The organism is Ruminococcus sp. YE71 (assembly GCF_900119155.1).
In the GTDB taxonomy this organism is placed as follows: domain Bacteria; phylum Bacillota; class Clostridia; order Oscillospirales; family Ruminococcaceae; genus YE71.
The window spans coordinates 57,672-173,014 of sequence record NZ_FPIR01000002.1 but is presented as its reverse complement, the minus strand read 5'-3'; the positions used below and the strand labels follow the sequence as shown (position 1 = coordinate 173,014).

The 115,343-nt window shown below is 46.8% G+C and carries 101 protein-coding genes, 1 tRNA gene and 1 pseudogene (2 of these 103 cut by a window edge); 64 read left to right on the top strand and 39 right to left on the bottom strand.

Features of this window, described 5'->3' with window-relative positions:
• The 8 genes from BT142_RS02510 to BT142_RS02475 form a co-directional block, all read left to right on the top strand.
• A protein-coding gene (locus tag BT142_RS02510; protein ID WP_072416625.1) for an EAL domain-containing protein crosses the window boundary here: on the top strand, positions 1 to 587 show its 3' portion. 1,351 nt of this gene lie to the left of the window's left edge; 587 of the gene's 1,938 nt are visible here — the last part of the coding sequence; its start codon lies beyond the left edge, outside the window; it ends in the stop codon at positions 585 to 587.
• A gap of 228 nt (positions 588 to 815) precedes the next feature.
• A complete protein-coding gene (locus BT142_RS02505) occupies positions 816 to 1,673 on the top strand; it encodes a hypothetical protein (protein WP_072416624.1) in 858 nt (285 codons plus the stop codon).
• Positions 1,674 to 1,736: 63 nt separating this feature from the next.
• Complete coding sequence (gene uvrC, locus BT142_RS02500) at positions 1,737 to 3,584, top strand: excinuclease ABC subunit UvrC (protein ID WP_084659292.1); 1,848 nt, start codon at positions 1,737 to 1,739, stop codon at positions 3,582 to 3,584.
• 434 nt (positions 3,585 to 4,018) lie between these two features.
• Positions 4,019 to 4,675, top strand: coding sequence for a response regulator transcription factor (locus BT142_RS02495; RefSeq protein WP_072416623.1), 657 nt, complete (start codon positions 4,019 to 4,021; stop codon positions 4,673 to 4,675).
• A complete protein-coding gene (locus tag BT142_RS02490; protein ID WP_072416622.1) occupies positions 4,675 to 5,505 on the top strand; it encodes a sensor histidine kinase in 831 nt (276 codons plus the stop codon). The genes BT142_RS02495 and BT142_RS02490 overlap by 1 nt, the downstream gene beginning before the upstream one ends.
• Before the next feature lie 447 nt (positions 5,506 to 5,952).
• Positions 5,953 to 6,639, top strand: a complete 687-nt coding sequence (locus tag BT142_RS02485) for an ABC transporter ATP-binding protein (protein WP_072416621.1) — start codon at positions 5,953 to 5,955, stop codon at positions 6,637 to 6,639.
• Positions 6,632 to 9,184: an ABC transporter permease gene (locus BT142_RS02480; RefSeq protein WP_072416620.1), complete on the top strand. Its 2,553-nt coding sequence runs from the start codon at positions 6,632 to 6,634 to the stop codon at positions 9,182 to 9,184. Before BT142_RS02485 ends, BT142_RS02480 begins: the two co-directional genes overlap by 8 nt.
• 166 nt (positions 9,185 to 9,350) lie before the next feature.
• Positions 9,351 to 11,363 (top strand): cellulase family glycosylhydrolase, encoded by a 2,013-nt coding sequence (locus BT142_RS02475; protein WP_084659290.1) that lies wholly within the window; start codon positions 9,351 to 9,353, stop codon positions 11,361 to 11,363.
• Between the two features lie 42 nt (positions 11,364 to 11,405).
• Here BT142_RS02475 and BT142_RS02470 read toward each other — a convergent pair whose 3' ends face one another.
• Positions 11,406 to 12,557, bottom strand: a complete 1,152-nt coding sequence (locus tag BT142_RS02470; RefSeq protein ID WP_072416619.1) for a cysteine desulfurase family protein — start codon at positions 12,555 to 12,557, stop codon at positions 11,406 to 11,408.
• A gap of 392 nt (positions 12,558 to 12,949) precedes the next feature.
• Between BT142_RS02470 and BT142_RS02465 the strand changes: the two genes are divergently transcribed.
• From BT142_RS02465 to BT142_RS02445, 5 genes are all read left to right on the top strand, one after another.
• Positions 12,950 to 14,329, top strand: coding sequence for a CapA family protein (locus tag BT142_RS02465; protein ID WP_242871902.1), 1,380 nt, complete (start codon positions 12,950 to 12,952; stop codon positions 14,327 to 14,329).
• A gap of 268 nt (positions 14,330 to 14,597) precedes the next feature.
• Positions 14,598 to 16,091, top strand: coding sequence for a 4-alpha-glucanotransferase (gene malQ, locus BT142_RS02460; RefSeq protein ID WP_072416618.1), 1,494 nt, complete (start codon positions 14,598 to 14,600; stop codon positions 16,089 to 16,091).
• A 10-nt stretch (positions 16,092 to 16,101) separates the two neighbouring features.
• On the top strand, positions 16,102 to 16,566 hold the full coding sequence (locus tag BT142_RS02455; protein WP_072416617.1) for a hypothetical protein: 465 nt from the start codon (positions 16,102 to 16,104) through the stop codon (positions 16,564 to 16,566).
• Between the two features lie 45 nt (positions 16,567 to 16,611).
• A complete protein-coding gene (locus BT142_RS02450; RefSeq protein ID WP_072416616.1) occupies positions 16,612 to 17,454 on the top strand; it encodes a hypothetical protein in 843 nt (280 codons plus the stop codon).
• Between the two features lie 24 nt (positions 17,455 to 17,478).
• Complete coding sequence (locus BT142_RS02445) at positions 17,479 to 19,893, top strand: glycogen/starch/alpha-glucan phosphorylase (RefSeq protein WP_072416615.1); 2,415 nt, start codon at positions 17,479 to 17,481, stop codon at positions 19,891 to 19,893.
• A 444-nt stretch (positions 19,894 to 20,337) separates the two neighbouring features.
• On the opposite strand, the gene BT142_RS02440 is transcribed toward BT142_RS02445, so the two are convergent.
• Positions 20,338 to 21,372, bottom strand: a complete 1,035-nt coding sequence (locus tag BT142_RS02440) for a hypothetical protein (protein ID WP_072416614.1) — start codon at positions 21,370 to 21,372, stop codon at positions 20,338 to 20,340.
• Positions 21,373 to 21,885: 513 nt separating this feature from the next.
• Between BT142_RS02440 and BT142_RS02435 the strand changes: the two genes are divergently transcribed.
• Genes BT142_RS02435 through BT142_RS02425 form a run of 3 tightly spaced genes read left to right on the top strand, consistent with a single transcriptional unit; the run spans position 21,886 to position 24,128 of the window.
• Positions 21,886 to 22,926 (top strand): SPFH domain-containing protein, encoded by a 1,041-nt coding sequence (locus tag BT142_RS02435; protein ID WP_072416613.1) that lies wholly within the window; start codon positions 21,886 to 21,888, stop codon positions 22,924 to 22,926.
• Positions 22,927 to 22,929: 3 nt separating this feature from the next.
• Complete coding sequence (locus BT142_RS02430) at positions 22,930 to 23,187, top strand: hypothetical protein (protein ID WP_072416612.1); 258 nt, start codon at positions 22,930 to 22,932, stop codon at positions 23,185 to 23,187.
• A gap of 5 nt (positions 23,188 to 23,192) precedes the next feature.
• Positions 23,193 to 24,128, top strand: a complete 936-nt coding sequence (locus BT142_RS02425; RefSeq protein WP_072416611.1) for a diacylglycerol kinase catalytic domain-containing protein — start codon at positions 23,193 to 23,195, stop codon at positions 24,126 to 24,128.
• Between the two features lie 407 nt (positions 24,129 to 24,535).
• Here the strand turns inward: BT142_RS02425 and BT142_RS02420 are convergent, their stop codons facing one another.
• Positions 24,536 to 25,231, bottom strand: a complete 696-nt coding sequence (locus tag BT142_RS02420) for a TVP38/TMEM64 family protein (protein ID WP_072416610.1) — start codon at positions 25,229 to 25,231, stop codon at positions 24,536 to 24,538.
• A 306-nt stretch (positions 25,232 to 25,537) separates the two neighbouring features.
• On the opposite strand from BT142_RS02420, the gene BT142_RS02415 reads away from it, so the two are divergent.
• Together BT142_RS02415 and BT142_RS02410 are read left to right on the top strand one after the other, a co-directional pair.
• Positions 25,538 to 25,807, top strand: coding sequence for a hypothetical protein (locus BT142_RS02415; protein WP_072416609.1), 270 nt, complete (start codon positions 25,538 to 25,540; stop codon positions 25,805 to 25,807).
• Positions 25,800 to 26,558: a hypothetical protein gene (locus BT142_RS02410; protein WP_072416608.1), complete on the top strand. Its 759-nt coding sequence runs from the start codon at positions 25,800 to 25,802 to the stop codon at positions 26,556 to 26,558. The genes BT142_RS02415 and BT142_RS02410 overlap by 8 nt, the downstream gene beginning before the upstream one ends.
• Before the next feature lie 330 nt (positions 26,559 to 26,888).
• On the opposite strand, the gene BT142_RS02405 is transcribed toward BT142_RS02410, so the two are convergent.
• Entirely contained in the window at positions 26,889 to 28,637 is a 1,749-nt protein-coding gene (locus BT142_RS02405) for a sensor domain-containing diguanylate cyclase (protein WP_072416607.1), read from the bottom strand.
• 396 nt (positions 28,638 to 29,033) lie between these two features.
• On the opposite strand from BT142_RS02405, the gene BT142_RS02400 reads away from it, so the two are divergent.
• Positions 29,034 to 29,843, top strand: coding sequence for a metallophosphoesterase family protein (locus tag BT142_RS02400; protein ID WP_072416606.1), 810 nt, complete (start codon positions 29,034 to 29,036; stop codon positions 29,841 to 29,843).
• Positions 29,844 to 30,087: 244 nt separating this feature from the next.
• Here the strand turns inward: BT142_RS02400 and BT142_RS02395 are convergent, their stop codons facing one another.
• The 3 genes from BT142_RS02395 to BT142_RS02385 all read right to left on the bottom strand — a co-directional run bounded on the left by BT142_RS02395 (position 30,088) and on the right by BT142_RS02385 (position 36,040).
• Positions 30,088 to 33,861 (bottom strand): UvrD-helicase domain-containing protein, encoded by a 3,774-nt coding sequence (locus BT142_RS02395; protein WP_072416605.1) that lies wholly within the window; start codon positions 33,859 to 33,861, stop codon positions 30,088 to 30,090.
• A gap of 428 nt (positions 33,862 to 34,289) precedes the next feature.
• Positions 34,290 to 34,703, bottom strand: coding sequence for a hypothetical protein (locus tag BT142_RS02390; protein ID WP_072416604.1), 414 nt, complete (start codon positions 34,701 to 34,703; stop codon positions 34,290 to 34,292).
• 11 nt (positions 34,704 to 34,714) lie between these two features.
• Positions 34,715 to 36,040 carry an alpha-amylase family glycosyl hydrolase gene (locus BT142_RS02385; protein WP_072416603.1) on the bottom strand — a complete coding sequence of 442 codons (1,326 nt, stop codon included), beginning with the start codon at positions 36,038 to 36,040 and terminating at the stop codon, positions 34,715 to 34,717.
• Between the two features lie 377 nt (positions 36,041 to 36,417).
• On the opposite strand from BT142_RS02385, the gene BT142_RS02380 reads away from it, so the two are divergent.
• Positions 36,418 to 37,824: an alanine/glycine:cation symporter family protein gene (locus tag BT142_RS02380; RefSeq protein WP_072416602.1), complete on the top strand. Its 1,407-nt coding sequence runs from the start codon at positions 36,418 to 36,420 to the stop codon at positions 37,822 to 37,824.
• A gap of 42 nt (positions 37,825 to 37,866) precedes the next feature.
• Here the strand turns inward: BT142_RS02380 and BT142_RS02375 are convergent, their stop codons facing one another.
• Complete coding sequence (locus tag BT142_RS02375) at positions 37,867 to 38,796, bottom strand: hypothetical protein (protein ID WP_072416601.1); 930 nt, start codon at positions 38,794 to 38,796, stop codon at positions 37,867 to 37,869.
• Between the two features lie 112 nt (positions 38,797 to 38,908).
• Between BT142_RS02375 and BT142_RS19975 the strand changes: the two genes are divergently transcribed.
• The 3 genes from BT142_RS19975 to rplL all read left to right on the top strand — a co-directional run bounded on the left by BT142_RS19975 (position 38,909) and on the right by rplL (position 40,428).
• Complete coding sequence (locus BT142_RS19975; RefSeq protein WP_347497625.1) at positions 38,909 to 39,250, top strand: helix-turn-helix domain-containing protein; 342 nt, start codon at positions 38,909 to 38,911, stop codon at positions 39,248 to 39,250.
• Positions 39,251 to 39,464: 214 nt separating this feature from the next.
• Positions 39,465 to 39,983 carry a 50S ribosomal protein L10 gene (gene rplJ, locus BT142_RS02365; RefSeq protein ID WP_072416599.1) on the top strand — a complete coding sequence of 173 codons (519 nt, stop codon included), beginning with the start codon at positions 39,465 to 39,467 and terminating at the stop codon, positions 39,981 to 39,983.
• Positions 39,984 to 40,056: 73 nt separating this feature from the next.
• Positions 40,057 to 40,428, top strand: a complete 372-nt coding sequence (gene rplL, locus BT142_RS02360; protein ID WP_072416598.1) for a 50S ribosomal protein L7/L12 — start codon at positions 40,057 to 40,059, stop codon at positions 40,426 to 40,428.
• 202 nt (positions 40,429 to 40,630) lie between these two features.
• Here rplL and BT142_RS02355 read toward each other — a convergent pair whose 3' ends face one another.
• From BT142_RS02355 to BT142_RS02305, 11 genes are all read right to left on the bottom strand, one after another.
• Entirely contained in the window at positions 40,631 to 41,563 is a 933-nt protein-coding gene (locus BT142_RS02355; protein WP_072416597.1) for a hypothetical protein, read from the bottom strand.
• Positions 41,564 to 41,619: 56 nt separating this feature from the next.
• Positions 41,620 to 41,973 carry a hypothetical protein gene (locus tag BT142_RS02350; protein ID WP_072416596.1) on the bottom strand — a complete coding sequence of 118 codons (354 nt, stop codon included), beginning with the start codon at positions 41,971 to 41,973 and terminating at the stop codon, positions 41,620 to 41,622.
• Positions 41,970 to 42,392, bottom strand: coding sequence for a hypothetical protein (locus BT142_RS02345; RefSeq protein WP_072416595.1), 423 nt, complete (start codon positions 42,390 to 42,392; stop codon positions 41,970 to 41,972). The genes BT142_RS02350 and BT142_RS02345 overlap by 4 nt, the downstream gene beginning before the upstream one ends.
• Before the next feature lie 523 nt (positions 42,393 to 42,915).
• The gene (locus BT142_RS02340) at positions 42,916 to 43,296 is read right to left on the bottom strand and encodes a hypothetical protein (protein ID WP_072416594.1); all 381 of its coding nucleotides are present in this window, start codon (positions 43,294 to 43,296) and stop codon (positions 42,916 to 42,918) included.
• An 18-nt stretch (positions 43,297 to 43,314) separates the two neighbouring features.
• Entirely contained in the window at positions 43,315 to 44,289 is a 975-nt protein-coding gene (locus BT142_RS02335; protein WP_084659288.1) for a phage major capsid protein, read from the bottom strand.
• Between the two features lie 127 nt (positions 44,290 to 44,416).
• Positions 44,417 to 45,292, bottom strand: coding sequence for a hypothetical protein (locus BT142_RS02330; RefSeq protein ID WP_072416592.1), 876 nt, complete (start codon positions 45,290 to 45,292; stop codon positions 44,417 to 44,419).
• Positions 45,289 to 46,428: a serine/threonine protein phosphatase gene (locus tag BT142_RS02325; RefSeq protein ID WP_242871901.1), complete on the bottom strand. Its 1,140-nt coding sequence runs from the start codon at positions 46,426 to 46,428 to the stop codon at positions 45,289 to 45,291. Before BT142_RS02325 ends, BT142_RS02330 begins: the two co-directional genes overlap by 4 nt.
• Complete coding sequence (locus BT142_RS18955) at positions 46,358 to 46,666, bottom strand: hypothetical protein (protein ID WP_072416590.1); 309 nt, start codon at positions 46,664 to 46,666, stop codon at positions 46,358 to 46,360. The genes BT142_RS02325 and BT142_RS18955 overlap by 71 nt, the downstream gene beginning before the upstream one ends.
• Before the next feature lie 88 nt (positions 46,667 to 46,754).
• The gene (locus tag BT142_RS02315) at positions 46,755 to 47,996 is read right to left on the bottom strand and encodes a PBSX family phage terminase large subunit (RefSeq protein ID WP_347497626.1); all 1,242 of its coding nucleotides are present in this window, start codon (positions 47,994 to 47,996) and stop codon (positions 46,755 to 46,757) included.
• Between the two features lies 1 nt (position 47,997).
• Entirely contained in the window at positions 47,998 to 48,456 is a 459-nt protein-coding gene (locus BT142_RS02310; protein ID WP_175444875.1) for a terminase small subunit, read from the bottom strand.
• Positions 48,446 to 48,730 (bottom strand): hypothetical protein, encoded by a 285-nt coding sequence (locus BT142_RS02305; RefSeq protein ID WP_072416588.1) that lies wholly within the window; start codon positions 48,728 to 48,730, stop codon positions 48,446 to 48,448. The genes BT142_RS02310 and BT142_RS02305 overlap by 11 nt, the downstream gene beginning before the upstream one ends.
• Before the next feature lie 690 nt (positions 48,731 to 49,420).
• Between BT142_RS02305 and BT142_RS02300 the strand changes: the two genes are divergently transcribed.
• The 3 genes from BT142_RS02300 (at position 49,421) to BT142_RS02290 (ending at position 52,624) form a co-directional block, all read left to right on the top strand.
• Complete coding sequence (locus tag BT142_RS02300; protein ID WP_072416587.1) at positions 49,421 to 49,657, top strand: DUF896 domain-containing protein; 237 nt, start codon at positions 49,421 to 49,423, stop codon at positions 49,655 to 49,657.
• Between the two features lie 3 nt (positions 49,658 to 49,660).
• Entirely contained in the window at positions 49,661 to 50,644 is a 984-nt protein-coding gene (locus tag BT142_RS02295; protein ID WP_072416586.1) for a helix-turn-helix transcriptional regulator, read from the top strand.
• A gap of 267 nt (positions 50,645 to 50,911) precedes the next feature.
• Entirely contained in the window at positions 50,912 to 52,624 is a 1,713-nt protein-coding gene (locus tag BT142_RS02290; protein ID WP_072416585.1) for an NPXTG-anchored protein, read from the top strand.
• A 147-nt stretch (positions 52,625 to 52,771) separates the two neighbouring features.
• On the opposite strand, the gene BT142_RS02285 is transcribed toward BT142_RS02290, so the two are convergent.
• The 3 genes from BT142_RS02285 to BT142_RS02275 form a co-directional block, all read right to left on the bottom strand.
• Positions 52,772 to 54,148 (bottom strand): VWA domain-containing protein, encoded by a 1,377-nt coding sequence (locus tag BT142_RS02285; protein WP_072416584.1) that lies wholly within the window; start codon positions 54,146 to 54,148, stop codon positions 52,772 to 52,774.
• A gap of 171 nt (positions 54,149 to 54,319) precedes the next feature.
• Entirely contained in the window at positions 54,320 to 55,693 is a 1,374-nt protein-coding gene (locus tag BT142_RS02280) for a VanW family protein (protein WP_175444874.1), read from the bottom strand.
• Positions 55,687 to 56,373: a hypothetical protein gene (locus BT142_RS02275; RefSeq protein ID WP_072416583.1), complete on the bottom strand. Its 687-nt coding sequence runs from the start codon at positions 56,371 to 56,373 to the stop codon at positions 55,687 to 55,689. The genes BT142_RS02280 and BT142_RS02275 overlap by 7 nt, the downstream gene beginning before the upstream one ends.
• Positions 56,374 to 56,816: 443 nt before the next feature.
• On the opposite strand from BT142_RS02275, the gene BT142_RS02270 reads away from it, so the two are divergent.
• The gene (locus BT142_RS02270; protein ID WP_072416582.1) at positions 56,817 to 58,664 is read left to right on the top strand and encodes a glycosyltransferase family 39 protein; all 1,848 of its coding nucleotides are present in this window, start codon (positions 56,817 to 56,819) and stop codon (positions 58,662 to 58,664) included.
• Here BT142_RS02270 and BT142_RS02265 read toward each other — a convergent pair.
• The gene (locus BT142_RS02265; protein ID WP_072416581.1) at positions 58,657 to 58,926 is read right to left on the bottom strand and encodes an acylphosphatase; all 270 of its coding nucleotides are present in this window, start codon (positions 58,924 to 58,926) and stop codon (positions 58,657 to 58,659) included. The two genes, BT142_RS02270 and BT142_RS02265, sit on opposite strands and share 8 nt — an antisense overlap.
• Positions 58,927 to 58,954: 28 nt before the next feature.
• On the opposite strand from BT142_RS02265, the gene BT142_RS02260 reads away from it, so the two are divergent.
• Positions 58,955 to 59,545 carry an HAD family hydrolase gene (locus BT142_RS02260; RefSeq protein WP_072416580.1) on the top strand — a complete coding sequence of 197 codons (591 nt, stop codon included), beginning with the start codon at positions 58,955 to 58,957 and terminating at the stop codon, positions 59,543 to 59,545.
• A gap of 40 nt (positions 59,546 to 59,585) precedes the next feature.
• Here BT142_RS02260 and BT142_RS02255 read toward each other — a convergent pair whose 3' ends face one another.
• Positions 59,586 to 60,968: a sensor domain-containing diguanylate cyclase gene (locus BT142_RS02255; protein WP_072416579.1), complete on the bottom strand. Its 1,383-nt coding sequence runs from the start codon at positions 60,966 to 60,968 to the stop codon at positions 59,586 to 59,588.
• 276 nt (positions 60,969 to 61,244) lie between these two features.
• On the opposite strand from BT142_RS02255, the gene BT142_RS02250 reads away from it, so the two are divergent.
• A tRNA-Ser gene (locus BT142_RS02250) sits at positions 61,245 to 61,337 on the top strand.
• A 313-nt stretch (positions 61,338 to 61,650) separates the two neighbouring features.
• Here BT142_RS02250 and BT142_RS02245 read toward each other — a convergent pair.
• Positions 61,651 to 62,751: a tyrosine-type recombinase/integrase gene (locus BT142_RS02245; protein WP_072416578.1), complete on the bottom strand. Its 1,101-nt coding sequence runs from the start codon at positions 62,749 to 62,751 to the stop codon at positions 61,651 to 61,653.
• Between the two features lie 453 nt (positions 62,752 to 63,204).
• On the opposite strand from BT142_RS02245, the gene BT142_RS02240 reads away from it, so the two are divergent.
• Both BT142_RS02240 and BT142_RS18950 read left to right on the top strand, forming a co-directional pair.
• Positions 63,205 to 64,521, top strand: a complete 1,317-nt coding sequence (locus BT142_RS02240) for an AAA family ATPase (protein WP_072416577.1) — start codon at positions 63,205 to 63,207, stop codon at positions 64,519 to 64,521.
• A gap of 161 nt (positions 64,522 to 64,682) precedes the next feature.
• Positions 64,683 to 65,177 (top strand): annotated as a pseudogene (locus BT142_RS18950) (RloB domain-containing protein); the annotation flags it as partial.
• 107 nt (positions 65,178 to 65,284) lie between these two features.
• Here the strand turns inward: BT142_RS18950 and BT142_RS02230 are convergent.
• The 6 genes from BT142_RS02230 to BT142_RS02200 form a co-directional block, all read right to left on the bottom strand.
• Complete coding sequence (locus BT142_RS02230) at positions 65,285 to 66,376, bottom strand: site-specific integrase (RefSeq protein ID WP_072416575.1); 1,092 nt, start codon at positions 66,374 to 66,376, stop codon at positions 65,285 to 65,287.
• Positions 66,377 to 66,440: 64 nt separating this feature from the next.
• Positions 66,441 to 66,689, bottom strand: coding sequence for a hypothetical protein (locus BT142_RS02225; protein ID WP_084659285.1), 249 nt, complete (start codon positions 66,687 to 66,689; stop codon positions 66,441 to 66,443).
• A gap of 18 nt (positions 66,690 to 66,707) precedes the next feature.
• The gene (locus BT142_RS02220) at positions 66,708 to 66,917 is read right to left on the bottom strand and encodes a hypothetical protein (protein ID WP_072416574.1); all 210 of its coding nucleotides are present in this window, start codon (positions 66,915 to 66,917) and stop codon (positions 66,708 to 66,710) included.
• A 13-nt stretch (positions 66,918 to 66,930) separates the two neighbouring features.
• Positions 66,931 to 67,146: a hypothetical protein gene (locus BT142_RS02215; protein WP_139182165.1), complete on the bottom strand. Its 216-nt coding sequence runs from the start codon at positions 67,144 to 67,146 to the stop codon at positions 66,931 to 66,933.
• Between the two features lie 505 nt (positions 67,147 to 67,651).
• Positions 67,652 to 68,272: a retron system putative HNH endonuclease gene (locus BT142_RS02205; RefSeq protein ID WP_072416571.1), complete on the bottom strand. Its 621-nt coding sequence runs from the start codon at positions 68,270 to 68,272 to the stop codon at positions 67,652 to 67,654.
• On the bottom strand, positions 68,250 to 69,527 hold the full coding sequence (locus BT142_RS02200) for an AAA family ATPase (RefSeq protein WP_072416570.1): 1,278 nt from the start codon (positions 69,525 to 69,527) through the stop codon (positions 68,250 to 68,252). Before BT142_RS02200 ends, BT142_RS02205 begins: the two co-directional genes overlap by 23 nt.
• A 1,163-nt stretch (positions 69,528 to 70,690) precedes the next feature.
• Between BT142_RS02200 and BT142_RS02195 the strand changes: the two genes are divergently transcribed.
• The 5 genes from BT142_RS02195 (at position 70,691) to BT142_RS02175 (ending at position 79,245) form a co-directional block, all read left to right on the top strand.
• Positions 70,691 to 73,642, top strand: coding sequence for an AAA family ATPase (locus BT142_RS02195; protein WP_072416569.1), 2,952 nt, complete (start codon positions 70,691 to 70,693; stop codon positions 73,640 to 73,642).
• A gap of 115 nt (positions 73,643 to 73,757) precedes the next feature.
• A complete protein-coding gene (locus BT142_RS02190) occupies positions 73,758 to 74,009 on the top strand; it encodes a hypothetical protein (protein WP_072416568.1) in 252 nt (83 codons plus the stop codon).
• A gap of 15 nt (positions 74,010 to 74,024) precedes the next feature.
• Positions 74,025 to 76,181 (top strand): AAA family ATPase, encoded by a 2,157-nt coding sequence (locus BT142_RS02185; RefSeq protein ID WP_072416567.1) that lies wholly within the window; start codon positions 74,025 to 74,027, stop codon positions 76,179 to 76,181.
• 209 nt (positions 76,182 to 76,390) lie between these two features.
• The gene (locus BT142_RS02180) at positions 76,391 to 78,400 is read left to right on the top strand and encodes an AAA family ATPase (RefSeq protein WP_072416566.1); all 2,010 of its coding nucleotides are present in this window, start codon (positions 76,391 to 76,393) and stop codon (positions 78,398 to 78,400) included.
• The gene (locus tag BT142_RS02175) at positions 78,397 to 79,245 is read left to right on the top strand and encodes a hypothetical protein (protein WP_072416565.1); all 849 of its coding nucleotides are present in this window, start codon (positions 78,397 to 78,399) and stop codon (positions 79,243 to 79,245) included. Before BT142_RS02180 ends, BT142_RS02175 begins: the two co-directional genes overlap by 4 nt.
• Before the next feature lie 182 nt (positions 79,246 to 79,427).
• Here BT142_RS02175 and BT142_RS02170 read toward each other — a convergent pair whose 3' ends face one another.
• The 3 genes from BT142_RS02170 to BT142_RS02160 all read right to left on the bottom strand — a co-directional run bounded on the left by BT142_RS02170 (position 79,428) and on the right by BT142_RS02160 (position 82,196).
• Entirely contained in the window at positions 79,428 to 80,093 is a 666-nt protein-coding gene (locus BT142_RS02170) for an RloB family protein (protein WP_072416564.1), read from the bottom strand.
• 3 nt (positions 80,094 to 80,096) lie between these two features.
• Positions 80,097 to 81,299: an AAA family ATPase gene (locus tag BT142_RS02165; RefSeq protein ID WP_072416563.1), complete on the bottom strand. Its 1,203-nt coding sequence runs from the start codon at positions 81,297 to 81,299 to the stop codon at positions 80,097 to 80,099.
• Positions 81,300 to 81,617: 318 nt separating this feature from the next.
• Entirely contained in the window at positions 81,618 to 82,196 is a 579-nt protein-coding gene (locus BT142_RS02160; RefSeq protein WP_072416562.1) for a DUF1902 domain-containing protein, read from the bottom strand.
• A 379-nt stretch (positions 82,197 to 82,575) separates the two neighbouring features.
• Here BT142_RS02160 and BT142_RS02155 point away from each other — a divergent pair, with 379 nt between their 5' ends.
• Together BT142_RS02155 and BT142_RS02150 are read left to right on the top strand one after the other, a co-directional pair.
• Complete coding sequence (locus BT142_RS02155; protein ID WP_072416561.1) at positions 82,576 to 82,953, top strand: type II toxin-antitoxin system PemK/MazF family toxin; 378 nt, start codon at positions 82,576 to 82,578, stop codon at positions 82,951 to 82,953.
• A 70-nt stretch (positions 82,954 to 83,023) separates the two neighbouring features.
• Positions 83,024 to 83,422, top strand: a complete 399-nt coding sequence (locus BT142_RS02150; RefSeq protein ID WP_072416560.1) for a helix-turn-helix domain-containing protein — start codon at positions 83,024 to 83,026, stop codon at positions 83,420 to 83,422.
• Here the strand turns inward: BT142_RS02150 and BT142_RS02145 are convergent.
• On the bottom strand, positions 83,392 to 83,697 hold the full coding sequence (locus tag BT142_RS02145) for an extracellular matrix/biofilm biosynthesis regulator RemA family protein (RefSeq protein ID WP_072416559.1): 306 nt from the start codon (positions 83,695 to 83,697) through the stop codon (positions 83,392 to 83,394). The genes BT142_RS02150 and BT142_RS02145 overlap by 31 nt on opposite strands.
• A 381-nt stretch (positions 83,698 to 84,078) precedes the next feature.
• Between BT142_RS02145 and BT142_RS18615 the strand changes: the two genes are divergently transcribed.
• Positions 84,079 to 84,267 (top strand): hypothetical protein, encoded by a 189-nt coding sequence (locus BT142_RS18615; protein WP_139182164.1) that lies wholly within the window; start codon positions 84,079 to 84,081, stop codon positions 84,265 to 84,267.
• Between the two features lie 10 nt (positions 84,268 to 84,277).
• Here BT142_RS18615 and BT142_RS02140 read toward each other — a convergent pair whose 3' ends face one another.
• The 3 genes from BT142_RS02140 to BT142_RS02130 all read right to left on the bottom strand — a co-directional run bounded on the left by BT142_RS02140 (position 84,278) and on the right by BT142_RS02130 (position 87,231).
• Positions 84,278 to 84,520: a helix-turn-helix domain-containing protein gene (locus BT142_RS02140; RefSeq protein ID WP_072416558.1), complete on the bottom strand. Its 243-nt coding sequence runs from the start codon at positions 84,518 to 84,520 to the stop codon at positions 84,278 to 84,280.
• A 299-nt stretch (positions 84,521 to 84,819) separates the two neighbouring features.
• Complete coding sequence (locus BT142_RS02135) at positions 84,820 to 85,725, bottom strand: tyrosine-type recombinase/integrase (RefSeq protein WP_278277289.1); 906 nt, start codon at positions 85,723 to 85,725, stop codon at positions 84,820 to 84,822.
• A gap of 402 nt (positions 85,726 to 86,127) precedes the next feature.
• Entirely contained in the window at positions 86,128 to 87,231 is a 1,104-nt protein-coding gene (locus tag BT142_RS02130; protein ID WP_072416557.1) for a tyrosine-type recombinase/integrase, read from the bottom strand.
• A 218-nt stretch (positions 87,232 to 87,449) separates the two neighbouring features.
• On the opposite strand from BT142_RS02130, the gene BT142_RS02125 reads away from it, so the two are divergent.
• From BT142_RS02125 to BT142_RS02115, 3 genes are all read left to right on the top strand, one after another.
• Positions 87,450 to 87,902 (top strand): DUF4869 domain-containing protein, encoded by a 453-nt coding sequence (locus tag BT142_RS02125; RefSeq protein WP_072416556.1) that lies wholly within the window; start codon positions 87,450 to 87,452, stop codon positions 87,900 to 87,902.
• Between the two features lie 7 nt (positions 87,903 to 87,909).
• The gene (locus tag BT142_RS02120; protein WP_072416555.1) at positions 87,910 to 88,869 is read left to right on the top strand and encodes a P-loop NTPase family protein; all 960 of its coding nucleotides are present in this window, start codon (positions 87,910 to 87,912) and stop codon (positions 88,867 to 88,869) included.
• A gap of 137 nt (positions 88,870 to 89,006) precedes the next feature.
• Positions 89,007 to 89,474 carry a DUF3592 domain-containing protein gene (locus BT142_RS02115; protein WP_072416554.1) on the top strand — a complete coding sequence of 156 codons (468 nt, stop codon included), beginning with the start codon at positions 89,007 to 89,009 and terminating at the stop codon, positions 89,472 to 89,474.
• A 100-nt stretch (positions 89,475 to 89,574) separates the two neighbouring features.
• Here BT142_RS02115 and BT142_RS02110 read toward each other — a convergent pair whose 3' ends face one another.
• Positions 89,575 to 89,805: a hypothetical protein gene (locus BT142_RS02110; protein ID WP_092983052.1), complete on the bottom strand. Its 231-nt coding sequence runs from the start codon at positions 89,803 to 89,805 to the stop codon at positions 89,575 to 89,577.
• A gap of 527 nt (positions 89,806 to 90,332) precedes the next feature.
• Between BT142_RS02110 and BT142_RS02105 the strand changes: the two genes are divergently transcribed.
• The 22 genes from BT142_RS02105 to BT142_RS02000 all read left to right on the top strand — a co-directional run.
• The gene (locus BT142_RS02105; protein ID WP_072416552.1) at positions 90,333 to 90,908 is read left to right on the top strand and encodes an NUDIX hydrolase; all 576 of its coding nucleotides are present in this window, start codon (positions 90,333 to 90,335) and stop codon (positions 90,906 to 90,908) included.
• Between the two features lie 21 nt (positions 90,909 to 90,929).
• Positions 90,930 to 91,571, top strand: coding sequence for a CatB-related O-acetyltransferase (locus BT142_RS02100; protein ID WP_072416551.1), 642 nt, complete (start codon positions 90,930 to 90,932; stop codon positions 91,569 to 91,571).
• 52 nt (positions 91,572 to 91,623) lie between these two features.
• Complete coding sequence (locus BT142_RS02095; RefSeq protein WP_084659283.1) at positions 91,624 to 92,430, top strand: P-loop NTPase family protein; 807 nt, start codon at positions 91,624 to 91,626, stop codon at positions 92,428 to 92,430.
• 402 nt (positions 92,431 to 92,832) lie between these two features.
• Positions 92,833 to 94,104 carry a DegT/DnrJ/EryC1/StrS family aminotransferase gene (locus BT142_RS02090; protein ID WP_072416549.1) on the top strand — a complete coding sequence of 424 codons (1,272 nt, stop codon included), beginning with the start codon at positions 92,833 to 92,835 and terminating at the stop codon, positions 94,102 to 94,104.
• On the top strand, positions 94,101 to 94,523 hold the full coding sequence (locus tag BT142_RS02085; RefSeq protein ID WP_072416548.1) for a VanZ family protein: 423 nt from the start codon (positions 94,101 to 94,103) through the stop codon (positions 94,521 to 94,523). Before BT142_RS02090 ends, BT142_RS02085 begins: the two co-directional genes overlap by 4 nt.
• Before the next feature lie 41 nt (positions 94,524 to 94,564).
• Positions 94,565 to 95,404 (top strand): sugar transferase, encoded by an 840-nt coding sequence (locus tag BT142_RS02080; RefSeq protein ID WP_242871899.1) that lies wholly within the window; start codon positions 94,565 to 94,567, stop codon positions 95,402 to 95,404.
• Entirely contained in the window at positions 95,401 to 96,411 is a 1,011-nt protein-coding gene (locus BT142_RS02075) for a glycosyltransferase family 2 protein (RefSeq protein ID WP_084659282.1), read from the top strand. The genes BT142_RS02080 and BT142_RS02075 overlap by 4 nt, the downstream gene beginning before the upstream one ends.
• A gap of 15 nt (positions 96,412 to 96,426) precedes the next feature.
• Complete coding sequence (locus BT142_RS02070) at positions 96,427 to 97,737, top strand: nucleotide sugar dehydrogenase (protein ID WP_072416547.1); 1,311 nt, start codon at positions 96,427 to 96,429, stop codon at positions 97,735 to 97,737.
• A gap of 24 nt (positions 97,738 to 97,761) precedes the next feature.
• Positions 97,762 to 98,736 (top strand): SDR family oxidoreductase, encoded by a 975-nt coding sequence (locus tag BT142_RS02065; RefSeq protein ID WP_072416546.1) that lies wholly within the window; start codon positions 97,762 to 97,764, stop codon positions 98,734 to 98,736.
• 14 nt (positions 98,737 to 98,750) lie between these two features.
• A complete protein-coding gene (locus BT142_RS18945; protein WP_072416545.1) occupies positions 98,751 to 101,279 on the top strand; it encodes a glycosyltransferase family protein in 2,529 nt (842 codons plus the stop codon).
• Positions 101,280 to 101,289: 10 nt separating this feature from the next.
• Positions 101,290 to 102,351, top strand: coding sequence for an EpsG family protein (locus BT142_RS02055; protein WP_084659281.1), 1,062 nt, complete (start codon positions 101,290 to 101,292; stop codon positions 102,349 to 102,351).
• A 56-nt stretch (positions 102,352 to 102,407) separates the two neighbouring features.
• A complete protein-coding gene (locus BT142_RS02050; protein ID WP_072416543.1) occupies positions 102,408 to 103,589 on the top strand; it encodes a glycosyltransferase in 1,182 nt (393 codons plus the stop codon).
• A 113-nt stretch (positions 103,590 to 103,702) separates the two neighbouring features.
• Positions 103,703 to 104,806, top strand: coding sequence for a polysaccharide pyruvyl transferase family protein (locus BT142_RS02045; RefSeq protein WP_072416542.1), 1,104 nt, complete (start codon positions 103,703 to 103,705; stop codon positions 104,804 to 104,806).
• A gap of 98 nt (positions 104,807 to 104,904) precedes the next feature.
• Positions 104,905 to 106,659, top strand: a complete 1,755-nt coding sequence (locus BT142_RS02040; RefSeq protein WP_072416541.1) for a 2-succinyl-5-enolpyruvyl-6-hydroxy-3-cyclohexene-1-carboxylate synthase — start codon at positions 104,905 to 104,907, stop codon at positions 106,657 to 106,659.
• A gap of 17 nt (positions 106,660 to 106,676) precedes the next feature.
• Positions 106,677 to 107,492, top strand: coding sequence for an SDR family NAD(P)-dependent oxidoreductase (locus BT142_RS02035; RefSeq protein WP_072416540.1), 816 nt, complete (start codon positions 106,677 to 106,679; stop codon positions 107,490 to 107,492).
• Between the two features lie 686 nt (positions 107,493 to 108,178).
• A complete protein-coding gene (locus BT142_RS02030) occupies positions 108,179 to 109,126 on the top strand; it encodes a glycosyltransferase family protein (protein ID WP_072416539.1) in 948 nt (315 codons plus the stop codon).
• 72 nt (positions 109,127 to 109,198) lie between these two features.
• Entirely contained in the window at positions 109,199 to 110,296 is a 1,098-nt protein-coding gene (locus BT142_RS02025) for a polysaccharide pyruvyl transferase family protein (RefSeq protein WP_072416538.1), read from the top strand.
• Entirely contained in the window at positions 110,286 to 111,428 is a 1,143-nt protein-coding gene (locus BT142_RS02020) for a Coenzyme F420 hydrogenase/dehydrogenase, beta subunit C-terminal domain (protein ID WP_072416537.1), read from the top strand. Before BT142_RS02025 ends, BT142_RS02020 begins: the two co-directional genes overlap by 11 nt.
• Positions 111,429 to 111,487: 59 nt before the next feature.
• On the top strand, positions 111,488 to 113,005 hold the full coding sequence (locus tag BT142_RS02015; protein ID WP_072416536.1) for a lipopolysaccharide biosynthesis protein: 1,518 nt from the start codon (positions 111,488 to 111,490) through the stop codon (positions 113,003 to 113,005).
• A gap of 107 nt (positions 113,006 to 113,112) precedes the next feature.
• Complete coding sequence (locus tag BT142_RS02010; protein ID WP_347497624.1) at positions 113,113 to 114,132, top strand: polysaccharide biosynthesis protein; 1,020 nt, start codon at positions 113,113 to 113,115, stop codon at positions 114,130 to 114,132.
• A 1-nt stretch (position 114,133) separates the two neighbouring features.
• Complete coding sequence (wecB, locus tag BT142_RS02005; RefSeq protein ID WP_072416534.1) at positions 114,134 to 115,297, top strand: non-hydrolyzing UDP-N-acetylglucosamine 2-epimerase; 1,164 nt, start codon at positions 114,134 to 114,136, stop codon at positions 115,295 to 115,297.
• 22 nt (positions 115,298 to 115,319) lie between these two features.
• Positions 115,320 to 115,343 carry the start of a hypothetical protein gene (locus tag BT142_RS02000; RefSeq protein ID WP_072416533.1) on the top strand. The gene runs 309 nt beyond the window's last position, so 24 of the gene's 333 nt are visible here — the first part of the coding sequence; its start codon is at positions 115,320 to 115,322; the stop codon falls past the right edge of the window.

Here is a 115,343-nt window from a genome sequence, read left to right as displayed (position 1 = left end):
TCAGCCTGATAATCCTGAACAAGACCTGCCGCATCATCAAGTATTTCAACAGTCAGGGTCTTGACATCAAGCGCATTTCGGTGAACTTCTCGGCGATAGACCTCAAATACGACACCTTCTGCAACGAGGTGCGCGAGATAATCACCATGAACGGCATCCCCTTCGAGAAGATAGCCGTGGAGATAACCGAGAGCCGAAACGAACAGGATTTCAACCTCATCAAGCGCAAGATACTCGAACTCCAGTCCCTCGGCATCAAGTTCTATCTGGACGATTTCGGTACGGGCTACTCGAACTTCGAGAGGATAATGGAACTCCCCTTCGACATCATCAAGTTCGACCGCTCGCTGCTGGTGGAGATGGGCAAGAACTACTCCTCGGAATACATGGTCAGCACCTTCGCGGGGATGTTCAATAAGCTGGGCTACGCCGTGCTCTTCGAGGGCGTCGAGAACGATAAGGACGAACGCAACTGCGTGCGCATGAAGGCAGGCTACCTGCAAGGCTACAAGTACTCAAAGCCTATCCCTGCCGAGACCGCGGTGACGTTCCTACAGCCCCTCTCAAATTCTCAGACCAAAAAATAACAAGAAGCCGGACTCGCTCCGGCTTTTTTATGTACACCTGTATAAAGATATGAAACCGATACGAACATATGACCCGACAGGCTCATTTTAACCGTGATATGTGGAAAATAATACGAAATTTCGGCTAAACACTTGCATTTTTTTTGCAGATGTGCTATAATGATTTTACAAATGACCGTACAGGTCGGAATATGAACGAAAGCATCTGATAATACGGAGGGAATATTTATGAAGATCAAGAGACTTTTAGCAGGTCTGCTCGCAGTTTCGGCTGCGGCTACTATGCTCGCAGGCTGCGGCGGCAGCGATGACAGCTCGTCCGATAAGGGCGGTTCCGCAAACAGCGCAGCTAAGAGCGGCGCCGAGACTTCCGCAGCAGAGAACGAGTCTTCGGCTGATTCGGCAGCAGGCGATGCATCGACTGATGAGTCCGCGGCTGACAGCACCGAAGAAGACAGCGTTGACCCTAACGACCCCAACGCAGGCGACCCCAACGACTACAAGTTCGAGGAGATCGACGACGGCGTTGAAAAGTACGGCAGAGCAGGTATCGTATGGATGATAATGGATCAGTGGGATCACAGAAAGGATCTCGACCTGTGCGCTACCGACGAGGGCGAGGTGACTATCGTTCCCTCAACGAATACCGACGTCTACATCACGGGCAACGGCACCTACACCGTTGAGTTCAGCGGCTACCACGCTCCCGAGGAGTGGAAGGACGCAGGACTTCTGTGCGGCTATCTGGGCGTTGAGGCTATCCTTGACTTCCCGTCCTACCCCGACATCACCTTCTGGATCGACGAGTGCGTCATCGACGGCGTGACCTACACCTTCGAGCACGACACCGACCCCGAGAGCGAAAAGTATCAGGTCATCGAGGATACCGAGGCTTACGAAGAGAACAAGCAGATGATAAAGATCAAGAACGGCTACGGCGACGGTCTGATGGACGACGCTTCCATCTGGAAGACCGCCGACAAGATCACCGTCACCTTTACCATCGGCGGACTGCCTACCGACAAGATCGAGAACTACGAGAACGAGAAGATCAACGTAGTTTACGGCAGCGGTTCTGTAGACTGAAAATAACAACTTCGGCGGCAGAGAAAGCTCTGCCGCTGTTTGTGTTTCTCACGGAGGGATAGAATGTACGTTACCGAGCAGGAGAACCCGAATCTCGCCTATCTGCGCGACAAGACCTCAAAGCTCACCACAAAGCCGGGCTGCTACCTCATGAAGGACAGCACGGGCAAGATAATCTACGTGGGCAAGGCGAAAAACCTGCACAACCGCGTTTCCAGCTACTTCCGCAAGGGGCAGGATCACCTGCCGAAGGTCTGGAAGATGGTCACCCTCGTCAAGGATTACGACTTCATCGTGACCGACTCCGAGTTTGAAGCGCTCGTGCTGGAATGCTCGCTCATCAAGCAGTACTCGCCGAAGTATAACATCTGCCTGAAAGACGACAAGGGCTACAGCTACATCCGCGTTTCCGACGAGCCGTACCCCCGTCTGACCGCCGTTTTGCAGAAGGAGGACGACGGCGCACAGTACATCGGGCCGTACATCAGCTCCTACTCGGTGCGTCAGGCGGTCGCCGAAGCCAACAAGGTATTCATGCTGCCCACCTGCCGAAAAGTTTTCCCGAGAGACTTCGGCAAAGGCCGCACCTGCCTGAATTTCCACATCAGACAGTGCATGGGCGTCTGTCAGGGCAAGATCGGAGAGGAAGAGTACCGCGAGACCGTGAAACAGGCGGTGGAGTACATCAAGAGCGGTTCTCAGGCAAGCGTCGAACGGCTGACCGAACAGATGTACAAGGCTTCGGAAGAACTCGATTTCGAGCTTGCCGCAAAGCTCCGCGACAGGATAAATGCCATCAAAAAAGCCGCCGAAGACCAGAAGATAGTCAGCGAAGGGCTCAAAGACATGGACATCTTCGCGGTCAGCTGCAACAGCGGACAGGCGTTCGGCAGCGTGCTGATGTACCGCGGCGGAAAGCTCTTCGACAAGCATTCCGCCCCCCTCGGCATGACCGACGAGGGTTCGAGTATGCGTGAGGGCTACATCCTCGAATTCTACCGCACCCGCGACGAGATACCCCACGACATCCTGCTTGACGAACCCATCGAGAACGGCGTGCTCATCTCACAGTACCTCTCGGAAAAGTGCGGCCACAAGGTGAATATCTCCGTGCCGCAGAGGGGCGCGATGGTGCGGCTCACCACCCTCGCGAAATCCAACGCCAGCGAACATCTCTCGCTCCGCGTCGGCAGGACGGGCAAGGAGATAGGCGCTCTCGAAGAGCTCGCGAAAGCCCTCGGTCTCGAAAAACCGCCCCGCTTCATCGAGTGCTATGATATCTCGAACTTCGGCTCCGACGACATGACCTGCGGAATGGTCGTGTTCGAGAACGGCCGCCCCTGCAAACGCTTCTACCGAAAGTTCTCGATAAAGACCGTCACCGACCAGAACGACTACGCCGCTATGAGCGAAGCCGTCGAACGCCGCTTCAAACGCTACTACGAGCAGGAGGACGAGGGCTTCTCCACCCTGCCCGACCTGATACTCCTCGACGGCGGCAAGGGTCACGTCGCCACCATCACGCCGCTGGTGCGCTCCATGGGGATAACCGTGCCCATCTACGGCCTCGTCAAGGACTCGAAACACCGCACCCGCGCCGCGACCGCCTCCGACCACGAGATAAGCCTGCACGCCTACCGCCGCGCATTCAACCTCGTGACCCAGATACAGGATGAGGTCCACCGCTACGCGATCGGCTACACCCGCGCCAAACACACCAAAAGCACCCTCACCGCAGGCATGACTTCGGTGAAAGGCATCGGCGAAAAACGCGTCCGTAAACTTATGACCGAGTTCAAAACCAAGGAGGCCCTCGAAAAAGCCTCCCCCGACCAACTCGCATCCGCCGCAGGCATCCCCCCCGAAGTCGCCGACGCCCTCTACGCTTACATTCACCGCAACGACGGGTAGAGAGTGGGGGATCTCTTTGGGGAAACCCTTTTGAAAAAGGGTTCTCCCCCAAACCCCTTTCCTAAAACTTTTAATATGCTGGCAGGTGGATTTGGTTGGGAAGATAGTCTCTCGCCATTTCATGAGATGCCGTCTGAACGTCTTTTGGACGGGTTGGAGATGTAGGGTTTTCTCCGCTATCTCCGACAAAGCCAATACCCGATCGCAGAATGAAGCGTAAACCACCCTTGACCGTCTTTTTGGCAAGGGGCAGCCTATATAAAAAGAGAATCACAAACTTCCCGACCTGCACAATGTAAAGTAGAACACAACCCCTTGCCAAAAAGTATTAAAAATTTTAGGAAAGGGGGTCTGGGGGAGAACCCTTTTTTAAAAGGGTTTCCCCCAGAAAAACCCGCACTCTCCCCGAAAAGAGAGCCAAATGGAGGCAGACATTGAAGCACGTTACGATAATTGAGGATGACAAGGCGCTGAACACTGGTATTGCGATCGCGCTGAGGAGTGAGGATATGACGTTCAGGCAGCTGTTCAGGCTGGGGGACTTCGACCCCTGCGAGCGCACCGACCTCATCATTCTGGACATAAACCTGCCTGACGGCAACGGTTTCGACTTTCTGCGGAAGCTGCGTCAGACGTCGGACACGCCCGTGCTGATACTGACCGCGAACGATCTTGAGACCGACGAAGTCATGGGTCTTGAGCTGGGCGCGGACGACTACATGACCAAGCCGTTCAGTCTGATGGTGCTGAGGGCGCGTATCGCGAAGCTGCTCAGAAGCACCGCGAAGACCACCGACGCCGTCTACTCGGACGAGAACTTCACCTTCGATTTCGACAGGATGGAGTTCACCGCTTCGGGGCGGTCGGTGGAGCTCAGCAAGACCGAACAGAAACTTCTGCGGATGCTGGTGGCAAACAGGAACATGACCCTACCGCGTGAGCGTCTCATCGACAGGATATGGACGGACGGCGCGGACTACGTTGACGAAAACGCCCTCTCGGTGACGGTCAACCGATTGCGCAGGAAGCTCGGCGCGGCTGACCGCATACAGACCGTCTACGGCATCGGCTACGTGTGGAGGGCGACGTGATGTTCCGCGAGAAAAAAGTTTTATCACGACTGGAGAAAATGCTGGACGACGGCATAAACGGAACATTCGAGGAGTCGGCTTACGACGAGACAAAGCTCTCGAAGCTCGAGACCAAGTGGCTGAGGTACCTTACCACCTCGAAGCTCTCGCACCTGAAGACCGAGAAGGAACGTGCCACGCTGAAAGAGCTGGTCTCGGACATCTCGCATCAGACGCGGACGCCCATCTCGAACATACTGCTGTACATCCAGCTGCTGGAAGAACAGCCGCTTGACGAAGAGAGCCGCGGACTCGTGAGCGAGATACGCGACCAGTCGGAAAAGCTGTCCTCGCTGATAGATTCGCTGGTGAAGATGTCGCGGCTGGAAACGGGCACGATACAGCTCACCCCCACCGAGGGGAGTATCGCCGAGCTGATAGATTCAGCCGCAGGTCAGGCGAGGATGTCGGCGGATGCAAAGAACATCCGCATCGAGACGGAAGAGCCCGATTTTACGGCGAATTTCGACAGCAAGTGGACGCAGGAAGCGTTATTCAACCTCATCGACAATGCGGTGAAGTACTCGCCCGAGGGCAGCGAAGTAAGGGTCAGTGCGCAGAGTTTCGAGATGTTTGTGAGCATATCGGTAAGCGATAACGGCATAGGCATCCCCGAGAGTGAATTACAACTGATATTCACGAGGTTTTACAGGGGTCGGGAAGTAAGGGAGCAGAACGGAGTAGGTATAGGATTATATCTTGCGAGGCAGATAGCCGAAGAGCAAGGCGGATATATAACAGCCGAAAGGAAAGTAAACGGCTCAACATTCAAACTATACCTCCCGAAATAAAAAATAACCACACAAACATCCCGTCCTCGCCGGAGAATCAAAAAGTTTAGGGGTCCGGTGACCCTTTTCAAAGGGTCCCGGCGAGGGGCTCGGGGGCGAGGAGCCCCCGCCGAGGGAATATCGCTCCGCCCCGTAAGCGTACCCAAGCAGCCCCCATAAATAAAATCGGCAAATCCCCCCAAAAAAACGTCCCGAAAGCCGCAGCACTAAAAAACCACAGCCCCCCCTACAAGAACAAACGATTTGCCGATTTTATTTTGGCGAGAGAGCGAAGCGATCCGAGCCAAACCCCCGAATTTGGCGAAGCCAAATAAAAAAACACACACCAAAAACCAACCAACAATCTTTCAAAACTGTTAGATTTCAGAAAGATTGTGGAAAGTATCGCTTGCTAAAATAAATGCAGCAGAGAAAAAGACTGCTGCATTTTTTGTGAGGTGAAAAGAAATGGAGATACTCAGAACAGAAGGACTGACAAAAACATACGGAAACAAGGAAACGAATAAGGTCACGGCACTCGAAAACGCGGAGATAAGCATCGGACAGAGCGAATTCGCGGCGATAGTCGGCACTTCGGGAAGCGGAAAATCAACGCTTCTGCATATGCTCGGCGGACTCGACAGACCTACTTCGGGAAAGGTGTTCGTGGACGGGAAGGATATTTTCTCCCTCGATGACGAATCGCTCACCATCTTCCGCAGACGGAAGATAGGCTTCGTGTTCCAGTCGTTCAACCTGCTGCCGACCCTTAACGTGTACGAAAATATCGTGTTCCCGATACAGCTCGACGGCAGCGAACCAGACGAAACATTCGTCAACGAGGTCATCGACGCTATCGGCCTTACCGATATGAAGGAACGCCTTCCGAATCAGCTCTCGGGCGGTCAGCAGCAGCGCGTCGCCATCGCCCGCGCCCTCGCCGCAAAGCCTGCTATGATACTCGCCGACGAACCTACGGGCAACCTCGACAGCAAGACCTCTCAGGATGTGCTCAGCCTGCTCAAGGTCACGGGTCAGCGCTTCTCCCAGACCATCGTCATGATAACCCATAACGAGGCTATCGCACAGATGGCAGACCGCATCATCCGCATCGAGGACGGTCACATCATCAAGGGCGGTGAGCAGAATGACTAAGGTGAACAACCGCCGCCTTATCAGACGGCTCGCAGTCCGCGAACTGAAAAAGGACCGCAAGATGAGCTTCGTAGTGATACTCTCGATAGTGCTGACCTGCGTGCTGTTCACAGTGCTCGCCACCATCGGCGGCAGCCTTATAAACGGCTCTCAGCAGGAGACTATGCGTCAGGTCGGTGCAAGCTCGATGGCGGGTCTGAAATACGTCCTGCCCGAGGACGCCGAAAAGGTCGCGGCAGACAGCAAGACCCGCAACGTCAGCAGCCGCATCATCGTCGGTCAGGTTTCCGACGAGAGACTGAGGAATTTCAGGGCAGAAGTCAACTGCGCCCTCAGCCTGCAAAACGCCGAGGCTATGTTCTGCGCTCCCACCGAAGGCAGGCTCCCCGAAAGCTTCGACGAGGTGGCGGTCAGCACCCTCTTCCTCGATGAACTCGGTCTCCCCCACGAACTCGGCATCACCGTCCCAATGAAGATGATAATAAACGACAGAGCCATGACCACGGTCGAACAGCCCATGACCCTCTGCGGCTTCTGGCAGGGCGACAGGGTGAGCATGGCACAGCAGTGCTGGGTCTCAAAAGCCTTTCAGGAAAAATACGCCCCTACCCCCGATGTCAGCTTCTACGATACCGACCTCACCTGCCTTGCAGGCTACTATCAGGTGGACTTCGACTTCGCTAACAGCTGGGATATAGAGGGCAAGACCGAAAAACTGATGAAACGCCTCTACCCCGACGGCAAAGTCCCGGGATACGGCGTCAACTGGGCGTATGCCGCCGGCAGCATCGACGGCGGCACCATAACAGCGATAGTCATTTTCGCCCTCATCATATTCAGCGCGGGCTACCTGATAATCTACAACATCTTCAGCATAAACATCTCGGCGAATATCCGCAGCTACGGCCTGCTGAAGACCATCGGCACCACAGAAAAACAGATACGCCGCATGGTGCGCACTCAGGCACGGATATACTGCGCGGCAGGCATACCCTTCGGTCTCGTGACAGGCCTTGTCATCGGCAAGGTCAGCATCGGCATGATACTCAGGATAATCAACCTCATCTCCGCTCAGAGCTATGCCGTCAGCCCGAAAATGATGGCAATCATCTGCATCATCTCCGCGCTCTTCACCTTCGAGACGGTCATGATAAGCAGCCGCAAGCCCTGCAAGGCTGCCGCCAAGGCTTCCCCCATCGAAGCCCTCAGATACAACGAAACTGCTAACATAAAGAACGAAGACAAACAGACAAAGAAACTCAGTCCCCGTTCCATCGCAAAAAGCAGTATGCTCCGCAGCAGGAGAAAGATAGTCGTTGTGGTGCTGTCCCTTACCCTCAGCATCATTCTGACCAACACCCTCTTCACCTTCCTCGGCGGACTCGACATGGATAAATACCTCAGCAATATGATAGTAGGCGACTTCATCATAAAGCGTCAGAACACCCCCGGGAACCGTTTCGACGGCACCTACAACACGGTCACACCCGAACAGATAGAAGAGATCGCGTCCCTCGACGGCGTGAAGAGCGCCGACCCCGTCTACTGCGAACACGGAGAGCTCATGCTCGAAGGCACTGTCCTCGAAAGATACGACGCCCTCGAAGCCGCATACGGCAAGACCGACAGCGACTACACCTTCTACGCACATTCAAAAGGCTGCATCAGCTCCGACCTCTACGGCATCCCGCAGAACATCCTCGCCGACATAACCCCGAAAGAGGGCAGCATCGACGCCGAGAAGTTCGCGAGTGGAGATTACGCGCTGGTCTACACAAAGTACATCAACCTCGACGACTCCGAAAACGACCCCATCGACGACCTCTGCAAGACAGGCGATACGATAACCGTCAGGGGCACAAACGAACAGATAAAGACCTTCAAGGTCATGGCGGTCTCCGATATCCCCTACCCCCTGTCCACTCAGGAATACGATATGCTGAGCGTACATATCACCATCCCCGAGAGCGCCTATATGGAACTGACCGACGACCGCAGCGCCATGCTCGTGAAAGTCGGCGCAGACAAAGAGGACATCGACAGGGCGGGCACTCAGTTAGACGCCTTCACCGAACTGTCGGAAAACTCCCTCATCTGCAAGAGCAAGAGCGACTACATGGATGAGTACAAGGACCTGACAAAGGTCATCAGGATAGTGGGCGGTGCCCTCTGCGGCATACTCGCGCTCATCGGCATCCTGAACTTCGTGAACGCCGTGGTCACGGGCATAATCTCCCGCAAGCGCGAACTCGCCATGATGAACGCGGTCGGCATGACAGGCAGGCAGCTGAAAGCGATGCTCATGTGGGAGGGCGTGCATTACTCGGTGCTGACCGCAGTCAGCTCGATAGTGCTAAGCTCCCTGCTCAGCCTGCTCCTGCTGAGGAATCTCGCAAAGGAGATGATCTTTTTCAGCTACAGCTTCAACATACTGCCGATACTGGTCTGCCTGCCGATACTGATACTTCTGTCGGCGGCGATCCCCGCGACGGCGTACAAGGTCATCAACCGCGAAAGCATAGTTGACCGCCTCAGAGAAAACTGATACCCCCTAAAATAAGCGTGGTGCGCGGCCGAAAATCCAACGGTCATGCACCGCGTAATTTTTTGCATATTTTCGTATTTTTGCATTGAAATTTAAAAATTAATATGTTATAATTGTTAATGTATAAATGACGGAACTGTTTGACGATCATTTAAGGAGGAAAAGTATGAGCGAAAACAACGGTCAGAAACAGAACGACAGCTCGTCTGTCACAGTGTCCAGATCTACCGTCAAAGGCATCATCATCGCGGCAAACGTGCTGGTGATAGGCCTTATCATCGCGGTGGTGGCACTCGCGACAGGCAAGGACAATGACGATAAGCTGAAAACCGACAGCACCCCCAGCAAGGCGGTCACCACCGCTTCTTCGGAGAGCAAGAAGGAAGATGAAAGCTCCGAGAGCACCGATGAGGACAGCGAGGAGACAAGCTCCGCCGATGACACCTCTTCCGAGGCTGAAAGCAAGGCGAAGAGCAAGTCCGACAGCAAGTCCGAATCGAAGTCCGATAAGGACGAGGACGAGGGCGAGGGCTTCATCCTCTACTACAGCGGCGACAACAGCTGGCAGGACGGCGACGCCGTGATGACGGGCATGAGCATCTCGGTCAAGAACAACTCGGGCAAGGCAGTCTCCGACTGGAAGCTCGAACTGGAGATCGAGGGTCTGAAAAAGTGCGACGGCTGGTGCGGCACCTACACCTGCTCGGGCGATACCCTCACCATCACCCCCGCCGAATTCAACAGCGAGATAGCCGCAGGCGCGACCCTCGGCGACCTCGGCTGCAACATCGGCACTTCAGTGGCTCTCAACGTCAAGAGCGCAAAGCTCTCGGGCACCGAATGCACCATCAAAAAAGGCAGCACCCCCAAGTCCACCCAGCAGAGCGGCGGCAATAATAACAACAACGGCGGCGACCAGAACGCCTCCGTAAACGTTGACGAGCTGCTCAAACGCTCCCCGAAGGCAAAGCAGGGCGACGACTGGCTCCACACCGACGGCAACCGCATCCTCGACAAGGACGGCAAGGAAGTCTGGCTGACAGGCTGCAACTGGTTCGGCTACAACACGGGCACAAACGTTTTCGACGGCCTGTGGAACAGCGTCCTGACCGAGAGCGTCGATGCTATCGCCGACCACGGCTTCAACCTCATCCGCGTTCCCTTCTCGGCAGAGCTGATAAACAACTGGGCTGACGGCAACTACCCCCAGGCAAACTACAACAACGCCTACAACACCGAGCTCAACTCCATGAACAGCCTTCAGATATTCGACTACTTCCTGAAGCTGGCTGAGGAGAACGGCCTGAAGGTCATGATAGACATCCACTCCGCAAATACCGACGCGGCAGGCCACAACGCTAACCTCTGGTACACCGACAAGGTCTCCGTAAAGGAGTACTACGCCGCTCTCGAATGGATGGCTGACCGCTACAAGGATAACGACACCATCATCGCGTTCGACCTGAAAAACGAGCCCCACGGCAAGCCCAACGAGGGCGACGCTGCCGCAAAATGGGACGACTCCAAGGACGCGAACAACTGGAAATACGTTGCCGAGACCGCCGCAGGCAAGGTGCTCAAAAAGAACCCCAACGTGCTCATAATGGTCGAAGGCACCGAGACCTACCCGAAGAAAAAGGGCAACTACAAGTCCACCGACAATGAGGACTACTACTTCAACTGGTGGGGCGGAAATCTCCGCGGCGTCAAGGACTACCCCATCGACCTCGGCAAGCATCAGGACAAACTGGTGTACTCCCCCCACGACTACGGCCCCACCGTATATCAGCAGCCCTGGTTCGAGGGCAGCTACGACTACGACTCGCTGATGAAGGACTGCTGGAAGGACAACTGGTTCTACATCTACGAGAAAAAGACCGCTCCCCTTCTCATCGGCGAATGGGGCGGCTTCATGACCGAGCCCAACATCACCTGGATGACGCATATGCGCACCCTCATCAAGAAGTACAACCTGCATCACACCTTCTGGTGCTTCAACGCCAACAGCGGCGACACAGGCGGTCTCGTGCTGGACGACTTCAAGACCTGGGACGACGAGAAGTATAACTTCGTCAAGGAAGTCCTCTGGCAGGAGGACGGCAAGTTCGTCGGCCTCGACCACGCTATCCCCCTCGGCGACAACGGCATCACCCTCAAAAAAGCAAAAGGTCTGAAATAATCGAAAAGAGGTCATTTCCCCTGCGGAAGTGACCTCTCTTTTTTATCTCATGCTCCGCAGACGTGCCACCGCCTCGGGAACAGCCTGCACGAGATACCCGATGTCCTCGTCCGTGCAGTCGTCCCCCAGCGAGAAACGTATGCTCGACTTCGCCGCGTCCTCGGTCAGCCCCATGGCCGTCAGAACGTGCGAGGGCGCATCCTGCCCCGTCGTACACGCCGAACCGCTCGAAGCGCTGATGCCGTACATATCCAGCATCACCAGCAGGCTCTCCCCTTCAAGCCCCCCGAAGGAAACGTTCACCGTCGCAGGGAGCCTGTCGTCGGGATGCCCGTTGAGCCGCGCCCCCTCTATCCCGAGCAGCGCCTGTTCGAGCCGCCCTCTCATCCGCGTGAGCCGCTCCGTCCGCTCGGCAAGGCTGTCCGCCGCGTCGCTCAACGCCTTCGCGAGCCCGACTATCCCTGCCACGTTCTCCGTACCGGCACGCCTGCCGTACTCCTGCGAGCCGCCGTCTATGAAGCTCGGCAGCTTCACGCCCCTGCGGATGAACAGAGCCCCCACCCCTTTCGGAGCGTGCAGCTTGTGTCCCGACAGCGAGAGCATATCCGCCCCAATTTCGCGGACGTTCACGGGTATGTGCCCCGCCGCCTGCACCGCGTCGGTGTGGAACAGCACTCCCCTCTCACGGCATATCCTGCCGATCTCTGCAACAGGCATCAGCGTCCCGACTTCGTTGTTGGCGGTCATCACCGAAACGAGCGCCGTGTCGTCACGCAGCGCCCCCTCGACGCTCTCCGCACTCACCTTCCCGAACCTGTCGGGCATCAGATACGTCACCTCAAAACCCAGCCGTTCAAGGTGCTTGCAGCAGTTGAGCACAGCATGATGCTCCACCGCGGTCGTGACGATGTGCCGCTTCCCCGCCAGCGCCCCAAGCTCGGCAGCACCCCTCACCGCCCAGTTGTCCGACTCCGAACCGCAGGAGGTGAAGAATATCTCATCAGGCTCCGCCCCCAGCTCGGCAGCGATACTCCGCCGCGCATCCAGCACCGCCTTAGCCGCCTGCCGCCCCAGCCTGTATCCGCTCGAAGCGTTCCCGAAACACTCGGTAAGGTACGGCATCATAGCCTCCAGCACCGCCCTTGTCACCGCAGTCGTGGCAGCATTGTCACAGTAAACATTCCTCTTCTTCATCAATATCCCCCTCTCGCCTCGCTCTACATATTATATAACAGAACCCACCCACTGTCAAGCACCACCTTGACATCCCCCGCCCTTTAGTGCTATAATGGTTTAAAGAGTGCAGGTCTTACCGTGGGAAACCCTTTCCTAAAATTTTTATTACTTTTTGGCAAGGGGCAGTTGTTCTTTCTAACTTTGTGATGATAGGAAAGTTTGTGGTTCTTCTCCTATATAGCGTGCCCCTTGCCAAAAAGACGTTCAAGAGCGCTTCGGACATAGATAAGTATTCTCTCTTGAAATGGAGAGAGTCTAACTCCCCGACCACAACCAACGACATATTAAAAGTCTTTGGAATGGGAGCCGCCTTAGCTACGCACTCACGACCCGTAAACGGAGGGATAGTATTGAAGATATTGAAGAAGCTGGCAGCTGTGGCGGCTGCGATGGTGGCTGTAGCGGCGGCGGGCTGCGGCAGCGAGATAAGTGAGAAGACCGATATGCCTGCGCGTGTTTCTACGGCGGAAAGTTCGGGTGAGAGCCGGGCGAACGAGACCATGCCCGACAGTTCGGCACCCGAGGTCTCGGCGGTCACCGAGATGACCTCGTCTGCCGAGGGTGCGGTAACGCCTGCTTCGGACAGTTCATCTGCGGACAGCTCGTCATCCGATACCGACAGCAATTCCGACGAAAAGTCCGACAGCGGCATCACCACCGAGAAAAAAGTCCTTTCCGCCGTCAACGACACCCCGAACAGAGTCACCCTCGTCTGCGTCGGCGACAACCTCATCCACGACAACATCTACAACGAAGCCTGGAAGCGCGGCGGCGACCACTACGACTTCTTCCCCGTCTACGAGCACACCGAAAAGTACTTCAAGGACGCCGACCTGAAGATCCTCAATCAGGAGACCCTCGTCACCGACAAGTACGGCCCCTCGTCCTTCCCCTGCTTCGCGACCCCAACCGCCGACGGCGACTGCGTGGTTGACAAACTCGGCGTGAACGTCATCTCCATGTCCAACAACCACGTCCTCGATATGGGCGCGGACGGTCTGATAAGCTCCCTCGACTACTGGGACTCGAAGCCCGTCGTCCACTACGGCGCGTACCGTAACGACAAGGACAGCCGCACCATCCGCACAACCGAGATAAACGGCATCACCTTCGCCTTCCTCGGCTACATGGAACACACCAACGGCTTTTTCCTCGACCCCGACGCCGACAACGGCAAGGTGGTCTACCTGAACGAACTCGACCGCATCGAGGAAGAGATAAAGGCCGCCGACAAAGCCGCCGATGTGGTGGTCGTCAGCGCACACTTCGGCACGGAAGTCCTGAATGCCATCAACGACCAGCAGGCGACCCTCGCCCCGAAATTCGTGGAGTGGGGCGCAGACCTCATCATCGGCACGCAGGCACACGCTTGCAGTACCTGCGGCTACATCGACAAGCCCGACGGCGGACAGGCGTTCTGCTACTACGGCCTCGGCAACTTCGTCTCCACCATGTACTACCCGAACTCGCCCATCGGCATCCTCGGCAAGATGAATGTGGTGAAAGACCCGACCTCGGGCAAGGTGACCTTCGAGAACGTGAAGGCTATCCCCCTCGTTCAGCACTACGAGGCGGACAGCTTCTACAGCGACTGGTACAACTGCGCCACCTACCCCTACGCCGAATATACCGACGAACTTTTTGCCCGAAACTACTCCGACGGCTTCAATCGTCAGGAAGCCGAAAACTGCCTTTCCTACATCCCGCAGGAGTTTTTGAGCATAGAATAACAGAACCGACCTGTTTATCCATTGATTTTTGGATGTATTTACAAAAAGGTATTGACTTTTTATTGAATTTATGTTAAAATAACAGAAATGGTTCTATTAATAAAGGCAATACCGCACAACCATTGTGCGTCAGAGGCGCTGCACCGGCGAAGCAGGTGGTTGCGCGGTATTGCCTAAGCTGTCGGGAAACATATCGCATCTATGCAGACAGTCTTTCGGCTGTCTGTGTTTTTTTCGGCAGACACATTTTGAAAGGGATGAACTTATCATGCGCGCAAGCGGTATACTTCTTCACATTTCCTCACTTTCGGGGGAATACGGCATCGGCAAGCTCGGAAAGGAAGCCTACGCCTTCGCCGACTTCCTGAAAAAGTCGGGGCAGAGATACTGGCAGATACTCCCCGTCTCCCCCACAAGCTACGGCGATTCGCCCTATCAGAGCTTCTCGATACACGCGGGCAACCCCTACTTCATCGACTTCGAGCTCCTCGAAAAGGACGGCCTGCTTAAACCCGCCGACTACAAAAAAGTTGACTGGGGCAAGGACAGCTTCGTGGATTACGGCCACCTCTATGAGGTCATCTTCGATGTTCTCCGCACTGCCTACGACAACTACAAAAAGTCGGGCGACAAAGCCCTCGCAGACTTCGCGGCGGCAAACGAATGGACTGCCGACTACGGTCTCTTCATGGCGCTGAAATTCGCTCACGGCGGCAAGGCGTGGTGCGAGTGGGAAAAGCCCCTCCGTATGTTTGAGGAAAAAGCCGTCGAAAAGGCGAGAAAACAGTACGCCGACGACATCGGCTTCTGGACATTCCTGCAATTCGAGTACGCGAAACAGTGGGCGGCTCTGAAAGAGTACGTCAACTCCCTCGGCATCGAATTCATCGGCGACATCCCGATATACGTCGCCTACGACAGCGTTGAGGTGTGGACTCACCCCGAGCTTTTCTACCTCGACGAGGACAAAAAGCCCATCGACGTTGCAGGCTGTCCCCCCGACGTGTTCACCGCAAAGGGTCAGCTGTGGGGCAATCCGCTCTACCGCTGGGACGTCCACGAAAAACAGGGCTTCAAGTGGTGGATAGAGCGCATCCGCTCGGCGTGTACCACCTACGACGTGGTTCGCATCGACCACTTCCGCGGCTTTGAGAGCTACTACACCATCCCTTTCGGCAACGAGGACGCGGTCATCGGCGAGTGGCGCAAGGGTCCCGACATGAAGCTGTTCAAGGCGGTGAAAGCCGCCCTCGGGAAACAGCGCATCATCGCCGAGGACTTAGGCTTCATCACCAAGGATGTCGCAAAGCTGCTGAAAGCCTCGGGCTACCCGGGCATGAAGGTGCTGGAATTCGCCTTCGACCCCTCGGGCAAGAGCGACTATCTGCCCCACAACTTCAAGTCCCCCAACTGCGTCTGCTACACAGGCACCCACGACAATGAGACGATAGTCGGCTGGATAGCGAACAACGACCGCAAGACCCTGAAATTCTGCCGCGAGTACCTGAACGTCAAGCGCAATAAAGACATCCCCTTCGCGATGATAAGGGCGGCATGGGCAAGCTCGGCAGAGACCGCCATCACCCAGATGCAGGACTTCCTTGAGCTGGACAACACCGCGAGGATGAACGTCCCCTCGACCCTCGGCGGCAACTGGATATGGCGTATGCAGGGCGGCGAGCTGACTGATGAGCTTGCGGCGAAGATATACGACCTGACCCGCATCTACGACCGGCTCGGAGAAATTAAAAAGAAGAAATAAAAAAGATCCTATGAAAAGAAAAATAGCAGCCGGAGCGGCGGCGGTCGTTTTCCTGGCGGTCTTGTTCACGCAGGTGATACCCGTCAGCAGCAGGTTTTATCTCGGCAGCCGGATAAAGGGTACGGTCACGCTTTACGTTGACGGTGAACAGGTCGCGCTTTCGGCGGACGGAGCTTCAACACGGCACGGCAGCATCACAGCCGACGGTGAAAAGCTCCGCATCACGGCGAAAGGCGGCTTGTACGGCGGCTACACATTCACGATAGATGATGAGCGGCTGGGCGAGCCTGTCACCATCACGGTGTTTCAGTACGACTGGCATCAGATAACACGCTTTAACTGCGAGCTTTACGTCACAAACGGCGGCAGGTCAGTCACTTACTCGACCGGATCACGCACCGTCAACGAGTTCAGACGCTTTCACGACACTCACAGCGGCGCACTCGACAAAAACAGAAAAGTGTATGTGGTGTAATGCATCCGTCACGGAATACGTCAGATATTACAGGGAAGGATACACATGAAAAACACATACCAACGCATTTTCATGCTGATGACGGCGGTCGTCATCGCTGTTCTGGCAGCGCTGCCGGTCAGCGCGGATATGGGTCCGAAGGAAAGCATCTTCCTGACGGTGAAAAACGCACCCGATGAAAACTACTATATCGACCTGCTGTGCTATCATACGGAAAATAACAGCAAGGAACAACAATACTACCGAGATCAGGCATCGGCTGCGGACAGAAAAATGATGGAGACTATCGACGCATACGTTTCCGAGGAAAGCTACGGCGCACGGCACGGCTGCCCGATAGAACCGCCGTACAGACACTCAAACGACAAAAACAGGTACGAATTTTGCTACATGAACGTTCCCGAACAATTCCGCGTCATCATCGTGACCGAAAGCGGACAGGTGTATGTCTCCGAGCCTTGCAAACGCCGCGCCTTTAACGCTTACATGACCTACGACGTGCAGTCGGGCAGGGTCAGCGAAAAGGCAGTAGGGTATCTCGGACCGCTGGCGCTGAAATTTGCGCTGACCTGCGGCTTTACGCTCGCTGTTGAGAAGGCGGTGTTCCTGCTGTTCAAGTACAGCTTCGGCGAGGGGCATAACAAGCGCGTGTTTTACCTGACCAACCTTGCGACACAGCTGCTGCTCTACGCAGCTATCGAGACGATCAGCGGCGCGTTCATCTACGCGGAGCTTGTGATAACCGGGCTTGAAGGGGTGATATACGCGAAGCTGCTGACACCTAAAGACAAGCTGAAAGCGAGCCTTTACGCTGCGACGGCGAATCTTGTCAGCCTGCTGCTCGGCATCCCCGTATGGTTCATAGTATCATATATAATAAGAACATAATTCATTATACCGGAGGTAAGTAAAATGATAAACACAGACAAACTCAAAGCAAACATCGAACGCCGTATGCACGACCAGTTCGAGACGACCATCGAAAAAGCAACTCCGCAGGAGCTCCACCATGCCCTCTCCCGCGAGGTCATGCACGACATCAAGGACAGATGGGACGAGTCCCGCGCTTCTCACCTTGAAGGCAGACGCGCCTGCTACCTCAGCATGGAGTTCCTTGTGGGACGCGCCGTTTACAATAATCTGCTCTGCACAGGTCTCACCGACAACGCGTCCAGGGCTTTTGAAGCCCTCGGCAGAGACCTCAGCGAGCTTGAGGAGATAGAGGACGCGGCTCTCGGCAACGGCGGTCTCGGCAGACTTGCCGCCTGCTTCCTCGACTCGGCTGCCACCCACGACATCCCCCTCGACGGCTACGGCATCCGCTATAAGTACGGCCTCTTCCGTCAGGAGATAGACGGCACCAACGGTCAGCAGGAATACGCCGACGACTGGCAGCGCTACGGAGACCCCTGGAGCGAACGCTGCGACATCGACACCGTGACCGTTACCTACTCCGACTATCAGGTCAGGGCTGTCCCCTACGATATGCCCGTCATCGGCTACGCTACCGAGAACGTCGGCACTCTCCGCCTGTGGCAGGCTGAACCCGTGGTCCAGTTCGATTTCGAGAAGTTCAACCGCGGCGATTTCCACGAAGCATGGGGCTCGCGCTCCGACGCCGAGAACATCTCCGCAGTCCTCTACCCCAACGACAGCTTTGAAGAGGGCCGCATCCTTCGCCTGCGTCAGGAGTACTTCTTCTCCTCCGCATCCGTTCAGGACATCGTGAGAAAGCACGAGCGCAGCCACGGCTCCCTCGACTGCCTGCCCGACTTCGTGCAGATACAGCTCAACGACACCCACCCCGTCATCTCCATCCCCGAGCTTATCCGCATCCTCATCGACGAGCGCGGCTACGAGTTCCCCAAGGCGCTCTCCATCGCTCAGAAGACCTTCAACTACACCAACCACACCATCATGCAGGAAGCCCTCGAAAAGTGGGACATCCGCCTTATCAACAAGCTGCTGCCCCGCATCGGCGAGATCTGCCTGATGATCTCCGAGTACTTCAAGGCTGATATGTACGCAAAGAAGCCCGAGGGCTTCGACAAGAAGAAGATAGCCGAACTCGCCCCCATCGGCGGCGGCAAGCTGCGCATGGCGAACATGGCGTGCTACGTCGGCTCGCACATCAACGGCGTTGCGGCTATCCACACCGAGATACTCAAGGCCGAAACGCTCGCTGACTGGTACAAGCTCTACCCCGACCGCTTCCTCAACGAGACAAACGGCATCACTCAGCGCCGTTGGCTCCGCCTCTGCAACCCCGAACTCTCCGCACTCATCACACGCCTGCTGGGCTCGGAATTCTGGGTGAAAGACCTTGACGAACTGGCTAAGCTCAAAAAGTACGCCGACGACGAATCCGTTCTCCGCGAATTCATCGCCATTAAAAAGCAGAAGAAACAGCAGCTCGCCGACTACATCACTTCCTCGAAGGCGGAACGCGACTTCGGCACGATAGACACAAACTCCATCTTCGACACCCAGATAAAGCGCCTGCATGAGTACAAGCGCCAGCTGCTCAACGCCTTCTCGATACTCTACATCTACTACGGTCTGAAGGACGGCAGCATCGAGGACTTCACCCCAATGACCTTCATCTTCGGCGCAAAGGCGGCTCCGGGCTACCGCCGCGCAAAGGCTGTCATCCGCTTCATCGAGAATATCGCCGAGCTTATCGAAAAGGACGACGACCCGAAGGTAAAGGGTAAGCTCAAAGTCATCTTCGTGCAGAATTATAACGTATCCTACGCCGAAAAACTCGTTGCAGGCTCCGACGTTTCCGAACAGATCTCCACCGCAGGCACCGAAGCAAGCGGCACGGGCAACATGAAGCTCATGCTCAACGGCACCGTGACCCTCGGCACCTACGACGGCGCAAATATCGAGATAGCCGAGGAAGCAGGCGAGGAAAACAACTACATCTTCGGCGCAAGAGTCGAAGAGCTCGAAAAGATCATGCCCGACTACGACCCCCGCGAACTTCTCGCTGACCCGAAGATAAAACGCGTCCTCGATAAACTTATCGACGGCAGCTTCTACGACAGCGAGGTCGCTCTCCACCCCGAACGCGCAGGCGAAGAGGGTACGTTCACCGAACTCTACGCCGCCCTCACCGACGGCGCAAGCTGGCACGTCCCCGATCATTACTACCTCCTCGGCGACCTGAACTCCTACGTCGAGGCAAAACTCAAGGTAAACCGCGAATACCGCGACGAACTCGCCTTCGCAAGAAAATGCTGGCTCAATATGTGCTCGGCAGGCAAATTCTCCTCCGACCGCACCATCAAAGACTACGCTAAAAACATCTGGAAATTAGTCTGACCAAAACAACGGGTCGGGTACCTTACGTACCTGACCCGTTTGTTTCTTATCCTGTACTTCATGAGTGCGGGTTTTCTTGGGGGAGACCCTTTTGAAAAAGGGTCTTCCCCAAAACCCCCTCACTAAAACTTTTAATATGTCGGTTGTTGGTTGAGGTCGGGGAGATAGACTATCACCATTTCAAAAGAGAATGTCTATCTATAGGGCGATGCCCCTACATAAAGAAACCCACAGAAAGTGTTTGCACAAATAAAAGGTGGGAGCAATCTCCCACCCTACATATCAAAATTACCGAAAATAATAGAATACATCTCTTGAATCGGTGATAGCCAAACGTCCCCCACACATCCAACTGACGACAATATTAAAAGTCTTTGGAAAGGGGGTCTGGGGGGAGAACCTTTCTTCAGAAAGGTTTTCCCCCAGTAAGACCTGCACTCCACCTCAGTACCTCACGCGTTTGAGGATGTCTGCGAGGGGGTGGTCTGAGAGAGACGCGTCGTTGAGGACTTTCTGGGAGGTCGTGTAGAGGACGCGGCCGCCGCTGACGAAGTGAACGAAGCACTCGGTGTTAGAGAACATTCTGTCGAAGTGGTCGGAGTCGCTGTAGCCCTCGAAGATAAATATCGGGTACTGCTGAGAGCGGACGGTCTCGGTGCGGTATTCGCCGACCCTTGCGGCGGTCTCGGGTGAAGTTCCGTGTTTTGGGTAGTAGATGCCTGCGATGGCGCCCGTCTCGGTCATGCGCTCGGTCACGGAATCTGAGAGCACGTCGCCGAGGGTGTCGTCGCTGTACTCGTAGTGGACCGTCACGGGGCAGCCCTGTTCGCGGAGCGCGGTAACGGTCTCAAGGCAGAGGCTGTTCCCGTCCTCCATGCGCACGGAAGTCACGAGGTTGTTTATCTCGCTGGTCCTGCTGATGATCTCGCGGCTGAGCCTTCTCGGGTTCACGAAGTAGATGAACGCGCACTCGCCGAACTCCTCCGCGATCGACAGCAGCTCGGGGTAGACGTCGCTCGAACATATCACCGTGTAGATGTAGATACCCAGCTCCATGCCCTGACTGACCGCGCTGCGGATGTCGTCGGCGGTGATGCTGTCCTCGCTGTCGTCCACGGTGAACGCCAGCAGGAACGGGATGTGACAGCCCAGCTCTTCCTGTTTCTCGCGCAGTATCCTCGCGCCGCTCGTGCAGCCGTTGTAGCCGAAATTCAGCCCGAAAGCCACGATGTGGTCGGGTTCGATGGTGTTCACGATGTTCTCCGCAAGCGAGAAATACGCGCTGTCGTCGTTCGAGAGGTACTGCTGAGTGATGTCGAATATCTCGCGCTGATTGCACCCCTCGGCAAAATTCAGCCCAAGGTCCACAAGGTTGCGCACGCTCCTTTTCGGGTCGCGCTTTATCTCAGTCACTGCTTTCAGTATGGTAGTCCTGAGCAGAGCCTTAGTTATCTTATCGTTTCTGATGCCAAATTCCATATAGCCCAGCTCCTTTGGGTAATCGGGTCGTTGCGTGCTGTATTAGATGAGGGAAACCCGCCTTAGCTTCGCACGTCCGCCTTAGCTTCGCACGTCCGCCTTAGCTTCGCACGGCTTAAAAATGGTTCTTCCCCAGCCCCCTTCCAAAGACTTTTAATACTTTTTGGCAAGGGGTGATTTTCTTCTTTAGATAGTGTTGGTCGTGAAGATTTGAGTTCTTCTCTCAGGTAGTCTGCTCCTTGCCAAAAAGACGGGGGCGGAGCTGCCGACACTCTAAAAGTATTATATCAGATATTCTGCCGTTTTGCAAATCACAATTGTTGGTTTTTGTCCAAATCGTGTCGGGTGTGCATGAAATGCAGCGGATATGTGCAGATAGTATAATTTTGACACTAAGTTTTTGTGCATATGGCAGAAACTTCTCCCATGCTATTGACAAACAGGCAAGTTAGTATTATAATGATATTATCAAATAGATACTAACCCCCGACCAAACGACAGGAGGAAATAATCATGTATGTAAAATTCACACCCAACCTTTACGTTCTCAGATACACCAAAGGCAAACTCACGGCGGAGGGCAAGGGACTTTCGTTCTTCTACCTCGACCGCATGACATCCGCTCAGGCAGTTCCCGTATCGAACATCGACGCCGACCTCATCTTTGAGGAGACCACCGCCGACTTCCAGAAGGTCACCGTTCAGGGTCAGCTGACCTACCGCCTGACCGACTACAAAAAAGCCGCATCCGCAGTCGATTTCACCATCAACCTCAGAACAAAACAGTTCGAGGGCAACCCCGTCGCAAAGCTCTCGAAGCGCATCATCAACATCGCGGAGGTCGCCGTCCGCAGCATGGTCGGCGGCATGACCCTCACCGACGCCCTCGCGGCAGGCGAGGACTTCGCGGCAGGCGTGCTCGAAAGGCTCCGCAGTGAAGCCGAGATAGCAGGACTCGGCGCTGAGATAGTCGGCTTCTCGGTGGTGAAGGTAGCCGCAAACCCCGAGACCGCCCGCGCCCTCGAAGCCGCGACCCGTGAGGAGATACTCAAGCAGTCGGACGACGCCCTCTACGAACGCCGCAACGCCTCGATAGAACAGGAACGCCGCGTCAAGGAGAACGAGCTCAGCACCGAGATCTCGGTACAGGAGAAGAAAAAGAAGATAAAGGAGACCGAGATCCAGACCCGCCGCATGGTGCTCGAACGCGAAGCCGAGATGGAACGCATCCGCATCGAGAGCGAAGCCGACCGCGAACGCATCAGGCTCGAAAGCGAGATAGAGCTCGAAAAGAAACGCCGCGAACTCGCCGACCTGCGTCTCGAAAACGCGAAGAAGGAAGCCGACGCCGAAAGCTACCGCATAGGAGCGGTCATGGAAGCCTACGGACGCATCGGCAGCGATGTCCTCGTGGCACTCGCACAGCTGAACATGGAACCCGAGAAAATGATAGCACAGGCATTTGAAAAGCTCGCGGCGAACAGCGGCAACATCGGCACGCTGAACATCACCCCCGACCTTCTCGAAAGCCTGACAGGAAACAAAGGAGCATAAACAATGGGCGCATATTTCAAAATAACGGCAGCCGCAGTCATCGGACAGGGCTGCGCTCAGGGAGAACACAACTACATCGTCTACGAGAACGGCAGGGGAGAGATACACGTCAACGCGATGTTCAGGCTTCAGGGCGGCACTTTCACCTGCTGCACCTACTACGACAGGTATCTCTGCGCCGACCGAAAAGCCCTGAAGACCCTGACAAAACAGCAGATAAACGACACAGCCTACGGCGCATTCATGGACGGAGCGAGGTGAGAAGCATGGAAAGACGCACAGAAAACAAGATAGTCCTCGTTACCCAGAAAACGCGGCTCGAAATGCTCATCCGCCGCTACAACACCGCAGGACAGGCGCAGTTCTACATCGAGCATCACGGCGGCGATTTCGGCGACTACCTCGCCGAGCACGAGCAGTACACCGCCGCCCTCGCCGCCGCCGAGCAGTCCCTTTCCACCCTCGGCAGGGTTACCCGACTCGACCGCGACTTTCTGACGGGCTACATCTTCGGCGAGACCGACACGATAGTCGCCCTCGGACGCGACGGACTTGTGGCGAACACCATGAAGTACCTGAACGGACAGCCGATGATAGGCGTGAATCCCGACCCGAAACGCTGGGACGGCGTGCTGCTCCCCTTCGGCGTCGGCGACCTTCCGAAAGTCGTGCCCGAGGTCTTTGCAGGCAGACGCACGGTAAAGAGCGTGACCTTTGCCGAAGCGGCGCTGTCCGACGGTCAGACGCTGTGTGCCGTGAACGACCTGTTCATCGGGCAGAAGGGGCACGCGTCCGCGAGGTACATCATCTCGTCAGGCGGCAGACAGGAGGAGCAGTCGTCGAGCGGTATGCTGGTCTCGACGGGTCTGGGTTCGACGGGCTGGCTGAGGAGCGTGATAGCAGGAGCGGCAGGCATCGCGAAGGTATGCGGACTGACAGGCACGCCGACGCTGCCCGAGGGTTTCGGGTGGAGCAGTGAATATCTGTGCTATTCGGTGAGAGAGCCGTTCCCGAGCCGAACGACGGGAACAGACCTTGTATTCGGCAAGGTCGATGCTGACACGCCGCTGAGGGTAACATCGCTGATGCCCGAAAACGGAGTGATATTCTCGGACGGCATAGAGGCGGACAGTCTGGAGTTCAATTCGGGCGCCACCGCCACAATAATCCCTGCCAAAAGAAAAGGCATGATGATAGTATAAAAACGCACAAACCCCACGTCCACACCAGAGTCTCAGAAAGTTTAGGAGGGGGGGAGACCCCCGCCTTAGCTACGCACGGCTATAAAGGCTCCCCCGGCAGGGGCTCGGGGACAGAGTCCCTGCCCTCCGAACCTACGTTCAGCTCCGTAAGCGCACCAACATCCCCCAAAACATAAAATCGGCATTTCCAAAGAGAACGAGGAAAAGAACTCCAAATGAAGACAAAGCTCAATCCTTCTCCCGAAGCATGAAATGCCGATTTTATTTTGGCGAGAGAGCGCAGCGATTCGAGCCAACCCCAAAAATTCGGCGCAGCCGAATAAAAAAACACCCCCACAAAAAAATCAAAACCCCGAAGCCGCCAAACCCGCAGCCCCGGGGGCAAAAACCCAAAACGAACCCAAAATTCAGAAATCCCCCTGCTCGACCCCGACCTCGCACTCGCACTCGGTCTCGATACCGAACCTGCTGAGCCGCTTGTTGAGCAGCAGACTGAAAACACAGGTCAGCAGAATGAGCCCGACCATCGCCAGCACCGACTTCCAGGTGAGGTCTCTGAGCTGACCGCCAATGTAGGTCTCCACAAGCATCTCGGGCAGAACACCCATCAGCGACCCGAGAATGAAGGTCACAAAAGGCATCCTGAGCGCACCGTGCAGCATACTCATCAGATCGTTCGGGACGACAGTCACCGCACGGGAGATGTAGACGGTCAGGAAATTGTTCTTCTGCCCGAGCCTGACCAGCCGCTGCGCCTTCGGGTACTTGTCGGTGATGAACTTCACCGCGTCCGAGCCCGAGAATTTCCCGATGTAGTACGGAAGGGTGAAGCTGATGATGAGCCCCATGATGTTCACCCCCACCGCCGCAGGAAATGAGAAAATGTTCCCCGCCGCAATAAACAGCAGCGTCGCAGGGAAGATCACCGACATCGACTTTATCGCGTACAAAAACCACAGCAGTCCCAGCGCCAGCGCAGGTTCGTCCTCGGTCATCTCGATGATCTCCTCAAACCCCGTCGTCCGAAGTATGAACACACAGATCAGCACCATGAAAAGGCAGATGACCGCAGGCAGATATTTGATCTTATTGTCGCCGCGCATCACTTCCGCCTCCGTTCGCACAAAAAATATCTGATAATATTATACCAGATCCAAGCAGAAATGTCAATATTTCGTCGTTTTCACAAGCCCGTCCGAAGCCGTTTTTTTGCGCATATCCCCCCACCGCTCACGGTTTTTCTCCGTGATCCGCAAAAAAATAAGCCCCCGACCGCCGACTGCCCCTTTTCAGCCCCCGTCCGCCCCCGGAAAAATTCGTGCATCACGCGAATTGAAATCTCCGCCGCAGCGGATATAATATTACTTGAAGAAGCACGAACAACACCGACTTTTCAAAAGGGGGATAATATGATAACAAGAGACATTTCACGCGAACAGCATATCGGCTACTCGGGCACTTCTCCCGTTGCACGCCTTACACTCTACAGCGATACTTCCGCCGAACTCGGCGGAGTGACTGCTGTGGACGGCGTGAACGCGGCACAGGGCTCGATAGCTATTGCCGTTCAGGAGGGCGAGGTGCTCATGCTCGACAGCACAGGCACATGGTACAAACAGAGCGACGGCTCAGCCGTTGAAGCACCCGAGTCAGAGAATGAGGCGGAAAACAATGACTGATATGTTCGGGATAATGCTGGCAAAAAAGAATATCCCGCCCGATGACCCTTTCTGCCGCCTGTTCGCTCCGTCCTCGTCGGATAAGCCCGTTCTTCCCGCAGGCTATACCGCCAGGAACTACATCGAAAGCAATGTGAACAGGCAGAAAAACTGGGGACAGGTGATAAATACAGGCGTGACCGATGCAAAGACGGTCGTTGAACTCGATATGATACTATGGAACATATCGGGCGGATCAGATCAGTTCCTGTTCGGCAAGGAGTACAGAAGCTACAACGCTTACCGCATAGGCTACAACCCGTCTTCGGATGTCAGCTTTAAAACAGGCGGTACAGTCTCCAATACAGTGGTGGGAACGGTGCTGTCGCCCGAAGAACGCTACACCCTCCGCATCACCCCGACAAAACTGTCCTGGGAGAAACACGAAGGCGGCGGCACAGGCTATATCGAGAACAGCCCGAGCCAGTATTCCAACAGCACTATGCCCTACGCACTCTTCAACGTTTTCGTGAATGAGTACTACTCAGGCTCACAGCAGAGCGTTCCCAACACAGGATGCGCGATCCCGTATATGACATACTCGCATATGCGCCTGTACTCGGCGAAGTTCTGGGTCAATGACGAACTCGTGCGCCACTTCATCCCGTGCGTGCGGGCCGCCGACAACAAACCGGGTCTCTGGGACGCCGTCGGCAATGCCTTCTACACCAACGCCATGACCTCTTCCGGCAACGACTTCCTCACTGACTGACGACAAAAAAACGCTCCCGATGGAATCGATCCATCGGGAGCGGCGTTATTTTACGTGGAGACCCTTTGATCGTGGTGAAGAAACAGACTATCACCGCTTCAAGAGTGACCATCTGAAAAATACCGCAATCGAAGCGTTATGCCCCATTGAACTTCTTTTTGGCAAGAGCAAGCCATGTAGCAGAAGAACCACAATCCTCCCGACCAACACAAACTAAGAAAGAACCACCCACAAGCCAAAAAGTATTAAAAGTCTTTGGAAGGGGGTCTGGGGGAGAACCTTTCTTCAGAAAGGTTTCCCCCGGTTATAACTCCCCGCCCAAAGCCCCACTCACTTAACGCAAGTGCAGTTTCTGCCGTGGCGTTTTGCCGAGTAGAGAGCGTCGTCCACGCGTGTGAAGACGCTGTCGCAGCTTTCGGAGCCGCGACGGGAAGTCACGCCGCAGCTGACCGTGTGAGTTCCCGACCTCTCGAACCTGATATCGTGGTATTTCTCGCGTATTTTCTCCGCAAGTTCGAGCACCGCCTTGCTGTCGGAAGTCGGCACCAGCACCATGAACTCCTCGCCGCCCCAGCGGCCTGCCAGAGCGCCTGCCTCGTCAACGAGCTCACCCACCAGCTCCGAGAAGCTCCTGAGCACCGTGTCGCCCTCGTCGTGACCGTAGGTGTCGTTGACCATCTTAAAATTATCCAGATCCAGCATGATGAGCGAATACTCTTCCGAGCGCTCTATCATGCGCTTTATCTCGCGCCTGTTGTAGAGCCCCGTCAGCTCGTCGGTCGAAGCCATCCGCGTCAGTCGGCGGTTCGCATCCGCAAGCTCCTCGGTCGCCACGTCGATAAAGTTCGCCAGCCTGCGTACCATCGAAACGTGCTCCGCGTGGTACTCCAGGTTATCCCTGTAGTAAGCCCTCAGCCGCTCGTGAGCCTCAGCCGCGGCATGGATATCCGCATCGCCCTCGCGTATCGCCGCGATGACCAGCGTCACGTTGTGCTGGTTCAGCGACCAGTCCATGCGGTGGAACTCGCCGCCCGTGTAAAATCCCGCCGTGTCCGCCAGCAGACTGAACGGCAGCGTCTCGCGGTCGATGTCCTGCGTGCCCCAGAAGCTCCGCCTCGAAGCGCAGTTGAAGATAAGTATCGCATCCGCCGCGAAGGTCGCGAACATCTGCGCCCTGTCGATAATGCTCGAAAGTATGGTCTGCGGGTCGCCGTAGGTTATCCTCGCCGCCGAACCCTCCGCGATGTCGGCAGTCATGACGATAGACCCGTCGGGCATCGCCTGCGAAGGAACACGCAGGATGCTGATGCCGTTTCTCTCATACGAAATGGGGAACTCCAGCGCGTTGTGGTAGAAATGCTCGTCGTTGTCGATGTTCAGGTAGCGGTTGTAGGCGTTGAACGCAGGTTCGCCGTTGAGGGTGTAGAGCCTGTTCCTGTCCGAATGCGATACCGTCATCTTCGCGCCGAGGGGTTTCCAGCCCGAAATGAACGTGGTGCGGAAGCTAAGGCTGTCACCGCCCATCAGCAGAAAAACAGCTCCCTCCTCCAGAAAACCGTCCTTCCCCGAAAAGACCTCAACGAGTCCTCTGTCAGCTTCCCTGTTGAAAGCCGCACCGCCGAACACCGCGATGTCGGCGGGCAGCTTCGAGAGCCTGTCGCAGATGTAGGTCGAGGAAAGGTCTCTCAGCGTAACGAGCATCTCAACGCCCTTCACCCAGCCTGCCTCTGCTATCCTCTGCAAAAGCCTGTCGCACATCTCCTGCTGTGTGTCCTCGGTCAGCACAAAGCTCATCGTTTCGAGCTTCGTGTCGGGCGACTCGAACACCATGACAACAGCCTGCACCGTGCCGTCGCGGAGCCTTCCCTTGTGAATGCTCGCATTTGCGGTACAGCCGATGCACTCGGCGTCATCCCATACCCTCTCGATCATCCCGAGCGCACTGATGACATCCTCTTTCCTGCCGCGGTCATAGAAAAACTGTATCGCCGCTTTTTTGCCCGTATATTGATTTCTTAACGCCGTCAGCTCACGCTCGAACTGTTCCGCACTGTCATAGATCAACTGATGCTGTTTCATCCATTACCACCATGCCGTTCATTACAATTTGCCAATTCGGGAACCCCTGATCCTTCAGATCATCATAATAAATTACAAGTTACTTAAAGTATATTATAACATATAATGATACTAAATTCAAGCACCGCCCCCAAAACCTTTAAGATTATCGTGCATCCTGTATAAAGATCCGCGCCTTATACTGTGCAAAACGCTCACCGCATCCCCGTCCTGCCATAAATTGTAAACTTTTTGTAAACGCCTGTCTCAAACCTTTGCGAAAAAGCCCCCCCGACTTGAAAAATTTGCAGATATGTGATATAATTATGATAGTGGACCCGACGCCCGCCGAACGCAGACAGTCGGGATCAGAAAATGACCGGGGCAAAAGCGCCCGGAGTAACTGGGGGAGAGCTTATGATAGTTATCACAGGAGATATTCACGGTACAATAGATATAGCTAAGCTCGATATAGAGAACACACCGGGTCTGGCAGCACTTACCGAGAACGACTACCTGATAATCGCAGGCGACTTCGGACTTATCTGGAGCGGAAGCGAGGAGGAACAGTACTGGCTGGACTGGCTTGACAGTATGCCCTGGACGACCCTCTTCATCGACGGCAATCACGAGAATTTCGATATGCTCGAAAAACTGCCCGAGGAAGAGTGGCACGGCGGCAGGATACACCGCGTGACCGACAAGATATTCCACCTCATGCGCGGACAGATTTTCGAGATCGAGGGGCTGACATTCTTCACCTTCGGCGGCGCGGAGAGCCACGACAAGTACTACCGCGTCGAGGGCGAGTCATGGTGGCCGCAGGAACTCCCCAGCAAGGCAGAGCTCCTTGAAGGCAGACACGCACTCGAAAACGCAGGCTTCAAGGTCGATTACATCCTCACCCACTGCGCCCCCACCAGCGTCCAGCGCGAGCTGATACTCCTTCGCGACGACGACAGCTACACCCGCAATGTCCTCACCGAATTCCTTGAGGGCGTGAAGATACGCACTCAGTACGAACGCTGGTTCTGCGGTCATTACCACATCGACTTCAACAGCACCGTTGACCCCAAGCTCGAAGTGCTCTACTACGACTTCGTGCAGATAGGCGGCGACGGCGTGGAAGAGGTCATCGAGACCGAGACCGCACCCGTATGCGAGGGCGACCCCATGGAGATAAAAGCCGAGCTGTGGGAAGAACAGCCCGACGAACCCGAAGAATAATACACCGACCCTGTACTTCCGACATCCGTGTCGGAAGTATTTTTTTGCCCGCGCCCCGCAGTCGAAAAAACCGCCGCAGTCTGCCTCTGCTTCTTCATCACCTCATACATCTCCGCCGCCAAAATAAAGACCGTAGAAGTAAGAGAACTGATAACCGAATAAAAAAACACCCTTGCAGCCTCAAAAAGCCGCAAGGGTATTTTTTCAGATCCATCGCCGAATGCGTACCTTACCTCTTCATCTGTCAGGCAAGTCTCTCAACCGCTCTGCCCAGCACGAACGAATACAGACAGCAGGACTTCACGGGCTTCGGGAGTATCAGCTCAAGAGCCTTCCTGTACAGCTCCAGCTGAACGTCGTACCTTGCCAGCTCCGACTCGTCCCTGAACCAGTCGGTCTTGTAGTCCACCAGCACATACCCGTCCTCCTCGCAGAAGATGCAGTCGCAGATACCCTGCAACATTCCGTCGGGCGCGATGTACTCCGCGAACTCCCCGTCTATCCCCGCGTCCTTCGCCCTGACCGTGAACCTCCGCTCACGCATTATCGGCTCGATCTCCGCCGACGCTTTCATGCGCCCGTACAGCTCGCTGGCAAAGAACTTTTTCACCGCCGAAATATAGACTCCGCTGCCCTCCTGCTCGGTCATGCTGCCGCGCCGCACGAGCCGTTCAAGCTCGTCCTCAACGCTCTTCTCGCAGTTCGCATAGTCCGCAAGCTCCATGAAAAGGTGCGTGCAGGTGCCCCTCTGCGACGCCGACAGCTTCGCGACCTCGCCCTTTTCGAGGGTCCCCAGCTGCGGAAAGAACATCCCCTCGATGTCCTCGGGCGCGGAATTTTTCATGTGTATCTCCGACACTATCTCCGTGACCGTCCTCTTTGAAGCCGCAGGCTTTGCAGTCTCCCTGCCGCTCTCCTCCTTCACCTTCTCGAACAGACCGCTCAGCTCGGAAACAAGCCTGCTGTCGCTCTTCTCCGCCGCGAACTTCGCCTTGTTCACTGCCTCGCCGCCCTCTTCGGGCATCACGCGGTAGACTATCTCCGCAGGAACGTCGTCCTTCGGCACCAGCCTGTGCAGCATATCCCTCGTCATGTCGTCCGCGCCTATCTCGTCCAGCAGCGCGTCACAGCCGTCGGTCAGCATCAGCGCCGCCGCTATCCACGTATCGGGAGTGCGGCAGCTGTAGTCCGCCAGCATCGAAGGCGTAACTTTTCCCATGAGCGCCACCGACTCCGCCACAGCCTTCATCCTCGACGGCACATCGAACTGCGGCTTCGCGTGACGCTTCATGAACAGCGGTATGATGAGCTTCTCCTTCGCCCTCGTCAGCGCCACGTACAGCAGTCTCATCTCCTCGCTGAGCTGTTCGCTCCTGACCTTGTCCGACAGCGTCATGTGCCGCACCGTGTCGATGGTCACAAGCTCGTCGTGCCGATAGAAGCTGATGCCCGCATAGCCCGTCTCGCTCAGCAGCACGTTCCTCGAAGCGTCCCTGAGATTGAACTCCCGTCCCAGCCCCTCGATGATGACGAACGGATACTCCAGTCCCTTCGAGCGGTGGAAGGTCTTCAGCGTCACCGAGTTGCTGCCCGTCGTCCTCGCCGCCGCCTGCTTGAAGTCCCCCTTAGCCTCGCTGAGACTGTCCAGAAACCTCAGGAACCCTGCGATGCCCCCCGTCGAACCCGCCTCGTACTCGGCGGCTCTCTGCGTCAGCATCCTCAGGTTCGCACGCCTGCGGTCGGAATTCTCGAATCCGCTCGCCGCCGCGAAAAAGCCCGTCTCATCGTATATCCGCGTGATAAGCTCCTCTATCCCCATGCTCACCGAATAGAACCTGAGCCGCTCCACCAGCCGCACCGCATCAACGCACCTGCTCTCCAGCTCCTCGTCCCTGATGTCCAGCTTTTCCGCTTCCTTCGCATCCGCGTCAGCCGACTTCGAGACCGCCGTCAGCACCTGATACAGCCTGCGCACCTCGTTCCTGTGACCGTCCTCCGACACCTTGAAACAGTGCATCCTCAGCTTCGCCAGCCCGTCCGCCGTGAACCCCATTATCGGCGACAGCATCACCGCCGCCAGCGGTATGTTCCTGTTCGGATTGTCGATGACCTTCAGAAGGCTCACCATCGCCATTATCTCCTGCGACTTCATGTAGCCCTTTTCCGTCTCGGTGTGAGCCGTCAGCCCCACGTAGGTGAGCGCCGCCGCCGCCGACCTCAGCGTCTCGGTCTTTCTCGAAAGTATGCAGAAATCCGACTGCCTGCAAGGTCTCTGCCTTGTGACCTCAGCCCCGTTGACCTTCACCGTCTCGTTGACGGGCGTGCCCTCGTCGAGCATCTGCTTTATCCGCTGTGCCGCGCAAAGCTCCTCCACCCCGAACACCGTGTATTTCAGCTCGTCGGTGTAACTGCCGTCATCCCTAACCAGCAGGACTTCCGTAGGCGTGTCCTCGCCCACGTACTTCGCCCCGCAGTAGAGCTGCTCGTCCTCGTTGTACTCGACCTCGCCGATCTCCTGACTCATTATCCGCCTGAACACCATGTTCACGAAAGCAAGCACACTCTGCCTGCTCCTGAAATTCATCCTGAGCCTTATCTCGGTAAGCTGCTCCGTCCTGCCGCTTGCCGCAAGCTCGGCGGCGCGCTTGAACAGCTCGGGATTCGACTGCCTGAAACGGTATATCGACTGCTTTATGTCGCCCACCACGAACACGTTCTTTCCGAGCATCGAAAGGTCGTCCGTGTCCGACAGCGCCCTGAATATCATCTCCTGCAAGTTGTTCACGTCCTGGAACTCGTCGATGAGCAGCATCCTGTACCTGCCCTCTCCGCGTATCCTCTCCGCCAGCTCGGTGCGCTTCGGCTCACCGCCCTCGTCCGTCACGAGAAGGGTCATCGCCATGCGTTCGATGTCCCCGAATTCCGCGGCTCCCAGCTCCTGCTTGCGCTCCATGAGCCGCCTGTCGAGCCTGTCCGCCGCCTCGTCGAGCGCCGCGAACGCCATGCCCGCTATCCTGCTGTTCCCGATGTAGTCATCGCCCAGCGGCGAGACAGCTGCCTTTATTTCCGCGAACAGCTCAGCCGCCCCGTCGCTGAGGGGTTTTATCTCCCCGAACAGCCGTTTCTGTTCTGCCTTGTCCTCGTTTTTGAGCTTCGAGAGCCCTGCCCCCGTTATCTTCGGGAATCCCCCCGAAGTCACCGCGAGGAACAGCCGCCTGTAGTCATCCGAAGTCAGCGCCGCCCGTATCTCCCCGAAAGCGTCGTGCTGTTCCAGCAGCTTTTCCATGATGTCGTCGGGATATGGCAGGCAAGCCGCAGTCCCCCGCGCCTCGTCCAGCATCCCGACGGCGTTCTCCGCCATCTCCTTCACGGAGCCGAACAGCCCTTGAAGTTCAGTCTTCAGCGCCTCCTCGTCCGCGAAGAGTCTCTTCGCGGTCTCCGCCCATTTTTTCGGGAACGGCAGCGACCTCTTGAACTCATACAGCTGCAAAATGACGCCGCCGATATCCCCGTCGGGATTTTTCAGCAGCGCGTCGGTCATCAGCTCGACCCTTTCCGGGCATTCCGCGCTCATCTCCTCGATGACCTCTCTGAGGCACTCGTCGATGAGCACCGTCATCTGCGCGTCATCCGCGATGGTGATGCCGTTCCTGTACTCGAACCTGTCCAGGTTCTCCTTCACCATATCGTAGCAGAAGGACGAGATAGTGCATATCTTCGCAAGCGCCAGCATATCCTGCTGTCTTGCGAGCCATTCGCGTTTATCGGGGTCGGTCTCCCCCACGAGCCTTTTTGCGAGAGCCGCCCTGAGTTTTGTCTTCATCTGAGCTGCCGCATCCTTCATGAAAGTAACAGCCAGCAGCTTTTCCGCAGGCAGCACGTCCTTTTCCTCCAGCAGCCTTACCGTCCTCTCCACGAGCACGGCGGTCTTACCGCTTCCTGCCGCCGCAGGCACGATGATGCCTTTTCCGCGTTTTTCTATAGCCTCACTCTGTTCATCTGTCCACTTGACTGCCATATACGCCGTTCCTTTCATCACTGATTTTTTGGGTATCTCTATTATAACATGATTCCTCGCCGAGTGTATTGCGTCCGCCCGAATTTTGTCGGTTTGCACATCTCTTGTCGGGGATGATTGTGCAATCTGCTGTTCTGCGGCTTTTGGTGCTCTCAATGAAAAGGAGTTGGTCTCTCATTTCGATAGACCAACTCCTTTTGTTTTTGGTTGCCGCAGGCATTTATTTGAATGGGGCTGCCGCCCCATACCCTGCCGGGCGCGATGGCGGCGCCTGATCCGCCTGATCTCCGGCGTTTACACTTCATGCCTGCTGAAAAGACGCGGTGTCTATCTTTCGGACATCTCAAACAAATTTCGGCGTAGCCGAAATGCCGCGAATCTGGTGCAGGGGTCACTGCCCCTGCACGGCGAATCCGCTTCGTTGTGCGTTATTCTGCTTTTACCAGCTTCACATCGTTATACAGCAGAATACTCTCGCCGTCAAACCGCAGTACCGTACTTTCCGCATCGGGCGTAGCCAGTATGCTCTCATCATCCTCGGCTCTCACCGAAAATTTACCGCCCTGCTCGAACCACTCACCACGCTCGATGATGAGCTTGTCCGCAAAACGCTTGTCATACAGCCCCTGCTCTTCAAGCCCCTCATAGGTCTCCTCGTCGAAAAGCTCTAACTCTTCCCCCGAAAATTCCCTGTCCAGCGGCATCATCAGCAGTACTTCACCGCCCTCGCCGAAATATATCCGCGAAAACAGCATCATTACATCCTCGCCGTCCTTGGGGTCTGTCCGCTTGCCGTCAGGGTCGGTGAACTCCCCGACTTTCCATGTTCCGATTATGTCCATTAGTTCCTCCGTTATTTGCATCTCCAGATGTGATAGCTCATCGGCGCAAGCTCGCTGCCGCCGCCGAAATCATGATCCTCGCCCGTCACGAAATCGTCCGCAAGACCGTACCCCGCGTCAAAATGCGCCACATACGGCTGGTCGTCCGCGTTTATCGCAACGAACACCCTCTCGCCCTCGAAATCTCTCTGGAGTATGCACTGCTTGTTGGTCAGCACAGGTATCTTGATGTCGCCGTAGCACAGCGCCTTGCACTCCCTGTGCGCCTTCGCCAGCTTCGCGATGAGCTCGGTCAGCTCGTTGCTCTCGGGCTTCTCGAAGCAGGGTCTCAGCGAGGGGTCGCCGTTCTTCTTGTCGCCCTCCGCGCCCCACTCACTTCCGTAGTAAACGCAGGGAATACCCGGCATACCGAACAGCATAGTATATACCAGCGGCAGATGCGCCTTGTTGGCCAGTATCGTCTGTATGCGGCTCACGTCGTGGTTGTCCGCGAAGCACATGAGGTGCAGACCGCGGTACTGACACCACTGCTCGGGGCCGAACCTGTTTTTCAGCGAGTGGCAGATCTCGAACATATTCATGCTGTTGAAGCTGGAATACAGTCCCTTGTAGCACTCGTAGTTGGTCGCCGAATGGAGCATATCGGGGTTGACCCATCTGCTGTAGTCGCCGTGGAGCAGCTCGCCGATAAGGAAGAAGTCATCCTTCATCCCGTCGGTGAAGCTCCTCAGTCTCTTGAGGAAATCGAAGTCCAGCGAGTACGCAACGTCCAGTCTGATACCGTCGATGCCCCAGTACTCGATCCAGTACTTGACAGCGTTCAGTATGTGGTCAACCACCGCAGGATTGCGCAGATTGAGCTTCACGAGGTCGAAGTGACCCTCCCAGCCCTCGTACCAGAGCCCGTCGTTGTAGTTGCTGTTCCCGTCGAAGTTGATGTAGAACCAGTCCTTGTAAGGCGAATCCCACTTCTTCTCACAGACGTCCCTGAACTGCGGAAAACCGCGTCCCACATGGTTGAACACGCCGTCCAGCACCACCTTGATGCCCTTAGCGTGAAGCGCGTCGCAGACCTCCTTGAAGTCCTCGTTCGTGCCGAGACGGGTGTCTATCTTGCAGAAATCGCGTGTGTTGTAGCCGTGCGTGTCGCTCTCGAACACGGGCGAGAAATAGACCGCGTTGCATCCCAGCTCCGCGATGTGATCCACCCAGTCGATGACCTTGAGGATACGGTGCTCGGGCACGCCGTCGTTCTCGTAAGGCGCACCGCAGAACCCGATAGGATATATCTGATAGAATACCGCTTCGTAACCCCAGTTAGTAGTATTGTTTCCCATTTTTATCTTTCCTTTCGTTTTGGATTTAATTAGTGCATTATTATTATATCATAAACGGTTCACAATAACAAGAATAATTCTGCACCTATTTTTTTCAAACTTATTGTGCATCCCGCACAAAACCAACCACGCAAATATGTCATGATATATGGATAATTGCAAAATATCGTCGTTTTTTAAAAAGATTTAGCCCAATCATTTTCCCCGTATAAACAATATTTATCGGAGGTTCACGGTATTTTTATTGATTCCCCTTCCAATATATGCTAAAATAATGTGGTATTTCGACTTAGAGTGCGGGATTTTTACCGTCGGAGGGTCTTCCCCCAAGACAAGACCCGCACTCTAAGCGGCAAACCACGATTCAGGAGTAAGATATGGACATTACAAGTATAATCAAGGCCGTTGACGATGCCGTGTGGGGCATACCGCTCATCATACTCATCATGGTATGCGGAGGGCTGCTGACGCTGCGGCTGGGCGGATTGCAGATACGTCGGCTCGGGTTGGCGCTGCGATTCATGGTCAGGAACGAGGAAGGCGGCGACGGCGAAGTCACGAGTTTCGGAGCGCTCTGCACCGCCCTGTCCGCGACCATCGGCACGGGCAACATCGTAGGCGTAGCGACCGCCGTTTCGGTAGGCGGCCCCGGTGCGCTCTTCTGGATGGAGATAGCCGCCATGCTCGGCATGGCGACGAAGTACGCCGAGGGACTGCTGGCGATAAAATTCCGCACCACCGACAGCGAAGGCCACATCTTAGGCGGCCCCTTCTACTACATCGAAAACGGCATGGGCAGACGCTGGCGCCCCCTCGCGAAAGCCTTCGCCCTCTTCGGGGTGCTGGCAGGACTCCTCGGCATCGGCACGATAACCCAGATAAACGGCATCACCTCAGCCGCCAACGGCTTTTTCACCGACAGCCCCACCGTGAACATCCTCGGCATGAGCGTCACCGTCACAACGGTCATCACAGGTCTGATAGTGACGATATGCGCCGCGTTCGTCATCATCGGCGGCATCGAAAGCATATCGAAGGTCTCGCAGATAGTCGTGCCGTTCATGGCGATAGCCTACGTCCTCTGCGCAGTTGTGATAATGGTAACTCACGTCACCGAGATACCTGCCGCCGTTGCCGAGATAGTTGGCGGAGCGTTCGGCGTTCGTCCGCTTGCGGGCGCAGGCGCGGGCGGCACGATCATCATAGCGATGCAGAAAGGTGTTGCACGCGGCATCTTCTCGAACGAGGCAGGACTGGGTTCAGCCCCGATAGCGGCGGCGGCGGCTCAGACGAAAGAGCCCGTCAGACAGGGTCTTGTGACCATGACGGGAACGTTCATCGACACCATATGCATCTGCACGATGACGGGACTTTCGATAGTTATAAGCGGAGCGTGGCGCGACCCCGACCTGCAAGGCGTAGCGATAACGACAGCGGCATTCGGCTACGGACTGCCGCTCCCCGAGCGCATTTCGGCGCTGATACTGATGGTATGCCTGATATTCTTCGCCTTCACGACGATACTTGGCTGGAGTTATTATTCCGAGAGATGTCTGAGCTACCTGTTCGGCGGCAGACAGGGCGTCACGAAAGTCTACAGATGGATATACATAGCGGCGGTGTTCGCAGGACCCTACCTGACGGTCGAAGCGGTGTGGAGCCTGGCGGATATTTTCAACGGGCTTATGGCGATCCCGAACGTCATCGCGCTGATAGCCCTGACCCCCGTGACCGCCGCCGAAACAAAGCGCTACTTCACAAAGAAGCCGATAATAGCGGAATAAAAAAACGGCTGTCCGAGTTTTCGGGCAGCCGTTTGCTTTTATTTAGTAGAATGTGTTATAGAATGTTAAGTTCCGAATTAATTGTAGGTTTCTACTGTCTTTTTCTTGAACATATCGTATTGATTCTAAATTATCATTTTGTCTTTCTAACTGTGCATTTATTCTTTTGGCACTGTTCAAAATAGTATTATTCATATTATTAATGTTTCTGTTTGCTTGAGATATTGCATTATATAAGTATAACTGATTCATGCTTATCTGATTAAGGTGTGCTATTATGGTATCAAGTTTGGTGATAATATTATTGTATCTCATTTCTTCTTCAAGCAAATTGTACGCATCCGATAAATCCTTGGCTCTACCAGATTCAATATATTCCAGTATTGACGCAATACAAGCAAAGTCACGATATTTATAATATATTATACCAGTTGAATAGTAATCAGAAAGCAAGTCACAAGTCTTTTTATATTGTCTCTCTATACTGTCATGTTCTTGTGATATTCTGTTTCCGATAGTAAAACATTGTTCTTTAAAAGAATTGTTTGATTCTTGTATTTTCTGATTATTCTTTTTTATTCTTTCATTATTGGCTTGTTCTTTTTTTAATTCATCCCTTGTTTTTGCAATTACAATTACAATAGCTAAAACTGCGATGCAAATTGCAGCTATTAAATAACCAAATCTATCTTTTGCTACTCCTGAGGGGCTATTTGATTTAACAAAATAAATACACAATAAAATGATAATTGGAAGACCAGAAATTCCAAAAGCCCACATTAGATATTCTCCTATCCAAAATCCTTGGTTATCAGAATAACTATAATTGTATTTTTCTTTTGCTTTTAATTCTGGATTAAAATAAGCATATCTTTGTTGTTTTAAATTATCCAAAATTCGTTCTTCCTCATAACAGGTTCGTTCAAGATATAAAATATCTTGAAGATATTCAATAAGTCTGTATTTGTCCATAAAACGTCCTCCTATATAACTATATGATTTATATTTTAATAATTATATAACAATTTGATTAAAAAGTCAACATATCCAAACGGTTATATTGTATAATTGTAACATATAACAAATGGTTGGAGGATTCTTTATGCAAATTTATCAGAGAATCAGAGACTTACGCGAAGATTGTGATAAAACCCAAAAGGACATAGCAGACGTCCTCGGCATCCATCAGGTGCAATACCAACGCTACGAAAGCGGGAAGCGGGAGATTCCTTTCCATATGGTTATAGAACTGTCAAAATATTATAACGTTTCAATAGATTATATTGCAGGACTTACCAACACAAAGCTTGGACTGACTGTCTCCGCGCTTTCAAAGGACGAGACCGCGCTTATCGAAAATTTCCGCAGACTTGATACTCTTGATAAGGGTCGCATCCTCGAACGGATATATATGCTTCGTTCATAAAAACTTTACACCATTTCTTCCTCGATAACTCTTGACAATCTCCGAAAAATATAGTATAATAAACAAGCATTCGTGATCTAAAGACAGCGCGCACAAAGGTAAGCCGCGCCGAGGATTGAAAGCAGATATAATGCTTACAGTGTCCCCGTGCGTCTTTGATACATGGGGAGTTTTTAATTGCGTTTGCTAATATGTAAAACAGAGGTGAAACACATTGGCAAGTGAAAAGGTACTGGCAACCAAAAAGGAGAAGGTCGCAAAGCTCACCGAGATCATCAAGGCTGCAAAGTCCGGTGCGCTCGTAAATTACGAGGGTATCACCGTTGAGCAGGACACCAAGCTCCGTAAGGAAATGCGTGAGAACAACATCAACTACTTCGTAGAGAAGAACACCATGCTCCGCCTTGCATTCAAGGAGGCAGGCATCGAAGGTCTTGACGAAGTCCTCAACGGCACTACCGCTATCGCTATCAGCAACGATGACGAGACCGCTCCCGCACGTATCCTCGGCAAGTTCAGCGAGGACATGGGCGATGACAGCAAGTTCGCTCTCAAGGCTGGCTTCATCGGTACTACCGTTTACGATCAGGCAGGCGTTGTTGCTCTGTCCAAGATCCCCGGCAAGGAGACCCTGCTCGCACAGCTGGTCGGCTCTCTCCAGGGACCCCTCACCAAGCTCGCAGCTACCATCAAGGCAGTTGCAGACAAGAAGGCAGAAGAAGGCGCTGCATAAGGCTGCTTGACTCATCTGCACATTTTGAACAGTCCGCCTGACGGACAAATAATTTGAAAAGGAGTAATTCATCATGGCATCCGAAAAGATCACCAATATCATTGAAGAAGTTAAGAACATGAGCGTTCTCGAGCTTTCCGAGCTCGTTGACGCTATCCAGGAGGAGTTCGGCGTTACCGCTGCTATCGCTGCTGGTCCTGCTGCCGGCGGTGCTGCTGCTGCTGAGGCTGAGAAGACTGAGTTCGACGTTGTACTCGCTTCCTTCGGCGACAGCAAGATGAACGTTATCAAGGTAGTTAAGACCGTTACAGGTCTCGGACTCAAGGAGGCTAAGGCTCTCGTTGAGGAAGCTCCTAAGGCTATCAAGGAAGGCGTTTCCAAGGCTGAGGCTGAGGATCTCAAGAGCCAGCTCGAGGCTGCTGGTGCTACCGTTGAGCTGAAGTAATTCACCTCTCTGTTTTTAGCATAAGCTTAATAACGAACACCGTTCTGTTTTCGGACAGAACGGTGTTTTTTTGCTTATTTGTGGGTTGTTTCGCCTGCGGCGAAAATTGGAGCTCTGCTCCAAACCTCGCAAGGGACACCCTTCTGAAGAAGGGTTCTCCCTTGACCCTTCCTAAGACTTTTGAGATGCCTGCGTTGGTGCTTTAATTACAGAATGCGTCGGTGTAGCATCTTATTTCCGTGAACAGACCCTTGTCTGAGCCGCTTATCACTATTTTACTGCATTCCTTGCCGTTTATCACAAATCCGCTCTTGCTTATCCTTACCAAATCACACAGCTCTTCGCCCTTATACCCCTCATACTTGAAACCGATATACTGCCTGCCTCTCTGACTGTAATCCAGATAATACGCAGGCTGACGGCTCAGATCATACAGCCACTCACTGTCCATCGCATAATACTTCCTGCGCTTTATATGCCTGTCCGACGCATAACTGCTCGACGCATGATAGTCATAGTTGCCGCTCGTGCCCGCCGAATAAACGTCCGAAAGAATGTTCCCCAGCCTTACTCCGCTGCCCGCCGCAACTATCCTGTCCGAACTGTACGTCCTGTCACCGCGGTTGCTCGGCGGCGTGCAGCGTACAGTGTTGTTCAGATAGATGTAAGGCACTGTGTTGTAAGCCTTCTCCGTGTAGACGTGCAGCGCTTCCCACGCGGTGGTGCGGTCGTTGATGTAGATGTAGTTGACCGTCTGCGTCCCCGACTGATACGATACTCCCGGCACTCCGCACCGCGCCATTACCGCCCCGAGGTCGGGCTGCGTTATCATTCCGGGCTCCGAATAATTCTGCCCCAGCTGCTTCGACATACCGTAGGAAGTCAGCTTTATCACGCTCTTTCCGCGCTCGTTCAGACATTCAAAGATGTCCGCCGTACCCCAATGCAGATACTTCGTGCCGATGTAGAATCTCACTTCCGCCACCGACTGTGGTCTTGTCTCCCCGATGAGTTCCGCCTGAAACAGCGTGTAAGGCGTGTACCTTTCCTTCTCATACCGAAAGCTCACGAAATTCCTGAATTCCTCAGTGTCACCGTTCAGATAGGTCAGTTCGACCATAGGTTCATTTGCCATAATTGTTACCTCCATTTTCTCTTGTTCCCGTCCCCCGACCCCCGAAAACGTAAATATCAGCTGTCCACTTCCGCGAGCACCATCTCACAGACCGCGTACTGCTCCCCCTCGTCCGAAGCGACCGTTCCGCTCGTCAGCACGAGGTTCGGGTAAGCGTTCCCCTCGACAGTGACCGTAGTTTTCACATTAGCCAGCGTTTTCATCAGCGTAAGGTAAGTCCCGACGCTGCTGTGGTGAAGACGTGTCCGCATGAACACAGTCATCCCGTTTGCAGCGGCAGCAGCTCTGTAAACACCGCCGCCGAACAGCGCAGTCTGTTCGACCTTCCCCGTCACCGAGAACCTCACTGTCTCGAAGCAGTAAGTCACGCCCCCGATAACCACTGCCGAACCGACACCGACCGCCGTCATCTTATCACCTCCGTAAGAGTCACGATATACGAGACTGTAAAAGTCATTTCACGTTCAAGGCGCCCAAGGGTGATGTTCCTGCGAAACTCACCCAGTTCAGTCTTTTTAACGATCATATCGCTGCTCATATAAGCCCTGCCCGCGGCATTTTCGCACATATTTGCGAGGACATCCGCATCTGTGAAGCCCTTAGCGGAGCCGAGCATTCTGACCTTAACAGTAACTTCGGCCCTGCATTCGGAAGCGCTGCCGCCCTTAAACTGATCGAGCGATTCCTTTGTGACCCGCATAAAAGCGGGGTAATAGTCTGTCGTCCCCGAGGGCACCTCGCGGATATCCCCGAGGTATTCGATCTTAGGAACGAACCCTGCGGAAGACAGACACCCGCCCACAAAAGTGAGCGCATCAGTACAAATCAAACAATTCCCTCCAATCCAAAAGCAAAAAAGCGAAGAACACCAAAGAAAAAGCCAAGTCAAAATAGCAGAGAACGCCAGAGACCAAAAAAGTTTAGGAGGGGTCCGGGGGAGACCCTTTTCAAAGGGTCCCCCCGGCAGGGGCACGGGGACAGAGTCCCCGTACCCGAGAGGTCGCTCTGCCCCCAAGCGCACACCCCCCCACATAAAATCGGCAAATCCCAAGAAAAACGACCCGAAAGGCGCCAACCGAGAAACCCAGACCACCAAATCAAGAACACGCGATTTGCCGATTTTATTTTCGTGAGAGAGCGCAGCGATTCGAGCGAACCCCCCAAAATCGCGCCAGCGATTCTCCCCGCCACCCCAGACTTTTCCCCCCAAAAAACTCCCCCCCTGCCCCACCCACGCCAAGACCCACCTGACCACCCAATGCACCGCTCCCGAACTTCGTTTCCCGCCTCATGCGGAATCGAGCGGACCGGCGAACCCACCTCTTTTGTGCTATCTACACTTTTGTGCTTTTTTATATTGCTGCGAACATGAAGTCTCCATAATCCGCTATGCCTGCAACACACAGCATCCTTACAGCCTGCTCTCTTAACTCCCTCGCCGCTTTCACAGCTTCAAGATCTCCACACGCCATCTTAACTTCCCCGTTTTCACTCATCACAGGTCTCTCCGTCACACACTTCTCGGTCACATACTTGTACGCCGCAACTGCCGCCGCCGCATACTCACATAACCCCCTCTGAAATTCACTCAGCTCAGCCGCCGTTACCGTCAGCTTCGACAGCACCGACGCCGCTCCGCTCCCGATAAGCGCTTCCTGCGCAAATTCCGCTGACCTCAGACCCGTGATGCGCAAAAACTGCTCCACTATGTTCTCGTAGTCGAGATACTCCATCCTATCACCGCCCGCTTATCAGGTCGATGCAGGCGCCAGCTTCTTCACAGCACCGCTCGTCAGTACCGAGAAACCGCACAGCACCGAAGCCGCGATCTCGTCACACTGGTTCGAGATCAGCTTGTCATAGTCCACGATAACGTCCGAACCAAAGACTACCTCCGCCGCACACTTCGAGTCAAGACCCAGCGCAGTGTCCGCAGTCATTCCCGAACACTTGATGAGCGTTACACCGTAAGGTGTCACTACCTTGCCGCTGCTCATGAAATCGGTAACACAGTACTTCATCTCGTTCAGCGCAAGGATCTCCGCCATGAGCCCGGGGGCACAGAGCATAACGTCCATGTCATAGTCCGCCATCGAAGCCCAGAAGCTCGCCAAAGTGCCGTAGCTGATGCTTCCCGAATAGGTCACGGGTGTGAGCCCCGTGCTCAGTGCGCTGATGCAGGCATCGTTGATCGAGCGCGAGATCTGTGCGCCTAAAGTGCGCAGTATCACGCCGAACGCCTCGATCCTCTGCTTACGGATGGCCTCGTAGGAACAGCTGAAACGTCTGCCGTACTTTGTCAGCGCCGAAGCCGAACTTGCCAGCTTCACGGTAGACTGCGGCAGGTTCGACAGCTGGTTCGCAGTAGAACCGCTGTCCACCTTGGTGATGGTGAACGCCCTGTAGTCCAGCGAATCCGTCTTGGTCTCGGCGGCAGTGATGTCGGGCAAAATGCTCGCATCGTCCATGCCTGCCTTAACCTGTCTGCGGATGTACTCGGGGAACAGCACCGCGCTCTCGGTCGAAAGGAAGAACTTCTCGACCTTGTCGCAGCCCGCGCCGCTCACCTTAATGTCGAATCTCTTCAGCTGTCTCTCGTAAGCGTCCAGCCCCTCGAACTCCGTACCCTTGTACTCGCCCGACGGGTCAAGGCTCTCCAGCGCCTCGGTAAAGCTCTTGCCTGTGATGGAATAAAGTCCCTTTTCAAGTTTGATGTCGTTATACATTCTCATTTCTCCTTTTATAATAGTATAGTCTGTATCTCGGTCTCCGACCGCCCCTGCCGAAGAAGCACGACCATCTGTGCAGGAAAGCGTTCGTACCGAATCCATTCAAAACCGTGCTCTTACCGCACTACTTCCTGAGCCTGAACCTTCCGTCGGGCTTCTTCCCGCTCTCGTCCTCGTCTTTGAGAAGCATACCTTTCAGCTCGCCCACATCCGCGTTCTTCCTCGTCTCCTCCTTGAAGCTCAGCAGCTCGCCGACGCTCATCGTCATGCACAGCCGCTTCACCGTCTCGTCCGAATACGCAGGCACGCAGAAATGCCCGAGCCTTACGATCTCCGCGATGATGTCCCTTCTCGCCAGCGAAACGTCCGCGCTGGTCTCCGCAAGTTCCGCCCTCAGCGCCTTGACCGTATCGCCTTCTCTCTCCTCCGAGAGCGATTTCGTGATACCCGCCTCAGGCTGTGCAGGCACCGCCACGAACGACCACTCGTAAGCGTCGGTCACCCCGTCGAGTATCACCTCGCACCTCTTGCCGCCGTAGTACATTCCCTTGACGTGACTGCAAGGCTTGTGCTTCATATCCGCGCCGCACAGACTGCAAACCCTGCGCTTCACCGCGCAGCTGACGCTGACCTCTTTCTTGATGCCGCCGTCTATCTCCTTGATAAGGTCGGCGTTTGAATCCGTCCGCATCATGTATGCTTTCGCCGTGACCGCCGTGTAAACCTCACCCGCGCCTGTTCTGCGCTCAGGCTCGCGAACCACCTCCGCGGCATATATCCTCGCCGTCTGATTAGCCCCCTTCGGGTCGTGGTCGAAGATGCCCGTCTTTCCCACGAACAGCTCCGCCAGCTTTTCAAGCGCCCCGATGCTGAACCTCTCTCCGTCGCGGTCGGTGCGGTTGTCGCACAGCTTCACGGGGAAGACGTACACCTCGTCCTCCTTCAGCTCTCTGCGGGCCAGCCTGTTGATAAGCTCCATGTCCTTTTCTCCGATGTTCATGCCATCCCTCCTTTCAGTCTTTCCTCTATCTCCGCCGCCTGCGCGTTGTACAGTCTCGCCCTTGCAAGGCTCTCCTCATCCTGCAAGTTAACGTTGTCCCAGACGATGTCCACCTTTTCGTCAATGCCGCGCATCGCGCAGTGCAGTCTGATTATCCTCATCATCACCTGTGTCAGCAGACGTCTGTAGTAGTCTATCTCACTCGTGAGGATATCCGCCTGCTGACTGCTCATCCTCTCCGTAGTAGACCAGCTGAGCCCCAGCATGAAAGGCGGTATCGACAGCTTTGATACCATCTGTTCAAGTATCTGTCTGACAGGCACATTCGTATCGAGAATGACCCCGTCCGCGCCGATGACCTTGATCTGCACGTCCCCGACCGCGACGAAATCCTTGATACTGCCGCATTTTGAAGCCGCCATACCGTCCGACCACTGTCTCGCGATCTCCTGCGCCCTCTCCTTTGCGAACTGTGCGTCCCCCTCGCCCGAGGGCTTGTAAGTAACGGCGTATCGCACATTTCCTGCCCTTTCAAAATTCTGCCCCACGGTCCTGAATATCCTCGTGATGATCTTCCCGAACACAGGCAGACCCCTCAGCAGTGAGTTACCCGAAGGATTCTTCGGCGAAGGGTTGAGCGCGGTATACAGCAGTCGGTTCTGATCGGGCAGGCTGACCCTGTCCCCCGTAGGCGTGTAAGTCAGCTCTATGCCGTCGTTCCCGTGTCTGACCCTGTAGTGTGTGCAGTCGGCGCAGTACAGACCCGCGATACCGCGTGTATTCTCGCTGACGAGTATCTCGCCGATAGCCCTGCCGTAAGTCAGCAGAGAGTCAAGGTACATCTGAGTAAACGTATCCAGCGACCTTCCCGAGATACTCACAGGCAGTTCATCGAAGAACCTTCTCAGCTCTTCCTCCACCGCCTTATCCTCGCACACGATATTGAATCCGCCCGTCAGTCTGACGAGCTTCGTGATAGCCGCGTCGATAACAGGCACCTGTCTGCGCAGTTCCTCGTAGAGCCCCTCTTCGAGCAGTCTCGTCCCCAGCGCGACCCTGAACCCCTCATTCCGTTCCGCCCCCGACGTCACCTCCATGAACGCAGGGCTGTTTTTCCTGAAAATCGTAAGCAACACTCCTTCTATACATATATAATAGTATACTTGCGCTTGGTTCTCTGTTCTTTTTCTTTCTGTTTCCGTTTTCTTTGTTTTGATTCTTGATTCTTGGCTTCATGAGTGCGGGGCTCTTTGCGAGGGTTGCACCCTCGCGCACCCGTTTTTTCAGAGGTATGCCTGCGGCAGAAACTGCTCTCTTGTTTTTATGTTTTGATCGGGGAGATGGGCTCTCTTTCTGCTTTTCTGCCGCAGGCATTTATTTGAATGGGGCTGCCGCCCCATACCCTGCCAAGCGCGATGGCGGCGCTTGACCCGCCTATCCTCTGGCGAACACGCTTCGTTTGCTACTGTCTTTCCAATGCCATCACGAAGAAACCGTCATCACTCGGCTTCGTTATCTCCCCGACAAAATACCTCACATCATCCATCGCATGGTCGTTCTCCTTCAACGGCTTGTCCGCCGCCGCACCGTCATCCCATCTGTACAGCCCAAACTCCCGTATGCAGTCACCGCACTCAGCCCCTATCCGTACCGAACCCGAACTCAGCGCGTCCGCTACCCGCCTTATGCCGCTGACAACATCGTTCTTCGCCTGCTTGACCCTGAACTTCCCGTGCCGCTTCACACACTCGATGAACGAGGCAGCCGAAGGGTCGCAGATGACACACTCTATGTCCCTCCCCGAACATAACCGCTCCAGCCCCGCATAGTGCTCCTCGTCCGTCCTCTGCATCCCCTCGCGCCTCGAATCGAAGTAGTACTCGCTTATCCTGTACCATACTCCCCCCGAAAGCCCCCACAGCCCGAAGCTCGAAGGGTTCACCGTTCCGTAGTCGCAGCTCACTATGTGCCGCTCCCAGCTCTTCGGAAGCTCCTTCGCGATGCACCTCTCCCCGAACATCGGGTAGATGAGACCGCTCACATCGCTCCACTTTCCCAGTACGAACCTATCGTAGAACGCCCCCGTGTACATCCTGCGATAACGGTCTTTCACTCTTCTGCTCAGCGAAGGGTTGTCCTCCATCGTGAAGTGCAGATGCAGAAGGTGCTTCTCCCTCGCCTTGTCTATCCACTCTCGCTTGAACCAGTGACCGCTCGACTCGGGATTGCAGTTGAACCATATCTTCGAGCCGCTCACCGAACACCTCGCCACCGCCTGCTCGACGAAACTCCGCGGCATCAGCGCACACTCGTCGAACAGCACCCCCGACAGCGTCATCCCCTGTATCAGCGACGCCGAACTCTCGTCCCGTCCGCCGAAAATGTAGTACCTGTTTCTCCTGCCGCCGAAGCTGATGTCGATGAAGCTCCTTGACACCTTCTCGCTGAACGCCATCCCTGCCTGTTTCGCCATGCCGCTCAGCACACCGACGATGTTTCTCCTCACCGAACCGATGGTCTTGCCGCATATCGCAAAGTCGCGCCCGCTGAAATGCGTCATCGACCACAGTACGAATGAGAACGCCATGCACATCGTCTTTCCCGAGCGTACCGCACCGTCGCAGATTATCCCGTCAAGGTCGTTCGCATACGGCTGCTTCCACCAGCTGAACACCAGCTTCTGCTTCGGCGAGAAATTCATCACCTCAGCCAAAAGCATCCTCCTCTTTTCCGTATATCGCCTCGATAAGGCTCTTTCCGCTGCCCTCGTCCCTGCTCTCCTTCTCCGCTTCGCCGAGGATCTCCAGCGCCTTCACCCTGTCGAAGAACTTTATCTCCACCCCGTTCTTCCCGACCTTCAGCTCCTGCACCCCGAACAGGTCGCTCTGCTCTATCATCTCCGCCGTGACCTCCTCCGCGAACGCTATTCTGAAAGCGTCGTTGTTCCGCCCGTAAGCGATGCGCCTCAGCCCCTGCTCCGCAGGACAAACGACCCTCCTGCTTTTGAGGAACGCGATTCGGTTGCGCACCGTCCCGTTGGCCAGCATCCTCACGCCCCCGACAGCCGCCTCGATCCCCCTCGAAGCCCCTGCGAACACCGCCGCCTCGTAGGCATTCCCGCACTCCGCGAACTTCGCCGCAAAATCATTCGGATTAATAGCCATATTCATACCTCCTTCTCTGTCTGCCCTTCTCCCTCGCCGCCAGACTCGGCGTTTCGGGCGGCTCGCTCCCGATCTTCAGAAGCTCCCCCGCCGTCCGTCTCAGATCCCAGACCTCACCGCGAAGCACCCAAAGCCTCTTCTCCAGCATTGGCAGCTCGCTCGGGTCAGGCTTCGATGCAATAATATTCTCCAGCTCCCTGACCCTTTCTTCGAGCTTGTCCGCATCTTTGTAGTACTCTTCACTAAGTATTTTTGCCGTATTTGTACCGCTCATTTTTACCTCCTTTTTTTGTGAATAAATCACGCACGCGACCCCGCACAGACCCTACAGGCGCCTCTTGACCCACCGTCGGACCTCCTCATACGAGCTGTGCTTCTTCCTCTGCGCGAAGTTCACATCACTTCCCTGCTTCCGTAATCTATTATATCCGTAAATTCCCGAAAGTCAAGCCTTTCAGCAAAAGATTGTGAACTTCAACAAATCTATGTTCACATTTTCTGACCATCTGCATAACTCCCGAAGAATTACATCCAAATAACACACCGGTTACAGAGAATTTACAGCCCAACTTTTCGTACACCCTCCGAAAAGTGACGATTTCGGCTGTAGAATAAGTCATTTTTGTGTAAACTGAGGGAAAAATAACGGACACTTTGTGCAATTTTGATGTTGCAATCAGAAAGAAAGTATGGTATAATATATGTACACTCGATTTGTGGGATATTTTACGGACATAAAAATATAAACCCTCGGGCATACATAAAAAACCGCCCGAACAGTCCGAAATTTTCCTCATGGATCGCCGTGTGAGACTTGTGTAAAAAAACAGACCTCTTTGGCATAAGGTGCGCATTACGGGACAGTTGTCACCGTTTGGAGAATGTGTACACCGAACCTGTGCCCGATCGCAGAGGATCTGTTCGTTCCCGTAAGTGTCCAAACTTTCGGGAGAAAGGAAAAATTATGGAGAGCAGGAAGCTGGAAAGATTGTCAGAGCTGACTGCCGTATCTCGCAAGCGTGAACTGACCGACGCGGAAAAGCAGGAGAGAGAAGAACTCCGCAACGAATACCGCGCCGCTGTTACAGGCTCGCTGCGCGCAGATCTGCGGCAGCTGACGATCGTGGAACCCGACGGAACTACGCATAAGGTCGTTCCCAAGTCGGGCAAAGAAAGCAAAGAAACGAGCGGGGAGGTATAGAACTTGGCTGGCGTATCAAGACAGAAACAGAAGCTGCTGCAAATGGAGCAGCTCTTCTCTCAGAGAACAGATGAGACCCACGCGATTACGGGCAATCAGCTCATCGACATCCTAAAGGAAATGGGTATTAAGGCTGAGAGAAAAACTATATATGACGATATCGCAACTCTCTGCGACGCAGGGCTCGATATCAGAACGACCAAGAGCGGTCACTCGAACGCTTACTATATGGCTTCGAGACAGTTCACCGATGAGGAACTTCGCATCCTCGTCGATGCCGTCGCTTCGTCCAGATTCCTGACTATCAAAAGGTCGGGCGAGCTTATCCGTAAGCTCCAGAAACTTACCAGCGAATATAAGGCTCCCGCTCTCAGACGAAACATCCACATCGAGAACCGCACCAAGTCCTCGAATGACCAGACCTACAACATCGTCGATACAGTCAACGAAGCTGTCCTCGCCGATAAACAGGTCTCCGTCACCCTCAGCGAAACGGGCGCGGATAAAAAACGTCAGGGTCGGCGCACAGCTATCTCGCCTTTCCTGACTGTCTGGGAAAATGAGCACTACTATATTATATGCAGGCTTGAAGAAGAGAACGGCGGCATCGTCCGTCTCAGAGCCGACAGACTTTCCGACCCCGAGCTGCTCGACAGAAAACGCGAAGGGCTCACTCAGGAGGAAGAGGTCGCGGCACGCAAGCTCAAAGCTCCCCTCGAAAATCATGAGGGTCTCGAAGAGAAGATCCGCATCCGCTTCGACAAGTCCATCATCGACGACGTTTTCGACCGCTTCGGCGATAAGGTCGCGGTAAGACAGGAGAGCGGAAACGACCTCAGCGTCGATGTTTCGGTGCAGCTATCCGCAGCATTCTGGGGCTGGCTCTTCGGCTTCGGCGAGAGGGCGGCGATCACTTCGCCGAGCTTTGTCCGCGAAATGGCAGCCGAACGCCTCACTTCGATGGCAGTTCGTTACAAAAACGATTAAGACTGCTTGAAAATTGGTTACATACCCCAAGGAAAATATTACAAATTGTAACACATATCCGCCAAAAAGGTTAATATTGTCGCATTCTTGACACCGTTTTTGTTTGGTGTGTACATAAGAACCAAAACTTAATGGTTACGATTTGTGATTAATGCCAATTGCAAATATGATAGACTTGTGATATAATATACTCATGATTATCAATGGGCAAAGTGTAACATCCCCATGATATATTCGCAAAAATCTTTTTAATGGAGGAATTTTAAAATGAAAGCATCTAAGATTTTAGCTGTACTTTCCGCATCTGCTCTTGCAGCTTCCATGCTCACCATGGTTGGCGCATCCGCTGCTACTGAAGTTGCAAATTCGGGTTCCGTTACCGTTACTGTTGCTGAAGGCAGCGAGTGGTGGACTCAGGAAGCTATCACTCTCGCAGATCTTCTCGGCGACGTTGATCCCGCTGACGTTGTAGGCATCGAGTTCAGCACCGCAGGCGATGTTGATTTCCAGATCGGTTACAACAGCACCGAGCTTCAGGAAGGCAAGAAGGAAGGCGACGATGGCGCTTACTGGGTATCTACTTCCAAGGGCAAGGAGTTCACCCTCACCGATATCGACTTCAACGCTGACACCTACTTTGTATCTGTAGTAGTAGGCACAGGCAATGTCGGCGATTCCGCAGACGTTGACTGGAACGTACTCGTAGACAACGGCGAAGAGGAGTCCACTTCTGAGGTTGATTCTACCGAGTCCACCGAGTCCACCCCCGACGTTGAAGTATCTCTTCCCTACACTGTAGACACCGAAGAGGGCTACGCAGGCGACTGGGCCGGCGACGGTCTCATCCCCATGAGCGTTATCAACGCTGTTCCCGAGGGCAAGGATATGAAGGTTACCATCTCCTACAAGCTCGAGGACGGTTATGATTACTACCTCGCAGGCCCTGCTTCCAGCACTACCGGCTGGGGCAAGCTTTACAAGGAAGGCAAGCAGGACTACATCACCGGCGTTGACCTCAAGAGCTCCTTCTCCGCTGAAGACCTTGAGAAGCACGGTCAGGAAGTTGGTACTCCTGTACTCCAGAACGACGGCTATTTCGTAATTTATCCCGCTGGCGGCACTCAGCAGGAACTCACTTTCAACGTAACTGCTGACGGTATCGCATTCCTCAAGGCTCAGGCTGAGAAGTATGAGGAAGAGGGCGGTCTGCTGTTCCAGGTTTACGGTGTAGACATCACTGAGGTTACCGTAGACGTTCCTTCCGAAGAGGAAGACAACTCCGTTGTATACGAAGTAGGCGAGGGCATCTCCTATGACAAGCCTCTCCACTTCGAGCCGACCGATCTTGAAGAGGGCGTTGAGTACACTTCCGCTACCATCAACCTCCACGGTCTCGGAACCGAGAATGATCCTGCATACTGGAATGACTGGTGCGCATACAAGATCATCGTTACCGACGCTGAGGGCAACAAGACCTACTATGCAGTAGCCGGTCCTGAGGTTGGCTGGGACATCACTGTTGAGGATGCAGAGAAGGAAGAGGACAAGATCATCATCCCGAACGCTGACGTTATCAAGACTGAGAAGGGTACCGGTAAGGTAACCGTTGAGACTCCGTTTGCTGCTGGTTCTTCCATCGACATCGTAGCTCTCGGCTGGAACGACACTGCTGAGTCTTCTGCTTGCCCGTACATCATGTGCGATGACATTGCAATCGGCTTCAACAAGGTTGCTCCTGTAGATTCTTCTTCCTCTACTCCGGATTCTTCTTCCTCTACTCCTGATTCTTCTTCTGAGGTCGTAACTCCTACCACTTCTTCTACAGCTTCTACTACTTCCACCACTTCTTCTACCAAGAGCACTACTTCTACTGCTGCTGGTAAGACCGACACTAACCCGTCCACCGGTGCTGCTGCACTCGGCGCTGTTGGTGTTCTCCTCGCTGGCGCTGCAATGGTAGTTTCCAAGAAGAAGGACTGATCCAAAAACACATTGACCGTTAGGTCATAGCATAAAGCCTCCCGAGTGATCGGGAGGTTTTTTTGTGCCCTGTTGCAGACAAAAAGTTCGCCCGACCCTGTGAATGGGTCGGGCGATATATTGCCGCGTTCTGCTGCTCCTTTGTTCTTACTGCTTGTAGTTGTTTATTACTCTGATGATGAGGTCGTACAGCTTCTCGACTTCGTAGCTGCCGATGATCGGCTCAAGGTGCGAGCCGCCGATGCCCGAATCGTCGGTCAGGAACACGTAAGTTCCGCCCGTCACGATGGAGATCGCGCGTCCGAACAGCTCGGTGGAACGGTCGGCGTTCGAGGAAACTACAGGCACGAGCCTGATGCCCTTCTCCGCCGCAGCCTTGGCCGCCTGCAAAAGCATCTCTTCCTTGCCGTCGTGGGGCGGCGCATCGAAGATCAGGAACGCGATCTTCACGCTCTCCTCGCTCCACTCCGCCTTCACGATGGACTCGTCCAGCGCCTCAGCCACCGCCTCGGGGAAGTCTCCGCCGCCGTCAGCCCACTCCTTGTTCAGCAGTGCCTGCAAGTCAGAAACGTTGCTTGTAAAGGGATTGGTCTTGACAACGTAATCGTCGCCCTCGTCGCGGTAGAAATTCACCGCATACTTGATGTTGTCGGTGCCGACAGCCTGAGTTATCGCGGAGAACTCGCTCTGGAGGAAGGTCATCTCGTCGCCCATGGAACCCGTCGTGTCCACGATGAACATGATCTCGGTCTCTTTGTACAGCTTGCCCGCGTCCTCGATGACCGCCGAGACCTCGCGGCTGCCCGACATCTCGCCCGACTGCTCGTCAGAAGTCAGCGCCTTCACCTCGAAAGTGCTTGTGGCGCCGCCGCTGACCACCTCGACCTTCACGCCGTTCTGACCGAACAGATACGCCGTGCCGTTCTTGTCGGCGACCGCATTCCAGATGACCTTTCCGTCAGCGTCCAGCAGGCGGACCTTCGCGTTGGGAACCGCCGCGCCGTCAGCCGTCGTCACCGTCACCGCCGTTCGGAATCGAGGGTCGATGCCGAAGCTCGGGAAACCTATCGCCTGCGAATTCACCAGATTCGTGAAGAAGCCCCAGTTGAGATTGTCGTTCCACTCGCCTGCGGTCAGCTGACCCGCTTCGGGAAGCTGAACGGCGGCGTCGCCATTGGTCTCGCCCGAGGGTTCGGCATCCGCGCCCTTCGCCGCATCGCCCTCGGCGGCGGCTGTCAGACCGTCCATCGCGATATCCGCCGTTTTCATGTCGCCCTCGGCGGCTTCGGCTGTGAACTCGCCGTCCGCAGTCTTGCCTGCAAAATCCTCGGCGGTCTCAGCCTCGGGTGCAGCTTCGCCCGCGTCGTCCGCCTTCACATCAGCCCCGTTGGATGCGCCCGCATCGCTCTTGAGCCGCGGCGAAGGACCCGTCGAACCTCCCGAGTTGTCGGATGAACCGCAGCCTGCCGCTCCGAACATAACTATTACTGCCATTAATGCGCTTAAAAATCTTGTTTTTTTCATGGTAAACGCCTCCTTTACAAATAATGACGGAAAACATCGGGCAAATATTACACCCTGACAAAAATTTTTTCAAAAAAATTTTTCTGCAACAAAAAAGGCGATATCGGGAAAAGCGCCGACCTTTTCGGAGAAATTCCGAATCTGCACTTATTCCGATGTCGCCTGAAAAAATCAGCGTATGAGGTCGCGGGGTATCTCGCTGTAGTCGTACATGACCTCCGAGTGGTTGTCGCGGACGAGGTCTTTGGCGATGACCCTGCCCGACTCGCGGTCGCGGGTGACCTTGTATATCTTCGAGATGCGGTAGTACTTGCCGTCCTCTTCGAGGGTGAAGTGGTGGTCTTCCTCCGCCAGTTCAAAGGTGTAGGGGAAGCGGCTCCTGCTCCTGAGCTCCGCTCTCAGCTCGCCCTTTTCGCACCAGACGCAGAGCTGAACGGGCTGGTCGGTGGTGTTTTTGAAGCGGTAGTCGATATAGTTGTAGCAGACCGACGTTCCCGAGCTGAAGGGCACGCGCTTTGCGCCGTCGGGAGCGAGGGCGTCGGAGTGGCTGTGGAACTCGGTCACTTCCAGCGGACTGTGGAGTATCAGATTATGTATGGTGTTGGCGAGGTTGCAGAGGCCGCCGCCGAGACCGGGTTCGAGCTTGCCGCCCGAGATGATGCGACCGTCGCGGTAGCCCTTTGCGGCGGTTATCTTGCCCACCGTCCTCCAGAACGAGAAGGTCTCGCCGGGCATGATGACCATGCCGTTCATGGTGTCGGCGGCGATCTTGATGTTCACCGCCTTGTTGCGCTGGAGGGTCGGGTCGATGCCCTTGCCCTTCTTTATCAGATGGGAGCTGTAGGTGGAGACCACGTTCGGCAGGCGGCTGCCCGTGCGCTTCACCGCGAAACGGTCGTTCCCCGTGAAGTCCTTGTAGTAGCGTTTCGCCTTCTCTTTCGCTTCGGAGATAGCGTAGGTGGTGTCATTGATGTCGCAGAAGAGGATGGGCTTGCTGCGCAGGAAGGGGCGGTTCTTACCGCCCTGATAGATGTCGCCGAGCCTGTTGAACAGGGGCGTTTTCTCCCAGAGGCGGAGTGCGCCGTACTCGAAGTAGCGTTTCTGACCCAGCTCAGTCTCGCCCTCAGCTTCGATGAAGTGGACGAGGATGCAGTCCATGCCCGAGCGGTTCGCTCCCCTCACGTCGAGGATGAGCTGGTCGCCTGCGCAGATGACCTGACGCTTGTCGAGACCCAGCACTGCCAGTGCCTTGCTGTAGCCAGACTTCGAGGGCTTGTCCGCGTCGCACACGAAGGGCGAACCCACCGCCTCGGCGAAAGGCTGAACGCGGCTCAGCTCGTTATCCGACAGCAGAACGGTCTTCAGACCCGAAGCGCGTATGCGGTCGAACAGCGCGGTTATCTTCTCGTCGGCAGGGTCGCCGTGATGCACGAGAGTGTTGTCTATATCAAGGATGATGCCGCGGTAGCCCTTTTCGTACAGCTTTGCGTAGTCGATGGTGTAGACGCTGTCGGCGTAAGCCGCGGGGAAAAGCTTGTTCAGCATAGCACGGCCTCCTTTCCGCAGAGATATTCACAGACCCTTCCGACCTGCTCGGGGAAGCTTCCGCCGAAGCAGTTGTCGAAAAACGCGCTGCCGATGGTGAAGCCCCAGGCTCCCGACTCTCTGACCTCGTCTATGCGCTCAAAGCTGTCGATGCTGCCTGCGATGACCACGGGCGCCCCGACCTCGGAAGCGAATCGGCGGTTGAGCTCGGCGGCGTCGCCCGTGAAGCGGTAGCCCAGCAGGTCGAAACCGTACACTCCCCTGCCGACCAGCGAATTCGCCTCGGCTATCATGCCGTCTATGGTGCCGCCCAGCACGGAAGGTCTTCCCGTGACCTCGCCCACGAAGGGCAGGTAGAGGATACCGTTCTCACGGCAGATGTCACGCACCGCGTCGGAATACATCGTGCCCATCAGCATATCGACTCCGCACTCTGCCGCAAGCTTTGCACCGTCGATACATTCGGGTTCGGTATAGGCAACGACCTCAAGAGCGGTCTTTTTCCCGCACTCTCTCATTCTCGCAAAAAGTCTCTTCATACTGTCATGAGGAAGGTCGAGCTCCTTGAAGCCGAAGTATTCGGCAGGGCAATCCCTGCACTGTTCAAATATCTCCTCGGCATCGGGAGCGGTCTTATCGTCATAGGTCAGCATGACGATAAGCACGGGACTGTTATTCATGTTATCACCCTTATCATTAATGTTCTGTATATAAAACAATCATCCAATATTATATTATAACATATCGGGGCCTTGTTTTCAATAGTTATTCTGCACATAAAACGGCAGAAACTACAGTATAAAGCGATAAAAATCGTTTGAAAATTTGTTTTGCGGGGGACTTGACAAACGGGATAAGTGATGCTATAATTGTAATATAGATATTTATGTGTCCGGGAGGGAATAGTTATGGAAAAATATACTGCACCTGAGCTCCAGATCGTTGAATTCGGCACCAGCGATGTAATCATCACAAGCGACGGCTGGCACGATGATACTTCCGAGGGTTGATAAAACACAATATCGAAACGCAAACAGAGCCGAAGACATAATCTGCCTCGGCTCTGTATGATAATTTCAGTATGACCCGCTACGGCGGGCATATTTTTTTAGGAGAGATAATTATGACGGAGAATACCGCTATGGCGAAAACGGCTAAGATCTGCCGCATACTGCTCCTGCTCATCATCATCGCGCAGACGGTGTATATGTGCCTCTGCTTCGCCTTCGAGCGCAAGGGGATATTCTCCGATGAGGTGTGGAGCTTCGGGCTTTCAAACAGCTACTACAAGCCCTTCATCTACGCGCCCGACGGCTACAGGGCGAACTACATCGACGACCACGACCTGAACGACAACTTCAACGAAGTGGTGGACGGGTCGGAGCTGAAGGACTACATCACGGTTCAGAAGGGGCAGAGGTTCAGCTACGGGTCGGTGTACCACAATCAGACGCTGGACTGTCATCCCGTGCTGTACTATGCGATGCTGCACACGGTGTGCTCCTTCTTCCCCGACAGGTTCTCGCTGCTGTTCGCCTTTATACCGAGCCTGATATTCATGTGGGTGACGCAGTTTTTCCTGTACAGGCTGGGGAAGCTGCTGACGGGCTCGGAAGTGTATGCCCTCACGGCGGTGCTGTTTTACGCGGCTGTGCCCGGGGCGCTGTTCACCTTCATCTACATCAGGATGTACTCGCTGCTGACCATGCTGCTGGTGATGAACACCTTCTACACCATGCGGTACATCTACGACGGCGAAATGAAAACGGTGAAAGCTCTGCTGCCCGTTTACATCACGGCGTTCCTTGCCTTCAACACACAGTACTCGGCTATCGCGTACATCGGGTTCCTGACCTTTGCAGTGTGCGTGTGGCTCATCGTGAGGAGAGGATTCTTGCAGGCGGTGAGGTACGGACTGCTGATGGCGGCGACGCTGGGAGCCTTCGTGGGGGTCTTCCCTGCCATGCTCGACCACATATTCAACAACCAGTTCACGGGGGAGAAGCAGTATGACTTCTTCACTCAGCTGCGTGCCATCCTCGACTACGTGACCAAGTACTCGCTGGGATTCAGGGTGTATATGCTGCGCAGCGACAAGGGCGCTTACATCACGGCTGTGCTGGTGATCGTCATCGCTGTGGCGGCGCCTGTACTGTTCCTGTTCAGAGATTCGGCAGCGGTGAAGAATGCAGCCAAAGCCCTCAGAGAAAAAATGACCGAAGCGGGAAACCTTCTCAGAAGTTCCCACTACGGTCCTGTGATGATTATGTTCGGTGTCGCGGGGATAATCATCTTCGCGAACCTCTCCTGCGACATCGCCTACACCTTAAAGACCTCGCTCAGGTACGTGATGCCTGCGTATCCCTTCGCGTGTCTTGCGGCGGTGATACTGCTGAAAGGGATCATCGGTCAGCTGCCGCTTATTCGCAGGGCTTCCCTGCCCGTGCTGCTGGCGGTGGTGGCTGTGATGGCTTTCAGGTCGAATTTGCAGAACAGGAAGCTGTTCATGTTCAGCGCCTACCCCGTCACCGTCACTGAGGCCGCCGACACCTTCGAGGGGACGAAGAACATCGTCATCATCCCCGACAAGAGGATGATAATGACCAACACCTGCGCTTATCTCTACAAGTGCGACAAGGTGTACTACGTAACAGCCAAGGAGCTGAAAGAGGACAACTCCGCCGCGAAGAACGCCTTCGACTCCCCCGACTACGTCTGGGCTGAGTGGGACAACTACCTGCTCACCGACAGGCAGGCGGATATGATAGTCGAGAAAGGTCTGGTTCCCGAAAAGAAGAAGTACCAGCTGCAAACAAGGAACATTCTGGTGGATGACCCGCCCCCAGACTGGTACGTGGCAAGGCTCGTGACCGAAGAGGTGGACGACATCATCGGCGACGACCCCGACATCGAGTACATGATAGAAGCGAACGGACGTTCCTTCTTCATCCTCAAAAGAAGGGCTACCTGACCTCGAAGCTGCTGCTGTCGAGGACGGGCATGGGGGTCGGCTTCATGTCGTCGATGCTGACAAAGTAGCTGTCCTGAACCTGTCGAAGAACGCTGGCGATGTCACGCGGGTCGCCTTCGAGTTCGGCTTCGACTGTGCCGTCGTAGAGATTTCTGACCCAGCCCGTGACCCCGTAGGTCATGGCCGCGTAGTACATTCGGTAGCGGAATCCAACGCCCTGGACGCGCCCCGAGAAAATGTAGTGTGTTCTTGTTTTTTCCATTTTACCTCCGTGAGAAAGGATAGAGTTTATGAATGTTATCTTTGATATAGGAAAGGTGCTTGTTGACTTTGATTTTGAGGGCTTCGCAAAGCGTATCCTCGGCGAGGAGACCGCGGAGAAGGTCATCGCCGCCATGTGGGGCAACCCCTACTGGCTCGAACTGGACAGGGGCGTGATGCGCGACGAGGAAGTGCTCCGAAAGTTCATCGAAAAAGCTCCCGACTGCGAGCAGGAGATACGTCTGCTATTCTCGCGTCTCGGTGAGATACCGAAGCAGAGAAAGGACGCCATCCCACTCATACAGAAGCTCAAAGCCGACGGTCACAGGGTCTTCTTCCTGTCCAACTACTTCGAGTACCTGATGCACACTGCCCCACAGGAACTCTCCTTTATTCGCTATATGGACGGCGGTATCTTCTCCTGCTTTGAACACATCGTCAAGCCCGACTACGCCATCTTCCGCATCCTCTGCGAAAGGTACTCCCTCGACCCCGCCGACTGCATCTTCATCGACGACACCGAACTAAACGTCCGCGCCGCTGAGGTCGTCGGCATGAAAACCATCCACTTCAAAAACCTATCCTACGACTCTCTTTACGAGATCATCTCGGGGGAGTGAGTACGGGTCTATATTTTGGGAGACCCGCACTCTCCCCCCGTCACTCGCGAGCATGCCAGTTTTTGTCGGGGTGGGCGAGGTAGTAGGATTTTTTGTCTTCGTACATTTTGGCGTCGGCTGCCTGCATAGCTTTGCAGATGTCGTAGTCGCCGTCGAAGCGGACTGCGCCTGCGGCGAAGCTGACGTCGTGGGTGTCATCGGCGAGGGCTTTCAGTTCGGCGGTTCGGGATTCGAGTTCCGCTTCGGTAATATCGGGGCAGAACACTACGAACTCGTCGCCGCCTGCGCGGTATATCTCGTAATCGCCGAAGGCTATTTTGAGGATACCTGCGGCGCATTTCAGGAGTTTGTCGCCTGCGTCGTGACCCTGGATGTCGTTGACCGTTTTCAGGCCGTTGAGGTCAGCGAAGACAACGCCCATAGCGGCGGGGCGGTCATCGGTCCTGAGGATGGCATCGACGCGGTTGTTCATGGCGTTGCGGTTGCTGACTTCGGTGAGCATATCGACGCTGCTGAGAAGTTCGAGCCTGCCGAGCAGCTGGTAGTTCGCGATGACGGCGCCCATGAAGAACGTCGAAAGTTCGAGGGTCTCTTTGATCGTCATCATCTTTTCGGAGTCGAAGTTCGCCGCCCAGATGAAGCCGACGGTCTCGCCGTTGAATTTTATGACGTAGAGGACGATGCTGCTGACGCCTTTTTCGACGAGGGAGTTGTACCAGACGATGTCGCGCTCCTTGACGATGGAGAGGTCGTTGGCGAGAAGGCAGTCGCTGCCTGCAAGGAGTTTCTCCCACGCCTGCGTCATTTCGTAGGGGGTGCGTTTCATGCTGTCGGCGAGGGACATGAGGTAATCCTGATTGAGCCCCCGCTCGTTGATGAACCGAACGGACTTGGTGGCGTTATCCACGAGGGCGACGGAGCAGAGTTTTGAGCTGCAAATCTTGCGGATGTCGCCGACGATCTCGGCGATCGAGCGGATGAAATCCTGTTTCTTGTGGAGTTTGATGCTTAGGTTCAGGACGGCGTTGGAGATCTCGGCGGAGCGTTCGGACATTATGTCGGAATCGGGGACGGGCGAGGTCTTGACGATGTAGAGGCAGTAGTAGCGGCCTTCCTTTTCGGGCTGCATGGGCAGGTAGTGACCGCTGATCCATGCGCCGTGAGCGTTGACGTAGGAGTAGAGGGGCTCTTTGCCGACGGCGCATTTGTGGCAGAAGGCTTCAAAATTAACGTCGCAGAAGTATTTTCTGTAGGGGATGCCCTTGTAGAATTTCGGCGCGTCGGGGCGCATAGTCAGCACCGCGAGGTAGGCGTCGTTTACGGCTTCGAGGAGCAGGTCGCTGTAGGTGCCGTCGGGGAGGATCTCGAACGAGTAGACGCTCGCCCAAGCCTGAATTTGCTGAACATAACTCTGAAGATCCATAATTACCTCCTGAAAAGGGTGATTATTCCGCGATTTATTTACGGACTGTTATTATTATATCATATTTTTGTACAACAATCAAGAGAATTTGATAAATTTAAATCTTTCGCGCTAAGGTGGCAGTCGCATTTTTTGTGCAGAGTTTACAATTTATAAGGATGTTTTTCGGCGATGTAGAGAAGTTCGATAGAATCGGATATTTTTTGGAAATGCGCTTGACAAATGCTTTTTAATGTGATATAATATATATCGTCGTAAAGACGATGTAATAATTATGGAGAAGTCGCCTAGCCCGGTTTATGGCGCACGACTGGAACTCGTGTATGGGTTAATAGCTCATCGAGGGTTCGAATCCCTCCTTCTCCGCCAAATCCCCGTGTGGTCAAAAGCTTGATCACACGGGATTTTTCTTTGTTTAGCACGCTATTATGCGGTTTGCGGGCATTTTGTCTGTGGAAAATAGAGGGTCATTTTGTTCATTAAAATTCCATATTTGACGCTGAATTTCCACTTTCAGTCACACGTTTTGTCACAAAATCACACGAAATCACACGAAATCACACGAGAAATCACACAAAATCACACGAAAAAATGCTCCCAGAATCCCGTGAAATCAAGCATTTTCGGGATTGTTCAATGACTGAAATCACACAAATCACCTCGAAATAATCACACAGCAGTTTTAACCTGACTCATCAGGGAGATTTTTTGTACTGTTACAACCGCCTATCAGACCCATATAGTAGTCATCTATCATTCTCTGAAACCGCTGTTCGAGCGAGGCGTTGGTATGCGTGTAAACGGTCTTGAGGATATTGTTCGAAGCCCAGCCGCCCATTTTCTGGATATAGTCGTCGTCAACGCCCAGATTCTTCAGCGTAGTCGCAAACAGATGCCGCAGTTGATGAAAGGTTATCTTAATACCATTTTTCTCCATGTACCTGCGGAAATTCTGCGATACCTGATTGTAGCTCATGTTCACAATGTAGTCATCATCGCTTGCGTGCGGCTGAGCCATTATCATATCGTAAAGGTACTTCGGCAGACTGACAGTTCTGTTACTGCCTTCGTTTTTGGTGAAGTCCCTCTTTTCGTCACTCTCCAAACCGAGATAAACACGGGTGCGGCAAACTGTGATGTGCGTTCCGTCCTTAGAAATGTCCCGATACTGCAAGCCCCTGACCTCACTGACCCGAAGCGACAGCCACATCGCAAGCAGGCACGGCAGTTCAAACTCCGTCCCCTTTATCGCATTGATAACATCTTCCGCAGGCGGCAGCTCGGACTTTTTGGCTTTGGGTGCGGGAATCGTGATTCTCTTGACAAGATTATACTCATACCCCTGAGCCGCAAGTGCGCTGTTGACAAGGCTAAGTGCAGATTTGAGGGTCTTACGTGAGCTACCTTTATCTCTGTAATCGGCGTTGACTGCCGCCTGAACATCGAGTATCTTCAGCTCGGAGATCTTTTTCATCATGATATCCTGGAGTCTGTTTTTCAGGATAATGTTGTAGCCGTTGAGCGTTGACGGGGCGATGATGTCCCTGCGGGCATTGATGTACTTCTCTAATGCCGCTGAAACCGTCAACTCATCGGGGTCTGCGCCTATACCGTGTCTCGCCTTGTAATCGGCTGCCATTTTTGCAGCTTCCCATTCGGTCTTGGCTATAAATGACTTGACTATTCGTTTCCCGTTTTCATCGTAGCCGACGACCACCTGCTTTCTGAATTTGCCAGAGCTGAGCTGCCCGGGCTTTTTCTTATTACCTTTTATACTTGCCATAAAATGCACGTCCTTTCAAGTTATACAGGACGTAGTAGGGTACTTTTATTATAGCATATTTCGGGCGTTTTTGCAACCGGTTTCGGATGAAAAACAATAACAAAGTACGGCACCGATCTGAATTGCTATTCTGTTTATCCTTCTAATTAGTCATGAATCTATATTTGCGAATCAATAAAATGATGCATGATCCTGTGAACATTTAGATTACCATAAACGGTGAAAGTGGTTTTTCAGAAATGCCGAACTGATTCAGATCATTATGTTCTCTGCAAAAGAACTGTTTGTGAAGCCGTATTTCAAACACTACGGTACTAAGCGAATCCGAAAAATCAGAGAAAAATAACAATTTTCAGAATACTTAGCGCATTTTAGATGAATATTCTCGTTTTTTTCGAGAATATTATTGACATAACAAAGGAAATACTGTATAATATAATTGGAGGTGCTAATATGATAGAGTTATTTAGAGTAAAGAATTTCATGTCATTTAAGGACGAATCAGTTCTTGATTTCAGGGCTCTTTCGTATAAACAGCATAAGGATCATATTATTTTATCTGAAAAAACTAATTCGGATGCAAAATATGGACATTTAAAAACTATTGCAATTTATGGAGCAAATGCTGCCGGAAAATCCAATCTGATCGCAGCAATACATGCTTTTCAAATCGTTTTATCCAATCAATTATTCAGTAACTCAAATAAATCCAATAGTCCATATAAGAACATCACTCCGTTTTTGTTGTCTGATTCAGAAGACAATACAGAGTTTGAGATAGTGTTTAATTATAAAGGTAATAGATATCAATACGGATTTGAGTTAAAGCACAATAATATATCAGATGATGATTACGCAGATGGCTATTCAGATTATGATGTGATAAATGAATGGTATTATATTAACGATGATCAGATTTATGACAGAGAAAAAGATATTCTGTCTATTGGCACAAAATATAAGAATATCTTGAATAAAATTGACCGTATTCCGTCAGGAAGGCTGTTTATTTCAGCATTGGATTATTTTCTTGGAAGCAAAGAAAGAGATTTGCTTGTTGAAGGATTTAGAGAGTTTATTTTTGGCGATCTTACTGTTTATTTTGAACTGATTATGGAAACATCGGTCAAAACCACTTTAAGTCAAGCATCAATAAACAGCAGACTATTCGTTGACCAGAATTATAAAAACAGAGTTGAAGAATATCTCAAAATGATAGATGTTGGAATAGAACGAATTGAAGTAAAAGAGCAGCTTGTTTCAAATGGAAATCCATTGAATTCCAAGAAGATCATTGAAATAAAAACTATCCACAAAAAGTTTGACGAAAAAGGAAATGCCATTGGCGAAATATCATTTGATCTGAATCAGGAGTCTTCCGGAACACTAAGATTCTTTATGTTTATTCAGAGAATAATTGAAATACAGGAAAAAGGCGGTGTTTTGATCATTGACGAATTGTCAGCACGGTTACATCCCTTGTTGACTAAACTAATAATAAATATGTTTCAGTCGTCTGAAAACACAAAATCTCAGTTGATATTCTCCACTCACGATATTTCTTTGCTGAACAAAGAACAATTCAGACGAGATGAAATAGTATTTGTCGATAAAAACGAACGTGGGGAGTCAAAAATCTACACTTTAGCAGACCTTAAGGTAAGGGAAGATTCATCGTTCTACAAAGAATATATTCAAGGAAAGTACGGTGCTATCCCGATATTCAGGAGCTTTGACGAGTTGCAGCAAGGAGATGAGCCTAATGCCTAGGATGATGCTGAGCCCTCGAACAAGCGACACAATAGAACTGCATATAGGTAAGATTCTCATTTTCTGCGAGGGTCATACAGAAATGAATTATTTCGACTTTTTTAAAAAGCGAATAAAAATAAATATGACAATATAGTAATTCAGATGGAAATGTTAAATCAAATGCACAGGCTGTTTTAAACTATGCAGAAGAATTCCTCAAAGATGATCATAATAGTAAAGCCTTCTATGATTATGACAAATATCTTGTTTTTGATGGTGACGCACCAGATAATATAGTAGAAGTAATAGAACAGGCTAAAAACTCAGAATCCGAGTATCACCTTTTGGTATCCAGCTTACTTTTTGAGGTATGGCTCTTGATGCACATAGAAGAGCTTGATGGCGATCCGCTGAGAAAGAAACCCATTGCTAAAAAAATAGAACAACATCTTGATTTACTGACTGACAGCTATGAAAAGCACAAAGATGACCAGGGGCTTATTGCAAAGATCATTCTTGGATATCAAAATGTTGAAAAAGCAATAAAAAATGCAGAAAGCCTACGTTCTTTATATGATGAAAAAGGATATGAAATGAAGGATATTATTTCTGGGTATTATCCATATAGTAATATAGATGAGCTTGTAAAACAGCTTGCTAAAGCGACTGAATAAGATCTATACAGTAAAAAACTATGAATACTATTATTAAAAAACGTCTCACCCGAAAATGAGACGTTTTTATATGCAAGATTTTTCGGATATTGACCGCAAAATATCAGTCAGTCATCCATGTTGTTTTTATTATTACAATCATTGATCACACCCATATAATAATCATCAATAACCCTCTGATACCTATCCTCCATCGCAGCTGTAGTGTGAGTGTAAATGCTCTTCAAAATGCTGTTGGACGACCAACCACCCATTTTCTGTATGTAATCGTCCGAAACTCCCAGATCGTTTGCAGTTGTTGCAAACAGATGACGCAACTGGTGAAACGTGATCTTTATCCCTCTGCGCTCCATGTATCTGTGGAAATTCTGTGCAACTTGGTTATAGGTCTTGTTGATGATAAACTCATCATCGCTGCTGTGGGGCTGTTCCATTATTTTGTTGTAAAGAAATTCGGGCAACCATACAGACCTGTTGCTTCCGGTGTTTTTAGTCCTGCCCTTTGCCTTATCCCTGCCCTTGCCCAGATAAACACGGGTTCGGCAGACCGTGATGTGCCTGTGATCCCTGGAGATATCGGAATATTTGAGTCCTCTGACCTCGGACACACGCATGGACAGCCACATCGCCAGCAGGCACGGCAGCTCGTATTCAGTACCCTTTATCGCTTCGATGACTGTCTCTGCTGAAGGCAGCTCGGGCTTGGTAGCCCTCTCGCCCGGCAGAGTTATCCTCTTGAGCAGATTATAGTCAAACCCCTGCGCCACAAGCGCACTGTTCACCAGACTGACCGCCGACCTAAGCGTTTTTCTTGAACTGCCCTTTTCAGCATGATCCTTGTTGACCGCCGCCTGAACATCAAGTATTTTCAGCTTGGAAATCTTTGTCATCATAATCGACTGCAAGCGATGATTTAGTATCACGTTATACCCCTTGAGAGTCGAAGGCGCAATAATGTCCCGCCGCGCATTTATGTACTTCTCCAGTGCCGCCGACACAGTCAACTCATCAGGAGCAACACCTACACCGTGCTTTGCCCTGTATTCCGCCGCCATTTTTTCCGCCTCCCAAGCTGTTCTGGCGGTAAACGACTTGACGATCCTCTTTCCGTTGACATCGTAACCTATGACCAACTGCTTTCTGAAGTTGCCCGAGCTTAGCTGCCCGGGCTTTTTCTTTTTGCCGCTGCTTTTTGCCATGAAAAACACTTCCTTGTTAAATGGCAGGACGCAGCAGTTTTATACTTCGCCCTGCCCTTTGTTATTAAATATCGTCATCGTTGATAAGATCCGTCATCTTTCTATCCGTCAGATCAATGTAAGAAGCTATCTGCCCGAGAGTAAGATTTGCCGCACCCTTGTCATAGGCTCTCAGCGTTTTGGTGCAGATGTTCAGATACTCCGCCAGCACTTCGTCGGGCATATCGTCCAGCATCTGATAATACCTGACCTTCGCCCAAATGATCTTGGGTATCATTTCGGTGGGACTTCTGTTGTTTATCTTCTTTTTCATGGGTTATCATTCCTTTCATTAATCGTCGTCGTTTTTATAATCGCCGTCCATAATTTCGCAAATGACCTCAAGCATAGCGAGCATGATTCTTTCTCTTATCACAAGCTCCCAATTCGTGCGAACCTTTTTGCTCATGGGCTCCTCTGCGATCTCCTTTTCGACCTTATCGATAGTCTTATTGATGTAATTCACTCTGTCAAACACATTCATCTTTTCAAGATCGTTCATAGTGTTCACCTCCTTAATCTGTCACATCTTCCGACTCTAAATCGTCCAGAATCTCTTCTGAATCGTTCAGCAGCAACTCGATCTCGATAAGCGGCTTGAAGCAGCGCTCCCAGTCTTCGTGATCGTTCGGGCTAAAGGGCTTCTTCATGTTCTCTGCCTTGACCTGTGCGAATAATTCTTTGGCTTTTTTGCTATTCTCGTTCAGCTTTTTGATTTTTTGGGAATTCATATTAAATCCCGCCTTTCTATTAAATTTGAACTTAAATCGTTCTACTATTATTATATAAGAAAACTTATTCAAATCGAAAAAAAACGAGCTCATTCTTGATTTTAAAAAACAAAAATTTTTTCCATTATATATACACTTTCACTTTTGCCGAACAAAACTATATCGGGACATTGAAAAAGCCGATGCTCGGAAATGAACATCGGCTTATACTATTATCTATTAAAAAAAGCGGTGTTAAGCACACCGCAAAGCAGAAATCAAACAACATGACATTCAAAGTTCCTTTATGCGGAACTGATTTGAATGCTGTAAAACAAATAGGATTTTTGTTGATGATAATTAATTATAGCATATTTTCTGATGTTTGTCAACAACTATAAATAAAATTGATTATGTCTCAATAGCATTTACATATTTTGGCTTATTATGCTGTGATAATACCATGAAAAATATAAGACTATTACAAATATCCGTTTATTGGAACGCATGGTTATCGTAATTAAATCTATGTAAGCATAACTACATCATTATCAAAATGACCCAGATCGTAAAAATACTCGATCATAGGAGCAAAGCGTGGTAACATCCCGTCTTGCAGATCAATATATGTTTCTTTGACATACTCTTTCCCCATCCATTTTGAATATCTTATACACTCATCGTAAACATCACGCCTGATATTAACTAATGATTTTTCATTTAAATTCAAAATATTAATTGCTTCTTGAGCAACATGATCATCTTCAAACGGAGCGATGCGTCCATCAATAGTATAAATAAATCTATGCGCCCAATCAGAATATGATAGCGTTTCAGGAAAATCATTTGAACCTTTTTTCATACCACAAGTATTATCGGTACAAGAAATCAGCATATTTGTATATTCCATATCTAAATTAGGAAAATGATCTCGTGATCTGAAATGTTCAATATGTGAATTCTTTTCATCAATGCGTTTACAACAATAACAGCAAATATAAAATTGCTCTTTTTTGAGCATATTATCTTTTAGTTGTAGTTTTTCTTTTTTGAAATCTGGTTCAAGTTCAGAAAAAGTTAGTGGCGGCTTCTTTTTTCTCAGCTTTATCCAATAATCAGGAACTTCAGTCTTTATTATATTTCTCATGCAGGTATTTACCTCGTTTCAAAGCACCTTCTAAACGTATGACTTCGGAATGATTGAGCTCTGTAATTTGAATGATTTCATTTATTGCTTTTTCTGCTTCGTCAAAATCATTCGCTTCAATAAGCTTATAAGCATTTTTGATTTTATTCTGAAAATCTAAATTTACAGACGAAGTGTCCATGAAGTTCTCTAAGATATAGTTGCTGTCAAATCCATCCATACGTTTTATGCTTTTTATGATCTGTTCCTTTTGCTGTAATTGCTGGATGTGAAAAATAAGATATTCATCGTTCAATTCTCCGAGAACTTGAGGTGAGTGAGTAGTAATGATAAATTGAATGTTTGGAAATGTTTTCCTCAGGGTCGAAAGAATGCTTCGCTGCCATGTCGGATGCATATGAAGTTCAATCTCATCAATCAAAACAATGCCATCACCTTCAAGAGGATTGATTTTAGAAGGGTTTGCTATTGCCAGTCTGCGTGCCAGATCACCAAATAAAGCAAGCGTGCATTTTTCACCATCTGACAAATAATCCACCATTATTTCTTCATTATTCTTTTTTACTACCATCCTTACGGGATTTCTTTTTATTCTTAGATCAGATACTTGATCGAGCATCGCTTCAACAGCCCTACGAACACATTCGAGCGATTTATCACGATATCTGTTATCTCCATTGTCTCGAATATACTCGTTTTCTATGTCCTCTTGATTGCGAAACCATTCAAAAAAAGTTTTGAAATCAATAGAATTATCAACAGCTCTCTCCAATGCAGTAAAATGAGTAAATTCGTGTTTCTGCCTAATTCGCAGCGGTATCTGTAAAACGGAGCGGTTTGTTCCATAACTGACAAAAATAGGCAAATTATCGTTTTTTTCAACTTTTGAGCGGATATCATTTGTTAGCTTTAGATATTCATTTGGAAAAATTGTTGAACTTCCTCTCCTTCCGGGGATTGTTTTTCTGTGTTTTCTGTTTAAAGCATAATCTTTCTGACTATCAGTTACTTTTATTGCTATTTGCAGTTCTGTTTGACCAATATGAACTTGCTCATCATTAAGAGAACTAAAAGCCATTCCCTGAGACGGATTAAGTCTGTTACACCATGGGCGAAACAGGTAATTGATCAATGCAAGAATAGATGACTTACCAACGCCATTAACACCAAAAAAGACGGTGCTTTTTCCTTGCAATTCAATATCTAACTCAGAAAAGCCTTTGAAATTATGAGCGTAGATTTCCATAAGTTTCATTTACGTTCCCCCCCTTGACATTATACTGTCCTAATTATACTATGTTATTCAATTTAAAAATCATTTTCGATCCGAGTTTTGTATAAATATGCAGTTGAATTTCTATAACGATATTATAACATATTTTTATCTGATATGCAACCCCTCTTAAAAAATCTTAAAAAATAAGACTCAAGTTATGATTAATCGATGTTTAATCTATTTACACGATACAATGATATACCTGGTAAATAATTATATAGCTAAGAATTATACTTTCACTTTAAATGATAAGCTCTATCAAAAGCAATTAATTATCACAGCACTTTTTTTCAGATACTTTTAAAATCAAATTTTGGCATCGTTTATGTGGGGAGCAGATGAAATATCCCTTGTAAATAAAGGCTTTGAACAGTGGCGGCAAAAAGATAATATGTAAAACTCTAGTAAACGACTTGGAACATCAAGTCGTTTACGGGTTTTTAAAATTGAACTGAATTTAGGAGTATGATTTGTTCAATAAAACAAAAGAATAAAAACAATTCTATTTAGAATATAAAACTACATAAGTATTCTATAAAGAAGTGCTTCCGTATGTTTGGTATTCTTTCTTTATGTTTACTTATGGTTTCATTTTTCTTTTCTCCAAACATAAAAGACCCTATTCAATGGAATAATAAACGTTTGTTATTATTAGGTTGATTCTCATTTTATGATGATTTTACCTATTTAGAAGAAAGGGAAAAGTGTTTTTATCAACAAATCTTATCATAAGAATGCAATACTATTCATAATAAAAAAGCTGTGTATGTTTTATAAAGAAGTTAGTTATGTTTGGTATATTTCTTTATTTGTACCCTTAGTTTCGATATTGCTTTCTCCAAACATAATTGTCTCTTCAGAGTAAAAAGGAATTTGTTGTTGATAAGAGGTTTTTTCCTTTAAATGATGTTTTTGTTAAAAATAGGGTGAACAATTATTTGTTATGAAGATAAACATTCTAAAAACATCTGTTTAGATATGAGTATACACAGCCCTGCCATCAGCAACGATGGCGGGGCGTTTTGGATCCATCAAAAAAGAATAGAAAGTATTCTTCTTTTATGATGAATTTTTTTGATTTTTACGAAAAATATGCTATAATAATAGAAGGAGGGTCAATTCTTTTTTTAGGAGGTATTTTTATGATTAGCAATGAACTCTTTTTGCCGACAAGCTCATCAGCACAGCTCTTGTTTAGAATAATAGCACATCGTGAGCATATAGATCAGCTTAAAACCAATATAGAAGCCTGTAATCCTGATGCAACAGTATCAATTGTTGCGGGAGTATCATGTTTTGAAGTGAAGTGCATTTCAAAAAGCTCAAATAATTATAATGAAATAAAAATCAAAATGCCTGACAAGGATAGACTTAGCAGTTTTAGCTCAAAATCTGCGAAGCTGCTTGTTATAATGCTCTCAGGTGCAGATGAAAAAGGCTGTTCAGAGCTTAATATCAGTGAGATCATGTCTGTATTGGGATTTGGCAATAAAAAAGCCTTTGTAGCATATGTTAAAAAGCAGCTAGAGCTTATGTCCATCGTTACAATAGAAATAAGTTCTAAACACGATAAAAAGACTCATGATGTTGCAGAATCACCTATAATAAATTGTTGGTCATATAAAAAGGGCATATTTAATATTAAGTTTTCCTCTTACCTGTTTGATGATATCACACATTTCAGCAAGCCCCTGCCTAAAGAAGTGTTTGACCTCTCTGAACGTGAATTCTATATTGTATGTGGCATACTGCGCCGTCTGTCTCAAAAAGGTGATTACTCATTAAAACCTGACAGAGCTGTAAAAACCATCATTGCTGATACCGGACTGCCGAATCCCGATAATTGGGGTAAGAATCCCAACAGTTATTTTAAGAAACCGCTTCTTGAGATGATATCACATATCAATAAAACCTGCAATGCAATTTTAAATCTTTATACTGAGTCGGATGAGAATACTTCTGCAAAGGAACTGTATGAACAGATGATCAGCATTACTCTTGACAGGAATTATGTATACAGACCATCTGATTTTAAAGGTCTGTATGTATACAACACAGTGAAGGAGTCTGCTAACACCATATGCCGTGCTTATCAGTATTACGATGCAGGCAATCTTATCAACGATATAACATTTAAGGTGGCAAACAGTTTTGCTTTTGACCTTAAGGGGCTGCCTTTGGATATAACTGCTATTCCCGGCAGATTCAATATTTATGAATGCAAGAACTATGATCTGTCATCTGCAAATAAGGCAGCTACAAAGAGCTTTTTATTTAACTTTATAATGGAAGAAAAACTATTTAAATACCTGCTCTCACTTGACAAAACACTTTTTACAAAGCTTCAGGAAAGTGATTTTATTGACGAGACAGCCAAAATACTCGGTCTGAGCAAGTCCGAAACAGCTAAGCCTTGTAAAGAGATGATCAAAAAAATAATGCCGGCACTATGTGCCGAATACATCATCAGTGCGAATACAGAGCCTGACTTAGATGTTGTTAAAGCCGTTCGGAAGCTGCTTAAACTATATTCCAACGATCCGCTTGAACAGCTCAAAAAAGACCCATTTACAGTTGGTGAGGAAATTGGTATTTCTATCCCTACACAGGACAAGATCGCTAATATGAATCTTATCCCTATGGATGATGAAAAAAGACTTGAGGCTCGTCATTTATACATAGCAAGAGATACGTGCAGAGCGCTTGGCTGTACGGCTTTGACCTATAATACTTTTAAGAGATCATTCTTTTTAGAGTACAATAATGAGCTGACCGACGCAGAACATTTTAAGTTCTTAAGTTCCGCAAAGGTAGATTGCAGCAGATATGTAGCCCCCGGCGGTCAGGAATATATAATGCACAATTCCTTTAAAGATATCACTCAAAAGCTTGCTGAGCAGATAATATATCATTCGGGATATGCTTATCTGAACATTACTGCCTTGAATGTCAAAATATTAGATGATGTACAAAGAACTGTCAATTACCGTTTAGAGCCTGAACAGGCACAAGCTCTTAATGCTGTTCTGCACAGGGGATATATAATCACAGGCAAACCCGGCACAGGTAAAACTGCTGTAATAAAAGGACTTGTTGAAGTAAACAGACTTCTTTTTCCGTATGAAAACATATGCATCTGTGCTCCGACGGGGCGTGCTGCTTCCCGTGTGTATGAAGAGACCGGTTATAAGGCAAATACTATTGATTCGCTGATAAGATCTTATGATATAATGACTTGTGATCTGCTTATTATTGATGAGGTATCTATGGTCAGTGAGATGCTTATGTACAGACTTTTTGAGGCGCTTCCTTCTAAAGCAAAGGTAATATATATCGGTGATCCGAATCAACTCAAATCGGTGGAATCGGGCAACTTCTTATCTGATATTCGTAAATCAGGAAGGCTGCCCTTTACCGAGCTGAAAAAATGCGTCAGAACATCGTATAAAGCTATCCATAAAAACGCTGAAAAGATACTTGACGGTGACTCCGGATTAAAAACATCACAGAAATTTGAGATATACAACTGCAAGAATATATCTACTATGAATGATACTATCAAGGAAATATATAGTAAGAATTACTTAAATAACAACGATGCTCAGATACTTACTTTTACCAACAAGGATACTGCTGATCTGAACAGAAAGATCACTGCGTTAAAGAAGCTCAAAACAACAGTGAGATTTGGCAAGGTCAGATACGGCTCCGGTGAAAGAGTGATCTTACTCAAAAACAATTACAGTTCAGAGTTTTATAACGGAGAGATTGGTCATGTATTGAAGGCTAATAAAAGCAGTCTTCAGGTAAAAAAGACTAACGGAAAGATCGTTACAGTTACCGAGCCGACTGAAATAGATAAAGCGTATGCGATAACCATTCACAAGAGTCAAGGGTCTGAATTTGATACGGTTATTATTGCATTGACCAATTCCGATCACCTGACCAGAGACCTGCTTTATACTGCCGTGACAAGAGCAAAGAATAAAGTCATCATTGTTGCGCTCAAAGGAACTATTGAAAAGGCTTGTTCCAATACAGCCGAGCGTTCGACACTGCTGAGGTATGTTTTGGAGGGGTCAATCGTTTTATAAAAAATCATCATTTTAAGTTCAATAATGCGGCGAATTTTTTTCGGTTTATATGAATTTTCTGATATAATACTAATAGAGGATAATAACTCTAATATATATAAGGAGCGATTTAATTATGGATTCAACTAATAATCCGAGTTCCCGTCCAATCTCAGACGAGGAATACGAAGAACTCTGCCGCAATGAGATACTTGAAGAGATGTGGAGAGCCGAACACGAGGAAGCAGATGAGCCGTATTATGATGATGACGGCTATTATCACGGATCTCAGCCGCACAAAAAGCGCGGTCTGCCGCCTGATGAGTATTATCATTATCATGAGGATAACGATCCTGATGATCTTGATGTTTGGATGAATGGGTATTGAATGGGAGGGATTTAAATGATATACAAGTGCAGAATAAGAAGGCTGATTTTCAAAAATCCTAAGACGGGATATTGTGAAATGAGGACAGAAGCTGAAAGCATAAAGGGAATAAAACCTTATGTAGAAGACAGATGTGCAACAGTGAAGGGGTATATACCATACATAGATACAGACCTTCCTCTTGCATTCGACGGTGAGTGGAAAGACGATAGCGACGGCTGGTATTTTGATGTACATAGCACAAGCTTTTATATTCCCAAAAAAGTATTCATAAGAGACTTTCTTGCTGGAATAACGGGAGTGGGCAAGAAGTCTATTGAAAAGATCTGCAGCTCAGGATTTGACCTTTTTAATGAAATTAAAGAAAAAGATGCTGTAGATAAGCTTGTAAGCATAGGCGTAGGAAGGAAGCCTGCCAAACTTATCAGAAAAAAGCTTATGGAAATAATCAGAAAGCCGGATATTGATACTATAATCTCTGCTTATTTGGAAGACTACACTATTGCAGATAATCTGTATAAAGAATATGGTTATGATGGTATTGAGAAACTCTTCAATAGCCCATATCTAATAGGTAAGTATATTGGGCTTGATCTGGAACAGTGCGATATCGTGGCTTTTAACAACGGTTTTTCAAGATCGTATGACAAGCGGGTAAAAGCATATCTGTCAAGAACGATCCAGAGGCGTATCGACAGTAAAGGAGATACCATTATAGGTGTAGAAGAACTCATTAACGAACAGTTGGAGGAATTCAGTAAACTTGGTGATGTTTTTGACTATGCTCTGATAGAGGAGCAGCTTAAAGATACGCCGGATGTTTTAATAAGTGAAACTGGGAATTACCTTATTATAAGAGAGCTATTAAGAGTAGAACGAAATCTTGCTGATGAGATCATCAGACTAACATCTAATAAAAAGACGTATTCGATAACTGATAGTGTGATCGACCAGACTGAAAGACAAATGGGAATACGTTTTTCTGCCGAACAAAGAGAAGCATTACAGCTTCTGAGCGATTCAAAGCCTTCAATTATTACCGGCGGTCCCGGTACTGGAAAGAGTACCATCATACAAGGTCTGATCGAGTGCTTTAAAACGGTTTGCGGCGGTCATACAAGGATCAGACTCGCTGCACCAACAAACAAGGCTAAAAACAGAATGAGCATTATCACGGGTCGTCCTGCTGACACACTTCATACTCTGCTTGAGATAGATTATATGTCCGACGACGGAAAAGAGATAGGATTTACCAGAGGGCGTAATAATCCGATCAATGCAGATCTGATAATAATTGATGAAACCAGTATGATAAATGATGAGATGGCTTGCTCTATGACAGAAGCTATCGCAGATGAATGCAAGGTCATTTTCATCGGTGATATCAATCAGATACCGCCGATAGGATATGGTGCTTTCTTCAATGATATCATAACATTTTCAAGCTGGACTAAAACTATCAGAACTGTTTGGCTTATGCAGACTTACAGAGCATCCTGTCTTTCGGGAATAATCACAAATGCTGAGAGAATACTGAACGGAAATACAAATCTGATCAATACTCCCGATTTTGAAATCAGGAGCGTATATTCTTCATGTCTTACACAAGCTGCTGCTAATGAGGCAATTAAATGTCAGTATAATAATGAGGATCATCAGGTGATCTCTCCTATGTATTCTTATTCCGGAGGGATAAACGAAATAAACGGATATCTGCAATCAGCATTAAATTCAAACCCACCCGTGACTATCAAGGGGAAAACATTCAAGCTGTATGATAAAGTTGTTTTTACTGCAACAAGTCATAAAAACGGATATAGCAACGGTGATGTCGGAAGGATAGTAAGACTCGACAATTATTCAATAGACGTAGATATTGATGGAAAAAATGTATCTTTGAGAAGCGCTGATATTAATAATCTTGAGCTTGGATATGCGATAAGTGTGCACAAAAGTCAGGGCTCTGAATGGGATACTGTGATAGTATCCTTGCAAAAAGGCAAAGTCGCTACCCGTGCGCTTCTATACACGGCTGTAACAAGGGCGAGAAGAAAAGTGGTGCTTATTTGTACTGAAGAAACATTGGAATATGTGTTAAATAATACTGCGGGTATGAAAAGAAATACAGTTTTGAAATATGAGTTATTTAAAAGAACGGAAATGCTGAAATAGATTTACATCAAGTCAGCTATGATGAAAGAAAATACCCGTCAAGTCATTTGACTCGGCGGGTATTGCAGTATGAGCTCAGTATGATCGCAAATAGAAAATAACACAAAAGCTGTTGCGAAAGCACAAGAATTATGATATAATATTTAGAAAGCTATTTCAAATAAATTGCTTATTGAATGAAATACAATCGTCAGAAAGGATAATCTGAAATGCGTTTGATCTATATTTACATAAACAAATTTAGAAATATTTTTGATCAGGAAATAATACTTACTGATACATACGATATAGCATATGATCCAATATCAACATTTCCAAACGCACTAAGTATTTCAAAAAAAGAATCCACATCAAAAGCGAATCTTATCTACAAAGACTCCTTACTATCAAGTGTTCATATGATCGCTGGTAAAACCGGTGCCGGAAAAACAAATATTTTTCAGCTTATCGGAATGCCCGAAGAGGAACGAACACAGGATTCCGAAGCTGATGATTCATATTTTTTGCTTTATGAAACTGATGGTGCATTTGTTGCAGAGCTATATAGTATTAAAATAGATAAGTCATTGACTTTATCTGATAATAGCGATAATTTAAATAATGACCTTTCACTTTTCCCAGAGTATGTTCAAAAATATAGCAGAAGTCTTGATTCTATGCATTGCTATCGGTTTAAAACAAATGGGAATATATTGACTGATATAGAACCGATAAGGTCGGAGAGCGATTTAGGAAAGGATAATACTTATATCTTTAATGGATATGAACGTCATGCTTTTCCGTTCTGTCCATATGAAGAAATGAGACTTGAAGATAATAATTCTGACAATAAGTGGATGCGGAGGATAAATGCGGAATATCATAGAACAGCTTTATGGAATAGTTGCCGCTTTTTAAAAGAATACATTGATAGTTTTGATAAAGAGAATTTGAAAAGAAAGGCAGCTCTCGTTATTAAATGCAGCAATTGGGCTGATACCATCAAACAGCGTTTAGATGATAATCTAAAAAAGCATGATTACTGGACTTTCAGAGAAAACATCAGGCAAGAGGAAATAGATAAGGTTACAGGTAAAGCTACTAAGAATTCAAAACGACCGGCAATAAAGCATCAATTTGTTCATGATCTATGGACAGATTTTGCACTTTATCTGAGAGAATGGATATCATACATTCAAATGTATCCTGTTGAAATACCTGAAGAAAATCTTGATTCAACAGGAACACAAGATGTATATCAGGAATTTATCGATTATTATTATGAAAAGCAATTTGAAGAACAGAAAAAGACCTCAGGTAAAAGAGATAAAAATCCTATCGATCCCACAGTTTTGCCTGATTACGAAGAAATAAGTATTTTAAAACGCATCGAATGGCTTTCAATGTGGATAGACAGACGTGGAGACGGAGTTCCTCAATCCCTTTTATGGCAGATATATGGGGATATAAAAGACATTGGTGATATACTTAACAAATTCGATGATAAGTATTTTACCAATGATACGTTCACTCTTCCAATAGAAGAGATGTATACAGATAAGAACAAAAAACTTGTTGAAACTCTGTTTGAATGTATGGAACAATACCGACCTGATGATACTGGCATTTTTACTAAAGAACTACTGCCATATAGATTTTCATGCATTAGTTCAGGCGAATATCAATTTGCAAAGGTTATGGGAGGAATCGAAGAATATTGTGTCAAATTATCTGTTGGAGGATATGGCAATCATCCAAATCTCATTTACCTTCTTGATGAGCCTGAAACATATATGCATCCTGAATTATGCCGCACCTTTATGTACAGACTGGATAAGGTGCTTAAAGAAAGAACAGGGGATTCTGATATTCAAATACTGATCAGCACACATAGTCCACTGCTATTATCTGACGTTCTTCCGAGTCAGATCACAAGACTTGACCTAGATTCGATGGGGAAATGCATTATCAGGAATGGAGCAGAAAAAGCATACTTTGGAGCAAATATCCATACCATTTTGGCTGATGGGTTCTTTCTTAATTACACTATTGGTGAGTATTCAAGGCAGTATTTGCAAGATAGATTAAATTGGCTTAAAACAATAATTCAAAAGGATCATTTAACTGAAAGAGATAAGTCGGAATTGAAACAATTTAAAGACATTGTTCCGATCATTGGCGATGATTTGATAAGAAGTAGTTTTGAATTACTTTTGAAACAAACGGAGGACAAAACATGAGACGAATAAACGTATCTCCTGAATTGATAAAAATTCATACTGATGCCGTGAAAGCAAGGATCAATAAAAGCTATGATAAAAGTGAAATAATAAATAATATCAAATCGTTGGGAGTTGGTACAATTGAAGAATTCCTTACGGCAGATGTAGATACATTAAAAAGATGGGTCAGAGAATGCCCCGAAAAACTAGATTTTTCTCAATTTAAAAATATGTATCAGCGTTTTTTCAGCAATGGAGCAGATAAGTTTGTTGATAAGGATTATAATGCATACAAATTCCTAAAAGAACTTGATGTGACTGTATGTCCTTACTGTGATGATGAATATCTTGATATCGTTGAAATCGATGATAAACAGAAAAGGACTTCGGAAATAGATCATTTCTTTCCAAAAAGTAGATTCCCTGCTTTAGCTATGTGTATATATAATCTTGTTCCAAGCGGTCAGAACTGTAATGGTCTTAAGCTTGAATTTGAGCTCGGGGCAGATCCATATGAAAGCGACATTGAGAGTCTGTCTTTTTTATATCCTGATCTGGATGTTGGCGTATTGTTAGATAATCTATCGCCGAATGAGTGCAAAGTATTGTTTCATCCCAAAGATGGAATGGAGAAAAATGTATCTCTGCTTGCTTTAGAACAACGCTATGAAAGGCATGCGCCAGAAGCATACAGACTTCTTAGAAATCGACAGTTATATAGCGAGGAAAAAATCAACGAGATAGTTAAACTTACAGGGCAATCTAAAGAAGATATAATATCGTCTTTGTTCGGACCACAGGATATTAAAATAAAGAAAAATGAGTTGAGACAGAAAATGCTTAAAGATCTTACCGGATACTGACGAAGAGATTATTATATAGGATCAAATACAATTATCGGATTCATAAATAGCTATTATCTCCTGAAAAAAGGGTGAAAAAAGTTTAGTTCAGACACAATTGTATGATGTTTCAGAGCCATAAAAAGGAACCGAAAAACCCGGTTCCTTTTCTTTGCACATTATTTTCTAAAATCAAACGCTCACTATTTTAAATAAACCCACAGCTTTTCAAATATCTCATAAACAGCCGTCGCAGGAGTGCAGTTGGCAGGTGCTTCACCTTTGTGAAAGTCCATCAGCCGCTTGCTGTTTTGAATAGCGTCTTCGAGATGGTCTCTTAAAACAGAATAAATATCATCACGATTTTTCTTATATTCACTTCCGAGCCGCTGTGTTAACTTCGGAAAGTATTCTTCTCTGTGCAGATCTGAATCAAAATATGAAAAGTGCAGTAAAAACCACAATTCGATGCATTGGTTAGACCAAAGTGCATGATAGGTAATTTCTCCATTTGACAATTCATTGCATCGGGTAACAGCTTCATTAAAATGTTCAGCAGGGAAATCGTCCTTATCAAAAACTACCCATATATGTTGAAAGCAATTGTCGTATCTTGATTGGATATCCTTAGCTTTTTCAACCAGTGCCTTAGTATTTGAACCCTGACCGATGCCTTCAATGTGAATATCTATTCTTCCCGGATATTTATTGTTTATCTCGTTTTTCAGCCCTTCAAAATACTGAGGTTCTGTCTTCTCGCCCTCTGCAACTATAAGATGATATTCCGGATTGATAAGTCTTGATCTGTCACGTCGGGGACGCTTCCATGCTTTATTGCGGTCACTCTTTTTCTCAGGTTTCTTTGACATGGCTCAGCTCCAATCTGTCATATGCTGCAAATAAGGATCTGCACCATAACGACCTTCAAGATACTGCTTGTCAAAAGCTGTATGCTGACCGATGTGGTTTCCGCTTTCATCACGAAGTTCGTAGAGAGAATAAAGGTCGCTCGACTCGTCCTCTTTCCTGTAAGCGAACCATATCTCATCAGTTCTGAAAACACTGCTCTTCATTGTCGATACATCATGTGAGGTAAACAATAGCTGTGCTTTCTTTCTATTGATTTTCGGGTCTTTGAAGAGCATGATGATATACTTTAGCAGCTTTGGATGCAGCTTGGCATCGAGTTCATCAACGATCAGTAAGCGACCCTCATTAAGAGCGTTAATAACGAAAGGAAGAATACTAAACAACTTTTTAGTACCGTCAGATTCTTGTCCTAGTGAGAGAAGGTATTTTTCGTTATCAATAGTATGCTCTAAAAATACCTTCAAACCAGCGCTTTCATTATCCTCAACAATAATATCAGAAATATTTATACCGGTATCATTCAGTAACGTTACAAAATTCTTTTTGAACTCTTCATCGTTGTTCCATATGGTGTGTCGATCCGAAAGAGGCAACGCATAATTGATTATTGTGCATAAAATCAACCAATTGGCAGCATCGTTTATACTTTCTATATTATACGTTGCTGCAAGGTACGAAAAAAACGGCATATTCTCGTTGACGTTTTTGTTTATAGATTTATTTTTGATACTTGAACCTAGAGTGATACCATTCTCATCTCTTTCAAAAAGAGTTGCAGATTTACCGTAATTAACAAGCTTTCGTCTATACAACTGTTCCTTAATGATTTTTGTTTGTTTTAAATGTAAAATATACTTGTATTCATAATCATTATTAGGTTGGAAGAAAATCTCAAACTCAACAGGATGATCTTTTGACGAATTATCAAAAAGAAATGGTGTTGGAGGTGTTATTTTTAAATTTAATGTTCCTCTAATTGCAAGTATTGGGTTGACAACAGTACTAATTAAGGTTGAGAGAGCTTCGAGTGCATTTGACTTTCCTCCGCCGTTAGGTCCGTAAATGACCGAAACAGGCAGATAATTATACTTGTACCCGTCAGAGAGAAGTGAATCCTGAAACCCTTGTCCGCTTACAGCCTGAAGATCAAAAACCGTCTCGTCCTTGTATGACTTATAATTCTTAAAAGAAAACTGACTTAACATATCGGCACCTCCTCGATTACTATTATACATTATTATACGCTGATTGTCAAGATTAATTCTTTGATTTCATAAAAAAGTTATTAGATTCCACTTTTTAAACGCAAAGATCAACGTTAACTCTGTTGAATAGATTACACAATTGCATCGATACTCAGGCAATAAAGAGCTTGTAAATCACCTGACAGGCAGATTTTGCATGAATAATAACAGCATCCTTCGAGTTTTAATCATGCCACACAAAAACAGCCGCCGAAGCGACTGTTTCAGTTACACTTATATCATTGTGATCAGATATGTTTTTTATAGCGAGTGACTATTTCACCACTCCTCATCATCAAACGAATCATCCCATTCAAAGCCCTCAAATGATCGGGAATGAGAATTATCCTTGCCGATAATATCTGTCAGGCTGTCCAGCTTCTCCACCGAAAACATGACCTGCGCCTTGTGAGAAATATGATCTTTCGATGACAATACTTTCGGAAGAGTCAGCCTGCATCTCTCGATAAGTGCATCCAGAGAACCGCTTTCAAACATCAGCTCGGGCAGCATTTCAGACCGTGACCGCCAAACGTATTTGTTCTTGTCAAAGGTTATCCTGATTGTTATGGTCTCAGACTCGTCGGTTTCAATATCATCAAAATCGAAATCGGCAAGATCTTCACAGGGGGAAGAATACTCATCAAGATCATGACAATATGATGGGACTGTAGGCTCATTCCCCTGTGGTTCAGACTTACAAACATCATAATCCAAAGGAACGTCACCGCAACAAATTGTTTCATCCAGGAAAAGCTCTAATGCTTCTATGAACGAAAATCCTTTTTGAGCAAATATATCAGTTGCCAACTTCAGAAGTGTGCTGTCTACTTCAATTGTAAATTCAGTGTTTGTCATAATGATACCTCATTTCTCATAATTCAGTTAGTTGAATCCTTCTGCTTGAGGCAGCATTTATATTATTGTTGCAAACCCTCCCTGCGTTTCGCTGCTTTCATATTTCCCGTTTTACCGAACGGTAGACGGTGAATTGCCAAAGTATTATGATAAGATATTCTCCTCTTTTATTAGCAATTTCCTTACTATTATTATACCGCAAATTGCGCTGTTTGTCAACGAAAAACAAAAATAGTATCTGAATATTTTAAGTCCAAAAATAACTGAACTGCGTCGTTTTTTATCAAATCGAATTTTCTGATATAATTATAATAGAACCATTTATCGACAACTGGAGTCCGATACATGGTTCTTATTTTTTTGTGAAAGGAAGAAAAATATGAAACACATTTTTACTGAGGACATACTGCCGTCGAGAGGGGATATTTATGTTGCCGATATGAATACCGTTGACAGCATGGGACACATATTGGTCCACAAGCGCAGACCCGTCATAGTTGTGCAGAATGATCTTGCTAACAATCATCACAGCAGCACCGTCACCGTCGTTCCTATAAGCTCGGACAAGCACGGCAAGCGCCTGCCGACTCATCTGCTGCTGGAGAAAAACTGCTTTATGCTGCGCCAACAAAGCATCGCCCACGCCGAGAACATAACCACCATTTTGAGGAGTGACCTGAGATATTATATAAGCAGGGTCGATGAAGCGACTATGAAGAAGCTTGTGCGGCTGATCAGTATCCAGATCGGGGCATAAGAACCATGTAAGACATGAGCTTAGCGGGTGAGCTTAATCACCCGCACTAATTAAATTAGGAGGTTATTATATGAAAAATTACACGGTTTTCGGAATGTTGCTCATGCATTTCATGATAGATAGGAACATGAGTACCGAAGAGTTAGCAGAGCAAAGCAAAATGTCTTATCCGCATCTCAGTAATATGCTCAGAGGCGAGAAAAACGTTACGCAGGACGCAGTTAAAAAGATCAGCAACGCCCTGAAATTAAGCAGGCAGGAGCGTGCTAAACTCAAAGAAGCAGCATTTATGTCCAACAAGGTCATTCGCATCGAAAATGATGGCATACCTTATTATACCCTTAGATTGATTTATTTTCTCGTGCAAAAGAAGAATACTTTAAGCAAGACGAATGTTGAACAATGCAAGAAAATGCTCATCAGCAAATTACCTGACGATCAGTCGGAGTCTTCCTCATCAGATAAATAGTAATAGACCTTCTGAGGCTCGGACTCTTTTTCGCTTGTATCGTTTCCATTCAGCTTTTTGATGACTGTTGAAGCCTTGACAGGAGTTGCCACAACCGTGTTGTCATTCAACACTATCAGGCTTCTGACCGCCTTGCCTCTCGTCAAATTAACAAGCCTGTTTTCCTCATGAGCCGATTGGAAAGTTGTTTTGGAGATAGTGCTGCCGTTGTATGCAAAAACAAAACGCACATCGTCCGTCGAAATATAATTGCCCATTGAAACGAGAATAAACATAGTATCACCCTTTCGATTATTCTATGTTTATTATATCAGATAATCAATTCTGTCAAAAACAAGCTTAATATCTTTGCATCGGTGTTCAACATACACTTTACTATGATAAAACAACACTCAAAAACACTTTAGTCCGATAAAGCTAAAAGAATATCCTGAATTTTATCCCGCTTATGATTAAATACCTATCCCATAACAGGATAAAACAGCCGATTTTCGCATTGAAAACCATAAAAAATAGTTTTAGAGTCTTAAAGGAAAAGATAACAGAAGGTTTTAGTGATAAGCCGGTTAGTTTTATGGTTTGTGAGGGTTTTGACGAGGGTAAGATCAGTGGGTTTTATACTTGAGATGGGTACGAGATATGACTGAAGTGGTGTTTTGCTGCTTCAAAGAGCGAAAAATCAGGACGAAAATCCCGTTTTTTATCCCAGAACGGAAAAATCGATTTTAGTTTTAGGAACCTCGGTAAAAACAGAGCAAGAAACCGAAGAAATGCTTGAAAAAAAGAGGAGCAATATGTCAAGCAACACTTCTGTTGAGAGCGAATTGGCAATGTTCATATTTTAACATAAAAATGTTATTCGATCTCCTGTTCCAATTCTCTGAATACATCAGCATCAAAAAACTCCACCAGCGAGATCTCCAGCCCGTCGCACAGTATCTTGATCGTAGCGACCCCGGGATTCTTGCTCGCACCATAAATAATGCTCTTGACCGTTGATGGTGACAGCCCCGAAATGTTAGCTAAGCCGTTCACGGTCATGTTTTTTTGCTCGCACAGTTCTTGAATGCGCGTGGCAACTGCTTCGTATACTTTCATAAAAAGCCTCCAGACGATATATAGACTTCTTATTTAGTATAACGAATTTCGGAGATGTTTGTGGGCGATATATACTGCTTGCCGGCAATGTGCCACAATGGTCTATATATAGTCTATATTAAGAAAATACGACTGAAGACAGTGCGAATAAAAATATAAAACAAAAAAGCCCTGAATAGCACAGAATCGGCTATCTCGGGTTATCGCAAAATAAGTAATTTTACAACAAAGCCTTGAAATCCACCGAAAACACAGACTATTGCAGCTCAATTCGACCAGCTTCTGACTGACATCTGACGTTAAACCGCCCATTTCAGCTTATTCATGCATCTACGTTTTCTCTCCATGTTAGAATGCACATAAAGATTCATCGTCAGTTCTATCCGGGCGTGACCGAGTATCTCTGCAAGCGTCTTAACATCGAACCCGGCTTCAATTGCTGCCGAAGCCATGCAGTGCCGCAGGGAGTGGAACTTAACTGACGGCAAATCTACGTTTTTCAGTATCCTGGCAAAGTGATACTGCATCGTCCTCGGCTCGGTGGGCTTAGTGCTGCCGCTGAGGATGTAATGCTCATCGTCGCCCTGCATTTTATTGAGTATAGAAAAAACGCCCGCAGGGATCGGGATCTCACGGGCAGAAGTCTGGCTTTTAGGCGGCGAAACGATAACTTTAGTTTTACTGTCACCGTCATGAACCGACACACGCTGAACGGTGCGATTGACGGTCAGAATACGTTTTTTGAAGTCAATGTCCGACCACGTCAGACCGCACACCTCACCCACACGAAGCCCCATGGCAAGGGCGAGGGTTATACCGAGATTTATTGAATTATTATGCTCATTAAGATATGCTCGCAGTTTCTTCTGTTCATTGTCAGTCAGCAGACGCACCTCCGGCTTGGTGCATTTTGGCATTATAATAGTATCGAACGGATTTGCAATGTTGTACTCCCGCTGTGCATACTTGAACACAGTTTTCAGCAGCACCATAATATCTGCAATGTAGCGGGATGAAAGTTTCTCATCAAGCTTGTTTTGCATAAACCTGTATGCCATTTTAGATGTAACCTCATAGCACATCATATCACCGAACTGCGGTATGATGTGTTTTTCTATTTTCATACGATAATTAGCAAGGGTTGACAGCTTGACCCTGTGACTGCTGACCGACAGCCATTCAGTGCAAAGCTCCTTGACGGTCATTTCCGTTTCAGAGACAGAAGCATTACCCAACAACGCCGAAATAAGCTTGCCCTCAGCTTACTCTCTTGTTCTTCAATAAAAAGACTTTGACTGACGTTTTCCGTTAATTACACCAAGTGACAACCTCGACTCCCAACGCCCGTCCCTGCGTAAATATGTACTTCCCAAGCTCATTTGAATCCCTCCTTCTCCGCCAATTTACCAAGATTTCCCAAGTTATTGAATGCTCGATAACTTGGGATTTTTCTTGTAAAAAGCACGCTATTACGCGGTTTGCGGGCATTTTGCTTGGAAATTCAGCGTCGAATTTCGACATCTAATTTCTGTAAAAAACACTGCTTTTCGCCCCAAAATCACACGGAATCACACGAGAAATCACACAAAATCACACGAGATCCTTTTTTAAGGCTCCTGATCGTCCTTTTCGGACTCCTGTTCGCAGCCTTCAAGCAGCTTGATGAAGTGATCGTCAATGGTCTTCTGGTACTTCTCCTCAGAATCGGTGGTGGTGTGGGTGTAGATCGTTTTGAGAATGCTGTCCGATGACCAGCCGCCCAGCTTCTGGATATACCCGTCCAGCACGCCGAGATCGGATGCGGTAGTCGCAAAAAGATGCCTCAGCTGATGAAAGGTGATCTTGATGCCCTGACGAGCCATGTATCTTCTGAAATTCTGCGACACCTGATTGTAGGTCATGTTGACGATATAATCCTCAGTGCTGCTGTGGGGCTGAGCCATTATCATATCGTACAGATACTTCGGCAGCTTTATCGTCCTGTTGCTTGCGGCGGTCTTGTTGACGTCACGCTTAACGTCATTCTCAACGCCGAGATATACCCTTGAACCGCAGACGGTTATGTACGAGCCGTCCCTTGATATGTCGCTGTACTTTAGCCCTCTGACTTCCGACACTCTAAGCGACAGCCACATCGCAAGCATACACGGAAGCTCGAACTCGGTGCCTTTGATCGCTTTGATGACTTCTGCGGCTGTGGGGAGATCGGGCTTCTTTGCCTTCGGCGCAGGTATGGTTATTCTCCTTGTAAGATGATAGTCGAACCCCTGAACGACCAGAGCGCTGTTGATAAGACTAAGTGCGGATTTCAGCGTCTTGTGAGAGCTGTGCTTGTCGCGATGATCTGCATTGACCGCCGCCTGAACATCGAGTATCTTCAGCTCGGAGATCTTTTTCATCATAATATCCTGTAGCCGATTGTTCAGAATGGTCTCGTAGCCGTACAAAGTCGAAGGCGCGATTATATCTCTTCTGGAGTCGATAAAAGCCTTGACTGCGGAATAGACCGACATATCACCGCCCTCACAGCCGATACCGTACTTCTCCTTGTACTCCGCTGCGAGCTTTTCGGCTTCCCACAGTGTATTTGCGGTGAAACTCTTGACTATCCTCTTTCCGTTTTCGTCCTGACCGACGACCACCTGCTTTCTGTACTTGCCCGACGACAGCTGTCCGGGCTTTTTCTTTTTAACTTTGTTTTTGTCTGACATAAAAGTCACATCCTTTCAAATTTGAAGGACGTGATATAGGAGTCATCTATATTATACCACGTCCTGAATGGTTTTTCAACTGTTAATGTTTAAAAAAATGCTGTTTTTATACATTTTGGTTCTATACAAACTTTTTTCTTTCCCCTTGATTTTTCGGCGAAAATGGAGTATAATAAAAATGATGTAGTATCTTCAATGAAAAACAAAGGTGACGTACTATGCTTAATGTGTATTTTGGTGATATGCCCGATGCTATCTACAATACGAATGTCTACTTTAACAACACATATAAAGACAGCTGGATAACAAATCCGTTTTCAAAGGAAATGATAAAAGCGGTCGACAAGTCCGATGTCATTGATGAAAGAACTATTTCTAGTCCTGTTTTTGGAAATATGAGTCCTAAAAAGCTTTCGGGCGGAGTAAAGACGCTTCTGCTTATTGCAAATGATCCTAATAAGATCTTCAACGCTTCGACCTGCGGTGATAACTGTGCGGAGTGGATATTGAAGATCGCAAAAATGAAAGAGGAACGGCATCAGAAAGTAGTTATCAATCTTCGCCACCTTATGGATTTCGGAGATGGACAATTTAAGATCAAGGTCATCAATACCAATAAGATCGTAACTAATATGGCTGAGTTGGTTGCCGAAGCCGGAGAATTTGTGTGAGGTAGTTATGACAGGAACACATCATATCGAAGTAAAAAACAGAGATGCTGTTTTTAAGTTTGATCTTCACAGAAACATCACTATAATTCGCGGTGACAGCGGCACAGGCAAAACAACGCTTTACGAAATGATCGCTGACTACACACGTTTGCAGCAGGCAAGCGGTGTAAATCTTTCGTGTGATAAGAATTGTGTTGCTCTTACGGACAGCGATTGGAAAAATCAGCTCCGACAGTTTTCCAACAGCATCGTATTTATTGATGAGGGTGCGGATTATCTGAAAAGCGAAGAATTTGCAGTTTCTATCAAGGCTACGGATAATTATTATGTTCTTATCACCCGCGAAAATCTGCACGAACTGCCTTACAGTGTTGACGAGATATATGAGATAAAAACCAGCGGAAAACAGCATAGCTTGAAAAGGATCTACAAATCAAATAAAAAGCATTTTTATTATGCTGCTGCGCCTGCTTCAATGACATATGATACTTTGCTGACAGAGGATTCCAAGTCCGGTTTTCAGTTTTACGATAACTATTTCAAAGACAGCGGCATTAAGTGTTTTTCTTCGGAATCAAATTCGGCAATATTCAAGTGGCTTAAAGAAAACGGAGATAAAAAAGTGCTTGTTATTGCAGACGGTGCGGCATTTGGTGCTGAAATTGATAGAGTACTAAAGCTCGGATTAAATTCAAAATTCAGGTTGTGCCTTCCCGAATCTTTTGAATGGCTGATACTTAAATCGGGATTGGTAAAAGACAAAGATCTGAAAATCATTCTTGATGATCCGTCAAGCTTTATTGAATGCTCGGAATATTTCAGTTGGGAGAATTTCTTTGAGGCGTATCTTGTAAATATAACAACTAACGCACCCGAAAATGCTCCTTTCAAGTATGCTAAGAAAGATATTAATGAAAGTTACCTTATTGACAGCAATTCTAAAAAGATAATTGCTGAGATCCTTTGATCTTTAAACAACACCATATCAATACATTGACCAAAGCTGTGATAAGACAGAGCATTTAAAGTCGGTCTTATTTTTTTCTGCAACATCAACCAGAGAGTGCAGTCCTGCTGACATAGCTCTCGGAAAGGAATAAGATAATGGATAGGAAAATAAAAAATCTTAAAACGACTCTTGTAATTGCCAGGGTAGCAATGGTCGTGGGTGTTTTGACTCTGATCTACTGCGGTTTCGATATTTCCAGACTTAAGTCTTCAATGGACAAATGCTCATCGGTGATTTCGGGCGTTGTGACCGATGTAGAAAGAAAAAGCGACACCAGACATGGATTTTACTATAAAGCGTATGTGACCTCCGAAGATGATCCGGGTATGACATTTGAGACCCCTTTCACAAAGCACGAATACGAAAAGGGTGATAGTGTGAAGATACACTATGATCCCGATGATATGTCAGATTACTACATAGATGGTGCAGAACCCACAGGAGAAACTGTGTCGCTGATAGTTGCTGTGGTGTTTATGCTGATAGTGGTATCTGTCACAAACATTGTCAGGGGAAAGCAATACCGGCAGCTGTGCAGTCAGCAAAGCGGCTCACCGTATTGAACAGGGATATAGCGCTGCGGCAAACTGCTTTTATATCCGCTTTGCTGCGACCGACAGTAATATGTTTTTAAATAGTCCGAGTTTAACAGCTCGGGCTATTTTATTTTTGATCAACAGCGTCTTCGTCTTTCGCCGGGAAAAGATCGGACAGTTCTCTGCCGGTAAGATAAACATACTGCGCGATCTGCCCGAGCCCGAGATTACTTGCGTCCTTGTCATAGTTGAGCAGAGTCCTGGGTGTAACGCCAAGGTATTCCGCCAGCACCGCGTCGGGCATATCGGATATCATCTGATAGTACCTTATCCTCGCCCAGATTATTTTGATGATCATGTCTTTTCTCTTTAGCTTTTTGCTCAATATTTAAACACCTTACCTTTCTTGTTTTCGGTGACCGGACTGTAATGTTGTTGGGTGTCATAAAAAATGCTTTAGCTGATCGGAGCCATAACAAATGAAAAAGGTGCTTCCATAAAACTGTACAAAAATCGGCAAATTATTAAGTGGTTTCATCAAAAAGGCGCAAAATATTTAGCGCAAGAAATATCGAACTCAACGCATCCGGTCAAATAAAAAACACCTCTCATAAGGTAAGCGCTGAGAACGGCGTTTTTCCAACCTTATTTCTCAAACTTTACAGATTGTTCAGAATCGCAATAAATTTTTAGGTTCTCATGACGACGGTTTACATCTCCTAGATAAATATTGTCGCCACGCATGACTCGGACTGCGTGAAAATGTGCAAATCGCCACGCAGTCAGCGCTCAACGATTGACCTTATCCCCAACCTGTGGTATAATTGTTATATCGAACATATTCCGCAGACACGGATATAAATAACCACGACCAAAGGAGCAATTATGGCTGAGATACTTGATATTGTTGACGAAAACGGCGAGCCTACGGGCGAGACCGTTGACCGTGAGACTGCGCACCTGCAAGGCGTTCGCCACAGGACGGCTCATGTGTGGATATTCAGAAAAAGGGACGGGAAGGTGCAGGTGCTGCTGCAAAAGCGTGCGGAGCATAAGCCTTCTTACCCCGGGTGCTACGATATTTCCAGCGCGGGGCATATCCCGGCGGGGGTGGACTACATTCCGTCTGCGCTTCGGGAGTTGCAGGAAGAGCTGGGCGTGACGGCTTCGGCTGAGGAACTGCACTACTGCGGCATACGCTACATCTGCTCCGACGATGTGTTCTTCGGCAAGGAGTTCCACGACCGTCAGGTGTCGAAGATCTACGCTCTGTGGAGAGACACGGAGGAGGACGGCTTCACCCTGCAAGCCGAGGAACTCGACAGCGTTCTCTGGATAGACTTCGGCGAGTGCGTGGAGCGTGTGCGGAACAACAGCTTCAAGCATTGTATCCTCATGGAAGAGCTGATGATACTCAAACGGTATCTGGAGGAGAACGGTCAGCTTTTGGGCGACAGTTAAAAAACACTTTAAGGAGAAGCTATGAAAAACGGAATAAGACCCGACCCGAATAAAGTTCACCCTATCAGCGGGTACGACAAAGAGATCTATATCAAACCGACGATCAGCAATCCTAATATAATAGTCGGCGATTTTTCCTACATTGCCGACTCGGATTTTGAAAGCCACGTTACGCACCATTACGAATGGAACGGTGACAGGCTCATCATAGGCAAATTCTGTCAGATAGCGGCAGGCGTCGAGTTTGTAATGAACGGCGCAAATCATCAGATGAACGCCGTGTCAACTTTCCCGTTCTATACTCTGGAGGGCTGGGATATGCAGCCGCCCGAAGCTGACGATATGCCGCTGAAAGGTGATACTGTGATAGGTAATGATGTCTGGATAGGTCAGAATGCGGTGATACTGCCGGGGGTACATATTGGCGACGGTGCGATCATCGGCGCAAACAGCGTTGTCGGACGAGATGTTCCGCCCTATACTATCGTTGCCGGAGATCCTGCGAGAGAGATACGCAAGCGCTTTGATGACGAAATGATCGAACTGCTGCTTGGATTTAAGTGGTGGGATAAAAGCATCGAAGAGATCAATTCGCTTATCCCCCTGCTGACTTGCAGCGATATTGAAAAAGTAAGAGACGAGATCATGAAAAGATCGGAGTGAACGTACTGTCAGCATTCGTATGCGGACGAAAGATCATCGGAGGTGCATTGATTTGAACAGACTTATAATAGTTGAAGGGCTGCCTTGTTCGGGTAAAAGCACGACTGCAAAACATATTGCTGAGAGTATCAAAGCGCATTTTTATGACGAGGGCTGCGGAGATCACCCTGCCGATCACGAATTTCATGCGTTTATAAAAAGTGCCGACCTTAGCAGCTTTTCGTCGGAAGAACAGGCACTTATCAAACAAAAGTCTGTTCAAAGGGCAGACGGATATATCGTTCCTCTCGGCGAGTTCAGCGGTGAACTTTTTGACAGGCTTTTGCAGTATAAGATCTATGATTTTCTCCCCTGGGAAACGGAAAGCCCCGTGATGCTCGATAAATGGAGCGAATTTGTCCGCACCGCCGAGCCGCATGAACGGTATGTTTTCAACTGCGTTCTGCTCCAAAACCCCATGTGCGAAACGATGATGCGTTTCGGATTTGACACAAAAACCTCGGCGGACTATATAAGCTCAATTTGCAAAATAATTGCTCCGCTGGAGCCGTTTGTCGTGTATCTTTATTCGGGCGATATAAGGCAGTCGATAGAAAAAGCCGTCTCGGAAAGAGGCTCGGCTTGGCTGAACAGTGTCATAGACTATCACTGCAACGGTGCTTACGGAAAGGCTATGCAGCTTTCGGGATTTGACGGCTATATATCGGCACTTGAAGAACGTCAGCGCAGAGAGCTCGAGATACTGCGCAGTTTGAATGTCCGACACATGATCGTCAATGACCCGCAGGAAGACTGGGACAAAGCCTATACGGAGATCGATCGTGAGATCAGCAGCATAACATCAATAAGTCAAAAATAACCACAGCGGACGCTCCACACAATGAATGGAACGTCCGCTGAACTTGTTTCTTGATATAGTATTCTAAACAGCGCTGGCATTATATGGAAGAGTGGCTTTAGTCGGTTTTGCATAGACTTACTAGCAATATTGATTTTTAACAAGTATTTGCGCTTAAAATACACGTATCTGCGCGAAAAATCACTTGATAATTGCTCTGATCGAATCAGTATTTTCATTAAAAATTGTTGATGAAATCTTCGATTTTTAAGAAAATGTACAATTTTAGGGATATGGGTAGTAAAATGCTGACAAACGCTTGACATTGTTCATTTTTAATAGTATAATAATTAAGATTGGAAGTGAAATTATTTTTTTTCGCAGGATTGCACGTTTTGCGAAATGTTTAAAGGAAGAAATGCGATGGAACTTAAACCTTTTGAAAAGAAGATCTGGCTTTCCTCCCCCACCATGCACGGTGACGAGCAGAAGTGGGTCGATGAAGCGATAATAACCAACTGGGTCAGCACGGTCGGTGCGAACATCAACGAGATTGAAAAGCAGGTTGCTGAGTATGTTGGCTGCAAGTACGCTGTGGGTCTGTCCTGCGGAACTGCTTCGCTGCACCTGGCGGTCAAGCTGGCAGGCGAAAAGCTGTATGGTATGCCTAAGCCCAACTGCGGAACTTTGCAGGGTCACAAGGTATTCTGTTCCGATATGACTTTTGATGCAACCGTCAATCCGATCGCTTACGAGGACGGCGAGGCTGTATTCATCGACACCGAGCGTGACACCTGGAACATGGATCCTGTCGCTCTTGAAAAGGCGTTTGAGATATACCCCGATGTTAAGCTGGTGGTCGTCGCTCACCTTTACGGCACTCCCGGAAAGATCGACGAGATCAGAGCTATCTGCGACAAGCACGGCGCACTCATTATCGAGGACGCTGCCGAGAGTCTTGGCGCTACATATAAAGGAAAGCAAACAGGCACTTTTGGCGACTACGGCTGTATTTCGTTTAACGGCAACAAGATCATCACAGGCTCATCGGGCGGAATGTTCCTCACCGACAGCAAGGAAGATGCCGACAAGGTCCGCAAGTGGTCTACTCAGAGCCGTGAGGACGCTGCGTGGTATCAGCACGAGGAAATCGGCTACAACTACCGCATAAGCAACATTGTTGCAGGAATCGTGCGTGGTCAGATCCCCTATCTTGACGAGCATATCGCTCAGAAGAAAGCGATATATGAGCGCTACAAGGAAGGTTTCAAGGGGCTGCCTGTCAGCATGAATCCTTATGACGAAAAGAACAGCGTTCCGAATTTCTGGCTGAGCTGCCTGCTGATCGACCAAGACGCGATGTGCAAGCAGGTTCGCGGCGAACAGGACGCACTTTACATACACGAGCAGGGCAAGAGCTGCCCCACCGAGATTTTGGAAAAGATCGCGCAGTACAATGCAGAAGGCAGACCGATCTGGAAGCCCATGCATATGCAGCCGATCTACCGCAGCAATCCGTTTATCACGGCGAACGGCAACGGCAGAGCGAGAAGCAACGCTTACATCAAGGAGACTGGAATGGTCGATGTTGGTGCTGATATTTTCGAGAGAGGTCTGTGCCTGCCGAGCGACAATAAGATGACTGCGGAGGAGCAGGATATTATCATTCAGATAATAAGAAGCTGCTTTGAATGACAGCAAAGCGCGTTAGGATAGCATTATTCATCATCAGCATAGGCTTTATCCTTTGGATGACGATCTTCACACGCCACAGTTCCGGTGTACATACGATTGAAATGCGACCGTTCTGGGGTTTTCAGGAAATGTTAGCCGGAAATCCGAACTGGAAACTGTACGCGACCTACTGGATAGAAAATGTCCTGCTGTTTATGCCGTTTGGATTTCTGCTTACGTGTAAAGACTTACGCTTTGCTTTGATAGTTGGTGTGATATTTTCAATCGTCATCGAGATCGTTCAGTATTTTGCGTGTCTTGGTTTGTGCGAACTTGATGATGTTATATGTAATGGATTAGGCACTTTTTTAGGTTTCAAGATGTTTGCTTTTGTTCAGAAGTTCATACAGAAATCGAACAGAAAGCAGGGTGCCGAATAGAACTTCATGTATTTATTTAGAAACAATCGGGAGTTGTTTTGATGAACAAGTTTTTGAAAGGCTTTTTCAAGGTTGCCGGGTGCATTTCAGCATTCGCTGCTATGACTGCGGGAGTTGCATTTATTGCTGAGCGAATTGACGAACTGAAGAACTACGGCAAGGAACTTAAGCACAAGCCTTATGGAGTTTACGAGAGGTTTGTTAAGCGCCCGTTGGATTGCTTTTTGAGTACTGGGGCGCTTATCGTGTTCAGCCCGATACTTGCAGTAACAGCCTTTCTTGTAAAGACAAAGCTTGGCTCACCGGTGCTGTTTACGCAGGAACGTCCCGGCAAGGATGAGAAGATCTTCAAGCTCTACAAATTCAGAACAATGACTGATGAACGTGATGAAAACGGCAATCTGCTGCCCGATGATGTGAGACTGACGAAGTTTGGCAAGGCGCTCAGAGCTACAAGTCTTGATGAACTTCCGGAGCTTATCAATATTGTTAAGGGGGATATGGCTGTTGTTGGACCTAGACCTCAGCTTGTGCGTGATATGGTGTTTATGACTCCTGAACAGAGAAGACGTCATGATGTTAGACAAGGTCTTACTGGATTAGCACAGGTTAATGGCAGAAACGATATTTTATGGGAAGATAAACTTGCTTATGATGTCAAGTACATAGATGAAGGTATCACTTTTAAAGGTGATGTAAAAATCGTTCTTGATACTGTAATGAAAGTATTTAAAAGTGAAGGAATCACTGATGGAGATATGGCTACGGCGTTTGATTATGGAGATGCTTTGTTAAATGAGGGTAGAATAAATAGAGAACAATATGATGAATTACAGAATAAGGCAATCAAGATTTTAGAAAATAATAGGAAATTGGGATGAAAAGAATGAATAATTTACCTTTTGTATCTGCATTATTGGTTACTAGGAATGAGGAAGATTACATAGAAAATGCGATGTTATCTTTGATTAATCAATCATATCCCAAAGATAAGTATGAAATTATCGTTATAGATGGAGAATCAACTGATAGCACACTTAGTATTGTAAATAAGCTGATTGAAGAATATAATACAGACTGCTTTAGAATTAGATTACTAAGTAATCCTAAACATATATTATCTTCAGGTTGGAATATTGGAATTAAAGCGTCAAAGGGTGAGTATGTTGTTCGAATTGATGCTCACGCTGAAGCAGCAAATGATTTTCTAGAAAAAAATGTTGAAACAATATTATCAGTTCCAGATGCAATTTGTGTTGGTGGAAAACTAACAACAAAATCATTAAACAGCGAAGATGATATTATTTCAAAAGTACTATCATCCTCTTTTGGTGTGGGTAATTCTTCGTTTAGAGTATCAAATAGCGCTTCCTATGCTGATACAGCTGTATATGGTTTATACAAAAAAGAAATATTCGATAAAGTTGGGTACTTTAATGAGGAATATGTTAGGAATCAAGATATAGAACTACATTCAAGAATTCGGGCTGTTGGTGGAAAATTTTATTTTAATCCCAAAATTAAAAGTGTCTATTATTCCAGAAATTCAACAAAAAAAATGGTTAAACAGGCTTTTGGTAATGGAAAGTGGAATATGGTATTATTAAAGAATCAGAATTCTGCATTAAGATTAAGACATCTGATTCCTTTTGCTTTTGTAATATATCTTATCTTTTCAACCATAATGGGGTTTGTAAAAAAATGGTTTTGGGTGCAAGAAGCTGGTGTAATTATAATACATTTGTCTTCCGGTGTTATAGCTGCAATCAAAAAAACTAAAAAAATGGCAGAAATAGCAAAAATGCCTTTTTTATTTTTGCTTTTACATTTATCTTATGGTTCAGGTTATTTAAGTGGAGTATTTACTAGAATAAATAAGAAACAGTAAGGAGTATAGAAAATTATGAATCTCTATGAAAAGCTCATTAACAAAGAAGAAAAGCTCTCCCTCGTAGGTCTTGGCTATGTAGGAATGCCTATCGCTGTCGCTTTTGCAAGGAAGATAGACGTTATCGGCTACGATCTTAATGCTGCGAAGATAGACCTTTACAAGAATGGTATCGACCCCACAAACGAGGTCGGTAACGATGCTATAAAGGCAACTACCGTTTATTTTACAGCAGATGAGACCAAACTGCGCGAAGCTAAGTTCCATATCGTAGCTGTCCCTACTCCTGTGAATGACGACCATACTCCTGATCTTACTCCCGTTGAGGGCGCAAGCGAGATACTCGGTCGTAACCTCACAAAGGGTTCGGTTGTTGTATTTGAGTCCACTGTTTACCCCGGCGTTACCGAGGACGTGTGCATTCCGATACTTGAGCGTGAGTCCGGTCTGAAATGCGGCGTTGATTTCAAGATAGGTTACTCTCCCGAGAGAATCAACCCCGGTGATAAGGTTCACAGACTGGAAACTATCAAAAAGATCGTTTCGGGTATGGACGCTGAGTCTCTGGACGTTATCGCTAAGGTTTACGAGCTTGTCGTTGAGGCAGGCGTACATAGAGCAGAATCCATAAAAGTCGCTGAGGCTGCTAAAGTTATTGAGAACAGCCAGCGTGACATAAATATTGCTTTCATGAATGAGCTGTCCATCATCTTTAACAAGATGGGAATCGATACAAAGTCTGTTCTCGAAGCGGCGGGTACAAAGTGGAACTTCCTCAAGTTCTATCCCGGTCTTGTTGGCGGTCATTGCATCGGTGTTGACCCCTACTATCTTACATATAAGGCTGAAATGCTCGGCTATCATAGCCAGATAATTCTTTCGGGACGTAGAATCAATGATGATATGGGCAAGTATGTAGCTGAGAACTGCGTAAAGAATCTCATTGCTGCGGACAAGTCTGTAAAGAGTGCGAAGGTAGCTATCCTCGGTTTCACTTTCAAGGAGAACTGCCCTGATACAAGAAATACTAAGATAATCGACATTGTTAACGAGCTTAAGGAATACGGCATAACTCCTGTTATCACCGACCCCGAGGCTGACGCAGATGAAGCAAAGCGTCTTTATGGCATTGAGTTCGTTGACATGAATACCGTTAAGGATATGGACGCTGTTATTCTTGCAGTCGCTCATACTAGCTTTACAAGCCTGACGATGAGTGATATTGACAATATGTTCGGTGAGGGCAAGAAGGTGCTGCTCGACATCAAGGGTCTGCTCGACCGCAAGGAATACGAAGCAGCAGGCTACAGCTACTGGAGACTCTAATATACAATAAAGGAAGTAATCAAAGTGGGATACGAAAGTGTTAGATTTCCCGAAAATACGCTGTTCCTCGTAACAGGCGGTGCGGGATTTATCGGTTCAAATCTGTGTGAAGCCATACTGAACAAGGGCTGCAAGGTTCGTTGCCTTGATGACCTTTCTACAGGCAAGCAGGAAAATGTTGATCTGTTCATAGACAACCCGAACTATGAGTTCGTCAAGGGCGATATAAAAGACCTCGATACCTGTATGAAAGCCTGCGAGGGAGTTGACTACGTTCTCAATCAGGCTGCATGGGGCAGTGTTCCCAGAAGCATCGAGATGCCGCTGTTCTATTGTGCCAACAACATTCAAGGTACGCTGAATATGCTTGAAGCTGCACGTCAGAAAGGCGTTAAGAAGTTTGTTTACGCAAGTAGTTCCAGCGTTTATGGCGATGAGCCAAATCTTCCAAAAAAAGAAGGCAGAGAGGGCAATCTTCTCAGCCCCTATGCAGTCAGCAAACGTGCCGATGAGGAATGGGCAAAGCAGTACACCCGTCATTATGGTCTTGATACCTACGGAATGCGCTACTTCAACGTGTTCGGCAGAAGACAGGATCCCAACGGTGCGTATGCAGCGGTTATCCCGAAGTTCATAAAGCAGCTTCTGAATGGCGAGGTTCCCACCATAAACGGTGACGGCAAGCAGAGCCGCGACTTCACTTTTGTTGAAAACGTCATCGAAGCAAATCTCAAGGCTTGTCTTGCTCCTCATGAGGCGGCAGGTGAAGCATTCAATATAGCATACGGTGGACGTGAGTATCTGATCGACATATATTACGGTCTGACAAAAGCACTCGGCGTTGACATTGAGCCGAACTTTGGACCCGATCGTGCAGGCGATATAAAACATAGTAATGCAGATATTTCTAAGGCAAGAGAACTGTTGGGATATGATCCCGATTGGAGTTTTGATAGAGGAATAAAGGCGGCTATTGAGTGGTATAAGGAGAATTTATAATTCGGAGGAATATTATGGGTATTGAACAAAAGATAAACTATCATCTTAATAAGTATCCTACAGTAAAAAGAATTATTAAAAGAGCCTATCAAAGAACGATGTATACTATTTCTCCGAAGATTAAATGCAAGGGAAATATCATTCGTATCTCACCTAATGATCCAAATCATGAGTACTTTTTTGGCTATTATGATAAATCACCATGGGATGCAACTGATAGATATATGATATGTACTCGTGCAAAAAACACATGGTCTGATGTGAGTCCTCGAGAAAAAGCTGATATTATTATTATTGATACAGAAAAAAAGGAAAATGATCCGACTCGCATTAAAAAAATTGGCGAAAGTAGTTCTTGGAATGTTCAGCAATCGTGTATGGCGCAATGGTTAGGACCAGATTTTTCGTCACGCATATTATATAATGACTTTAGAGATGGAAAGTATGTATCAGTAATTGTTGAATTGAACACCGGTAAAGAACGAATTATAAATGCACCTGTATATACAGTTTCATCAGATGGAAAAACAGCTCTTACACTTGATTTTTCTCGTTTATATAATCTCCGTCCTGGTTATGGTTATTATAATCTTCGCGAGAAAACCGAAGGAGAAGCTTTGCCCAACAGCACAGCAGTATGGAAGATAAATCTTGAAACTGGAGAAGTAAATGATTTATTGACATACAAAGATTTTGCTTCTTTTCAACCGCGCTCCGAAATGAAGGAAAAAGGATCTGTACATAAGGTTAATCATCTTATGCTTAGTCCTAACGGAAAGAGATGTATGGTTCTTTATCGTTGGTTTGTCGGTCAACGAAAGTACACTCGTCTTGTCACTTTTGATATAGATGGCACAAATATGTATGTGCTTTCAGATGATGATATGGTTAGCCATTGCTTCTGGAAAGATAATAATCATATTCTTGCTTTTGAGAATAAGACTGAAGGTGGACCTGGTTACTATTTGATGAAGGATAAAACGCAAAACTATATTCATTGTTGGCCTGAGTTAAATGGTGATGGACATCCCAGTTATAGTCCTAATGGTAAAATGATAGTGACTGATACGTATCCTGATCGTGCTCGTGTTGCTTCTATCCGTATTATGAGTGGAACGAACGAAAAAAGTGATAAAGTAAGAACAGTTGCTAAAGTATTCGCTCCTTTCAAATATGATAATGATACTAGATGTGATCTTCATCCAAGATGGAATCGTAAAGGTGACATGATCTGTTTTGACTCAGTATTTGAAGGGCATAGAGGATTATATGTTGTAAATCTCTCAAAAAAGAAAAAAGACAAGTATCCTAGGGTATTAGTTATTTCAAATAATTGTTTTTCAGAATCCACAAATAACGGTAGAACGTTAGGTAATTTCTTTAAAGGATGGCCCCATGATAAGCTTGCACAGTTTTATATAAAACAAGAGGAACCATGGAAAGATGTATGTGAAAAGTATTATTGTTTTACGGATAAACAGGTATTAAATATGCTTCTTCACAGAAAAGACCAACCGAATATGGCTGATAATAATTCTAATAAAGATTCTACGGGAGTTGGAAAAAATGCTGTAACTATGATTATTAGAGCATTGTTATGGAAATTTATACCGTGGGAAAATATGGGTTTTGCCAAATTTGTGAATAATTTCAAACCAGAAGCAGTATTATTGCAAGCTGGAGATACAATATTTATGTATGACCTCGCTTATAAAATAGCGAAAAAAAGAAGAATACCTCTTTATATATATAATAGTGAAGATCATGTTCTGAGAGAGAAAAACTACTTCGACAACACAACTTTAGGCAATATTGTTTATCCAATATTTCATTTTTGGTTGAAGAATAGTTTTTGGAGAACAATGAAACATACAAAAACTGTAATCTATATTTCGGATAAACTTAAAGATACATATAATAAGATAATGAAGCATAACAGTGAAGTTATTTATACGTCAACGGAATTATTAACTTCATTTAATCATGCTGAAAACTGCCCACTAAAAGTTTCCTATTTTGGAAATATGGATTTTGATAGAGATTCGTCTTTGATTGAACTCGCTGAAGCATTTAATGAATCCGATAAAAGAATTGTAATAGAAACATATGGAAGGTTTCCGGCTGAAATTCAAAATAGATTACAAAAATGTAAAGCTATTGATATAAAAGGATTTGTATCATATGATAAGTTAAAAGAAGTAATAGAGAATTCAGATATAATTGTTCATATTGAAAGTTTTAGTGAGTATTATGCTCAGTTTAATGATCATTATTTTTCCACTAAAATTGCTGATTGTCTTGTTTCTGGAAAGCCTTTCCTAGTATATGCGCCAGCGAAAATAGCATTTGTTGAGTATTTGAAAAATAATGATGCAGCAATTATAATAAGTGATACGACCGAATTGAAAACTATTGTTAATAGAACAGTTAATGACTCTGATTATAGAAAATCAAAAATTATAAATGCAATTAATGTAGCAAATAGAAATCACAATGTTGATACAAATAGAAGAAAGTTCCAAAGTGTTTTGATTAATCGTTGAAGAGAGATGAATGATGTTTCCATATGTCTATTTAATTGGTTTAATTGAATTAACGAGATTCCTTAAACCAAATACAAAATTCAAAAGATTATTTGTATCAATATTCTGTGGAATTTTAATTTCTCTAATTATTGGTTTGCGTCATCCATCAATGGGTAATGATCTAAGGTGGTATGATAGTTATGGATACCTAGGAGGATTCCAAAGAATTGGTACATTGCCTTGGGGAATTACAAGTTATCAAAATTATGAGATAGGATATATATTTTTTAATAAGGTATTATCGTGTTTTACTAGGGATAATCAGATTTTTTTAATTGTGTGTGCTGTATGTAGCATTGCTCCGTTTACTTATGTTATATATAGGTATAGTACCGATATTCAAACTAGCTATATTATTCTATTTGGCACTCCAGTTTTTACAATGATGTTCTCAGGACTGAGGCAATCTTTGGCTATTGGGATTGTAATACTATCACTTCCATTTATAAAAGAGAAGAAAATTATACCTTTTATACTGACGATTTTCATAGCTACTTTATTTCATGATACCGCAATTATTTTTTCTTTGGCGTACCCTTTGTATAATTATGGAAAACTGCTGGATAAAAAAACTCTAATATTTCTTATTACTATTGTATTTGCTCTAAGAAAACCATTACTGTCGTCAGTAGGTTCACTAATATCACATAAAAACACAATTGATAATAATGGTTCAATTAATATGTTTATAGCATGTTTCGCATTATTAGTTTTCTTTCTTTTAGCAACAAAAGATAATGATGTTGAAATAAATGGATTGATGAAGATATACTATATTTCATGTATTTGTATGGTTTTTTCTGGTATTAATAGTTTAGCAATGAGAGCTGCTTTCTATTTTATTGTAATTTTAATAGTTCTTGTACCATGTCTTTACGATGAATCGAAATCGGATAGTATAATTATAAAAATAGAGCCTAGAAATGGTTTTATTGTAATTATAAATATTGTATTTATTGCGCTCGGCTTGTTTTTTGTTTTTACAACTGATTGGGCACATGCATATCCGTATCGATTTTATTGGGAATAGAAAAATTATATCGAGAGCTGATTTTTTCATTTTATCAATTTGGAGGATTCTACATTATGATTGTAGTGCAGATTAATGCAATTTGTGGTGCTGGTAGTACAGGAAAGATATGCAAATCAATTAGTGAATTGTTATGTAAACAAAGTATTGAAAACTATATTATTTATAGTATAGGTAATAGTGACTACGAAAAATCCTTCAAATACAGTAGCTACTGCACACAAAAATATTATGCATTATATAGTAGGGTAATGGGTGATAATGGATTCAATGCTTTTTCTGCAACAAAAAAACTAATTCACATATTAAAAGAAATACAACCGACGATTATTCACTTACATAATATTCATTCTAATGACGTAAATTTAGAACTTTTATTTCAATATATAAGAGAGACTAACACAAAAGTTGTATGGACTTTCCATGACTGTTGGGCATTTACAGGTTATTGTATGCATTTCGATTACATAAAGTGTACAAAATGGTATAATCAATGTTGTAATTGTCCCCAAAAAAAGAAATATAGTTGGTTTTTTGACAGAAGTAAAGAACTTTATCAGAGAAAAAAAAGAACTTATATAAACTCAAACATGGTTATTGTAACTCCGTCAAAATGGTTAGCAGCTTTAGCCAAAAAATCTTTCTTGAGAAATCATGATATAAGGGTTATAAACAATGGAATAGATTTATCGGTTTTTTACCCTGTAATCAGCAACTGGAAAAAAGACCATATAGTCTCAAAAAAATATATGGTGCTTGGAGTTTCGTTCGAATGGAGTATAAAAAAAGGGATTAATACTATAATATATTTATCTAAGCATTTAAATGAAGATTATCAAATTGTATTAGTAGGTACTAATGATGCAATTGACAAGATACTTCCTAAAAATATAATAACCATTCACCGGACAAATAATCAAAAAGAGTTAGCTGAAATCTACTCTGCTGCAGATGTGTTTGTTAACCCAACGTTAGAGGAGAATTATCCTACCGTAAACATGGAATCTATTGCTTGTGGAACGCCTGTAGTTTCGTTTGATACTGGAGGATCATCAGAGATAGTCGTTGAGGGTTGCGGCATTATTGTTGAAAAGGAGAATAATAAAGCAATGCTTGATGGAGTTGTTAATATCTGTGAGAATAAGGCATACTCTTCTAAATCTTGTATGCAGGCTGCAAAAACATTTGATATGTGGAAAAGATTTTCCGAATATATTGATTTGTATGATAGTTTATAATTTAACCTGACTATGAGTCTGAAGAATACTCATAGGTTGTATATTATTGGCTGTGTGTTTTAAAGGAAAAATTATCATATCGGAAACAATAGATATAATGAGGGTATTATTGTATGAGTATAATTGATTTCGCAAGAAAGAATAAAAGATTATTCAAGCCTATTTTGGTGGCTAAATATTTTGTGATTAATATTTTAACATATATAAGATGTAGCAAGGAATTAAAATCAGCAAATTTTGATATTTCGGGTTTGAACATTTTTTATTTTGGAAAACCTGTTCATAGTAATCTTGGAGATTTAGCACAAGGTGTTTGTATAAGAAAATGGTTAAAAAAACATTATCCCAATTATTCTGTTATTGAAATAGAGACAAATTCTGTCGTAAACACAAGATTTCCCATAATTAAACAATTAAAAAAAATAATAAAAGATACAGATCTTTTTGTTTTTCAAAGCGGCTATACAACAACTGACTTGGGGGGATTTGCCGATTTAATGCATCGAAAAATTGTATCGCTTTTTCCGAATAATAGAAAAATTATGATGCCACAAACTATTTTTTTTCAGGATAAAAGAAATGAAAAAAGAACATCGGAGATATTAAACTCAGATCAAAACCTATTATTTCTTGCTAGAGATAGTGTCTCCTATAAAAAAGCACTGGAAATGTTTCCTGATATTAGAGTTATGTTATTCCCGGATATTGTTACAACACTAATAGGAAAAAGAACATATAATAATGAACGAGAAGGAATTATTTTTTGCTTAAGAGATGATTCTGAAAAATATTACAGTGACATCGAATTAGAATCTTTGATAGGCAAGTGCAGTATTCTTTCAAAAAAAATTGAGCGATTGGATACTACAAAAAAATTAAGTAAGGATTTATTGAAAGAGACAGAAAAATATATAAATGATGAGATTACCAATTATTCAAAATATAAAGTAATGGTTACAGATAGATATCATGGAACAATTTTAGCGCTAGCAGCCGGAACCCCAGTGATAATATTAAAGACAACAGATCATAAAGTAGTCACAGGTGCAGATTGGTTTAAAGGAATACTGGATGATTATGTATATGTTGCTAGTGATTTAGAAGAAGCTTATGATTTAATATCTAAAGTGTATTATGAAAACAAAAAAATTAAACAATTCGATTATTTTGAATCAGAATACTATGATAAACTTCCAATGTATATTGAAAACGAATAGTTATATGTTATTGTTTCGATATGTTAACAAAACAAACTTATGTTTTAAAAAATTGAATACATTTGTGATTATCTGAATATTTAAGGAGAGTAATAATAATGAATTCGAGTATTCGTAGTGTTCAAATCATCATTGATTTGATGAAGCAGTATAATATAAAAAACGTAATATTGTCACCGGGTGGGAGCGATATTCCTTTGATACATGCGATAGAAACGGATTCTTTTTTTAGTTGTTATTCTGTCGTTGATGAAAGAAGTGCAGTATATTTTGCTTTAGGAATGGCACAGATAAAGAAAACTGCTGTAGCATGTGTATGTACATCTGGAACAGCAGTATGTAATTATCTTCCGGGCATTACCGAAGCTTTTTATCAAGATGTGCCCATATTAGCTATAACAGCTGATAAGAATCCTTATTATCAAGGACAATTAGAAACTCAAAAAATTGAACAACGAAATATCTTTGATGGAGTAATCAAAAAAAGTGTTAGTCTTCCATTGATTAACAACTCGGAGGATGAATGGCTTTGCAATAGATTAATAAATGAAGCTCTACTTGAATTATACCATCATGGAAAAGGTCCCGTTCACATTAATATTCCAATTGTTGGAAGAACCGATTTGTATAATGAAGAAGAAATTAACAAAGAACGAAAAATAAATATATATAATAGCATATCGAACTTTGAAAATAATAATATATTCAATTCCCTTATAAATAAAAAAATAATGGTTATTGTTGGGCAGAATGTTGATATAAATAATAATCTGATCACTGAACTGGAATCTTTTTTCTCTAAAACAAATTGTATATTTGCTGTAGAGCATTTGTCAAACTTAAAGTGTCGTGGTTGTGTTAATACATATCCTATTTCAGAAATATCTGGGCCTGATGCACTAAGTCATGTATTACCTGATGTTGTTATTTCTATTGGAAATAATCTCGCGGCATATGGATTAAAACCATTTTTAAGGGATAATTATAGAAAAATAGAGAATTGGTTGATAAATGAAAGCGGTGTTATAAGAGATACCTATAAATCGCTTACATCGATATTTGAAATGCCAATTAATGAATTCTTTTCTTTAGCAAATAAGTATTTGCCTGAACGTTGTAATGAATCAGAAAAATATTACTTATTATGGCAAGAATTACTTTCAACTATTCGTATTCCGGACTTTGAGTTTTCAAATCTTTATGTTGCTCGAGCCTTATCAAAAGTAATCCCTAAAAATTCTATTGCACACTTAGCTATACTGAACAGCACTAGAATTATGCAGTTTTTCAATATTGCCGATAATGTTAAAACATTTAGTAATGTTGGAGCTTTAGGAATTGATGGTTGTGTATCAACATTTGCTGGAATGGCGGCATCCACAGATGAATTATGTTATTTGGTTATAGGTGATTTGAGTTTTTTCTATGATATGAATGCAGCGGGTTTAAGAAGTATCTCGCCTAATGTAAGGATTATTCTTTTGAATAATGGAGGTGGATCTGAATTTCACTTTTTTATTGGAAAAGATAAAATATCTTCTATAAATGAATATATTAGTGCGGAACACTTTAATGTAGCTGCTGGTTGGGCAATTTCACTTGGATATGAATATTATTATGCATCTGATAAAGATTCATTCGATAGTGTGATAAATAAATTTGGTGTAAAATCAGAAAAACCGTTGTTTCTTGAAGTAATTACAGACATGGAATCTGATGCCAAGATAACAAAGAAATTTTATTCAGATAATGCAATTAAGTCAAAAAAATCCATTGTTAAGGGGATAATTAAGAAAGTAGTATCCGATAAGACAATAGAAAAAACACGTAGTATTTTAAAAACAATCCGATAATATGCAGGGAGAGTCTAATGTTGTTAAAGGATATTATTAGAAAGTATTTTACCATACATATTACCAAAGCCATAAATACTCCTATAATAAAGGGTAATTTTCTTGAAGGGAAAGTCGCTTTAATTATTGGAGGAAGTGGAGGTATTGGTTCTGCAATAACCAAATCATTTATTGATAATGGTTGTAAGGTAATAATATCTGGAACCAATATACAAAAAATGAATGATTTTACCAGAACGCTTGATCCTGATAATATTAGAAGTATATTACTAGATACTACTGATATTTCAAAAATTAAACAAGCTATCATAAAAGCACACGAATTTTTTGGCCCGATAAATATAATGGTTTACTCGGCAGGAATTCATTGTACGGATTCATTTGGACACATAGAAGAAAGTACATGGGATAATGTTATGAATATCAATCTGAAAGGAATGTATTTTGCCTGTCAATATTTTTCTGATTATTTGATTGAAAATAACTACAAGGGACATATATTAAATGTCGGTTCTGCTTCATGTGCGAAACCCGGCTGGACACCTTATGAAATATCAAAATGTGGAGTTAAGTCTTTAACTCTCGGGTTTGCTGATAAACTGGTAAAAAGAGGTATAATTGTTAATAGTATTGCACCTGGACCAGTTGCCACACCAATGCTTCATATGACAAAAGACAATATTACTTGGGAAGGTAATCCAACTGGAAGAATGTGTACTCCAGAGGAAATAGCAAATATAGCTGTAGCAATGGTAAGTAACATGGGTGATATGATTGTCGGAGATACATTTTTTGTATCGGGAGGATCAGGTACAATCTGTATTGATAAATGATTAAATTGTTTTGAGGTAGTAATATGGTGCGCCAGTTCGGTGCAGTCAATATAGTCGGGTGAAACTCCCGACCCGATAAACCATAGCAAGGAGTCGGTATCCAGCCTTGGACACAGAGCCGTGAGGTGAGTGTTAAGCGTAGGCAGGAAAGATTTAGAGCCATAAGGCGAAAGCTTGAATCGATTTAGCGTCGTAAGCACCAACAAAGCGGTGGGCGATACCCTCATATTGGTCGCAGCCAGCAAGAACCGTTCGTTAATGCGAGAACGGGGAGACACCGCCGGCGTTTGAAAGAATGGCGAGAAATCAAGGTATTGACTGCATACCTGGGAGGTCTTACAGTTTCCAAATAACATGGTATCGCCGACAAGTGCCAGTAACACAAAGGAGCGAAAAGAACTGTAAGAAGTCCGATGAGGTCATAGTAGCTGTGAAATGTAATAAAGTACACGGAGCGAAAGGACCGAAACACAAGAGCGTTTTCCGATGGGAAATATATGAGGACACTTGAGGTCTTGAAAATGTAGCGCTGGAGGTTACATATCAAATAGAAACGGAACATCGGAATATAAGGACACTATGTGTATGAAGCAATTGTGGGGAGCCGTATGCGGGAAATCTGCACGTACGGTTCTTAGAGGAGTTTATTTCAACTGTTATGATTGAAAGGAGAAATAGATTTACTTATGAACTATAGATGCAAGACACCAGTGTTGATGATTTTTTTTAATAGACCCGACACTTTTGAAAAGGTATTTGAGAGAGTCAGAGAGGCAAAGCCATATACAATTATTCTCGCTCAAGATGGAGCGAGAAATAAAACTGATTTAGTTGGTATGGAAGCTTGTCGTAAAATAGTTGAACGAATTGATTGGGATTGTACTGTAATTCGTGATTATTCTGAATCTAACTTGGGTTGTGGTATGCGTCCATATACAGCTATATCGAATGCACTTGAAAAGTTCGAATCAGTTATTATTTTAGAAGATGATTGCATTCCAGCTTTATCTTTTTTTCGTTATTGTGATGATCTACTTGATCGATATAAAAATGATAATCGTATAGCTTATATTAGTGGATTAAATCATTTTGAAAAGTGGGATTGTGGACAACATGATTATTTCTTTACTCGCGCTGGCGCAATTTGGGGATGGGCAACGTGGAGTGATAAATGGAAAAAGTATTATGACTTTTATGTTAAGAACCTAGAGGATGCATACATTCGAAAACTATATTGTCAACAGGTTGGTAATCTGACTGTTAGTAGAAATAGAATCAGTTCTTTAAAAAAGGCTAATGAATCATTAAAGAATGGCAATAAAATATCTTATTGGGATACACAATGGGGATTTGCGGAATATACTCAAAATATGTTGGCTATTGTTCCACGTGTAAATCTAATACAGAATATTGGAGTTGGAACTGGTTCTACGCATGCAAAATCAATGAAAACTCAAAAATGGATAAAATATCGGAATTTTGTATTTATACCAACACATGATATTAAGTTTCCATTAAAACATGCAAATTTTTGTGCTTGTGATGTCGAATATCACCAATTAGTGTATAAATGTACAAGAGGATTTGGAATAAAAAGAATAGCTAATTTTATCGTTGATTTGATAAAAAAATAAGCTCCTTAATTACTATTTTGTTGAAAAATTAATAATATTGTGGAATTTTTTCCTGAGAAATAGGAGGCATAGATGAAAAGAGTCGGAATATGTACACTATATTATAATAATGTTAATTATGGTGGCAATCTGCAAGCATATGCTTTACAAAAAACTGTGTCTTCATTTGGATATAATACGGAAGTTATATCTTACTATAATAATAGTAGAAGCCATCTTTTTTTATCAAAGTTAAAACGTTTTATTAAGCAAGATTATCGTATTTCAAAAGGGTGTAAAATTAGATGTTCAGCAATTAAAAAGTATAATACACGAATTCCGCATTCAAAATTATATTTTTATAATACAATTGAAGAATCTAATTATACGTATGATATTATTATCACAGGAAGCGACCAAGTGTGGAATCCAAATTGGATAAATAAGTATATGTCATTGGATTTTGTCAATAAGGATAAATTGACGATTTCTTATGCAGCATCTACTGGAAGAATTAGATTATCTCATGACGAAGAATGCAAATTGAAACGTGCTTTGGATAACACAAAATTCATCTCGATTAGAGAAAAGGAATCAATTCCTGCTCTTTGCAAACTAACTTCCAAAAATATAGAATATGTTCTTGATCCAACAATGCTCATTAATCGAGAAGACTGGAATGAGCATTGTTCAAAAAGAATAATTCAGGAGAATTACATTTTTGCATATTATCTTGGTGATAATGAATACATTAGAAAAGTAGCTAAGGAATATGCAAATAGACGTGGCTTGAAACTTGTTACTCTACCATATTTAAATGGAAGTTACAGAAATGTTGATGATGGTTTTGGAGATTGTCAATTATTTGATATATCACCTAACGATTTTATATCTTTAATAAAATATGCATCATTTGTGCTGACAGATAGTTTTCATGCAACTGTTTTCTCACATATATTTGAACGAGAATTCTTGGTTTCTGCAAAGCGAGGAAGTGAAATGGGATGCAGGATGAAATCCCTTACTGAACTCTTCGGGACAGAAGGAAGATTTATTGTTGAACATGAGCTGGTTACGATTGATACACTTTTGGCATTAGAAAAGAGCACTTTTGATATCAATTGGGATCATTTTGAGGTGATGAGGCAAAAATCATTACTTTTTTTAATGGAGGCATTAGATGATGACTAACAAAATCTGTATATCAGATAAATGTACAGGTTGTTCAGCATGTGCTTCCATTTGTCCGAAACAATGTATCAATATGAAATCTGATAATGAAGGCTTTCTTAGACCAGTAATAAATGAAGATAAATGTGTAAAATGTGGCATATGCAAAAAAATTTGTCCTGTAAATCATGAAATTCATGATGATAGAATAGAACCTGAGTCATTTGCTGTTAGGAATATTGATAAAAAAATACGAGCAGTTAGTTCATCTGGTGGCGTATTCTCTGCATTAGCAGAGAAAATATTATCTCAAAAAGGTATAGTTATTGCTGCTGGAATAGATCACAATAATGTTGTCCATCACAAGGTTTGCGATAATATTGAAGACTTAGATGAGTTAAGAAGAAGTAAGTATGTTCAAAGTAGAATAGAAAATACTTATCGAGTTTCAGAAGAAATTTTAAAATCTGGTCGAATAATTCTTTTTTGTGGTACTCCATGTCAAATTGGAGGCCTAAAGTCTTTTCTTGGAAAAGAGTATCCTAATCTTTACACTGCAGATTTTATATGTCATGGTGTTCCTTCTCCTTTAGCTTTAGAAAAGTATCTTGAATACCAAAAGCAATCGTATAATTCGGAAATAGAAGATATTTCGTTTAGAGATAAAGCATTAGGTTGGAATAACTATTCAATGAGAATAACTTTTTCAAATAAAGCTCAGTACAACAAAAGCGTTTCAGAAGATTATTATTTGCGTAGTTTTATTATGGATTTAACGCTTCGTCCATCTTGCTATGATTGCTCATTCAAACAGATACATAGAATTTCGGATATAACTCTCGCTGATTTTTGGGGATTGGCGGAAATTCTTCCAGAATGGAATGATAATACAGGTGTTTCACTAGTTTTAATTCATTCTGAAAAAGGAAAGGCATTATTAAACTCTTGTAGTTCTCAAGTCGAAAAGAAAGAAATACCATTTAACAAGGCAATAGTAAAGAATCAATCATTTACTAATTCCGTTGTGATGCCTTCACTAAGAAAAAACTATATGAAAGATTTATTTATAATGCGCTACGATAAATTATATGAAAAATACTGTGGTATGAGTATAATTAGTCGATTAAGGCGAAAAATAGCAAAATTTAGATAATTTCCTCGGATGAATAAGAATTAGCATTTATTAATGATTAAGATTGGTAGTATTGAATTATGAAGAATAGATCAGTAGGTATTTCTTTACAATATGTAAATACCATTTTGAATATGATTTGCGGATTATTTCTATCTGCATATTTATTAAGATCGTTGGGGCAAACCGAATATGGATTATATCAGACGATTAGTTCGTTTGTTAATTATCTAGTTTTATTAGAGTTTGGAACTGGAACGGTTATTACTAGAAATATAGCTGCTTGTAGAGCTCGGAATGACCATGATGGAATCCAAAAAAATGTATCAACGATTTGGTGTATTACTTGTATTTTGTCTGGACTAATTTTGTTAGTTGGTATAATAATAGAATTTTTTTTGGATGAGATATATGCTAAAACATTATCATTTGAACAGATACAATATGGCAAGCAAATATATCTCATAATGTTAATTTATCTACTTTTTTCATTTTTTTCAAATTCATTTAATGGTGTTCTTCTTGGCTATGAAAAATATAAAATACAACCAATCATTTCATTGATAAGAGTTATTGTACGTACTTTGTTACTGATATCAGTGATTATTTTTGTACGAAAGTCAATAATGATTGCTATTATAGATTTAATTCTTACAATTATTATGGATGTTTTTTTGGTTTTTTATTGTCACAAGGAAACTAATGTAAGATTTAATTTTAAATACTTTGATAAAAGCATATTTTATAAATCCATGCCTTTAGCAACAGCGATATTTATTCAAGCATTGGTTAATCAAGCCAATAATAATGTTGATAAGTTTGTAATCGGAATTAAAATCGGTCCTGATGATGTAGCAGTTTATTCTGTAGGTCTTTATGTGTATGGTATTTTTTCTTCCATGACCTCTATCCCTATTAGTTTGTATGGACCACAAGTTGTTAAAGAAATAAATAAAGGGAAAACGCCAAATGATGTTTCCAGTGAACTTATTCAAGGTGCCAGAATTATCGTTTTGATTGGTGGCACAATACTTTTCGGCTTTTTTGCTGTTGGAAAGCAATTTATATCTATAGTGTATGGTGATACTTATCTTTTGGCTTGGAAGATTGCATTAATTATCATGGTGCCAATGTTAATTAATATGTCTAATGGAATAATGATCAATATCCTTGATGCTACCGATAAAAGAATTGCAAGATCTGGATTTCTATTAATTACAACAATAGCAAATATATTCCTTACAGTACTTTGGATTAGTAAATATGGAATAGTTGGAGCTTGCGTTGCCACAGCTGTTTGTACATTTATAGGGCAGATAGTTCTAATGGATATCTATTATTTCCGTGTATTAAAAATAGAGGTTTTATCATTTAAACTTAAATCCTTTAAGGGGATTTTTGTATGTCAGATAATTGCTTCTATTTTTGCATATTTAGTTGGTAAAATAATTACAAATGCATTTTTATCTTTTTTTGCTGGTGGATTAATGTATATAGTATTTTTTTCATTTTTATTTTATTTTTTCGGAACTAACGAATTAGAGAAAAAAGCAATTATGAAAGTGAAAAGTCGAATTAAACAATTGTACAAAAAGTAATTAATGTCAAATAAATAGAAAGGCGGTTTTTTGTACTGATATATATGAAGTACACTTATTAACCGAAATTGGAAATCTTTATGAGTTTATTTAATGAAGCAACCCTAATGATAACCGGTGGAACCGGCAGCTTTGGCAACGCAGTCCTCAACCGCTTTCTGAAAACCGACATCGGTGAGATCAGAATTTTCAGCCGTGACGAAAAGAAACAGGACGATATGCGTCACCACTTCCAGGCTACTATGCCCGAAGTGGCTGACAAGATCAAGTTCTATATTGGCGATGTCCGCAGCCTGGAGTCTGTTCGTGGAGCTATGCAGGGCGTTGATTACATATTCCATGCGGCTGCACTGAAGCAGGTTCCGTCCTGCGAGTTTTTCCCGATGGAGGCTGTCCGTACCAACGTTATCGGCACGGACAACGTTCTGACTGCTGCAATTGAGGCAGGCGTCAAGAGCGTTATCTGCCTTTCTACCGACAAGGCGGCCTACCCTATAAACGCTATGGGTATCTCAAAGTCGCTGGAAGAAAAGGTAGCAATCGCCAAGTCGAGGACTTCCGGCAATACTAAGATATGCTGCACTCGCTACGGAAATGTTATGTGCAGTCGTGGTTCTGTTATTCCGCTGTGGATCGACCAGATCCAGAATGATCAGCCTATCACTCTGACCGAGCCGAAAATGACACGTTTCATCATGTCTCTTGAAGAAGCCGTTGACCTTGTTCTGTTCGCCTTTGAGAATGGTGAGAACGGCGATCTGCTGATTCAGAAGGCTCCTGCCTGCACAATTCAGACTCAGGCTGTGGCTGTGTGCGAGCTGTTCGGCGGCAAGAAAGAGGACATCAAGGTCATCGGTATCCGACACGGCGAGAAGATGTATGAAACTCTGCTGACTAATGAGGAGTGCGCTAAGGCAATCGACATGGGAAATTTCTACCGTGTGCCTGCCGATAATCGCGGTTTGAATTATGATAAGTTCTTTAAAGAGGGTGACGAGAAGCGTGTGACGCTTTCTGAATTTAATTCCAATAATACTCGCATACTGAATGTTGAGGAAACCAAAGCGAAAATCGCATCTCTTTCGTACATACAGGAACGTCTGGCCGAAATGAAAGGAGATAAATGATATGACTTCTTTCAAAAACAACGGCAAAATCAAACTAATGATTATTGTAGGCACCCGCCCTGAGATAATCCGTCTTGCAGCAGTGATAAAGAAGTGCCGCAAGTATTTTGACACTATCCTTGTTCACACTGGTCAGAACTATGACTACAATCTTAACGGTGTGTTTTTCAAGGACTTGGGTCTTGATGATCCAGAGTTGTACCTTGATGCAGTAGGTGCTGATCTCGGTGAGACTATGGGTAATATCATCTCTGCAAGCTACAAGGCTATGGTTGAATTGAAGCCCGATGCAGTGCTTGTTCTCGGCGATACAAACTCTTGCCTTTCGGTAATCGGTGCAAAGCGTCTGCATATCCCGATTTTTCACATGGAAGCCGGCAACAGATGTAAAGACGAATGCCTGCCCGAAGAAACAAACCGCCGTATCGTTGACATCATCAGCGATGTGAACCTTGCGTACAGCGAACACGCCCGTCGCTATCTTGCTGACTGCGGTCTGCCAAAAGAGCGCACCTATGTTACCGGCTCGCCTATGGCTGAGGTGCTGACTAACAACCTTGAATCCATAAAGGCTTCCGATGTTCATGCACGTCTAGGTCTTGAAAAGGGCAAGTATATCCTGCTTTCGGCTCACCGTGAGGAGAACATCGACACCGAGAAGAATTTCACTTCGCTTTTCACAGCTATCAATCAGATGGCTGTGAAGTACGATATGCCGATACTTTACAGCTGTCATCCGCGTTCCAAAAAGCGTCTTGAAGCGAGCGGATTCAAGCTTGACAGCCGTGTTATCCAGCACGAACCGCTTGGTTTCCATGACTATAACTGCTTGCAGATGAATGCGTTCTGCGTTGTTTCCGATTCTGGCACGCTTCCCGAAGAAAGCAGCTTCTTCACAAGCATCGGTCAGCCTATCCCTGCGGTGTGCATCAGAACTTCCACAGAGCGTCCCGAAGCGCTGGACAAGGCTTGCTTCATTCTTTCGGGAATCGACACAAAGGGACTGCTTCAGGCTGTTGACACTGCCGTTGAAATGGTAAAAGAGGAAAAAAACGGCGGAGCAATTCCTGTGCCTGATTATACCGACATCAACGTTTCCGATAAGGTTGTAAAGATCATTCAGTCTTATGTGGGCGTTGTCAATAAGATGGTTTGGAGAAAGTAAATAAAAGTTGTAGGAGGAAAAAATGAGTAATAATTCTTTTAGTGCT

Bases quoted from the DNA above. Each gene is read 5' to 3' on its own strand.
- BT142_RS02330 (WP_072416592.1), bottom strand. From the start codon at position 45,292: ATGAACATCGGAGAAAAGGACATGGAGCTTATCAACAGGCTGGCCCGC.
- BT142_RS02385 (WP_072416603.1), bottom strand. From the start codon at position 36,040: ATGGGAAACAATACTACTAACTGGGGTTACGAAGCGGTATTCTATCAG.
- BT142_RS02440 (WP_072416614.1), bottom strand. From the start codon at position 21,372: ATGGAATTTGGCATCAGAAACGATAAGATAACTAAGGCTCTGCTCAGG.
- BT142_RS02450 (WP_072416616.1), top strand. From the start codon at position 16,612: ATGAAAAACACATACCAACGCATTTTCATGCTGATGACGGCGGTCGTC.
- BT142_RS02030 (WP_072416539.1), top strand. From the start codon at position 108,179: ATGAACTATAGATGCAAGACACCAGTGTTGATGATTTTTTTTAATAGA.
- BT142_RS02255 (WP_072416579.1), bottom strand. From the start codon at position 60,968: ATGGATCTTCAGAGTTATGTTCAGCAAATTCAGGCTTGGGCGAGCGTC.
- BT142_RS02115 (WP_072416554.1), top strand. From the start codon at position 89,007: ATGGATAGGAAAATAAAAAATCTTAAAACGACTCTTGTAATTGCCAGG.
- BT142_RS02105 (WP_072416552.1), top strand. From the start codon at position 90,333: ATGGCTGAGATACTTGATATTGTTGACGAAAACGGCGAGCCTACGGGC.
- BT142_RS02260 (WP_072416580.1), top strand. From the start codon at position 58,955: ATGAATGTTATCTTTGATATAGGAAAGGTGCTTGTTGACTTTGATTTT.
- BT142_RS02420 (WP_072416610.1), bottom strand. From the start codon at position 25,231: ATGCGCGGCGACAATAAGATCAAATATCTGCCTGCGGTCATCTGCCTT.
- BT142_RS02375 (WP_072416601.1), bottom strand. From the start codon at position 38,796: ATGGACAAATACAGACTTATTGAATATCTTCAAGATATTTTATATCTT.
- BT142_RS18945 (WP_072416545.1), top strand. From the start codon at position 98,751: ATGGGTATTGAACAAAAGATAAACTATCATCTTAATAAGTATCCTACA.
- BT142_RS02470 (WP_072416619.1), bottom strand. From the start codon at position 12,557: ATGAAGAAGAGGAATGTTTACTGTGACAATGCTGCCACGACTGCGGTG.
- BT142_RS02200 (WP_072416570.1), bottom strand. From the start codon at position 69,527: ATGAAACTTATGGAAATCTACGCTCATAATTTCAAAGGCTTTTCTGAG.
- BT142_RS02230 (WP_072416575.1), bottom strand. From the start codon at position 66,376: ATGGCAAAAAGCAGCGGCAAAAAGAAAAAGCCCGGGCAGCTAAGCTCG.
- BT142_RS02055 (WP_084659281.1), top strand. From the start codon at position 101,290: ATGATGTTTCCATATGTCTATTTAATTGGTTTAATTGAATTAACGAGA.
- BT142_RS02035 (WP_072416540.1), top strand. From the start codon at position 106,677: ATGTTGTTAAAGGATATTATTAGAAAGTATTTTACCATACATATTACC.
- BT142_RS02285 (WP_072416584.1), bottom strand. From the start codon at position 54,148: ATGAAAAAAACAAGATTTTTAAGCGCATTAATGGCAGTAATAGTTATG.
- BT142_RS02125 (WP_072416556.1), top strand. From the start codon at position 87,450: ATGCTTAATGTGTATTTTGGTGATATGCCCGATGCTATCTACAATACG.
- BT142_RS02170 (WP_072416564.1), bottom strand. From the start codon at position 80,093: ATGTCAAAGAAACCTGAGAAAAAGAGTGACCGCAATAAAGCATGGAAG.
- BT142_RS02350 (WP_072416596.1), bottom strand. From the start codon at position 41,973: ATGACGGCGGTCGGTGTCGGTTCGGCAGTGGTTATCGGGGGCGTGACT.
- BT142_RS02245 (WP_072416578.1), bottom strand. From the start codon at position 62,751: ATGGCAAGTATAAAAGGTAATAAGAAAAAGCCCGGGCAGCTCAGCTCT.
- BT142_RS02490 (WP_072416622.1), top strand. From the start codon at position 4,675: ATGTTCCGCGAGAAAAAAGTTTTATCACGACTGGAGAAAATGCTGGAC.
- wecB (WP_072416534.1), top strand. From the start codon at position 114,134: ATGACTTCTTTCAAAAACAACGGCAAAATCAAACTAATGATTATTGTA.
- BT142_RS02195 (WP_072416569.1), top strand. From the start codon at position 70,691: ATGATTAGCAATGAACTCTTTTTGCCGACAAGCTCATCAGCACAGCTC.
- BT142_RS02480 (WP_072416620.1), top strand. From the start codon at position 6,632: ATGACTAAGGTGAACAACCGCCGCCTTATCAGACGGCTCGCAGTCCGC.
- BT142_RS02335 (WP_084659288.1), bottom strand. From the start codon at position 44,289: ATGTATAACGACATCAAACTTGAAAAGGGACTTTATTCCATCACAGGC.
- BT142_RS18955 (WP_072416590.1), bottom strand. From the start codon at position 46,666: ATGCCTGCGGCAGAAAAGCAGAAAGAGAGCCCATCTCCCCGATCAAAA.
- BT142_RS02040 (WP_072416541.1), top strand. From the start codon at position 104,905: ATGAATTCGAGTATTCGTAGTGTTCAAATCATCATTGATTTGATGAAG.
- BT142_RS02150 (WP_072416560.1), top strand. From the start codon at position 83,024: ATGAAAAATTACACGGTTTTCGGAATGTTGCTCATGCATTTCATGATA.
- BT142_RS02080 (WP_242871899.1), top strand. From the start codon at position 94,565: ATGAACAAGTTTTTGAAAGGCTTTTTCAAGGTTGCCGGGTGCATTTCA.
- BT142_RS02505 (WP_072416624.1), top strand. From the start codon at position 816: ATGAAGATCAAGAGACTTTTAGCAGGTCTGCTCGCAGTTTCGGCTGCG.
- BT142_RS02405 (WP_072416607.1), bottom strand. From the start codon at position 28,637: ATGAAACAGCATCAGTTGATCTATGACAGTGCGGAACAGTTCGAGCGT.
- BT142_RS02435 (WP_072416613.1), top strand. From the start codon at position 21,886: ATGTATGTAAAATTCACACCCAACCTTTACGTTCTCAGATACACCAAA.
- BT142_RS02175 (WP_072416565.1), top strand. From the start codon at position 78,397: ATGAGACGAATAAACGTATCTCCTGAATTGATAAAAATTCATACTGAT.
- BT142_RS02190 (WP_072416568.1), top strand. From the start codon at position 73,758: ATGGATTCAACTAATAATCCGAGTTCCCGTCCAATCTCAGACGAGGAA.
- BT142_RS02085 (WP_072416548.1), top strand. From the start codon at position 94,101: ATGACAGCAAAGCGCGTTAGGATAGCATTATTCATCATCAGCATAGGC.
- malQ (WP_072416618.1), top strand. From the start codon at position 14,598: ATGCGCGCAAGCGGTATACTTCTTCACATTTCCTCACTTTCGGGGGAA.
- uvrC (WP_084659292.1), top strand. From the start codon at position 1,737: ATGTACGTTACCGAGCAGGAGAACCCGAATCTCGCCTATCTGCGCGAC.
- BT142_RS02215 (WP_139182165.1), bottom strand. From the start codon at position 67,146: ATGAATTCCCAAAAAATCAAAAAGCTGAACGAGAATAGCAAAAAAGCC.
- BT142_RS02475 (WP_084659290.1), top strand. From the start codon at position 9,351: ATGAGCGAAAACAACGGTCAGAAACAGAACGACAGCTCGTCTGTCACA.
- BT142_RS02100 (WP_072416551.1), top strand. From the start codon at position 90,930: ATGAAAAACGGAATAAGACCCGACCCGAATAAAGTTCACCCTATCAGC.
- BT142_RS02130 (WP_072416557.1), bottom strand. From the start codon at position 87,231: ATGTCAGACAAAAACAAAGTTAAAAAGAAAAAGCCCGGACAGCTGTCG.
- BT142_RS02270 (WP_072416582.1), top strand. From the start codon at position 56,817: ATGACGGAGAATACCGCTATGGCGAAAACGGCTAAGATCTGCCGCATA.
- BT142_RS02265 (WP_072416581.1), bottom strand. From the start codon at position 58,926: ATGGAAAAAACAAGAACACACTACATTTTCTCGGGGCGCGTCCAGGGC.
- BT142_RS02425 (WP_072416611.1), top strand. From the start codon at position 23,193: ATGGAAAGACGCACAGAAAACAAGATAGTCCTCGTTACCCAGAAAACG.
- BT142_RS02015 (WP_072416536.1), top strand. From the start codon at position 111,488: ATGAAGAATAGATCAGTAGGTATTTCTTTACAATATGTAAATACCATT.
- BT142_RS02135 (WP_278277289.1), bottom strand. From the start codon at position 85,725: ATGACCGTCAAGGAGCTTTGCACTGAATGGCTGTCGGTCAGCAGTCAC.
- BT142_RS02160 (WP_072416562.1), bottom strand. From the start codon at position 82,196: ATGACAAACACTGAATTTACAATTGAAGTAGACAGCACACTTCTGAAG.
- BT142_RS02075 (WP_084659282.1), top strand. From the start codon at position 95,401: ATGAAAAGAATGAATAATTTACCTTTTGTATCTGCATTATTGGTTACT.
- BT142_RS02165 (WP_072416563.1), bottom strand. From the start codon at position 81,299: ATGTTAAGTCAGTTTTCTTTTAAGAATTATAAGTCATACAAGGACGAG.
- BT142_RS02180 (WP_072416566.1), top strand. From the start codon at position 76,391: ATGCGTTTGATCTATATTTACATAAACAAATTTAGAAATATTTTTGAT.
- BT142_RS02025 (WP_072416538.1), top strand. From the start codon at position 109,199: ATGAAAAGAGTCGGAATATGTACACTATATTATAATAATGTTAATTAT.
- BT142_RS02485 (WP_072416621.1), top strand. From the start codon at position 5,953: ATGGAGATACTCAGAACAGAAGGACTGACAAAAACATACGGAAACAAG.
- BT142_RS02045 (WP_072416542.1), top strand. From the start codon at position 103,703: ATGAGTATAATTGATTTCGCAAGAAAGAATAAAAGATTATTCAAGCCT.
- BT142_RS02305 (WP_072416588.1), bottom strand. From the start codon at position 48,730: ATGAGCGGTACAAATACGGCAAAAATACTTAGTGAAGAGTACTACAAA.
- BT142_RS02415 (WP_072416609.1), top strand. From the start codon at position 25,538: ATGATAACAAGAGACATTTCACGCGAACAGCATATCGGCTACTCGGGC.
- BT142_RS02455 (WP_072416617.1), top strand. From the start codon at position 16,102: ATGAAAAGAAAAATAGCAGCCGGAGCGGCGGCGGTCGTTTTCCTGGCG.
- BT142_RS02430 (WP_072416612.1), top strand. From the start codon at position 22,930: ATGGGCGCATATTTCAAAATAACGGCAGCCGCAGTCATCGGACAGGGC.
- BT142_RS02220 (WP_072416574.1), bottom strand. From the start codon at position 66,917: ATGAACGATCTTGAAAAGATGAATGTGTTTGACAGAGTGAATTACATC.
- BT142_RS02185 (WP_072416567.1), top strand. From the start codon at position 74,025: ATGATATACAAGTGCAGAATAAGAAGGCTGATTTTCAAAAATCCTAAG.
- BT142_RS02380 (WP_072416602.1), top strand. From the start codon at position 36,418: ATGGACATTACAAGTATAATCAAGGCCGTTGACGATGCCGTGTGGGGC.
- BT142_RS19975 (WP_347497625.1), top strand. From the start codon at position 38,909: ATGGTTGGAGGATTCTTTATGCAAATTTATCAGAGAATCAGAGACTTA.
- BT142_RS02275 (WP_072416583.1), bottom strand. From the start codon at position 56,373: ATGAATAACAGTCCCGTGCTTATCGTCATGCTGACCTATGACGATAAG.
- BT142_RS02445 (WP_072416615.1), top strand. From the start codon at position 17,479: ATGATAAACACAGACAAACTCAAAGCAAACATCGAACGCCGTATGCAC.
- BT142_RS02225 (WP_084659285.1), bottom strand. From the start codon at position 66,689: ATGAAAAAGAAGATAAACAACAGAAGTCCCACCGAAATGATACCCAAG.
- BT142_RS02050 (WP_072416543.1), top strand. From the start codon at position 102,408: ATGATTGTAGTGCAGATTAATGCAATTTGTGGTGCTGGTAGTACAGGA.
- BT142_RS02145 (WP_072416559.1), bottom strand. From the start codon at position 83,697: ATGTTTATTCTCGTTTCAATGGGCAATTATATTTCGACGGACGATGTG.
- BT142_RS02020 (WP_072416537.1), top strand. From the start codon at position 110,286: ATGATGACTAACAAAATCTGTATATCAGATAAATGTACAGGTTGTTCA.
- BT142_RS02390 (WP_072416604.1), bottom strand. From the start codon at position 34,703: ATGGACATAATCGGAACATGGAAAGTCGGGGAGTTCACCGACCCTGAC.
- BT142_RS02280 (WP_175444874.1), bottom strand. From the start codon at position 55,693: ATGCTGAACAAGCTTTTCCCCGCGGCTTACGCCGACAGCGTCTACACC.
- rplL (WP_072416598.1), top strand. From the start codon at position 40,057: ATGGCATCCGAAAAGATCACCAATATCATTGAAGAAGTTAAGAACATG.
- BT142_RS02070 (WP_072416547.1), top strand. From the start codon at position 96,427: ATGAATCTCTATGAAAAGCTCATTAACAAAGAAGAAAAGCTCTCCCTC.
- BT142_RS02110 (WP_092983052.1), bottom strand. From the start codon at position 89,805: ATGATCATCAAAATAATCTGGGCGAGGATAAGGTACTATCAGATGATA.
- BT142_RS02410 (WP_072416608.1), top strand. From the start codon at position 25,800: ATGACTGATATGTTCGGGATAATGCTGGCAAAAAAGAATATCCCGCCC.
- BT142_RS02300 (WP_072416587.1), top strand. From the start codon at position 49,421: ATGGAGAGCAGGAAGCTGGAAAGATTGTCAGAGCTGACTGCCGTATCT.
- BT142_RS02240 (WP_072416577.1), top strand. From the start codon at position 63,205: ATGATAGAGTTATTTAGAGTAAAGAATTTCATGTCATTTAAGGACGAA.
- BT142_RS02010 (WP_347497624.1), top strand. From the start codon at position 113,113: ATGATAACCGGTGGAACCGGCAGCTTTGGCAACGCAGTCCTCAACCGC.
- BT142_RS02290 (WP_072416585.1), top strand. From the start codon at position 50,912: ATGAAAGCATCTAAGATTTTAGCTGTACTTTCCGCATCTGCTCTTGCA.
- BT142_RS02120 (WP_072416555.1), top strand. From the start codon at position 87,910: ATGACAGGAACACATCATATCGAAGTAAAAAACAGAGATGCTGTTTTT.
- BT142_RS02395 (WP_072416605.1), bottom strand. From the start codon at position 33,861: ATGGCAGTCAAGTGGACAGATGAACAGAGTGAGGCTATAGAAAAACGC.
- BT142_RS02310 (WP_175444875.1), bottom strand. From the start codon at position 48,456: ATGGCTATTAATCCGAATGATTTTGCGGCGAAGTTCGCGGAGTGCGGG.
- BT142_RS02355 (WP_072416597.1), bottom strand. From the start codon at position 41,563: ATGGCAAATGAACCTATGGTCGAACTGACCTATCTGAACGGTGACACT.
- BT142_RS02140 (WP_072416558.1), bottom strand. From the start codon at position 84,520: ATGAAAGTATACGAAGCAGTTGCCACGCGCATTCAAGAACTGTGCGAG.
- BT142_RS02340 (WP_072416594.1), bottom strand. From the start codon at position 43,296: ATGGAGTATCTCGACTACGAGAACATAGTGGAGCAGTTTTTGCGCATC.
- BT142_RS02205 (WP_072416571.1), bottom strand. From the start codon at position 68,272: ATGAGAAATATAATAAAGACTGAAGTTCCTGATTATTGGATAAAGCTG.
- BT142_RS02400 (WP_072416606.1), top strand. From the start codon at position 29,034: ATGATAGTTATCACAGGAGATATTCACGGTACAATAGATATAGCTAAG.
- BT142_RS02090 (WP_072416549.1), top strand. From the start codon at position 92,833: ATGGAACTTAAACCTTTTGAAAAGAAGATCTGGCTTTCCTCCCCCACC.
- BT142_RS02155 (WP_072416561.1), top strand. From the start codon at position 82,576: ATGAAACACATTTTTACTGAGGACATACTGCCGTCGAGAGGGGATATT.